This is a genomic window from Mycobacteroides franklinii (genome assembly GCF_002013895.1).
Taxonomy (GTDB): Bacteria; Actinomycetota; Actinomycetes; order Mycobacteriales; family Mycobacteriaceae; genus Mycobacterium; species Mycobacterium franklinii.
In genome coordinates this window covers 1-110,967 of sequence record NZ_MAFQ01000014.1, presented here as the reverse complement: position 1 = coordinate 110,967, position 110,967 = coordinate 1, and the positions used below count along the sequence as shown (strand labels likewise).

130 protein-coding genes and 1 pseudogene (1 of these 131 only partly in view) are annotated in these 110,967 nt (G+C 62.3%); 66 read left to right on the top strand and 65 right to left on the bottom strand.

Annotated features, from left to right (window positions below):
• The 5 genes from B4393_RS22160 to B4393_RS27655 form a co-directional block, all read right to left on the bottom strand.
• Positions 1-803, bottom strand: the 5' portion of a protein-coding gene (locus B4393_RS22160; RefSeq protein WP_157901316.1) for an ESX secretion-associated protein EspG. The gene continues 67 nt to the left of window position 1, outside the view; the window shows 803 of its 870 coding nt (coding positions 1-803); it begins with the start codon at positions 801-803; the stop codon falls past the left edge of the window.
• Between the two features lie 82 nt (positions 804-885).
• The gene (locus B4393_RS22155; protein WP_078335966.1) at positions 886-1,185 is read right to left on the bottom strand and encodes a WXG100 family type VII secretion target; all 300 of its coding nucleotides are present in this window, start codon (positions 1,183-1,185) and stop codon (positions 886-888) included.
• Between the two features lie 58 nt (positions 1,186-1,243).
• Complete coding sequence (locus tag B4393_RS22150) at positions 1,244-1,561, bottom strand: hypothetical protein (protein WP_133052548.1); 318 nt, start codon at positions 1,559-1,561, stop codon at positions 1,244-1,246.
• Positions 1,562-1,662: 101 nt separating this feature from the next.
• Complete coding sequence (locus tag B4393_RS22145; protein WP_078335961.1) at positions 1,663-2,850, bottom strand: PPE domain-containing protein; 1,188 nt, start codon at positions 2,848-2,850, stop codon at positions 1,663-1,665.
• Between the two features lie 107 nt (positions 2,851-2,957).
• On the bottom strand, positions 2,958-3,287 hold the full coding sequence (locus B4393_RS27655; RefSeq protein ID WP_078335959.1) for a hypothetical protein: 330 nt from the start codon (positions 3,285-3,287) through the stop codon (positions 2,958-2,960).
• A gap of 375 nt (positions 3,288-3,662) precedes the next feature.
• Here B4393_RS27655 and B4393_RS27980 point away from each other — a divergent pair, with 375 nt between their 5' ends.
• From B4393_RS27980 to B4393_RS22125, 3 genes are all read left to right on the top strand, one after another.
• Positions 3,663-3,956, top strand: coding sequence for a hypothetical protein (locus tag B4393_RS27980; protein ID WP_191988843.1), 294 nt, complete (start codon positions 3,663-3,665; stop codon positions 3,954-3,956).
• A gap of 319 nt (positions 3,957-4,275) precedes the next feature.
• On the top strand, positions 4,276-6,300 hold the full coding sequence (locus tag B4393_RS22130; RefSeq protein WP_236743218.1) for a hypothetical protein: 2,025 nt from the start codon (positions 4,276-4,278) through the stop codon (positions 6,298-6,300).
• Positions 6,301-6,516: 216 nt separating this feature from the next.
• Entirely contained in the window at positions 6,517-6,714 is a 198-nt protein-coding gene (locus tag B4393_RS22125; protein ID WP_078335956.1) for a hypothetical protein, read from the top strand.
• A gap of 18 nt (positions 6,715-6,732) precedes the next feature.
• Here B4393_RS22125 and B4393_RS22120 read toward each other — a convergent pair whose 3' ends face one another.
• Together B4393_RS22120 and B4393_RS22115 are read right to left on the bottom strand one after the other, a co-directional pair.
• Positions 6,733-6,936, bottom strand: a complete 204-nt coding sequence (locus B4393_RS22120; RefSeq protein WP_078335954.1) for a hypothetical protein — start codon at positions 6,934-6,936, stop codon at positions 6,733-6,735.
• A gap of 122 nt (positions 6,937-7,058) precedes the next feature.
• Positions 7,059-7,322, bottom strand: coding sequence for a hypothetical protein (locus tag B4393_RS22115; protein ID WP_078335952.1), 264 nt, complete (start codon positions 7,320-7,322; stop codon positions 7,059-7,061).
• 19 nt (positions 7,323-7,341) lie between these two features.
• Between B4393_RS22115 and B4393_RS27650 the strand changes: the two genes are divergently transcribed.
• The 4 genes from B4393_RS27650 to B4393_RS22100 all read left to right on the top strand — a co-directional run bounded on the left by B4393_RS27650 (position 7,342) and on the right by B4393_RS22100 (position 11,367).
• On the top strand, positions 7,342-7,593 hold the full coding sequence (locus B4393_RS27650; RefSeq protein WP_133052550.1) for a hypothetical protein: 252 nt from the start codon (positions 7,342-7,344) through the stop codon (positions 7,591-7,593).
• A 6-nt stretch (positions 7,594-7,599) separates the two neighbouring features.
• The gene (locus tag B4393_RS22110) at positions 7,600-8,079 is read left to right on the top strand and encodes a coiled-coil domain-containing protein (protein WP_133052551.1); all 480 of its coding nucleotides are present in this window, start codon (positions 7,600-7,602) and stop codon (positions 8,077-8,079) included.
• Positions 8,080-9,631: 1,552 nt separating this feature from the next.
• Complete coding sequence (locus B4393_RS22105) at positions 9,632-10,465, top strand: ParA family protein (RefSeq protein WP_078335948.1); 834 nt, start codon at positions 9,632-9,634, stop codon at positions 10,463-10,465.
• Positions 10,462-11,367, top strand: coding sequence for a ParB/RepB/Spo0J family partition protein (locus tag B4393_RS22100; RefSeq protein WP_078335946.1), 906 nt, complete (start codon positions 10,462-10,464; stop codon positions 11,365-11,367). The genes B4393_RS22105 and B4393_RS22100 overlap by 4 nt, the downstream gene beginning before the upstream one ends.
• Positions 11,368-11,491: 124 nt before the next feature.
• Here B4393_RS22100 and B4393_RS22095 read toward each other — a convergent pair whose 3' ends face one another.
• The 9 genes from B4393_RS22095 to B4393_RS22055 form a co-directional block, all read right to left on the bottom strand.
• The gene (locus tag B4393_RS22095) at positions 11,492-12,364 is read right to left on the bottom strand and encodes a hypothetical protein (protein WP_078335944.1); all 873 of its coding nucleotides are present in this window, start codon (positions 12,362-12,364) and stop codon (positions 11,492-11,494) included.
• Between the two features lie 171 nt (positions 12,365-12,535).
• The gene (locus tag B4393_RS22090) at positions 12,536-13,906 is read right to left on the bottom strand and encodes a helix-turn-helix domain-containing protein (RefSeq protein WP_133052552.1); all 1,371 of its coding nucleotides are present in this window, start codon (positions 13,904-13,906) and stop codon (positions 12,536-12,538) included.
• An 85-nt stretch (positions 13,907-13,991) separates the two neighbouring features.
• Positions 13,992-16,235 carry a hypothetical protein gene (locus tag B4393_RS28305; RefSeq protein WP_133052553.1) on the bottom strand — a complete coding sequence of 748 codons (2,244 nt, stop codon included), beginning with the start codon at positions 16,233-16,235 and terminating at the stop codon, positions 13,992-13,994.
• A 283-nt stretch (positions 16,236-16,518) separates the two neighbouring features.
• The gene (locus B4393_RS22080; protein WP_078335940.1) at positions 16,519-17,094 is read right to left on the bottom strand and encodes a hypothetical protein; all 576 of its coding nucleotides are present in this window, start codon (positions 17,092-17,094) and stop codon (positions 16,519-16,521) included.
• Entirely contained in the window at positions 17,091-17,387 is a 297-nt protein-coding gene (locus B4393_RS22075; RefSeq protein ID WP_078335939.1) for a hypothetical protein, read from the bottom strand. Before B4393_RS22075 ends, B4393_RS22080 begins: the two co-directional genes overlap by 4 nt.
• Positions 17,388-17,470: 83 nt before the next feature.
• The gene (locus B4393_RS22070) at positions 17,471-17,848 is read right to left on the bottom strand and encodes a hypothetical protein (RefSeq protein ID WP_078335938.1); all 378 of its coding nucleotides are present in this window, start codon (positions 17,846-17,848) and stop codon (positions 17,471-17,473) included.
• Positions 17,845-19,515, bottom strand: coding sequence for a PPE domain-containing protein (locus B4393_RS28300; RefSeq protein ID WP_078335937.1), 1,671 nt, complete (start codon positions 19,513-19,515; stop codon positions 17,845-17,847). The genes B4393_RS22070 and B4393_RS28300 overlap by 4 nt, the downstream gene beginning before the upstream one ends.
• Positions 19,515-20,471 carry a hypothetical protein gene (locus B4393_RS22060; RefSeq protein WP_078335936.1) on the bottom strand — a complete coding sequence of 319 codons (957 nt, stop codon included), beginning with the start codon at positions 20,469-20,471 and terminating at the stop codon, positions 19,515-19,517. The genes B4393_RS28300 and B4393_RS22060 overlap by 1 nt, the downstream gene beginning before the upstream one ends.
• 10 nt (positions 20,472-20,481) lie before the next feature.
• Positions 20,482-20,799: a hypothetical protein gene (locus B4393_RS22055; RefSeq protein WP_083069923.1), complete on the bottom strand. Its 318-nt coding sequence runs from the start codon at positions 20,797-20,799 to the stop codon at positions 20,482-20,484.
• 87 nt (positions 20,800-20,886) lie between these two features.
• Here B4393_RS22055 and B4393_RS22050 point away from each other — a divergent pair, with 87 nt between their 5' ends.
• The 25 genes from B4393_RS22050 (at position 20,887) to B4393_RS21930 (ending at position 40,160) form a co-directional block, all read left to right on the top strand.
• Positions 20,887-21,192, top strand: a complete 306-nt coding sequence (locus tag B4393_RS22050) for a hypothetical protein (protein ID WP_078335933.1) — start codon at positions 20,887-20,889, stop codon at positions 21,190-21,192.
• Positions 21,193-21,225: 33 nt separating this feature from the next.
• Positions 21,226-22,614: a DUF4226 domain-containing protein gene (locus tag B4393_RS22045; protein ID WP_078335931.1), complete on the top strand. Its 1,389-nt coding sequence runs from the start codon at positions 21,226-21,228 to the stop codon at positions 22,612-22,614.
• Between the two features lie 76 nt (positions 22,615-22,690).
• Positions 22,691-23,959, top strand: coding sequence for a transglycosylase SLT domain-containing protein (locus B4393_RS22040; RefSeq protein ID WP_078335929.1), 1,269 nt, complete (start codon positions 22,691-22,693; stop codon positions 23,957-23,959).
• On the top strand, positions 23,959-25,152 hold the full coding sequence (locus B4393_RS22035) for a C40 family peptidase (protein ID WP_078335928.1): 1,194 nt from the start codon (positions 23,959-23,961) through the stop codon (positions 25,150-25,152). The genes B4393_RS22040 and B4393_RS22035 overlap by 1 nt, the downstream gene beginning before the upstream one ends.
• 45 nt (positions 25,153-25,197) lie before the next feature.
• Positions 25,198-26,661 (top strand): type VII secretion protein EccB, encoded by a 1,464-nt coding sequence (gene eccB, locus B4393_RS22030; protein ID WP_078335926.1) that lies wholly within the window; start codon positions 25,198-25,200, stop codon positions 26,659-26,661.
• Positions 26,662-26,710: 49 nt separating this feature from the next.
• Complete coding sequence (locus tag B4393_RS22025) at positions 26,711-27,919, top strand: hypothetical protein (RefSeq protein ID WP_133052554.1); 1,209 nt, start codon at positions 26,711-26,713, stop codon at positions 27,917-27,919.
• Positions 27,919-30,960 carry a type VII secretion protein EccCb gene (gene eccCb, locus B4393_RS22020; protein WP_078335922.1) on the top strand — a complete coding sequence of 1,014 codons (3,042 nt, stop codon included), beginning with the start codon at positions 27,919-27,921 and terminating at the stop codon, positions 30,958-30,960. Before B4393_RS22025 ends, eccCb begins: the two co-directional genes overlap by 1 nt.
• A gap of 258 nt (positions 30,961-31,218) precedes the next feature.
• Entirely contained in the window at positions 31,219-31,527 is a 309-nt protein-coding gene (locus B4393_RS22015) for a hypothetical protein (RefSeq protein ID WP_236743214.1), read from the top strand.
• Between the two features lie 22 nt (positions 31,528-31,549).
• Positions 31,550-32,209 carry a DUF4326 domain-containing protein gene (locus B4393_RS28480; RefSeq protein ID WP_078335921.1) on the top strand — a complete coding sequence of 220 codons (660 nt, stop codon included), beginning with the start codon at positions 31,550-31,552 and terminating at the stop codon, positions 32,207-32,209.
• Positions 32,210-32,317: 108 nt separating this feature from the next.
• Positions 32,318-32,632, top strand: a complete 315-nt coding sequence (locus tag B4393_RS22005; protein ID WP_133052555.1) for a hypothetical protein — start codon at positions 32,318-32,320, stop codon at positions 32,630-32,632.
• A 224-nt stretch (positions 32,633-32,856) separates the two neighbouring features.
• Positions 32,857-33,198, top strand: coding sequence for a hypothetical protein (locus tag B4393_RS27645; RefSeq protein WP_133052556.1), 342 nt, complete (start codon positions 32,857-32,859; stop codon positions 33,196-33,198).
• Between the two features lie 10 nt (positions 33,199-33,208).
• Positions 33,209-33,688, top strand: a complete 480-nt coding sequence (locus B4393_RS21995; RefSeq protein ID WP_157901314.1) for a helix-turn-helix domain-containing protein — start codon at positions 33,209-33,211, stop codon at positions 33,686-33,688.
• Positions 33,689-33,719: 31 nt separating this feature from the next.
• The gene (locus B4393_RS21990; protein WP_133052557.1) at positions 33,720-34,040 is read left to right on the top strand and encodes a hypothetical protein; all 321 of its coding nucleotides are present in this window, start codon (positions 33,720-33,722) and stop codon (positions 34,038-34,040) included.
• A 30-nt stretch (positions 34,041-34,070) separates the two neighbouring features.
• On the top strand, positions 34,071-34,352 hold the full coding sequence (locus tag B4393_RS21985) for a hypothetical protein (protein ID WP_078335912.1): 282 nt from the start codon (positions 34,071-34,073) through the stop codon (positions 34,350-34,352).
• 23 nt (positions 34,353-34,375) lie between these two features.
• Positions 34,376-34,567, top strand: a complete 192-nt coding sequence (locus tag B4393_RS21980) for a hypothetical protein (protein WP_078335911.1) — start codon at positions 34,376-34,378, stop codon at positions 34,565-34,567.
• A 46-nt stretch (positions 34,568-34,613) separates the two neighbouring features.
• A complete protein-coding gene (locus tag B4393_RS21975; RefSeq protein WP_078335910.1) occupies positions 34,614-35,078 on the top strand; it encodes a hypothetical protein in 465 nt (154 codons plus the stop codon).
• 62 nt (positions 35,079-35,140) lie between these two features.
• Positions 35,141-35,848: a hypothetical protein gene (locus B4393_RS21970; RefSeq protein ID WP_078335908.1), complete on the top strand. Its 708-nt coding sequence runs from the start codon at positions 35,141-35,143 to the stop codon at positions 35,846-35,848.
• A gap of 153 nt (positions 35,849-36,001) precedes the next feature.
• Positions 36,002-36,727 (top strand): NAD-dependent deacylase, encoded by a 726-nt coding sequence (locus B4393_RS21965; RefSeq protein WP_330359283.1) that lies wholly within the window; start codon positions 36,002-36,004, stop codon positions 36,725-36,727.
• On the top strand, positions 36,727-36,936 hold the full coding sequence (locus B4393_RS27875) for a hypothetical protein (RefSeq protein ID WP_078335907.1): 210 nt from the start codon (positions 36,727-36,729) through the stop codon (positions 36,934-36,936). The genes B4393_RS21965 and B4393_RS27875 overlap by 1 nt, the downstream gene beginning before the upstream one ends.
• A gap of 3 nt (positions 36,937-36,939) precedes the next feature.
• The gene (locus B4393_RS21955) at positions 36,940-37,476 is read left to right on the top strand and encodes a hypothetical protein (protein ID WP_078335906.1); all 537 of its coding nucleotides are present in this window, start codon (positions 36,940-36,942) and stop codon (positions 37,474-37,476) included.
• Positions 37,477-37,850: 374 nt separating this feature from the next.
• Positions 37,851-38,057, top strand: coding sequence for a hypothetical protein (locus tag B4393_RS21950; protein ID WP_133052558.1), 207 nt, complete (start codon positions 37,851-37,853; stop codon positions 38,055-38,057).
• A 57-nt stretch (positions 38,058-38,114) separates the two neighbouring features.
• Positions 38,115-38,663 carry a hypothetical protein gene (locus tag B4393_RS21945; RefSeq protein WP_078335904.1) on the top strand — a complete coding sequence of 183 codons (549 nt, stop codon included), beginning with the start codon at positions 38,115-38,117 and terminating at the stop codon, positions 38,661-38,663.
• 39 nt (positions 38,664-38,702) lie between these two features.
• Positions 38,703-38,996: a hypothetical protein gene (locus B4393_RS21940; RefSeq protein WP_133052559.1), complete on the top strand. Its 294-nt coding sequence runs from the start codon at positions 38,703-38,705 to the stop codon at positions 38,994-38,996.
• 56 nt (positions 38,997-39,052) lie between these two features.
• Positions 39,053-39,469 carry a hypothetical protein gene (locus tag B4393_RS21935; RefSeq protein WP_078335901.1) on the top strand — a complete coding sequence of 139 codons (417 nt, stop codon included), beginning with the start codon at positions 39,053-39,055 and terminating at the stop codon, positions 39,467-39,469.
• Positions 39,456-40,160: a hypothetical protein gene (locus B4393_RS21930; protein ID WP_133052560.1), complete on the top strand. Its 705-nt coding sequence runs from the start codon at positions 39,456-39,458 to the stop codon at positions 40,158-40,160. The genes B4393_RS21935 and B4393_RS21930 overlap by 14 nt, the downstream gene beginning before the upstream one ends.
• Here B4393_RS21930 and B4393_RS21925 read toward each other — a convergent pair.
• The 3 genes from B4393_RS21925 to B4393_RS21915 all read right to left on the bottom strand — a co-directional run bounded on the left by B4393_RS21925 (position 40,152) and on the right by B4393_RS21915 (position 42,870).
• Positions 40,152-40,520 carry a hypothetical protein gene (locus tag B4393_RS21925; protein WP_078335899.1) on the bottom strand — a complete coding sequence of 123 codons (369 nt, stop codon included), beginning with the start codon at positions 40,518-40,520 and terminating at the stop codon, positions 40,152-40,154. The genes B4393_RS21930 and B4393_RS21925 overlap by 9 nt on opposite strands.
• Entirely contained in the window at positions 40,514-41,776 is a 1,263-nt protein-coding gene (locus tag B4393_RS21920) for a hypothetical protein (protein ID WP_078335898.1), read from the bottom strand. The genes B4393_RS21925 and B4393_RS21920 overlap by 7 nt, the downstream gene beginning before the upstream one ends.
• Positions 41,777-41,871: 95 nt before the next feature.
• On the bottom strand, positions 41,872-42,870 hold the full coding sequence (locus B4393_RS21915; RefSeq protein ID WP_078335897.1) for an Abi family protein: 999 nt from the start codon (positions 42,868-42,870) through the stop codon (positions 41,872-41,874).
• Between the two features lie 582 nt (positions 42,871-43,452).
• On the opposite strand from B4393_RS21915, the gene B4393_RS21905 reads away from it, so the two are divergent.
• From B4393_RS21905 to B4393_RS21895, 3 genes are all read left to right on the top strand, one after another.
• Complete coding sequence (locus tag B4393_RS21905; protein WP_078335895.1) at positions 43,453-44,307, top strand: hypothetical protein; 855 nt, start codon at positions 43,453-43,455, stop codon at positions 44,305-44,307.
• A 604-nt stretch (positions 44,308-44,911) separates the two neighbouring features.
• On the top strand, positions 44,912-45,472 hold the full coding sequence (locus tag B4393_RS21900) for a DinB family protein (RefSeq protein WP_078335894.1): 561 nt from the start codon (positions 44,912-44,914) through the stop codon (positions 45,470-45,472).
• Positions 45,473-45,689: 217 nt separating this feature from the next.
• Positions 45,690-47,204: a toll/interleukin-1 receptor domain-containing protein gene (locus tag B4393_RS21895; protein WP_078335892.1), complete on the top strand. Its 1,515-nt coding sequence runs from the start codon at positions 45,690-45,692 to the stop codon at positions 47,202-47,204.
• Positions 47,205-47,256: 52 nt separating this feature from the next.
• Here the strand turns inward: B4393_RS21895 and B4393_RS21890 are convergent, their stop codons facing one another.
• A complete protein-coding gene (locus tag B4393_RS21890) occupies positions 47,257-48,594 on the bottom strand; it encodes a DUF2252 domain-containing protein (protein WP_109558412.1) in 1,338 nt (445 codons plus the stop codon).
• Between the two features lie 347 nt (positions 48,595-48,941).
• On the opposite strand from B4393_RS21890, the gene B4393_RS27640 reads away from it, so the two are divergent.
• Positions 48,942-49,097: a hypothetical protein gene (locus B4393_RS27640; protein WP_157901313.1), complete on the top strand. Its 156-nt coding sequence runs from the start codon at positions 48,942-48,944 to the stop codon at positions 49,095-49,097.
• 193 nt (positions 49,098-49,290) lie between these two features.
• Here B4393_RS27640 and B4393_RS21885 read toward each other — a convergent pair whose 3' ends face one another.
• Together B4393_RS21885 and B4393_RS21880 are read right to left on the bottom strand one after the other, a co-directional pair.
• Positions 49,291-50,358: an NAD(P)-dependent alcohol dehydrogenase gene (locus B4393_RS21885; protein WP_078335890.1), complete on the bottom strand. Its 1,068-nt coding sequence runs from the start codon at positions 50,356-50,358 to the stop codon at positions 49,291-49,293.
• Positions 50,359-51,022: 664 nt separating this feature from the next.
• Entirely contained in the window at positions 51,023-51,835 is an 813-nt protein-coding gene (locus tag B4393_RS21880; RefSeq protein ID WP_078335888.1) for an SDR family oxidoreductase, read from the bottom strand.
• Positions 51,836-52,275: 440 nt separating this feature from the next.
• Here B4393_RS21880 and B4393_RS21875 point away from each other — a divergent pair, with 440 nt between their 5' ends.
• Positions 52,276-53,097 (top strand): helix-turn-helix transcriptional regulator, encoded by an 822-nt coding sequence (locus tag B4393_RS21875; RefSeq protein ID WP_157901312.1) that lies wholly within the window; start codon positions 52,276-52,278, stop codon positions 53,095-53,097.
• 218 nt (positions 53,098-53,315) lie between these two features.
• On the opposite strand, the gene B4393_RS21870 is transcribed toward B4393_RS21875, so the two are convergent.
• Positions 53,316-53,573 (bottom strand): helix-turn-helix domain-containing protein, encoded by a 258-nt coding sequence (locus tag B4393_RS21870; protein ID WP_078335885.1) that lies wholly within the window; start codon positions 53,571-53,573, stop codon positions 53,316-53,318.
• Between the two features lie 140 nt (positions 53,574-53,713).
• On the opposite strand from B4393_RS21870, the gene B4393_RS21865 reads away from it, so the two are divergent.
• Positions 53,714-54,319: a hypothetical protein gene (locus B4393_RS21865; RefSeq protein ID WP_236743221.1), complete on the top strand. Its 606-nt coding sequence runs from the start codon at positions 53,714-53,716 to the stop codon at positions 54,317-54,319.
• A gap of 81 nt (positions 54,320-54,400) precedes the next feature.
• Here B4393_RS21865 and B4393_RS27635 read toward each other — a convergent pair whose 3' ends face one another.
• From B4393_RS27635 to B4393_RS21850, 3 genes are all read right to left on the bottom strand, one after another.
• On the bottom strand, positions 54,401-54,952 hold the full coding sequence (locus B4393_RS27635) for a DUF6262 family protein (RefSeq protein WP_133052562.1): 552 nt from the start codon (positions 54,950-54,952) through the stop codon (positions 54,401-54,403).
• Positions 54,945-56,879, bottom strand: coding sequence for a tyrosine-type recombinase/integrase (locus B4393_RS21855; RefSeq protein ID WP_157901311.1), 1,935 nt, complete (start codon positions 56,877-56,879; stop codon positions 54,945-54,947). Before B4393_RS21855 ends, B4393_RS27635 begins: the two co-directional genes overlap by 8 nt.
• Positions 56,880-57,511: 632 nt before the next feature.
• Entirely contained in the window at positions 57,512-58,594 is a 1,083-nt protein-coding gene (locus B4393_RS21850; RefSeq protein ID WP_157901310.1) for a tyrosine-type recombinase/integrase, read from the bottom strand.
• Between the two features lie 295 nt (positions 58,595-58,889).
• On the opposite strand from B4393_RS21850, the gene B4393_RS21845 reads away from it, so the two are divergent.
• Positions 58,890-59,267, top strand: a complete 378-nt coding sequence (locus tag B4393_RS21845) for a thermonuclease family protein (RefSeq protein ID WP_236743213.1) — start codon at positions 58,890-58,892, stop codon at positions 59,265-59,267.
• Positions 59,268-59,462: 195 nt separating this feature from the next.
• Positions 59,463-59,675, top strand: a complete 213-nt coding sequence (locus B4393_RS21840; protein WP_078336009.1) for a hypothetical protein — start codon at positions 59,463-59,465, stop codon at positions 59,673-59,675.
• Between the two features lie 466 nt (positions 59,676-60,141).
• Here the strand turns inward: B4393_RS21840 and B4393_RS21835 are convergent, their stop codons facing one another.
• Positions 60,142-60,774, bottom strand: a complete 633-nt coding sequence (locus B4393_RS21835) for a hypothetical protein (RefSeq protein ID WP_078335878.1) — start codon at positions 60,772-60,774, stop codon at positions 60,142-60,144.
• A gap of 230 nt (positions 60,775-61,004) precedes the next feature.
• On the opposite strand from B4393_RS21835, the gene B4393_RS21830 reads away from it, so the two are divergent.
• The 5 genes from B4393_RS21830 to B4393_RS21815 all read left to right on the top strand — a co-directional run bounded on the left by B4393_RS21830 (position 61,005) and on the right by B4393_RS21815 (position 63,173).
• A complete protein-coding gene (locus tag B4393_RS21830; RefSeq protein ID WP_083069928.1) occupies positions 61,005-61,505 on the top strand; it encodes a hypothetical protein in 501 nt (166 codons plus the stop codon).
• Complete coding sequence (locus B4393_RS21825; RefSeq protein WP_078335876.1) at positions 61,502-61,891, top strand: hypothetical protein; 390 nt, start codon at positions 61,502-61,504, stop codon at positions 61,889-61,891. Before B4393_RS21830 ends, B4393_RS21825 begins: the two co-directional genes overlap by 4 nt.
• On the top strand, positions 61,888-62,028 hold the full coding sequence (locus B4393_RS27630; protein ID WP_157901309.1) for a hypothetical protein: 141 nt from the start codon (positions 61,888-61,890) through the stop codon (positions 62,026-62,028). The genes B4393_RS21825 and B4393_RS27630 overlap by 4 nt, the downstream gene beginning before the upstream one ends.
• A complete protein-coding gene (locus B4393_RS21820; RefSeq protein WP_078335874.1) occupies positions 62,025-62,387 on the top strand; it encodes a hypothetical protein in 363 nt (120 codons plus the stop codon). Before B4393_RS27630 ends, B4393_RS21820 begins: the two co-directional genes overlap by 4 nt.
• Positions 62,388-62,483: 96 nt before the next feature.
• Positions 62,484-63,173, top strand: a complete 690-nt coding sequence (locus B4393_RS21815) for a hypothetical protein (protein ID WP_078335872.1) — start codon at positions 62,484-62,486, stop codon at positions 63,171-63,173.
• A gap of 14 nt (positions 63,174-63,187) precedes the next feature.
• Here the strand turns inward: B4393_RS21815 and B4393_RS21810 are convergent, their stop codons facing one another.
• From B4393_RS21810 to B4393_RS21765, 11 genes are all read right to left on the bottom strand, one after another.
• Positions 63,188-63,490 carry an XRE family transcriptional regulator gene (locus B4393_RS21810; RefSeq protein ID WP_078335871.1) on the bottom strand — a complete coding sequence of 101 codons (303 nt, stop codon included), beginning with the start codon at positions 63,488-63,490 and terminating at the stop codon, positions 63,188-63,190.
• Positions 63,487-63,828 (bottom strand): type II toxin-antitoxin system RelE/ParE family toxin, encoded by a 342-nt coding sequence (locus B4393_RS21805; protein ID WP_236743212.1) that lies wholly within the window; start codon positions 63,826-63,828, stop codon positions 63,487-63,489. The genes B4393_RS21810 and B4393_RS21805 overlap by 4 nt, the downstream gene beginning before the upstream one ends.
• Positions 63,829-63,936: 108 nt before the next feature.
• Positions 63,937-64,452, bottom strand: a complete 516-nt coding sequence (locus B4393_RS21800; protein ID WP_078335869.1) for a hypothetical protein — start codon at positions 64,450-64,452, stop codon at positions 63,937-63,939.
• A 141-nt stretch (positions 64,453-64,593) separates the two neighbouring features.
• Positions 64,594-65,280: a hypothetical protein gene (locus B4393_RS21795; protein WP_078335868.1), complete on the bottom strand. Its 687-nt coding sequence runs from the start codon at positions 65,278-65,280 to the stop codon at positions 64,594-64,596.
• A 43-nt stretch (positions 65,281-65,323) separates the two neighbouring features.
• The gene (locus B4393_RS28135; protein WP_236743211.1) at positions 65,324-65,794 is read right to left on the bottom strand and encodes a hypothetical protein; all 471 of its coding nucleotides are present in this window, start codon (positions 65,792-65,794) and stop codon (positions 65,324-65,326) included.
• 36 nt (positions 65,795-65,830) lie between these two features.
• Positions 65,831-66,238: a hypothetical protein gene (locus B4393_RS21785; protein WP_133052564.1), complete on the bottom strand. Its 408-nt coding sequence runs from the start codon at positions 66,236-66,238 to the stop codon at positions 65,831-65,833.
• 5 nt (positions 66,239-66,243) lie between these two features.
• Complete coding sequence (locus B4393_RS27975; protein ID WP_204985584.1) at positions 66,244-66,453, bottom strand: hypothetical protein; 210 nt, start codon at positions 66,451-66,453, stop codon at positions 66,244-66,246.
• An 82-nt stretch (positions 66,454-66,535) separates the two neighbouring features.
• Complete coding sequence (locus B4393_RS21780) at positions 66,536-67,189, bottom strand: hypothetical protein (protein ID WP_078335865.1); 654 nt, start codon at positions 67,187-67,189, stop codon at positions 66,536-66,538.
• The gene (locus tag B4393_RS21775) at positions 67,186-67,563 is read right to left on the bottom strand and encodes a hypothetical protein (RefSeq protein WP_078335864.1); all 378 of its coding nucleotides are present in this window, start codon (positions 67,561-67,563) and stop codon (positions 67,186-67,188) included. Before B4393_RS21775 ends, B4393_RS21780 begins: the two co-directional genes overlap by 4 nt.
• A gap of 2 nt (positions 67,564-67,565) precedes the next feature.
• Positions 67,566-67,796, bottom strand: coding sequence for a hypothetical protein (locus B4393_RS21770; protein WP_078335863.1), 231 nt, complete (start codon positions 67,794-67,796; stop codon positions 67,566-67,568).
• A gap of 76 nt (positions 67,797-67,872) precedes the next feature.
• A complete protein-coding gene (locus B4393_RS21765) occupies positions 67,873-68,490 on the bottom strand; it encodes a hypothetical protein (RefSeq protein ID WP_078335862.1) in 618 nt (205 codons plus the stop codon).
• Positions 68,491-68,755: 265 nt separating this feature from the next.
• On the opposite strand from B4393_RS21765, the gene B4393_RS21760 reads away from it, so the two are divergent.
• Complete coding sequence (locus B4393_RS21760) at positions 68,756-69,517, top strand: TnsA-like heteromeric transposase endonuclease subunit (protein ID WP_236743210.1); 762 nt, start codon at positions 68,756-68,758, stop codon at positions 69,515-69,517.
• A pseudogene (locus B4393_RS28130) lies at positions 69,457-69,681 on the top strand (integrase); the annotation flags it as partial. The gene B4393_RS21760 and the pseudogene B4393_RS28130, both read left to right, overlap by 61 nt.
• A gap of 126 nt (positions 69,682-69,807) precedes the next feature.
• Here B4393_RS28130 and B4393_RS21750 read toward each other — a convergent pair.
• The 3 genes from B4393_RS21750 to B4393_RS21740 all read right to left on the bottom strand — a co-directional run bounded on the left by B4393_RS21750 (position 69,808) and on the right by B4393_RS21740 (position 71,046).
• Positions 69,808-70,353, bottom strand: a complete 546-nt coding sequence (locus B4393_RS21750; RefSeq protein ID WP_078335861.1) for a helix-turn-helix transcriptional regulator — start codon at positions 70,351-70,353, stop codon at positions 69,808-69,810.
• Positions 70,354-70,420: 67 nt separating this feature from the next.
• Complete coding sequence (locus B4393_RS21745; RefSeq protein WP_236743209.1) at positions 70,421-70,813, bottom strand: PIN domain-containing protein; 393 nt, start codon at positions 70,811-70,813, stop codon at positions 70,421-70,423.
• Positions 70,798-71,046 carry a type II toxin-antitoxin system Phd/YefM family antitoxin gene (locus B4393_RS21740; protein WP_078335860.1) on the bottom strand — a complete coding sequence of 83 codons (249 nt, stop codon included), beginning with the start codon at positions 71,044-71,046 and terminating at the stop codon, positions 70,798-70,800. Before B4393_RS21740 ends, B4393_RS21745 begins: the two co-directional genes overlap by 16 nt.
• A 76-nt stretch (positions 71,047-71,122) precedes the next feature.
• On the opposite strand from B4393_RS21740, the gene B4393_RS21735 reads away from it, so the two are divergent.
• Positions 71,123-71,512, top strand: coding sequence for a hypothetical protein (locus B4393_RS21735; protein ID WP_133052566.1), 390 nt, complete (start codon positions 71,123-71,125; stop codon positions 71,510-71,512).
• 517 nt (positions 71,513-72,029) lie between these two features.
• On the opposite strand, the gene B4393_RS21730 is transcribed toward B4393_RS21735, so the two are convergent.
• Positions 72,030-72,356, bottom strand: a complete 327-nt coding sequence (locus B4393_RS21730; RefSeq protein WP_078335858.1) for a hypothetical protein — start codon at positions 72,354-72,356, stop codon at positions 72,030-72,032.
• Positions 72,357-72,892: 536 nt separating this feature from the next.
• On the opposite strand from B4393_RS21730, the gene B4393_RS21725 reads away from it, so the two are divergent.
• Entirely contained in the window at positions 72,893-73,135 is a 243-nt protein-coding gene (locus B4393_RS21725; protein WP_078335857.1) for a hypothetical protein, read from the top strand.
• A gap of 51 nt (positions 73,136-73,186) precedes the next feature.
• On the opposite strand, the gene B4393_RS21720 is transcribed toward B4393_RS21725, so the two are convergent.
• The 7 genes from B4393_RS21720 to B4393_RS21690 all read right to left on the bottom strand — a co-directional run bounded on the left by B4393_RS21720 (position 73,187) and on the right by B4393_RS21690 (position 79,116).
• Positions 73,187-73,564, bottom strand: coding sequence for a hypothetical protein (locus B4393_RS21720; protein ID WP_078335856.1), 378 nt, complete (start codon positions 73,562-73,564; stop codon positions 73,187-73,189).
• Positions 73,565-73,631: 67 nt separating this feature from the next.
• Positions 73,632-74,279 (bottom strand): hypothetical protein, encoded by a 648-nt coding sequence (locus B4393_RS21715; protein ID WP_078335855.1) that lies wholly within the window; start codon positions 74,277-74,279, stop codon positions 73,632-73,634.
• 209 nt (positions 74,280-74,488) lie between these two features.
• Complete coding sequence (locus B4393_RS21710) at positions 74,489-75,271, bottom strand: hypothetical protein (protein ID WP_078335854.1); 783 nt, start codon at positions 75,269-75,271, stop codon at positions 74,489-74,491.
• Between the two features lies 1 nt (position 75,272).
• A complete protein-coding gene (locus tag B4393_RS21705) occupies positions 75,273-76,046 on the bottom strand; it encodes a hypothetical protein (protein WP_078335853.1) in 774 nt (257 codons plus the stop codon).
• A gap of 48 nt (positions 76,047-76,094) precedes the next feature.
• Positions 76,095-77,078 (bottom strand): hypothetical protein, encoded by a 984-nt coding sequence (locus B4393_RS21700; protein WP_133052568.1) that lies wholly within the window; start codon positions 77,076-77,078, stop codon positions 76,095-76,097.
• A gap of 30 nt (positions 77,079-77,108) precedes the next feature.
• A complete protein-coding gene (locus B4393_RS21695; protein WP_133052569.1) occupies positions 77,109-77,804 on the bottom strand; it encodes a hypothetical protein in 696 nt (231 codons plus the stop codon).
• 211 nt (positions 77,805-78,015) lie between these two features.
• Positions 78,016-79,116 carry a hypothetical protein gene (locus B4393_RS21690; protein ID WP_078335850.1) on the bottom strand — a complete coding sequence of 367 codons (1,101 nt, stop codon included), beginning with the start codon at positions 79,114-79,116 and terminating at the stop codon, positions 78,016-78,018.
• Between the two features lie 276 nt (positions 79,117-79,392).
• On the opposite strand from B4393_RS21690, the gene B4393_RS21685 reads away from it, so the two are divergent.
• Positions 79,393-80,682, top strand: a complete 1,290-nt coding sequence (locus B4393_RS21685) for a hypothetical protein (protein ID WP_133052570.1) — start codon at positions 79,393-79,395, stop codon at positions 80,680-80,682.
• 365 nt (positions 80,683-81,047) lie between these two features.
• On the opposite strand, the gene B4393_RS21675 is transcribed toward B4393_RS21685, so the two are convergent.
• A complete protein-coding gene (locus B4393_RS21675) occupies positions 81,048-81,281 on the bottom strand; it encodes a helix-turn-helix domain-containing protein (protein WP_157901307.1) in 234 nt (77 codons plus the stop codon).
• A 252-nt stretch (positions 81,282-81,533) separates the two neighbouring features.
• Here B4393_RS21675 and B4393_RS21670 point away from each other — a divergent pair, with 252 nt between their 5' ends.
• The 12 genes from B4393_RS21670 (at position 81,534) to B4393_RS27615 (ending at position 86,345) form a co-directional block, all read left to right on the top strand.
• On the top strand, positions 81,534-82,103 hold the full coding sequence (locus tag B4393_RS21670; protein WP_078335846.1) for a hypothetical protein: 570 nt from the start codon (positions 81,534-81,536) through the stop codon (positions 82,101-82,103).
• A 397-nt stretch (positions 82,104-82,500) separates the two neighbouring features.
• Positions 82,501-82,743: a redoxin NrdH gene (locus tag B4393_RS21665; RefSeq protein ID WP_078335845.1), complete on the top strand. Its 243-nt coding sequence runs from the start codon at positions 82,501-82,503 to the stop codon at positions 82,741-82,743.
• Positions 82,740-83,057, top strand: coding sequence for a CysS/YqeB C-terminal domain-containing protein (locus B4393_RS21660; protein WP_078335844.1), 318 nt, complete (start codon positions 82,740-82,742; stop codon positions 83,055-83,057). Before B4393_RS21665 ends, B4393_RS21660 begins: the two co-directional genes overlap by 4 nt.
• Entirely contained in the window at positions 83,054-83,380 is a 327-nt protein-coding gene (locus tag B4393_RS21655; protein ID WP_133052571.1) for a hypothetical protein, read from the top strand. Before B4393_RS21660 ends, B4393_RS21655 begins: the two co-directional genes overlap by 4 nt.
• Positions 83,377-83,580 (top strand): hypothetical protein, encoded by a 204-nt coding sequence (locus B4393_RS21650; protein WP_078335842.1) that lies wholly within the window; start codon positions 83,377-83,379, stop codon positions 83,578-83,580. The genes B4393_RS21655 and B4393_RS21650 overlap by 4 nt, the downstream gene beginning before the upstream one ends.
• Before the next feature lie 23 nt (positions 83,581-83,603).
• A complete protein-coding gene (locus B4393_RS21645; RefSeq protein WP_078335841.1) occupies positions 83,604-83,951 on the top strand; it encodes a hypothetical protein in 348 nt (115 codons plus the stop codon).
• Between the two features lie 5 nt (positions 83,952-83,956).
• Positions 83,957-84,109, top strand: a complete 153-nt coding sequence (locus tag B4393_RS27620; protein ID WP_157901306.1) for a hypothetical protein — start codon at positions 83,957-83,959, stop codon at positions 84,107-84,109.
• On the top strand, positions 84,106-84,759 hold the full coding sequence (locus B4393_RS21640) for a hypothetical protein (protein ID WP_078335840.1): 654 nt from the start codon (positions 84,106-84,108) through the stop codon (positions 84,757-84,759). The genes B4393_RS27620 and B4393_RS21640 overlap by 4 nt, the downstream gene beginning before the upstream one ends.
• Positions 84,756-85,169, top strand: coding sequence for a hypothetical protein (locus B4393_RS21635; RefSeq protein ID WP_078335839.1), 414 nt, complete (start codon positions 84,756-84,758; stop codon positions 85,167-85,169). The genes B4393_RS21640 and B4393_RS21635 overlap by 4 nt, the downstream gene beginning before the upstream one ends.
• 40 nt (positions 85,170-85,209) lie before the next feature.
• A complete protein-coding gene (locus tag B4393_RS21630) occupies positions 85,210-85,671 on the top strand; it encodes a hypothetical protein (RefSeq protein ID WP_078335838.1) in 462 nt (153 codons plus the stop codon).
• A 9-nt stretch (positions 85,672-85,680) separates the two neighbouring features.
• Complete coding sequence (locus B4393_RS21625) at positions 85,681-86,088, top strand: hypothetical protein (RefSeq protein ID WP_078335837.1); 408 nt, start codon at positions 85,681-85,683, stop codon at positions 86,086-86,088.
• Positions 86,085-86,345 carry a hypothetical protein gene (locus B4393_RS27615; protein WP_083069936.1) on the top strand — a complete coding sequence of 87 codons (261 nt, stop codon included), beginning with the start codon at positions 86,085-86,087 and terminating at the stop codon, positions 86,343-86,345. The genes B4393_RS21625 and B4393_RS27615 overlap by 4 nt, the downstream gene beginning before the upstream one ends.
• On the opposite strand, the gene B4393_RS21620 is transcribed toward B4393_RS27615, so the two are convergent.
• Entirely contained in the window at positions 86,342-86,764 is a 423-nt protein-coding gene (locus B4393_RS21620; protein ID WP_236743208.1) for a hypothetical protein, read from the bottom strand. The genes B4393_RS27615 and B4393_RS21620 overlap by 4 nt on opposite strands.
• 84 nt (positions 86,765-86,848) lie before the next feature.
• Positions 86,849-87,328 carry a hypothetical protein gene (locus B4393_RS21615; protein ID WP_078335835.1) on the bottom strand — a complete coding sequence of 160 codons (480 nt, stop codon included), beginning with the start codon at positions 87,326-87,328 and terminating at the stop codon, positions 86,849-86,851.
• 341 nt (positions 87,329-87,669) lie between these two features.
• Between B4393_RS21615 and B4393_RS27610 the strand changes: the two genes are divergently transcribed.
• A complete protein-coding gene (locus B4393_RS27610; protein ID WP_157901305.1) occupies positions 87,670-87,822 on the top strand; it encodes a hypothetical protein in 153 nt (50 codons plus the stop codon).
• 38 nt (positions 87,823-87,860) lie between these two features.
• Complete coding sequence (gene mobF, locus B4393_RS21610; RefSeq protein WP_078335834.1) at positions 87,861-93,278, top strand: MobF family relaxase; 5,418 nt, start codon at positions 87,861-87,863, stop codon at positions 93,276-93,278.
• 2 nt (positions 93,279-93,280) lie between these two features.
• Here mobF and B4393_RS21605 read toward each other — a convergent pair whose 3' ends face one another.
• From B4393_RS21605 to B4393_RS21550, 12 genes are read right to left on the bottom strand one after another with little or no spacing between them, the layout of a single operon-like run.
• A complete protein-coding gene (locus B4393_RS21605) occupies positions 93,281-94,195 on the bottom strand; it encodes a sce7726 family protein (RefSeq protein ID WP_236743207.1) in 915 nt (304 codons plus the stop codon).
• Positions 94,168-94,887, bottom strand: a complete 720-nt coding sequence (locus B4393_RS21600; RefSeq protein ID WP_078335833.1) for a sce7726 family protein — start codon at positions 94,885-94,887, stop codon at positions 94,168-94,170. The genes B4393_RS21605 and B4393_RS21600 overlap by 28 nt, the downstream gene beginning before the upstream one ends.
• Positions 94,871-95,266, bottom strand: coding sequence for a DUF4031 domain-containing protein (locus B4393_RS21595; RefSeq protein WP_078335832.1), 396 nt, complete (start codon positions 95,264-95,266; stop codon positions 94,871-94,873). Before B4393_RS21595 ends, B4393_RS21600 begins: the two co-directional genes overlap by 17 nt.
• Positions 95,263-95,670: a hypothetical protein gene (locus B4393_RS21590; protein WP_078335831.1), complete on the bottom strand. Its 408-nt coding sequence runs from the start codon at positions 95,668-95,670 to the stop codon at positions 95,263-95,265. Before B4393_RS21590 ends, B4393_RS21595 begins: the two co-directional genes overlap by 4 nt.
• Positions 95,671-95,697: 27 nt before the next feature.
• Positions 95,698-96,219 (bottom strand): hypothetical protein, encoded by a 522-nt coding sequence (locus B4393_RS21585; protein WP_078335830.1) that lies wholly within the window; start codon positions 96,217-96,219, stop codon positions 95,698-95,700.
• Positions 96,216-96,914, bottom strand: coding sequence for a hypothetical protein (locus B4393_RS21580; protein WP_078335829.1), 699 nt, complete (start codon positions 96,912-96,914; stop codon positions 96,216-96,218). The genes B4393_RS21585 and B4393_RS21580 overlap by 4 nt, the downstream gene beginning before the upstream one ends.
• A gap of 21 nt (positions 96,915-96,935) precedes the next feature.
• Complete coding sequence (locus B4393_RS21575; RefSeq protein WP_133052572.1) at positions 96,936-98,861, bottom strand: hypothetical protein; 1,926 nt, start codon at positions 98,859-98,861, stop codon at positions 96,936-96,938.
• A complete protein-coding gene (locus B4393_RS21570; RefSeq protein ID WP_078335827.1) occupies positions 98,852-101,677 on the bottom strand; it encodes an ATP-binding protein in 2,826 nt (941 codons plus the stop codon). Before B4393_RS21570 ends, B4393_RS21575 begins: the two co-directional genes overlap by 10 nt.
• A gap of 15 nt (positions 101,678-101,692) precedes the next feature.
• Entirely contained in the window at positions 101,693-102,052 is a 360-nt protein-coding gene (locus tag B4393_RS21565) for a hypothetical protein (RefSeq protein WP_078335826.1), read from the bottom strand.
• Between the two features lie 38 nt (positions 102,053-102,090).
• Complete coding sequence (locus tag B4393_RS21560; RefSeq protein WP_078335825.1) at positions 102,091-103,014, bottom strand: conjugal transfer protein; 924 nt, start codon at positions 103,012-103,014, stop codon at positions 102,091-102,093.
• Positions 103,014-104,099, bottom strand: coding sequence for a hypothetical protein (locus B4393_RS21555; protein WP_078335824.1), 1,086 nt, complete (start codon positions 104,097-104,099; stop codon positions 103,014-103,016). The genes B4393_RS21560 and B4393_RS21555 overlap by 1 nt, the downstream gene beginning before the upstream one ends.
• A complete protein-coding gene (locus B4393_RS21550) occupies positions 104,096-104,467 on the bottom strand; it encodes a hypothetical protein (RefSeq protein WP_083069939.1) in 372 nt (123 codons plus the stop codon). The genes B4393_RS21555 and B4393_RS21550 overlap by 4 nt, the downstream gene beginning before the upstream one ends.
• Before the next feature lie 77 nt (positions 104,468-104,544).
• Here B4393_RS21550 and B4393_RS21545 point away from each other — a divergent pair, with 77 nt between their 5' ends.
• Both B4393_RS21545 and B4393_RS21540 read left to right on the top strand, forming a co-directional pair.
• Positions 104,545-105,183: a hypothetical protein gene (locus tag B4393_RS21545; RefSeq protein WP_078335822.1), complete on the top strand. Its 639-nt coding sequence runs from the start codon at positions 104,545-104,547 to the stop codon at positions 105,181-105,183.
• 46 nt (positions 105,184-105,229) lie between these two features.
• Positions 105,230-105,886: a hypothetical protein gene (locus tag B4393_RS21540; RefSeq protein ID WP_078335821.1), complete on the top strand. Its 657-nt coding sequence runs from the start codon at positions 105,230-105,232 to the stop codon at positions 105,884-105,886.
• Between the two features lie 12 nt (positions 105,887-105,898).
• Here B4393_RS21540 and B4393_RS21535 read toward each other — a convergent pair.
• Positions 105,899-110,967 (bottom strand): helicase-related protein (locus B4393_RS21535; protein ID WP_078335820.1); only part of this gene is annotated, 5,069 nt, incomplete at its 5' end.

Below are 110,967 nucleotides of genomic sequence, written 5' to 3'. Positions count from 1 at the left end.
CGTTCGACAGCTGCTGGGGTAGCCGGTTCGATCTGCGTCCACCAGCGCTTGTCCCGGCCACGACGAGGCCCGTTGACCACCAGGCCCTCGCTGGTCTCAATCAATGCCACAGACGCCTCGGACACGTACTCGCCCCGGGCGTTGAACTGCGTCGCGGCGATGCCAATGGTGCGTGCCGGTCGGTCGGAGGCCGCCAGGACGATCCTCTGCTGCGAGGGGGTCAGCCCGAGGCCTCCGAACATGGCCGCCGCTCCCCTGTTTCGGTGGATCACGTCGCCGAGCGCCTTAGTGAACTTGTCCGTGGGCACCGTGATCGGCTCGAACTTCGCGGCTTTGGCCGGGGCCTCAGGATTGATGATCCAGCTCATCACCTGCTGCGCCAGATCCCCCATGCCGCGGATCTGGCCCGCGTCGTGCACGATCACCTCATCGGCCACCCGACTCGCTGCCGCATGCCGACCATCACGACGACACAGCACCGCAGCCATATAGACATCCCCGGCCGTGCCCAGGCAGGACAGCATCACATCGGGGATCGCCAGGGTCTCAAACCAATCCGCCACAGCCGGATGGACCTTCCCGGTCTCATCGATCACCGCAGGGCCCAGCCTGCCGCTGCCGTCGCGCTTGCGCTCCTGCAACGTCTTCACGCCCGGATCTTCCAGGCCGGGGGCACCTTCGGCGACGACCCATGGATTCAACCCGAGTATGTGGGGAAGCAGCTCAATTTCCAGCAGCGCCTGGATAACCCAGACCGCTCCCGGTGTCAAAGTCAGCGGCGGCGCCGATACAGAATTGGTCATCTCATCCTTCTTCCCCTGAAATGAGTTGTGCGCCCACCGCATTAGCGATGAGCGCACAACTTCGTTCGTACAGTTTCTTGAATCAGTTCCGGCCGTACTGCCCGGCTGCCTGACCGTCGGCCTCGCCGACCTTCGAGTTGACCTGATCGAGCACCGCGCCCGCCTGCTGAACTGTCTCGCCCAGCTTCTGGTACTTGGTGTTGATCATGGTCATCATGTCCTCGTAGGCACCTGCGTAGGCACCCTGCAGCTCCTCGCGGTTGTTGTTCACAATCGCAACCGACTTCTGGTGGTTTTCCTGCAGCAGGTGCGCAGTGGACGTCACATCGGTGTGCGCCTGTGCGATGGCCGGGCTGTTGTAGTGAACTCCATTAAGACCCATGGTCTTTGACTCTCCTTACCCCACCAGTGGTGGGAATAGTTCAGTTAGGGATGCTTGGTCAGTTGCCGTAATGGGACATCACAGCGTTGATCACATGGGCGCTTTCCTCTTCGGCCGCGCCGAGGATCTGCTGGTTGTTGCCCATCATGTGAGACTGATCGGCGAAGGTTGTACTGAACTGCTTACCTTCGGTGATCAGCCGCTCGCCCATCTGCTGGCATGCGGGGCCCGACTGGGAGCCCTGCAGATCAACTGCCAGACCCTCAAAGGTGTTGCCCAACTGCTGTGCAGCCGTCGCCGTCTCATCCGAAACGCCCTGTAGCTGCTGCATGACGTGAGTCATCGCATCGAAATTACCGCGGATCAATCCGCTCATGTTCATTCCCTTTCGTCAAATGCAAGCTGTCGCTGTGATCGCTTGCCGGACAGTGCTTTTCCGTTTACAGCTCATGTGGTTTCACGCATAACCTGTGTGGCCTACTCCTCCCCGCCCCGATGAGGCTGCGCTCCACTAACGCCCCACACAACCGGCACATGCTCCGGCTCTCGATAAAGAATCTCTTCGGCCGCCGCCCACGCTGGGGACCGCTGCGCGTCCTGCTCATCGCGCTTATCCCGGCGCGCCATCGGCGCCATCATGCCGGGCCCGCCAGCACCGCCACCGGCGTTCGCCGTCGCGGTACGCGCCTCGGCGAACCGGGAAGCCCCTGTGCCCTCGGCAGTCTGGTTCGACACACTCGATGCATTCAACGTGCCACTGGACCAGGCGCCAGGAGTACGCAGACCACCGAGACCACCGCCCGCGCCGCCACCCGAACCGAACTGGGCGCCGACCGGGCCGCCACCGGCCTGTGGGGTCATCGCCCAATCGCCAAGGCTCGCACCATCGCCACCGAACGATCCCCCGGACATCGATGTCGCCTGCTGCAGCGCCTGCATCAGCGGCCCGGAGAACTCCTGCGGCACCTTGGTCACGATGTCGCTCATCTGCTTGGGCAGCTCCATCGCGGGTTGGGCTGCTGACATCCCTTGCTGCATAAACGAAGTCAATTGGCCCATGCCGCCACCAGCGGGCGACTCCAAGGCGCTGGCCGCGCTGGAGTCCATCGGGCCGGGCATCGCACCGCCGAGGGTGGACGGCGGCGGCGGGGGCGGGTACTCCAGCCCGCCCATCGTCGCACCAGATTTGGCCATGTAGGTGTACATGTTGGTGGCCGTACGCACCCAGTAGTCACCGAAATACGTTCCGCGGTTACGGATGATGAACGGCGTCAACATGCCCATCGCCGGAATGTTCGCCTGCTGCAGTGCCACGTGCTCAGCCTGATTGCCCGCAATCTCAGCAGGTGTCGGCGTGGCCAGCCGAGCCTCCTCGAAGGCCTCCCCCGCGAGCTTCATCTGCTGGCCTGCCGCTGTGAGCAAGCCGCCAACGGTGGGCTCCCACGCCAAATGCGGCATCTGAGATGCCGCCGCCATTTCACCGGTCATACCAGCCCACGACATCGCCTGCGTGGTGTTGACCGCCAAACCTGCTGCGCCGGTGCTCGTTAGCGTGGCAGCCAACACATCGAGCGCGGCGCCAGCGGCGATGATCGTTCCGGCACCCAAGCCTGTCCACAGCTTCGGCGACGTGATATCCGGTGGTGTTCCACCCCAACTAACCATCAAACCCTCCCCAGAGTCAGGGCGTCATAGCCCGCAACCAGACCGACCCCGGGCGACCGCCGCTGTGCGATGCCCGGGTGAGTCTGGTTGCGCGTGAACATGATCGGTTAAACCGCCGAAGCCAAGGCGCTGACGGCCTTGATCGCCATACCAGCTGCTTCATCGGCCACGGTGTAGCCCATCTGAGCAGTCGTGATCGAGGCTTCATAGGCTGCCTGGAACATATCCGAGAGGCCCAGCATCGACGCGACGCCCATCCCGTAGGACAGAGCAAGCCCCTTGTTCATCGCGCTGACCTCATCCCAACCCGCAGGCATGGTCGCGGCCACGATCGGCAGCGTGCCCGCAGCACTTCCGGTGCGCACACCGGCCAGCGCACCCACACCTGCGGCGGCGGCGCCCATGCCCGCGAACTCCGCATGTACTAGATCTGCCATGCTCTTACCCTTCCCGAACGGTGTGCTACATCCTCAGTCGATGTGCCGCACATTAGTCACATCGTAAACACCCAACAATTGCCGATCATAGGTCACGCCGTAGCGACACGCCAGATATCAGCTCTAAGAGTTTTACCCGCACGTCAGAGGGCTTGTGTATCAACACCGCTGCGCCACTGGCATACCGCCGCGATCGTGAACCGCCCTTTGCCGCACCGGTGTGTCATGTGTGTCGATCCATCAACACCCATGCTCATGCCCCGTTTCCGCGCTACATCCAAGCCAACACGCGGTGTTTACGATTTGAGTCACATACGTAAGTGTGTCACCATCAGCACCACAGCTAGCAGCTACCGGGAAATGGAGCGTTCAACCATGCCGCAACCGAGCAAGGGCGATCGCCGACAAACCAACATGCGCCTGCCCAAAGACGTGTACGACCACATAAAAGCCCAGGCAGACGGGTCCAAGATCTACGTAAATGTATGCGCCGCCGATCTGCTGAGCATCATCACCGGCCACCCCGAGCTGGTGGAGAAACTGCCCGATGTACCCGCCGCCGCAGCGGCCCTAATCGCCATCCTGGAGCCGATCGCCGCCGCACCGCCACAGGCCCGCCAACTCGATCTGCTGACCACCGAACACGATGCGGTAGCGCAGTCCGCTTAAAGACGCCTCTATGAGCAGCGTGTCGCTTCGGTTCATCCGACTGTCCGCGTGCCAAACTCACCAACAACAGACGCACCGGAGGACACACACGTCACAAACACCAACTGAATACGAGAACCCCGCCCAATAACAGAAAAGCCCCGCATCAGCGGGGCAATCCGTGAATCGAAGCTGGAACTTCGATTCGGGCTCCCCGAAGGGAACCAGACCTAGCAAGGCTGGCTCCAGGATAAAGGACACCCATGTGAGCCGCAAGACCAAATCTCATACGCGACATTTCGCCGCCAAACACAGTGCTGGTACCAGGGCGACGTAGGCCGTGACCAGTCCTTCCCTGCAGCCGCCGCAGTTGCCCTCCCGGGTCGCGGCGAGCACGTGGAAAGCGTTGGCCCGTCACCTTTCTGCTCCGGGCCGCTCTCAGATGCGGATATGGAACCCTGACACAGGAAAGTTCAGTAGCACCGCCAAGCTGACCGGCACCCTGCCTACCCGCCCGGCAGCTCCGTACATCTACACCAACGGCCGCACCAGGCTGATTCCGCTGGACTTCGACTCCAAGCTCGCCAGCGCCGAACAGGTCAGTGCCGACGCTGCCCTGGCGCGCAGCTGGATCGAGCAGTGCGGTGGCGTTGTCGTGGGCGACCACAACCCCACCAACGGCGGCAGGCACGCGTGGGCGCTGCTGGCGCATGGCACGACCGCCTCCTTCGAGGAGGTCAATCACCTCGTCCGTCTGCTGGGTGCCCGGCTGCGCACCCTGGACATCACACCGGTCACCAACCCCTCCCAGGGATGTTTGACCGTTCCCGGATCTCCCTGCAAAGACGGAGGATTCCGCGAGCTCGACGGATCGATCGAGGCCGCGATCGAAGCCTGCGCCACCCGCTCGGATCCGGCCCTACTTCCGCGGCTTTACGTGCTGCTCGGCGCCATAAAGCCCAGCCCCGCACAGCTGGCAGCAGCAGCAACCCTGCACGTCGAGGGCGCCGCCGCGGACTTCACGATCGGCCAGGACGAAGACCTCACCCTGGCACCGCAATACCTGACCTACGAGCCCTACCCCAAGGCCGTCGAAGCCTTCGCGACCACCGGGGACTTCCCCCCGGATCGGCCATGGCCCACCCGCTCACACGCTCGCCAGGCCGTGATCACCGCCGCCATCTGGCGCGGGCACTCGCTGGCCACCATCGCCGAACAAATAGCCCCTGAGGGGCCCTGGCACCACGGACTCGGCACTGCGTACCGCATCGACCCCAACGGCCGACCACGCCACCACGAACGCCTGCTTGCCCGCGACTTCGGCCGCGCTTTGGACTGGCTCACCGCAACCCATCTTGTAGGCCGACGCCAGCGGCACAAGAAAAAGAACACTCAAGGGGGACAGACGGGTTTCTTAGGACCACAGCTACACAGAGAATGGCTGGCGAATGCGATGGCGTGGGCTGACCGCGAGTACGCGGGGAAACGGCACAGGCACGTTCTTCACGCTGTGTTCCAGAGTCTAGCTGCGCATGCTGTGCTAGACGGGGAGGTCATCAATGGCACGCCGGTGGTCGGTGTTGGAGGACGGCATCTTTCACTGGGGACCGGCCTGCTCAGTGATACCGCTGTGTGGAAAGTCCTGGCCGAAGTGCGTGAACTCGACGGCTCCCCCATCATGCTGACCCGCCAACATCAGCAGAAGGAAGCCGACTACTACGCCCTGACCATGCAGAACATCGTGGCCGCTGAGCCGATCCACGCCGAAAGGGTTCGCGTAGAACCTGTGCACACCGCCTGGAGCGCGCTCGGCCATCACCGCCGCCGCATCTACGAACTGGTCGCCTACTTCGGCCTACACGAGATCGAGGATATTTTCGCCGCCGCCAAGGTATCGCCCAGCACCGGAAAAGCCATCGTCGCCGACCTCATCAAGATGAACCTTCTCCAACGTGCCGGTCAGGGCGTCGTCCAACGCGGCTCACGCACCCTCGACGACATCGCCGCCGCGCAGGACACCGACGACGAACTCACCGCCCGCGTGGCCATATACCGGGCCGAACGCGAAGTCTGGCACGCCTGGCTCGAACACCGACAGGAACAAATCGTCGGCTCACACCATGAGGCGCCCACGCAAGCCGACACTCACCCACGCCAGGGCAACCCGACCGGCGACCCTCTGGTCGAACAAGCCTGGCTGAACTCGGTCATGGCCGACGGCCCACCGCCCCGAGACGACGCCGACACCGACCTCAGCGACCTCGAACACGGAGCCGCATACGCCGCCGAGGAAGAACACGCTGCCCTCACACTGCTCACTGAATTGCTCGGTGCCCACGTCCTGACAACCACGGGCGCCCGATAGCACGGCGGTGATGTCATGACGCGCCGCGGACCATCGATCTGCACCCCCTATGTCTATCTTCGTGCCCATGCCCCAAAACCGCAGGTACACGCGCCGCAACCCGCCAGGACCCTGTGATCGCTCCTCGCAGCGGCCAGAAAGAGTAGGCCCGCTCCCCCGCGTGCCCGCGGACGCCGCTATAGCCGTCCGCTCAGCACCTGAGCACAGGAGCCACACATGAGCACCCTCACCATCGTCATCATCACCGCCATCGTCCTGGTGATCATCGTGGCGGTAACCGTCCTGGGGTACTACGCCTTGGCCGCGTTCATCGTGTACAAGACCGGAGCCACCAAGGGCATCGCCGACATCGGCGCCGCCGCCGCCACAATCATCGAAGCCCTGCTCAACTCCCGCCGCCGCAAGAAGAAGTGACGCCCTCTCGCATCGCCCCTACAGATCAAGTGGCGGCCGGTCGGGTATACCGCCGCCGAGGGCAATCTCGACGCGGGCGGCGATCTCCGCGGTGGCTTCCACCTCTGACTGCCACTGGGCTTGGCTCTGATCGAGCACGTCCTTTTGCTCGGCCAGGTGATCACACAGGCTCAGTAGGGCGCGGTGAAGCGCAGTGCCGAACGCTGCATCGTTGATCGTCATGCCTTGAGTATTTGGCGATGACACCCGTAGCGTCAACAAACAGGACCCCAACGGGAAAACCGCTGGTTAAACCGCTACTTCCCCGGCCCACTGCCTTAGCCAGGTCGGCGGCGAGAGGAACGTCAGGAGGCCAACACCATGTTCGCATCCGCAGCGCCGTCGCTGTTGGCGGCTGCGTGCTCACGAGCCTTGCGCAAGATCTCCTCAACCGCAGGGGCGATGAGCGCAGACATTTTCACGCCCAGACTGTCGGCGTAGTCCTGGATGGCCTTGTGGTCGTCGTCCTTGAGGCGCTTCCCGAAGTACTTGTTGGCCTGCCGTACTTCCTTGTGTCGCCAGTTGCGCTTCGCCGCGGGCGTGGTCCGAGCTGCCGTCTTCGCGGTCATGGCTCACTCCTGTCGGTCTGTGACGATTGTGGAAGACTTCCGCAATCTTTCCGGAAAAACTGCCACAATCCTGCCTGTTGCAAACTGCCTGGTAGATGCCCTGTTAGTTCGCGTAAGCCCATTATATGGCGCGTTTCGTTTTTCCGGAAAGATTGCGGCAAGGTGTGTCGCCAAGAATGATTTCCGCCGCTATTGCGGAAATATTTCTCTGATCTGCCGCAATCATTGCGGCAGTCTGCCGGAATCATTTGTGTGGCGGACGGTAGAGTAGGCACCCATGACGCTGGCACCGGGTACCCCGTGGCCAGACGCTAAGTACGGCGAAGTCGTCAGCCCGTCAGGACAGCGGGCCTACCTCGCTCCTCACGCCGCTGAACTCGCGCGGCGATCTGCGCGATGGGCCACTGACCTGGCGCGAGTGGACAACGCCGTACGCGCTGAGCAAGGCCACGTCATCGGCCGCCAAGGCGGCAAGGCGTGGTTCCTGCTGGCAGAAGACTTCGAGCGCTACCTCGGCGACCAGAATGCGTGGCCACCGCCTGCTCACTCGGCTGGTGAAGCATCAGATCTTGAACACCTCGCGCAGCTGCAAGGCGTGGATCTGGAAGCGGCGCGGCGTGAGATTGCCGAGTTGAAGGCTGAGGTGGCCCGGCTCACCGGGATCAACAACCAGCTCCTAGAGCAGGTCATTGTCTTAGCGCAGATCGCCAAGACACCGCCACACTCCGGGTCACGTCCCCCGGCCTCGGGCGCCTAAGCAACGGTCCCGATGTTGTGACGAGCCTTCCATCGAACTAAGCGCCGAACGCTGTACTGACTCAGATGCCTAGCGCCGCGGAACGAACAGATCGCGCAGCCCGCCAGCATGGTGGTACATATGGCCACGCCCGGTCCGGCGCGTCACGTCCCCCGGCCGCTGACTCCTAACCACCGGACCACACACACGGCGAGTCAGCCCTCATCGCGTCGAGAAGGGCTGGCATCACCAAATTCGGTGCGTCCAGAACTTGGGCCTGCACAAATCCCAGCTCACGACCAAAACCCTGCCACTCACTAGACTCAGCGAGCTGGGAAAACGCCCTGGTTTGCCCGTGGGCGAGCGAACATCCCCCAGGGCGGGCAAACTCCCGCCGAGCGAGGGTTGCAATGCCCTGGAGCGCAGCTAGGCCCCATTTAGGCGAATCACCATTGGAGGGCACCGGAGACGCTTGGCGTTTCCCCAGGTCACGCGATATCCACGGCGCGTGTTATCAAATCGTGACCCGTCCGGGGTGTCCGGCTAGACGTTTGCCAGCCTTGGTCCCACGCCTGACTTAGGCCTACGCCAGCAAACAGATTCTCGGCGATTCGGCGGCGGGGGTCGGATTCGGCTGGCTTCGCAGCCCCGCTCACCCCTTGGTGGGCACCGTCCGTCGAGCATCGCAGACGGTGGCGAGTCGATGACTTCTGTGCCCTGCGATGAAGGTTCGCAACTCGCCCCCGTCGGTGCCGCGGCGAGCCCTACTCGCGCTCGACTTATGAACATAGTCAGCCGCAGAGCAGAGCCCCATCAAGCAGCCCTACACCCGAGGGAAGCTTGCGCACATCGTCTCTGTTTTCGACGCACCCGCATCCCCGTATCCGAAGAATCAGGCCGATTCGACAACGCTGTTCCGTCCGACTCCAGCCGTTGATCAACTCTCGCCCGATGCCTGGTCCACCACACGAAACCTTCCCCGGAGCAGTCGCGGCAAGCGGCAGTCGCCGACCGTCCTGGAGGTGTCGTACCGCCGTGAAAGTGCCACCGCCACACCCCTCGCCCTGACCCCTCTGCGCAATTCGCGGGGAGACTGAATCGGTCGCCGCCGACCACTTGTAAGCGTCGCGTGTCTGGCGCTTGATTGAACACGAGAATGGGCGCAGGGCCCTCGCCGCAACCGGTCGCCACAAGCGCGAAACCGGCCCCGAAAGAAGCGCCCTGCAGGGGCCTCGAACGGCCTCCCGCGCCACGTCCGTTTCGGCACCGTCAAGCGGCCCCTACCGCCGAGGTAGGGCTGTATCCCTCAGTTTTCCGCGGAAAACTGACGCGGGGAAAACATAAAAGGCCAGGTCATGCAGCCGGTGTGTGGCACGGTCCTGCAAACTATCGGCCTATCGCGCTCCGATGTGCCACCCTGCTTGCTGATCAGTTTTCCGCGGAAAACTGCCCCTGTTTGGACACCGAAAGTTCAGCGTGTCGGGTGTTCACATGTCGTACTCCCCCTCTAATCTTTGGGCACTGAATCGGAGTAGGCCACAGTCGTGGCCGAAGCACACAAAGGGTCTCCCCCATGGCCAATCCAAGGACCAAAGTCGTCACTCTTATCAACCAAAAAGGTGGAGTCGGCAAGAGTACGATGACTATGAATTTGGCCGCCTGCGTGGCCGAAGAGCTGTTGGCTGGGCTGCCCGCAGACTCCCCCTCCCCCGTCGCTGTGGTGTCCGTGGACCCCCAGGGTTCTGCCAAATGGTGGGCTGACCGGATGGGCCCAGCGGCACTGCCATTTCACCTCTTTCAGGCCGATGACGATCCGCTGGATTGGCTTGGCCAGTTGAACGCGATTCACGGAATCAGTCACCTGTTTGTGGACACTCCGGGTTGGCATGACACCAACCCGGACAACACCGAGGATGGTCTTGAAGCATCGTATTCAGGCGATGTTTTGCGCACAGTCCTGGACGTGTCCGACGAGTTCATAGTGCCCATGAACCCCGCTCCCCTATGCTTTGATCCCACGGTCCGTACCATCGAGAAACTCATCTTGCCGCGCGGCAAGAAGTTCACCGTCGTGGTCAACGAGCACGACACCTTGCGCGGAGAGAAGCGACTCACGAAAACTCGGGACTTCGTTCTCCAGCGAGGTTGGCCGATAGCTGACACAGCGCTACGGGTGTACTCGGTCCATACCGACGCATCGGCAGACCGGCTACTGGTCCCGGAGTACAAAGAGCTGGTGTCAGCCGCTCAGGTGCAGAACTACGAGAACGTACGCACTGAGCTGTGGGCCACGACCGACAAAGAACGCCGCAGCGCTATCGAGAAGACCCTACCGACGGAACTGAAAGCAGCCGACGACTTCTACCGGCTGGCCGACGAACTCGCCCTGACAGGAGCAGCGAAATGACGACGAGAAGACGTGGCGGGGTTGTCAACAGCTGGGACGACCTACACCAATCTGTGGGTGAGGCATCACCAGTGGATGGCGTCGAGGCCGTCAAAGCGGTGTCGGCGGCACGGTCGGGGCAGTCCCGAACAGTTGCGCTCCGCGAGCTGACAGGCAACCCACGCAACCCGCGCGATTCACTCGGCGACCTGCAGGAGCTGGCGTCGATCGTTGATCACCAGCTCCAGCCCGCGGTGGCCGTGAGCAGGGAAGCCTTCGTCCGGCTCTACCCGGAATCGGAGATCAAGACCCGGTTCGTCGTGATCATCGGCAACAGGCGGCTGGCGGCTGCCCACCAGTTCGGCCGTCCCAACCTCGATATCGTCATCAAAGACGAACTCGCCAAGGACAAGGCGACGCTGCTCTCGGCGATCATCGCCGAGAATGTCGATCGACAAGGGTTCGACGTGATCGAGGAAGCCAAGGCTGTCCAGCAGCTAGTCGATGAACTCGGAAGTGCTGACGCCGCCGCCGAACACATGAAAAAGAGCAAGACTTGGGTGTCGCAGCGTCGCGACCTGCTCAAGCTGGAACCTGAACTGCAGGAAGCCACACGACGCAAAGATCTGGCCATCCGCGATGCGCGCGCACTGGCCCGTTTTCCCGCCACTGAGCAGGTCGCAAAATGGCACTCAGTGCTCGCCGAACGAGGCTCAGATGAGAAGCCGAAGGTGGGGGAGGGGAGTGGTGAAGCTACCGGCACAGGTGACGAACCCTCCGGATCGCCCAACGCCCGCAGTATCAACCGGGCTCTCAAGAAGTTCGACACCGACCCTGGCGCCCTGGCATCGGCACTGCTCGAACAGCTTACGGAACCTGGCGTGAAAACGCTGATGACGACGCTGCGCAAGTTGCTCAAATGAGGCCCCCTTGGGGTAGTTTTCCGCGGAAAACTACCCCAAGGGACAGCTTGTAATACTTCGATACCTGTTGCAGCCCAAAGGAATTGCCAGCACAGATCCTATGGGCGGGTGTTCGGCGAGCGGGCTAGTTGTGTGACGGCGAGGAGTACGGATTGTTGCCGACCTTGCGGGGCCGATTAGGGCTCGGCTTAACGCCGGGCGTGGCCGCCGCGCGTGCCCCGGCGTGCGCAGACTTCGACGCTGGCCAGTCCGAAGCATCCGCGTCTTCGAGTTCGTCCATGATGACGGTGATCGCCGCCCGACACTGGTCCAAAGCGCGGTGCATGTCCTTGACCGTCTCGGCGACCTGAGCCTCCATACGATCCAGGCGCCGCACCGCCGAGTTCAGCCGTTCCATCGCTCCCGCAGCCGGAGCCCTCATGAACCCCGCAAGATCCTCCGGCACCATGCCAATCGGGGTGGGAGTGCCGCCACGCAAAGCGGCCAGCGCAGACCCCGGCTCCCACTGCAAGAAGCTGTCGAGGCGCTCGAAAGTCTCCCTGGTAGGGGTGTAACCGCGGCTGCCCAAGGTGGCTAGCGTGTTGCGGGAGGGACCGCCCATATTGGCCAGCTTGGTCTTGTTCAACCGCAGCTGCTTGAGGCGCTCCTCAATATGCCTGTTGAGATTGTCGAAATCCGTGCTCAATCGCGTCGCGACCGGCTTGCGCGTCTCGCGCGGCGTGGGGTAGCCGCCATTGAGCACAGTCGCGGTGGACCCCGGCTCCCACTGCAACACCAAATCGAGCTTCTCTTGGTTCTCAACACTGGGGATCCAATACCCCTCGCCGCCCAAGCGCTGCAAGACCGACCGTGACGGGCCACCGTTGCGCGCAATACTCGACTTGTTCAAACCAAGTTCGCGCATCCGAAGTTCGAGCTGCTCAGCCAAATGCTGGGTGTTGCTCGTCACCTCATCGTCTTCGGGCACGTCAGGGGTAGCGTCGGGCGCCGCGGCCATCACACTCCCTCTATCCCGGCCCCCCGTGACACAGTTGTGCGGTCATACTACAGGCGGAACAACTGATGTACACCAATGTCGGTGATGCGACACACCCAACGACGGGTAAACCACCGAAAGAGCTGGTCACTACAGGGGTAGTGCCCGAACCCATCAGCCCAGGCAGTCCGCTTACGGTGCGGCGGGCGCGTACTGAATCGCCTGCCAACTCGTGTGGCGGCCAACACGACGAGCCAGAGCGTATGGACCGTCGGCCAGCAGAGGACACAGACAGTAGGTGACGGGCTCGGTGTCCGAGTCCACGGATAGCTGGGCCGGGTCGAGGACCGCCGTCGAACCCGCTTTCGCGATCTCCAGAGCGTTGAGCACCTTCGGTAAAGGGCCGAAATCCGCCCCGTTGTAGAGGCACAGGTGGCCAGATTCGAGGTCTCGCGGGGTAGTGCTCTCCAGCCTCCCCGCTCGCCATTTGATTTTACTGTCCGCGCTGCCCGGAACAATCGAGGTAAAGGTGCCCATCAGATCAGCACTGCCTTCACTCTCGGGTGTGATGTCGTATTGAACCTGGTACAACGCAGCGGTATAAGCGTGCAGCCAGGGCAACAAGAACCGCTGCGCAGCTTCTCTGATGGCCTGTGTCTCGGGTATCGCGGGCCCGCCCGCCCCGACGTGTTCGGGGGAGTCGTGCCCGTGTTCGGCGACCCTTTGCCGCATCGCATTCCAAGTTGACTCCCGAAGCCAAACGGCTTCAATCGGTTGAGTGTCACTGTCAGCGGCGATCGCGTTCGCGATCAGGATTGCCCACCCGAGCAGAAGGGTGTCGGTGCCAGTTGCCCCCAAGATCTGCGCTCGCTTGAGAGCGAGACGCAAGTTGTTCACATGAGCGATCGGGTCAACGGCCAACGCGCTAGTCGGCCAAACGAATTCACCGAAGTTGAAGGTGCGGCCCTGCCATGCCTTTGCCGCCATGTCGGCTGCTGAACCTGTAGACAGCGCCTGCGTGGAGGCCAGTGTGACGACATCGCTTTGTGCAGCGATGGCAATCAAGACCTTACGCACCGTCTCGACCCCTGCAGCAGAGATGAGCGTCCGGCCGAACTTGTCGGGCGAAGGTTCAATGCAGGTCGCAATGACCGGCTGATCCGTGGCGAGGTCGAAGCCCAGCAAGAGTCCGCCGCTAGATGCCGCCGCCGCCTGCCGGAAACCCGACTCCGTATGGGGCTTGGGCGCCGTGTCGGCGTAGCTATGGAAAAACGCCCGACCAAGAGCCTCTAACCCCGACCGATCGCCGAACTCAGGAGCGAAAGCATCAGCCAATTTGGCGACCGTTGCGGGCGTGATCGACATGTTCTCACCCGACTCAATTTTCGTCACATAGCTGCGATCAGGCCCGCCCTGATCGCTCAGCTTGGACGCCGAATGGAACGAGGCCGCCGAACGCAGTTCCCGCAGGGTCTTCGCGAACTGCGCACTATTCGGGAAGGCCTCTACAACCCCGCCTAAATTCCGCATTTTTCTACAATAGCGTGAATACTGCTGAATCACCAGGTAGACGCCACGACGCGATAGGTTTTCGGCAAGAACAACGTCACGGCAACCACACCTGCGGAGCAGCCTTGCTACGCCGCCGCTATCGCCCGCCTAGCTGCTGCTGTTCGGCCTGGTCGATGATCTGCGCAGGTTGATACCCGGCGCAGATTGCGTTGTACACAATGTCGGGAAGGCTCGGTGTCAACGGCTCTTCCCAGCAGCACACCAGCTCCACGATGCGTGCCCTGCGGAACACCAGCTGGTAGGCATCGCGTTCACGCTGCGTCTCGGGCTCATCGTCGTAAGAGTGCGTCGCATGCGTGGTCAGCTCCGTATCAGCGGACCGCGCCGCCGCCTTATAGGAAACCCAATCTTGTTCTGTCGCACCGCGTTGCGCCACCTGCTGCAGCATCGCGGTTTCAGCGTCCGTGGACAACGCCCCGTTGACGCCCTGCACTTTCTGCGCTTCCTGCAGCACCGTGTTGGTGATGCCGACGGCGGCGACCATCGCCACCTCGGGACGCAGGGCACGTAGCCGCGCATACATGGCCGGATCGATCGTGGCGAGCCGATGCTGAGTACCGCCACCAAGGATCGGCGCGGCACCGCTGATGCTGCCGCGATCCACCAGAGAAAAATCAGCACGCAAATGTGCTGGCAGGCGACTGGTCATCGAAGTCGTGGCCACCGCCGAAAGAGAGGCCCCGCTGACAACCTCGGTGAGCTTCGAAAAGTGCTCCACCAAGATGTCCACCGGCCGCGTCCACCCGATGTAGGGCGCCCACCAGCCCGGCGTCAGCGCGGTATCAGCGATCGCCAACCGCGCCGAGGCAGGCAGATGAACACCCTGCGGAATGAACGAGCCGCCAGCAACACTGCTAGCCACGTACACCTGCGGCCCCGATGAGGTACGCACCACCGACACCGCCCACTCAGCCAACGCCATCGGAGCGCCACGCACCAGATCGGCGACCAACTTCTCGGCCAACACCAGATCAGGATTACGCCCAGCACGTACAGGCGCCGCACGCTCCTCAGGCGGCGGCAACGGAGCCATCGTGGTCGAGCTCGACCCACCAGCAGGCGGGGGAGCACCGCCACTCGACGCCGCCCCGGTTGGCGCACCACCGCCGCCACCACCGCCGCCGACACCGCTCGTCGGCGACGAGTACGGCCCCATCATCCCGCCACCGCCACCCATCGCGCCGCCCGAGCCAGCCGGGGTAGGGGAGGGGGCCGGGGCATTCAATCCAGCGGCATTCACAGGCCCTGAGATGGCCGCAGGCGGCACAGCAGCCTCCGGCCGGACTACCGGGGGCACGAACTGGGAAGGCTGCTGTACAGCGCCCGCAGGAGTCGCCGGACCAACAGAACCCGCGCCACTGGACGCCGACGACAGACCCGAGCTGAACCCCTCACTGAGCGAGGTCAACGGGCTCGATGACATAGGCCGCGTAGCACCAGAACCCGTCTGCCCCAAGCCACTTAGTCCTTGACCAGGATTGATGCCCTTGCCCAAACTCTGCAACCCCTGGAAAGCAGAAGTCGGCGAACCCGCACCACCGCCACCCATACCGCTCGCGGGCGAAGTCATCCCCGACATCGCCGAACCCAACTGAGACACGCCCCCGCCTGTGGGCGACTGTGCGCCGGGGTTGAGCGTGCCTACGTTGTCGCCCGAAGCCTTCGCATTCGTGATGTGGTCAGCATCCTTCAAATGCTCAGTTCCCTCGCCCTTCTCCTTGGTGACATCTTCCCCGCTCTCTTTGGGGTTGTGGCTCTTCTTCTCGACCTTCTCGTCGGACTTGTTCTTCGTATCCTTGTCGTCGGAGCCCTTGGTATCCCCTTCCTTCGGGGACTTCGAGAAGTCCATGGGCTTGGCCTTGTTTCGGCCGTCGCCGCTGCCGTTGCCGTTGTGAGGTTGGCTGCTGCCGCCGCCTAGTAGGTGGGTCATATCCGGTGGCGGAGACATTTTGATGGCGAGCGCCTTCTCGACATAGAAGGCTTGAGTTTCGATCGCTTCTACAGACGCCTGTCTGATCACCCGTTCCCGGAGGCCTTCGGCTATCGGACTGTTTGGTATCGAGTCATAGTCACTTTTGGCCTGCTCAAAAACGCTATGGAGAGCATTCTTGAATGCACGCGTCTCGCCAGCGCTTTCCTGAAACTTCTGTGCGCACTCGTACTGCCATGCCTGGAACTTCTGTGCGGCGTGTTTGATGGCGGTGTTCTCTTGTTGTGCGGCTTCGCCGGACTGTCCTTTCCAGCCGTCGCGGTGCAGGTTCTGAGCGCGGTCGAGCGCATCGATTCCTTGTTGCGCCCACTGAACAGCCTTCCTGGCCACGTCCGCGTTGTGTTCGCCTTCTGATGAGTCCGTGTGGGGCCAGACTGGCTGCACGGCTGCAGCTACGGGGTGGCCCGAGGGCATCTCAATATCCATAACCGAACGTCCTTCCGACATGGCTAACCAAAGATGGCGACGTGAGCAGACACGCGGGCGCATGAACGGACCGCGTGAAAGTGTGTATACCTGCAGGTGAATCTGCTACGGAAACTGCTAGCGCTGGTGGTGAGAGTGGTGCGCCGGACTGGTCACGGCGAACACCACGCACCTGTCAACAGCCTCTCTAGCCACCCTTGACGCAGAAGTCGTAGATCTTCTGCCCTGGATCGCCGAATGCACTGTTGGGCACGAAAGTCGGCGGTTGGACGAGGCCTGCAGGCTTGCCGGAGTAGACGCCAGCGGAGTCAATACTTGCCTGGGCTACCGCGCGTACGTTCTCGCGTAGGTCCTTATCGGCGTCGGCTGTCTGGTCGAGCGCCCACATGAGGAAGTTTCCGGTCACCAGATAAACGGACGCCCCAGAAGTCCCGTCTTGCTGCTCCGTCGATGGGTGTTTCCGATCCCAGTTCGCCATCGCCTCTCCAGCGCTGTAGTACAGCGTGCAGAGTTTGACGTTGGCGTCGTGCACGACAGAGGCCGACGGCGGGGGAGCGGTGACAGCGGTTCCTGCCGTGTTGGCTTTCAACGTGATGGCCGTTGCGGTAGTAGCGCCGATCGCCGCGGCACCGACGATGGCGAGCACCGCAAGGCATGCCTTGAGCCACACCGGTGTTGGGTTCGGATACGGCTGGGGTGCTGCGCCGTACTGCGGCGCCCCGGGAGGGGACACCGGGGCCTGCTGGGGCAGTGTGGCGGTCACGTGGTCACCGTGTCCATAGCTGCACCGTTCTCGCCGTCAGCACCCATCAGAATGCCGGAGCTGTTGTCGTTCTTGCCGTGCAGCATCTTGGTCACCGCGCCCAGTTGCAGGCTCGCCGGAGCGCTTGAGGCGTCGTATTGGGTGTCGAGAGTGGCCAGCACGGCTGTGAAGGGGTCGGCTCCCGCGCGAACTGCGGCCACGCCGGAGGGGCCGGTGAATGCGGTGGCGATCTGCGAGTTCCCCTCGGTGACCTTGGTGAGGTCGTGGTGAACGAGACCGTCAGTGCTTGGCATCTCAGATCACCTCCCGTTGCTCTCGTTGTACATATCGTCTCATTATCCGTGGTTTCGGGCTAGGGCGCCAGGAAATTCGCTGCTCAACCGCCTGCGGTTTTGAAGCCACCGAGGGATGCCAGTGCCGAGCCGTATTCGGCGCTGTGCTCGAACTTGCTGGCAATCGCCTGGGACTGTTTGCGCATCTCATCGAGCATCTCGATGCATTCCACTTCGGCCCGCCGCGACATGCCGTCGATAGCGTCGGTGAAGGCCTCGGACAGCTCGGTGGCGGTCAGTTCCCGTTGCAGGCCTTGGCGCATTTCGCAGTTCGTGATCTTGCCCTTGCCGTTGATGGAGACCTGTATGGGCTCGTCCTCAAGGCTTGAGGCACTGTAGTTATCGACCTTTTCGGCGTACTCGTATGCCACGTTGAGTAGCGCCGATAGCCCGTCGAGCTGTTGTTTGGGTAGACCCTTCACTTCGACTCCTCATTGGGTTTGTCACGCTTTGACCGTTTGATCTCGACTTCACCGAGTACTGCTTCGACGTGGGGCTCAGGGCGCATGAGCAGACGCTTATCCGGGTTGAGCTTGCGGTCGCGTTCAGCGCCCTCCCCGCCCTTCTTGCCGCCGCCTCCCATAGGCGGCACCATTCCGCCGCCGCCCATACCGCTACCGGCAGGTGTGGCAGGCCCGCCGACAGATGCGGTACTTCCCACAGTCGGGGAAGCCGACACCGTGGAAGCACCCAACGACCCGCCACCAGCTCCACCACCGCCACCACCGGTGCCGCCGCCACCCGAGCCGCCACCGAAATCACCAGCCGCAGGGGTCGTAGACCCACCGCCAGCGCCCAAATCCTCAGGTGCCGAGGGCTGTTCACCGCCACCGCCTTGACCCGGGGACGGCATCTGCGGAGCGCCCAAACTACTTAGGCCCGGCAGAGCAGAGGACAGTCCGGAGGCAGGGTTGCCGCCCCCGCCCGCCGATCCCAGGCTCTGCAGCGCACCCATACCGCTTCCCATGATGCTTCCGGCGACCTCGCCGACCGAAGACATCGCATCAGAATTGAGAGGATTGGCCGCCGCCGGGTCCACCCCATCGAGCGCCCCGGTGGCCCCACCCCCGAAACCCGCGCCCGATTCATCGGGCGCACCGGGCTTGTGCCCGGCCTGCTTGCCCTTGTCGTCCCCGGACAGTGGGCCCTTGCCGGTGCCGCCCGGTTTGACGATGTTCGGCGCCGCACTCAACGTCTTGCCGACATCAGTGGCCGCGGACTGCAGCGCCTGCTGAAACCACGACGCCGCGCCACTGGCTTCACCCTGCTTGTCAACGATCGCCTGCGAAATTTCCAGCACCATCGGGGTGTATCGCGGACCGTATTGGGCTTGCAGCGCTTGGGCTTTGGCCAGTTTGTTGCGCAGATCTGCGAACTCGGCAGGCGTTGGTGTACGAGCGCGGGCATCGGTGAAGGCCTGCGCATAGTTGTCGGCCAGCTTGGCGATGCCCGCCGCGTGAGCCACCGCTTCGTGGCTCCACTTGGCGTGCTCGTCGATCGCGTCGGCCGCCGTGTTGCCGCCCGAGCCCTGTTTCCAGTCCGATCGGATACTCGATCCGGCCTTCTGCACCTGATCAGCCTTTTGGCTCTCCACACCGCTACGGGCCCGCCAGGTCGCGGCGGCAGCCTGCAAGCTGGCCGGGCCCGGGCCGCTGTGGATGGCCGTCGAGAAGGCCTCACCAAGCTCTACCGCGCCCACCGAGGGCGGTGGCACCGCGCCCAATCCGGCTGGCACCGTGGGGAGGCCCGCTGCCGGGGACGGTGGGGGGAGGGCCCCCGGCAGCGGAGCTGAGGTGCCGCCCGAGGCGACGGCAAGCATCTGGGAACTGTTGGCGGCATCGGCCGCTTCAAAGGCCGATACGGTCGCCGTGGTCACGGTGGCAGCGGCCTGACGCTGCGCGCTGGCAGCCGCTAGGTGCGCATCCAGGGACTGTGCCAAGGCGTTGACATGCACGGCCATGGCCATCGACACCGAATCCAGGCCCGGGCCGATCACCCCGGTCGGGGACGCCGACGGTGCCGCAGAGGCCTGCAGCGCGGACGCATCACCTGCCAGACCACCGAAATCGGCATGCACTTCCCCGGCCATCAGCGGGCACCTCCAGCTATCACGTTCGCTGCCTGACGGTGCACCAGGCTATTGGCGTAAAGATCCGACAAGTCCGGCACCACCGGTGCCGCAGGGGCGCTATCGCTGAGTTCGGCGGCGGCCTCAGCCATCACCTCAAGTGCCTCAGTCATTTCTTGGCGCCGCAGCTCCAATGCGGCGACCCGCTCGATCAACGCCTGGCGTTCCTCAGTGACCGCGTTAATCCAATCGCGGTCACCCTCACCGGCGATGGCCTGTACCCGCTGGCGATGTGCTATCAAATCCGCTACCGCCCAAGCGATCTGGTGCATCTGCTCTTTGGTGTCCACGGGTGTTTTACCCAGCACCAGTCCGACATCGCGGGCATACTGCTGATCCTGGCGCAGTTCCGCGCAGATCTGTTCGGCCACCACCACAATCGCGCAGTCAGGGCCCACGGCGCCATTGGGCCTGCGAGCAGGAGTGGGCAGCGGCAGAGCCGCAGCGAAGGTGCGCCCTGACGCGGCGGCAACCGGCAGCCCGTACACCCAGGGCACATACTCGATCGCGCCGAGGTCGTAGCGGAACCCGGTGGCGTTGAGGACCGTCCGCACCACCGGACGGTGTATTCCGGTCTGTAGCACAAAGAATCCCGCGAACAACACCGCCACACCCGCTACAAAACCGGCCTGCGAGTGCACGATCGCCGAGACCACGCAGACCCCCAGCGCGGCGGCGGCAACTACCGCCAGTTCATGGAGAGAGACCGGCCCGGCCGGTGCGTGACGCATCGGCACCAGTTGCAGCTGTGGTTGCCGCGCGACAAAACCACAGGCCAGGGCACGACGGGCCTTGCCGAGTGAGAAGCGGCCAAGCTTGGCCTCGTTGAGCCGTGGATAACCGTGCGGAGGCCCAGGCCAGCGCCCGAGCGACGCGGCCTCGATACGCTCACTTATGGCCGTAATGGTCCCCACCATTGTCAGCTTCTTACTCGTCGGCGATCTTGTCCATCACCGTCTTGGCCGCGCTGTCAGCGTCGGCGAAACCGGTGATGGTGTTGCGGTGAAACTGTGCCTGCCCACGGGCCTGCTTGGCGATGTTGGCGCCAGCTCTCTCGCGCGCTTCGCGGCCTTGGCTGAGCAGGTCGCCGACCTCACGATAGGGGCTATCTGCAAAACCCTGACGATAGGTGCTGAGCACTTCCCCTGGCGCCTTGGTGTCCCCGGTGATGCCGCGGGCGTAATCGTCCAACTGTCCGATTCGCGCCTCAAGCTCGTCAAAGTTGGATGTGATCTGTTCAGGCATCAACACACCTCACTGTTTACGTCTTGTGTCGAATGTGTCATCATTCACGTAGTGTAGCGGACAGCGTGCAAAAGGGAAGGGCTAACCGTGGAGGCAGAACCGGAAGTCGAGCGCACCTTGGGGGCAGCGGCACTCTCACGTGAACAAAGCGTCTACGCGGCGGTCACCAACACCAACTATCCGCTGGAAGTGCGGTTTTCCCCCGAGGTGAGGAACTGGGATTCCTACACCATCTGCGACCGTGTAGTCGCGGCGTTCGAGGTCGCTGATCTGCGTTACCAAGCTAACGAGCGCCAGAAGATCGCCCGCGCCGAAGGTGAGGCACGTGCGGCGGCCTCGGGGTACCCGTCCACCGAGGAAGCCGATCGCGCCGAGTCGGCGCTGAATTTCTAACCCCGTCCACTTGGCAGAAAAGGAACCGACCCCATGCCGTTCGCAATCCCCATCCTCATCGGTCTGATCTCCGGCGCCGTCGGCATCGTGTTGGGTCGCTCCTCCTCAAACACCCCGCCGCCTGCAGCAGCTGCCGCACCGAACACGAGCGTGACCCCGCCACCGCCGCTGACCGGTTCCGGGCAGGCCAACGATGCCGCCAACGACGCCGCCGAGAAGCTGCGCCAGGCTCACTCCACGCTGCGTGATGTCGACAAGCGCCTCGAAGACCTGGAGAAGGCCACCGCCGAGTCCAACGCTGCGGTCAAGAAGGAACTCGATACCGTCAAAAGCGATCTGGATGCCAAGGCCACCGAACTCGGGGAGCGTCTCAAGACCCCCGAAGGACTCAAAGAGTTCCGCGACTTCTACATCCAGCGCCTAGAGAAGGCCAAGTCGACCCTGGAAGCGGCCGACGCTGACGCCAACAACAAGGCACGCGATGCGCGCGGCATCATCGAGGACTACATGAAGCTCGCGGGCGATGACAACGGCGGCAGCTCCGATCGCGGTGGCAACAGCCACGGCGGCGGCAATGGAGGCAGCGGCGGCGGCGAGGGCGGCGGCGGGGGAGAAGGCGGCAGCGGCCCCGAGGGGACCCCGCCTGCGGGAACTACTCAGCCTGCATCGGCGGTACCCGGCCAGCCCGCCGCACCCACCGGTGGCCTTCCGTTCGGCATGCCCGGAGGCGGTATGCCCATGGGTGGCGGCATGCCCGGTATGGGTGGCGGCGGTGTGCCCGGTGGCGGGGGCCCGGGATTTTCCGATCCTGTCGCCGGTCTGGGCAGCGGCCTGACCCAGCCTGCCGGTCTGACCGACCCCGAGGCCAAGCACGAGCCCGGTGCCGCAGAGCCCAAGCTCGATGACAAGAAGGACGGTCAGACCTCACCGGCTTCGACCGAGGACGGCACCGCCGATGACAAGAAGGACGGGGACGACAAGAAGAATCATGTCACCCCAGCAGGTAACGCCACCCCAGCGGGGGTATCGGTCGCCCTGCCCGATGGCTCCAAAACTGATGCGCCCAGCACCGCTGCGGCTGCTGCGATGCGTTCTGCCATCGACGGCACCCCCGTCGAAACCGCTTGGCAGCAAGCAGGTGTGACCCTGCCCCCGGCAGGCACCCCGATCCTTGATCCTGTTCCGCCCGGTGACCTCAAGGGCGGCGATGTCGGCTACTTCAAAGACCATCTCGTTATGGCCTTGGGTAACAACAAGTTCCTGGTCAACGGCCAGGTTCAGCCTGAGTCAAGTCTTTCTTCGGGCCCGGATTTCCTGGGCTGGATGCGTCCGGGCACCAGCACCGGTGGTGGCGGCGAGCAGCCCCCGGCTTCTTCACCGGTGACGCCGCCTGCTGCGCCCCCCGCCACCGGGCAGGCCTAACCTTTCTGTCCCCCAACACGATTAGGACAAACCATGACCGCCAGATCAGTCACCAGGTCCTCCTTGGAGGGTATTGATGGCTGATTTGGCGGTGTTTGTTGATGCGGTGGGTCGGGTGCTTGGTTCGGCTCGGGATTCGTTGGGGCCTGGGGTTTCTGGTGATTCGTGGTCGTCGCGCTCGATGAGTGCGGCCGATGGTTCTGGTTCTGGTAGTGGTCGTGCCGCGGCGGCGGCGATGGATGCCCATACTGCGCTGGCGCAGCGTAATTCGGCGTTGGCTGCTGCTGATGCTCGGGTGGTGTCGGCGGCCAATGCCGCAGCTGATTCTCACCGTGGGCATGTGATGGCCCTTGATCGGGTGATCAAGGCTGCCGGTGATGATGTGTCCTCCCTTGGTCCTGCGGCGCGTACGTCTCAGTCCGGTCAGCGGGCGCTCGTTGATGCGTTGACGCAGAGGCTTTCTGATGGCAAGTCGGCCTACGAGGATGCGATCCGGGACGGCAAAACCCATGCGGGCAATGTGCGTGCGGCCACCGATAAGTTCCGTGAACTGCTCGGGGGAGAGGGCACCAAACCCGCTGCGCTGACGGCGGGGACGGCACCAGCTGCCGCCGCCCGCGCTCTGGGCGGTCTGGGCAACATCGGCAGCGCAGGCGGCGCCGCCCAGTTCTTGGGACCTGTGCAGGCTCTTGGCGGGATCGCCACACCCCTGACCGGAATCGTGCCCGCGGTGCTTGGTGCACCCGCCAAGGTCATCGGACCCATCTTGGGCGGTCTGGGCAGCTTCATCCAGCCCGGTGCCTTCGGCGGCGCCGGAGCACCAGGCATCCGCGGCGGCAGCGGCGTCGCCTCGGCTACCGCAGGCAGTGGCACAGGCTTGGGAACTAACTCGGCTGCAGCGATCGCGCCCGGTGACGTGCGTTTCGACAAGGTGAAATTCCCGGGCGGCATGGCCGCCGTCAACGGCTACATCGATCAAGCCCTCGATGCCCATGGCATCACCGACCCTGCCGCCCGGGCCCGCTGGAAAGCCGGACTGCCCGTGGGCATCAACCGTGAGTCAGGATTCGACACCCTCGCGGTCAACAAGACCGACTCCAATGCTCACGGTGCCCGCCAAATCGACGGCGCCCCCTTCAATTCCAGCCGCAGCCTGATGCAAACCATCCCCACTACGTTCGCCGCCAACCATCAGCCCGGCACCTCGAACTACATCTACGATCCGGTCGCCAACATCGCGGCCGGAATGAACTACCTCATGCGCCGCTACAACGTTGGGCGCGGCGCAGAACGACTCACCAGCGTCGGCCAGTTCAATCCGCACCATTCCGCTGGAGGGTATTGATGGCTGATTTGGCGGTGTTTGTTGATGCGGTGGGTCGGGTGCTTGGTTCGGCTCGGGATTCGTTGGGGCCTGGGGTTTCTGGTGATTCGTGGTCGTCGCGCTCGATGAGTGCGGCCGATGGTTCTGGTAGTGGTCGTGCCGCGGCGGCGGCGATGGATGCCCATACTGCGCTGGCGCAGCGTAATTCGGCGTTGGCTGCTGCTGATGCTCGGGTGGTGTCGGCGGCCAATGCCGCAGCTGATTCTCACCGTGGGCATGTGATGGCCCTTGATCGGGTGATCAAGGCTGCCGGTGATGATGTGTCCTCCCTTGGTCCTGCGGCGCGTACGTCTCAGTCCGGTCAGCGGGCGCTCGTTGATGCGTTGACGCAGAGGCTTTCTGATGGCAAGTCGGCCTACGAGGATGCGATCCGGGACGGCAAAACCCATGCGGGCAATGTGCGTGCGGCCACCGATAAGTTCCGTGAACTGCTCGGGGGAGAGGGCACCAAACCCGCTGCGCTGACGGCGGGGACGGCACCAGCTGCCGCCGCCCGCGCTCTGGGCGGTCTGGGCAACATCGGCAGCGCAGGCGGCGCCCTTGGACCCGTGGGCGGACTGGCCTCCGCGGTCATTCCCGCTGTCAGCGGTATCGCACCGGCAGTCCTGGGAGTTCCGGCCACCATCTTGAAAGCTCCACTGGACATGATGGGCCCGATCTTCTCCAGCCTCGGCGGCCTCGGCCAATCCCTGACCGGAAGCGTCGGGCCGCAGAACGTCGCCGCCGCCACCGGCATGGCCGCCCCCGGCGAATACGGGCCACTGGGCGCCAGCGGCGACGAAACCCGCGACGCCATCGTGCGCCGCGGCCTGACCAACGTCGGCAAGCCCTATGTCTTCGGAGCCAACGGCCCCAACGCCTGGGACTGCTCCAGCGTCGTCCAAGACGCCTACAAAGGCGCGGGGATCAACGTGCCGCGCACCACCTACGGCTGGATGAACCAGGGACGCGTCGTGGGATACGGCGAACTCAAAGCAGGCGATGTGCTGCTGACCAACTGGAAAAACGGGCGTGCCGAGCACATGATGATGGCCATCTCATCGGACAAGGTGCTCGAAGCACCCAGCTCCGGGCAGCTGGTCAAAGTCCGCGCTGTCCCGATGAGCGGCGTCGGCGCCGATCGGGTCCAGATCAGGCGAATACTTCCGGACTGATGAGTTAAGAAGAACGATGTTCACAATGTGGGGAGAGCCAACGTCATGCCGCTGAACTATGCAAGCAGTGAACAAGCCTCGGCCTGGCGGTTCATGAAGCACCGCACCGAGACCGCTGTAGCCCGGCACACCGTCACATTGCGCCACGACCCATCCAAGGCGTACGTGGCGAGTCTGGCCGTCGGGCTGGTGATCGCCATCATCCTCGTCGGCGGCACCATGATCGTGAAATGGATCCGGCCAGCCTCGCGCATCGGCACCTCCAAGATCGTCGCCGCCAAGAGCAGCAGCGCACTGTACGTACGCGTCGGCGATGACAACCCCGTCATCCATCCCGTCCTGAACCTGGCCTCCGCGCGCATCATCGCGGGCAGCGCCGACAACCCCACCCAGGTGCCCCTGACCGAGATCAGCTCCCTGCCCCAAGGCCCGACCATGGGCATTCCCGGTGCGCCACAGGATCTGACCGTGCGCAGCCCGCTAACGGTGGGCTGGGGCCTGTGCGATCGCCTCGGCTCCACCGCCGCCCGGGTACAGCCCCGCACCACCGTGCTGGCCGGAACCCCGGAGCTGGGGGACTGGACCACCATGCTGGCCAACCCCGAGGCCGCGCTCATGCACTACGAAGGCCGCACCTACCTGGTCACCGACGGGCACCGCTCCGAACTGGATCGCTCCAACCGCGCTCTGACGTTGGCCTTGGGCATCAGCGCCTCCGCGGTCAGCACCCCGATGTCGCGGGCACTGTATGACGCGCTGCCGCCCACCCCGCCGCTGACCGTCCCGACCATCCCCAACATGGGTGCACCCATCGTCGCCTACCCCACCCCCATGCCGCTGACAGCGGGCACCGTGCTCACCACCACCGGTGCGGCCGGGGACAAGCAGTACTTCCTTGTTCTCGATCGCGGCGTCCAGCAGATCCCGCCGACCGTTGCGGCCATGCTGCGCAACACCAGCACCAGTGCGCTCGCACCCGTAAACGTCCCTCCGGCAGCCATTTCCGCTATGCCTGCCACCCCGACGTTCAACCTTTCGTACTACCCCGTGCAGCCCGTGCGCGTAGTCAATCAGGAGAGCAGCCCATTCACCTGCGTGGTGTGGCGCAAGGACAGCGCCGACCCCGCCGCCCGCATCGAGGTTCTTTCCGGGCGCCGTCTGCCGATACCCCTTGGCGGGGAACGGCGTGTGATCGACCTGGCAGCCAAAGGCCCCGACATCGCCGACAGCGTGTACCTGGCGCCGGACTCGGCGAACTTCGTGCAACTGACCGGAAACGAGCCCAGCAGCGATCGCGCCGAATCCTTGTGGTGGATCACCGATACCGGTGTCCGGCACGGCATCGCCACCATCGGCCAAGCCGACCAACAGACCCGCTCAGCCCTCGGCTTATCTGGCCGACCGACCCCCGCGCCCTGGGTGGTGTTGCGTTGGCTGCCAGCAGGATTGACACTCTCGAATGCTGCCGCCTGGCAGATCCAAGACGCAGCGAAGCAGCCCGGCGCATGAGCACCGCGTTAGTCCTTGAACCGACCGGCACACAGATGGGGTGGCATTCGTGAACATCTCCACCAGCGACAGAATCTTAAAGCTCAACTTCCGGCGCCGCCGCGTGCCCGCACCACCGACCACGGAAGTCAACGTCGAGGTTGCCTCACCGGCTGAACTCAAACCGTCCATCCCGCAAAACCCACCGATGTGGGTGTGGATGGTCGTGCTCATCGTGTCGGTCGTGGGCCTGCTCATCATGCTCTTCGTTCTCGGTGTGCGCTCCATCGCGGGCGGCGGCTTCATCTTCTTGCCGATGATGGCCGTCAGCATGTTCATGATGTTCCGCGGCGGCATGGGCAGAAGCGAAGGCGACAAGCAGACCAAGCCGCAGCTGAACAAGGGCCGCGGCGACTACTGCAACAATCTCGACCAGGCCCGCAAGACGATGCACGATGCGCAGGAGGCCCAAGCCCACGAAATCAACTGGCACCATCCCGACCCGCGTGCCCTAAACACGTTGGCGGGCACCGCTCGCCAGTGGGAACGAGTCATGAACGTCAGCAGCTTCGGATCAGGGCTCAACAATTTCGGACACGTGCGCATCGGTATCGGCGCGACCCTGACCGCCGCGCACATCATTCTGCCCGAAGACATTCCCCCGCCCGACGTGCGCGAGACCGTCAGCACCGTTGCGTTGCGCGAGTTCGGCCAAACCCACCAAATTATTACCGGTGTCCCGCGCCCGCTGGCGCTATTCGATCAACCCATCCACACCTTCATCGCTGACGAAGCAGGTCGGCCCGTCATCACCGCCATGCTGCGCGCAGCCACCGCCCAGGCTGCCCTGTTCCACGGCCCCGACGAGCTGCTCATCGCCGCCATCACCAACAGGCCCGCCGAATGGGAGCCGCTCAAATACGCGCCGCACTGCGCCGACCCAGAGTTCATCGACAAGTCCGGTCCAGCCCGGCTGATCTTCCCGACCGTCGCTGCGTTTCTGGCCCGCTTCCAGAGTGAGCTGAGCAATCGCAGCAGCCACAATCCGCTGACATCCTCTGGTGATGCCGCCCAGCGCCGCATGCTGGTCATCATTGATGACCCCGAAGCCGACTCCTCACTGATCACCGGCGATGACGGCAAAGACGGTGTAGCCGTGTTGCATTCAGCGACCACACCATCAGCGCTGGCCGCCAAGAAAGACGACCGCGTGTACTACCTGCAAGAGGGAACCCTCATGCGCTACTTCACGCCTATCACCGACTGGGAGACCGCCTGATGACTGCATTGCACCTCGTGCGCGAGGACCACAACGAGTCCGGCGCCAGCAGCAGCCGCAGTAGCACTGATGCGCCCAGGCGCTCGCTGCTCAACTCCGGTGCCACCCCGACGCGCGAACTCAAGCCTGTGGCCACCCCCGATCAGCTCTCCGTCGAAGACGCCGACGTTCTGTTCCGATCCCTGGCACGATGGCGCCCCGATGACAGCGGACAATCAGCCGTCCTGGCCGAAGAACGCGACAGAGCCGAAGCCACACAAGACTTCCTGAACTTCTTCAACATCGGAGACCCCGCCACCTACGACCCGACGCGGCGCTGGGGCAAGTCCATTGGACGTGACCGGCTGCGCATTCCGCTCGGGCGCACCCCGGGCGGAATCTACTACCACGACTTCAAGCAGGAACCCGAAGGTGGCCATGGCCCGCACGGCTCGATGGTCGCATTCACCGGTGGTGGAAAATCTGACGGCCTCGTGACCACCGTGCTGGTGACCGGCATTGAGCACAGCCCCGACGATGTGCAGTTCATCCTCGGCGACTTCAAGGGCGCCGCCACATTCACCCCAGTGGAATCACTGCCGCACGTGCATGGCGTGGTGTCCAACCTCGAAGACTCCGCTGACCTTCTCAACCGATTCGTAGATGCGGTCATGGGGGAGCTGAACTACCGCCAGGAAATACTCAAAGAGCATGGCCTGCAGAACGCCTTGCAGTGGAATATCAAGCGCAAGAGGGACATCGCGCGAGACGGGGAATCCGCACTCGAACCGATGCCCGCCCTTTTCTGCATCATCGACGAATTCGGCGAGGCCACGACCTTGCGGCCTGATCTGGTCGACCTGTTCGTCTCCTACAACCGCCTCGGGCGTTCGCTGTGGTGCCACGCGCTGTATGCATCTCAGCACGCCGACTCCGGCCGCCTGGAAAAGATCGAAGCCAACCTCGGCTACCGTATGGCGGGCAAGGTCACCAACGTCATGCGCTCCCGTGAAGCACTGGGCCACGGCGTGCCCGGTTCCGAACGAGCCTTTACCGACCTGAGAAACTCGCCCCCGGGCACCTTCCTGGTGGCCATCGACGGCGAACTGGAAGCGCCGTTTCGCTTCTGGTACACCAGCTCTGAATATATTCCACCCTCACAACGGGCCACCGACACACCCGATGAACTCGTTGAGCAAGAGATCAAACCGCACCGGTTCACAGCCGAAGTGGCCGCGCTGCCTGCCGTAGACGCCGACCACAAGAACGCATCTGGCACCGAGTCTGCTGACAGCGAGCAGACCGACAATCACCTTGATGACGATGACGTAGATCGCCCCATGACATGCAAGGTGCTCAGCGACCAAATTGGCAAGGTCCGGCCCAAGCACTTCCATCGTCCGCTGTGGCGTCCACCGCTCAAGGACACCCCCGAACTAGGCATTGACGAACTGCTCACCGAACAGACCGGCCAGCAGTGGGAACCCTCAGACACGCTCAACGGCAACCTCGTGGTGCCCGTGTCCCGCGTCGATGAGCCCTACCGGGCAGCGCAATATCCACAGCTGATCGATCTGGCCGGTGCGGGCGGTAACGTCGGCATCGTCGGGGCGCCCCAGACTGGCAAGTCCACCAGCGTGCTGTCGCTGATCACCGCCCTGGCCATGACCCACAGCCCCGAACAAGTCCAGATCTACGCCATCGACCTCGGCGGCGGCCTGATGCCCGCGATCTCAGGACTGCCGCACGTCGGCATGGTCACCACCTCCGATCCCAACCGGATGCGCCGCATCATGGAAACCGTCACCCGCGTCTACAACACCCGTAGCCGGGCATTCGAGGCCGCCACCCAAGGCACCGACGACAGCTTCACCATCCGCGACTACCGGGCCCGCAAGCTCGGCATCGACAAACGGCCCTACCCCGACGACGGCTTCGGCGATGTCTTCCTGGTCGTAGACGGGCTCACCGCGCTCAAACAGCGCCACGAAGCCCTGCACGCCGAAATCGTCCAGCTGGTCCAATCCGGTCTGTCCTACGGGATTCACCTGATCTACACCAACGACAAATGGAGCACCGTCAACCACGAAATCAACAGCAAGACCGACTCGCGCATCGAGCTACGTCTTGTGGATCGCTCCGAATCACGGATGACCCCGCACGGAGCCCTGCGGCCCGCCGACTACACCGTGCCGAATCAGCCCGGGCGCGGCCTGCGCACCGGAGGCCTGCACACCCTGGCACCCATCCCGAACCCCGTGGGGACCCAGCTCTCAGATCACGTCGCCACCATTCGCAACCAATGGGCCAGCCGCAAGGCCGCCTTCGTACCGCGGATGCTGCCCGACCGTGTGCTCTACACAGAACTCGACCACGAACCCGGCAAGGTCACCATCGGAACCGGCGAGCAAAACCACACCGTCACACTCGATTTCGCGGCAAGTAACCACCTCATCGTGGTGGGGGACGGCCAATCCGGCAAGAGCACGGCCCTGGTATCCATCGCGCAAGCCGTCCGTGAAGCGTTCCCTGACGCAGGCATATTCGTCGCCGACAACCACCGCGACATGGCTGCTGTCCAAGGAGCTTCGGGCTACTTCACAGAGCACCCCGAAATCCGAACATTGTTCCAACAGATCGCCATCGGATCGAAGAAGCAGAAAGCCGCTATTCCCAGCGATGCGCAATCACGCGCACGCACCGTGTTCCAGGGCAGGCGCACCTTCCTATTCATTGACGATCTGCACATGCTCAGCGGAGGCTCCCCCACAGAAAACCCATTGGCGCCCTTGCTCGAATTCATCCCCGGCGCCCGCGACATCGGTCTGCACCTCATCGTCGCGCACACCAGCGCCAGCTGGACGCGCTACAACACCAACCCCACCATGACCGCTCTCGAACGCGGACACTCCGGCGTCATCATTCTCGACGGCGACCGCCGAGAAGGCGAAATCCGATTCGGCCACAAACCCCAACGCCAACTCGCGCCCGGACGCGGCCTGCTGGCCTACCGCCGATCCAGCGAGTTCATCCAAATCGCACTACCCGACAACCTCGCATGAACCCCCGCCGCCTAACGGCTGCCTGCTGGCTGCACCACCACCCGGGGCGGCGAGCGAAAAGCTCTGGCGGCGAACACAACATGGCCAGGCAAGCAGACTGGCCTCACATCCATGTCCGCGTGATCTGTCCGGTAACCAAACTCCGCAGCAGATACCGGAATCCAGACCGCCGCTCCTTCCGGGATGTTGACTATAGTTCACTATCGGGGTATGATCTACATCATGCGACGATCCGTTACAGCGATGAAGGGATTCAAAATGATTCAGATCGTTAAGGGCGCTCAGCTGTCGCTGGACGAGCAGGCCCGCCTAGCCCGACATCCGCTGGAGAGCGCGTCCCAGATCATGCGCGCTGTCGGCTTGGCATTCGCCGTCGCTGGATTCATGGCGTTTGTCTTGTCTGGTATCGGAATCATTGCAGTTCCTTCCGCACATGACGGTCTAACCGCAACGTTGGTGGCGGGTGCCGTGACGGTCTTCGGCGCGGTACTAGGCCACCAAGCCGCCGAGCTGCACTTCCGAGCGGTCAAGCTCGAACTGCACACAACCAACGCCGACCTCCGGTAACGGTAACTCAAAGGGAGGCAGTGTGATTAGTCAAGTGGCGCAGAGCGTCGTTCTTCTTGGCGGTGAGCGTGCTGATACGCCGTGCCGGTGGTGCAGCTGCCTGCTGTCTCGGTGTGATGCAGTGCGGCCGGACAGTAAGTGCTGCCCGGACTGTCGTCACCCTCGTCGTCTGCAACGCAGGCGTACGAAGGGGTCGCGGTTACCGGCGGGCGTCTTGTGTATTACGCGGCCAAGCCGGTACGGGAATCCATTCCACATTGTCGGGAGGACTGTGGTGGGCTTCAAATGGTCTGACGTTGTGCAATGGGATCAGGGTATTGGCGCTATGCCGCCCCCGGACGTGCTCTATGCGGAGGCCGCTGATCCTGGGGGTGCTGTCGATCATGCGGTAGAGCTATACCGCGAGCTGTTGGCCGTTCGACGCCGTGAGTGGGAGCCAGTGCGGTTCGCGAAGTGGATTATCGACGCTCGGGGCCGAGACGTGGCGTGCTATTGCCCGGTGACTCAGCCGTGTCACGGAGACCCGCTGCTCGAAGCTGCGAACGCCCTCGACATTGACGTTGAAGAGCGATGGCAGTGCAACGGATGCGGCGAAGTGTTCAGCACACACGGCCTGCGCTCCCACCGATCAAGCCGTTTCGCCGCCGCGGCTTGCAAGACACGCCCGCCTAGCCCGGCCTAGGTAAATCAGAACGGAGACAAGGAAAATGAAGGCTACTGCTGCCGCCGAGTGCACCTGCGGGCCGCCGCCTGCAATCCGATTTTGGTACACAAAGGTAAGGAAGGCTCCATGATTGACGAAATCACGATCGCCCTGGGTGTAGCGCTGGTACTGGTGGGTGTGCTGAACTTGCTAGGGGGTCTGTCCGGCCGTGCGCTCAGTCCCGGTGGCGGGGTCCTCGTCGGAGTTCTGGCGATGAGTATCGGTGCGATCAACATCGTGGTTGGCGTTGCGGGTCAAGGTCTCCCCGGCGCCTGGCTCGGTGTGATGGGGGTTCTATTGGCTTGCCAGCTATGGGTGGTGGTCTCGGATGTACGCAAGTCAAAGCGAACGAGTGTGCAAGCAGTCCGCGATACGTACACCGAACCAGGACGTGGGGATTGAGGCGATGGATGGTTGGCCCGAGGGTGTTGATTCCCTCATCGGGAACAGTCCGTGTGGGTGTGAAGAGACTATGTTCGAGTGCGACGAGTCGCAGACCGTCACATGCCTGCTCTGCGGGAGGGCGGTGCTACCGGCAAAGCTGAGCGTGGACGCTCAGAACACATTGCCGCGAGCGGGCGTATCCACGAACGGTATCCAAGAACCAACTAGAAGCAGGAGTAACAGTGGGCGATAACAACACCGAAACCATCATCACTTTTGTGCACGATGATGGACGCACGATAGAGATTGACCACCTCGGCATCTGCGATCCCGAGAATCGAGGTGAATTCGCAATCTACGAGGGAGACAACCAGATTGGGGAGTTCATGCTGCCGTGGGCGATTGAGTATCCAGACATCAAAGCGCATCGCGAGCTGCCAGATGATGACGAGCTGATCGCTCAGGCAAAGTTGGCGCTGGCAGATGATCCGCGCGTGCTTACGCAGGGAGGTGTTGCGCAGTTGTTCGCCGAGGCTGTCGGTATTTCGACCAGCGACCCTGACGCTCCACCACCAGTTCGGTAATCGTACGACCATGAAGGACAGGGTGATTAAGATGGCCCGGCCGCCGCTCTCGCTGCGCGAACTCAGGAAACAGGCGGACTTGAGCCAGTCGGAATTGGGACGAACTTTAGGCGTCGCAGACAGCAGCATTTCCAGCTGGGAGCGAGGGGAATCCGTTGTCCCGCATGCCAGGCTGTCACCACTTGCTCAGGCGTTGGGGGTTTCCGTCGAGGAAGTAACTGCATCCGCTCGCGCGATCGCCGAAACGAGGTCGACCGGCGACCAACGGATGCGCCGCGACGTACGGGAGCTGCTCGTCCGCGATGCCGCACTATCTGACGACGAGCTGGCGGTTGCTCTGGACGTGTTGGACCGCCTCGCGGCGCTGAATTTTCCAGGCAACCGGCAATCAGCCGCCCGCGCCGCAGTCGTTTGTGGCCATGCTGGTTACGTGGCGCGGCACTTGCGGGAGCCTGCAACACTGCCGCCCTACCTGCAGAATCCGCGATAGTTAGAACGAGCAGAACGGAAGGGTGAGCGTGGTGACGCAGGCTGATGACGACGTGCGGCGAGAGCTAATGGCCTTACAGGATGCTCTCGTTGAGTTGGTCTCGCCGGATATGGAGATTGCCGATCGGAAGCACCTGCGGGACCTGTGGTTCCGTGCGCGTTCGCCGATTAAGGACACCACTCTCGACGGTGACGAAGAAATCGAACGAATGCGTGCGTGGACCCTGCGCGCATTCACAGAAGATGCGGTAGTTGTCGCTGAGAAGTACCACCGCGTTCTCAACACGGAAAACCCGCAAGTCCGCCGAGACCCGTTCAAGGGCCTAGACCGCGCTTTCTTTCTAGCGGGTTAGTCCGGCAATCATACGATCAAGGAGGACAACATGATTGAGCCCAATGCGGTGGTCGTGCTGACCGAGGTACGAGAGCACGCGGTGCGTGAGGCGTCGATTTATGACGTGAGCGCGGACCAGTACGCGGCGACGAACAACGAGTCGCGGATGGATGAAGAGAGTGCGGTGGCCAGTGCGTACCGCGACATCGTCAACTTGATCGATCGGATGACAGGCAACGCGCCTTGGTGCAGTTGCACTAGAGCATTCGCATCTGAGCGAATCGCAGTCATGCACCACAACTGTGCAGTCCATGGAAATCAAGTCCGGTAGTCGGAACACCGAAGGGGCACACGGTGATAAACGCAAATGAGGCTTGGGTCGATGGCGACCGCGCCAAGCAGATCAACGCCGCGATGCGGGAGGCTTGGGAGGCGATGGACCGTGCCTACTACCGCAGTGACACGGACGGGGACCTGGTGAAGAACACGATGGCAGTTAGCGTGGCGTTGGCGAAGGTGCGCCGTCATGCCAGGGCGAATCGATAACTGAGAGTCCACGATGGGTACGACCGAAAAGGATAGGTGATTTGCCGTGACCGATGACACGACGACGACGACCCAAGCACGTCGTATCGAGTATTTCTGCCGAAATGCGAGTGGCAGCAAGGTCATCTTCGTCAGTAGCGCAAGTGGTTACGACTCGTTCCGGATGTATGTGGGCCTCATCGGCCAACCGATGAGGCCGGTCACCGTGTTCGACGTGCAGCGCCTTCGTGACGGCGGAACCACCTATATCTTCACGCCCGAGGGCGTGTTTTTCGCTCCGTCACGGATTCGACCGCCAGCCTATGGCCCGTCATCGGATGGATCGTGTCGCTGGCCGACGAGAGACACGGTTGAGGATGTCTGCGGCTGGTCGGCTCCTGAGAACTTTCGTGTATCAGCGCCCTTGGCGGCCGAGGAATCGTTCGCGCACCTCGACCCTGATGACTATGTAATCACCGAGGACGTGTCCACGAACCTAGTCACAGTGAATACGCGAGCAGGCGTCCGGTGAAGGTAGCACTGTTCGGTGACGGTACCGAACATCGAAACGATCGATAGAGCAAGGAGTTAGAGATGGCGACAGACGCGCAAGGCAATCACGAGCAATTGATTTCGGAGTTGTCGCAGTTGGCTGATGGTCGGAAGAAGCTGTCCGAACTCAAGACCGAATACTCGGCCGAGATGGCCGAACAATTGGCGGAGAATCCTGGCCTCGCGCCCAGGTCCAACACGATTGGCGGGGTGCCGGAAGACGGCCGTGAACGTGGGGAGCCGAGTACCGATGAGAGTGACATAGAACGATTGCGATCCGCGATTGTGGATATCAAGTCGGGACAACGCGCCATCGCGACACTCTTGCCGGTGGACGATGACGCCGAGCACATCCGAGCAGCCGTCGGCTATTTGAATTTCGCGCTGGACTCAATCAAGCAGTACCTAGAGAACAGCGAAGCTGCTGAGTCCGCGGGATCCGCACAGCCCGGTAGCGGTAGTCGAAGACAGGCAGACGAACTGACACATGCATTGGTTGTTGTAAAGCCAATCGATCTCCAGGTGGGCGATGAGATCGTGGGAATGCAGCGTCTGGGTGATGGTGACGACGTGTCGCCGCGCCACCAAGCGATTGTCAAAGTGGGGGTAGCCAAGCACCCTGTGACTGGCGGTGAGTGCATCCAACTACACCGTCGGCCAGACGATCCCGCCGATTATCAGCTGAATCTGTGGAATGGAACAGAGTACTTCGATTGGACTCTCTTCCATATCCGACGGGCCAGTTCGTAGCCCAGCTAGGCAACTAGGGAGGTCTGACGCTGTGGGAGTAACAGTGAGTTACCTAGCCAGCCCGATATTTTCGTGGATTCTCGCCTGTTTCCTGACCTCTACGCTGGCGGCATATTGCATCAAGAAGGTGCAGGATCAGCGGCGACGCCAGCAATGCCGGGGACAGGCATGCGAAGAGCAGCGGAGCAGATGATGGCAGGTTTGGTGGTACTCACCGGAGCAGGGATCAGTGTCGAGTCGGGGCTTTCAGTTTTTCGGGGGCCTGATGGCCTGTGGGAGGGCCACCGAGTTGCGGACGTGGCCACACCAGAGGGCTTCGCTGCCGATCCTGCGACCGTTCAGCGGTTCTACAACGGCTTGCGTAGGCGATCGGCCGAGGCTGAACCCAACGCGGCCCATTACGCGTTGGCCCGACTGGAGTCTGCGTTGGGCGAGAGCATGCACCTGGTTACTCAGAACATCGACGATCTGCACCAGCGGGCAGGGAGCAATCAGGTGACGGCGATGCATGGAGAAGTCAGAAAGATTCGGAATGTTCAGACGGGCGAAGTCCTTGACTGTCCCCACGATGTCCCGGAAACAGAATCGTCGTGGCGGCCACACGTTGTTTGGTTCGGCGAACGCACAATCGGGCTGAATGCTGTTGTTGAGAAGCTCTCTGCTGCTCAACTATTCGTTGCGATCGGCACTTCCGGCACTGTGCATCCGGCCAGCCAGTTCGCCATGATCGCGAAGGCGGCAGGCGCGACCACGGTAGAAATCAACACCAAGCCGACTGGCGGGCTGTTCGATGAATGCTGGACCGGTCCTGCTACGCAGCGTGTTCCCGAGCTGGTCAATCAGATTCTCGATGACGTATCCACGAGCGGTGTCCGGTGATGGCCGCAACACCAACAGGGTCCGTCTCGGGTGACTATGCGGCGCAGGCTGAGTTCTATCGCCGCCAAGCGTTGGTCTGGTTGGCCATCGGGGACACAACTAAGGCGCTGATGTGCGATACCGCAGCGCAGCAATGCGAACTCCTCGCAGTCTCAGAGCGCGAGGAAGTGCAATACCCACAAGTTCGCCAGCCCGAGGGAGAGGATTGAGCGATGGGTTCGACGGTTCCCTCTGTCATACCGTGGAGTCTGGGCGAGCGTCTGCGAGTGATCGTCGGCGCAGAGCACGTTGATGAGCTGGTGCGTGGACTTTCCGGTGGCGAGTGGTGGTACTTCCAATATGTGCTGTCCGCCAACGGAATCAACATGTATTTCAAGGGCGAGCAAGATTGGGAAGACCATCCCACCGACGGGACGGCGTATGTGCGCTTGTTTTTCGAGCGCGAGGACGACCCGGACCAATGCCATGTTTTCGCTGGAGAGATCAGCCGCCAGGTTGCCCGTGATGTGGCTGCAGGATTAGCCGGTGATTCGCCGGTGCTTGTCCCGGTCACTTTGAACTACCTCGATGAAGCAGGGTTGCAGGTGGTGGGTGAGGTTCCTGTGTATTTCGAGGCCGACGAAAGCTACAGGCCGCGCACACAGGCCGCCGCGGTGCCAGCGCCGAAGTCTTCATCGCAACGTCGAGGCACGCCGGTGGCGCGCCGGACCGTCCCAGCCCGCGGCGCACGCAAAGGCCGCCGATCGTGAATGCAGGCTGCCTCGATGGCCGGAGAGGAATTGCGAAGTGAATTCGATATTGGATCCGCTTTTGGTCGCCGTACTGTTCCTTCTTGCGATAACGAGTATCGGATTGCGGGGAAGGGTACTGGGTCGGCGGCGCACGTTGGTAGCGGCTGAACGGTTGCTCCGCGCCGAGCGCCCCGGCATCGATCAGGGATGGTCGATGAGCGAGTGGGACTGGGCAATCAAAAAGGTTCGCGCCGGTACGGCCTCTGAGCAGGCAGTTATGGCAGATGGCGGACAGAGCTACAGCGATCAAGACACAAGCAATTCAATGTTGACTATAGTTAACGTCGGGTGTTATGATGGGCCTCTCAACACTGGAAGAAGGGTGCACGAAGATGGCCGGAATTACGCGAGGGGTGCCCGATATCGGGATCACGAAGAAGACTCCTCCGGGTAGCGACGTTGGGGAGTGGACAGTTGACCTGTCGATTTACTGCATGAGTGCTCAGCAGGCGCGGCAGGTCGCCGCAGAGCTGATGAACTCGGCGGATATGGCCGATGAGCTGAATCAGAAGATTCGGGACAACCAACCGCCTCAGTGACGAGTAGTAGTCCAAGGGGGACTCCGTACGCCGACTTGCGAACACAGGGAGCTTGAGATGGCAGAGGTATCGCGCACCGATCGCGAGCGTGAAGCTGTCCAGGATGCGAAGCGCGAGATTGAGCACCGGATGGGTTGGTCGCCGGGCGCCGTCGATCAGATCTTGGCCGACGGCAAGACCTACCCCTACGACGAGGACCCCGCCAAACACGAGGCGCTTCTGCGGCGTATTGAGGCGATCGCGCGTGCGAGCGAGGATGCTGTCGCGGAGTTGGACGCCCGTGAAAGAGCCCGCTACTTCGATCTGGATCACCCGGAAATCCAGGAGGCCGTATCGCGTGAGTGGCGTCGCAGGTCGCGGCGGTCGGCATGGCGTGTGGCTGCTGTAGCGGTGTTGTTCATCGTCGGTCCCGGCGCTATCGCCACCGCGGCCAGCTCGCTCGTGATGGGTGTGGGGCTCGTGGGGGTGCTATCTGGTGCAGGACTTTTCGCGGCGGTCCTGGCGGGGATTGGTGAGGATGGGTACAGCCAGATCCGGCCCGCCGAGTTCGTTGTCTGCCTGGTCCTGTTTATCGCCTCGATCCCCACCCTGTTGTTAATGACCTAAGCCCGCTGAGATGTCGGTGGGGCACGAGAGGATCACGATATGAGTTCACTATCGGATGCCCTTGCCATCAGTGCCGGATTGGCTCTTATGGCGATCGTGGGGTTAGTGCTGTGGAAGGTTTTCCAGTCGTTGGGCAGGTCTTGGCGTCGGCGCCGCACTCTCGTGGCCGCCCGACGGCTTCTGCGCTCGGATCGGTCCAGTGCCGATCAGCGGTGGTCGATCGAGGATTGGGATTGGGCGCTGCTGGAGGTTGGTACTGAATCTGCGCGTGAGCTGGTGGCTAGTTCCGACAGGCTGCTCACCGGTCGGACACGGCTTCGGCTGGTCCGTTGAGTCGTTCCGAAGAATGGTCGCGATCAATCTAGTGAACCCGACAGAGGGGCCGGAACATGGTTGACGACAAGGACTCTGACGCCGTTGCAGTGCCTGAAAAGATGCGTGAGGTGCTCGCGGATTGTTCGATTGACGCAGCCTACGAAGGCGCTGCTTTCGCGTTGCCACGCGATGAGGTGCCCGAAATGATCACCTGGCAATCCTTGGCCCACGTTCTGTCGGAGTCACGTCAACTTGACGACGGATTCGTGCGCCGTGTCCTGTCTCCTGTGCAAAGTGTGACGCCACTAGAGCTCAATGCCGCTGCGTACAACACGTTGCCTGGAGTCTTCTCGATGCTCGCGGGCGTGGAAGCCAGCGGTACGACAATCAGCGAGTTGCGTCAGTTGCTCAACGACAATCCGCAGATCGATACCTGGGAAGCGCTTCGCGCCCATCTCGCAGCGCCGGGGACGATCGATGGCCTTGGCTGAGTGGGCTGCCCCTCATGGGCCCACCCAAGATCCTGTGCTGTGCGCGTTGGCCTGTGAGGTGTTGCACCGCTGCGGCGGTGCTGACCACGCTGCCGTTTCGGATTTGACAATCCGTCATCCAGTAGCCGCCGCTTTAAGGCAGTGGTTCGCCGTCGAGATCCCCGATCTGCTCGCGCCCGGCGACGAGCCAGCGATTGTGCAGCAGACGTGGTTTTTGCTTCACGGTGAAGGCACGTCGCTGCCCGCTTATGGGCAAGCAGTCATCCGTGCCTGGCCGACCGACGTGCACGGTCGGCCACCGCTGTACGAGGACCGCCGCACCGAGGGATATCTGCTGTCCGGGCCTCCGCTGTCGGCGGCACAGGCAGCGACCCTCCTGGCCGAGAAGCTGCGCGGAATGGCTTTGTACAGTGCAGCTTTCGGCAGACTCGCGGCCCGGCACGGTGTGTATTCGATACCGGTGTACCGGGGCTACGGCAGCACGCCGCCACCGTTCCTGCACAACGCTGTTGCGTGCGTAGGCTGGACATTGCAGGGCGCAACCGGTGATGGTGTGATGTTCATGACCGAGGTTGATCCGCGCTGCGTCGTGGGGATCACCTTGTACCGGGAATGCCATCCAATGATCGCGCCGTTTCGTCTCGATACCGGGCCCGCGGGCGGCGTCGTGCAGTGGCAGCGCCTAGCGTGAGTTGTCCGGTTCCTGCGCGCTGAGATGCTTTTCGAGTTCGCCGAAGCCGTCGAGAACGTAGGCGGTGTTCGCGATCTGGTCGATGGTGCGCCCCTGGGCGCCGTCCATGGCCTCGCGGTATCGGGTGGTGATGTCCCCGGCCCACCCGATGATCGTGCGCAGGTGCTTGAAGTACACGAGTTCGACTGCAGGCGCGGCTATTTGGTGGCCGTGCTCGCTGAGGAAGCGCGTGTTGGTGTGGCGCAGTTCCTCGATCGCGGCGCGGTCGTCAGGCCCGAGCGGAACCATGGTCAGGACGTTGTGGAAGTGTCCGTCGATCGTGTTGTGGATCCGCGCAATGTGTTCGGGGATGTTCAGCACGTGGCGGCCATCTGCACGGGCCGCCAGTAGCCGTCGGTGTCGCGCAGCAGCAGGCACCGATCGCGTGTGGTGGGCAGCCACTCCCACGGCATCAGGTTCGGTATGGGGGAGTGGATCTCAAATCCATCGGTCCGCAGCGCCATCACTGATGTGGTGGCTCCGGCCACGGCAGGCAGCGTGGTCAGCGCGTCGCTGTAGATCCAGACGGCCTTGTCCTGGTCGTATCCGGCCCCGATGCGTGCTTCGGCAGCCACGGTGTAGCGCCGGGAGTCCTCGGCGGGCCGGTTGACGATGTCCAGGGCCATTTGTCCAGCCATGTATGCGGCCAGCCAGGGCCTGAGCACCAGGTGGCCGGTGCGCCAGATGTCCTCGGGGTCGGGGTGTTCGGGAAGCTCTGGCGCCTGTAGCTGTGCCAGCGCGCTTTCGATGGCCTGCGCGCCGCCCTGGTTGAGCTTGTGCCAGCTGTGCATCGGATAGTGCATGGCCTGCTTGCCCAGATAGGCCGTGATGAACAGCGCCCACGTCAGCGGCCACACGTCCTGGTGCTGGGCTCCGAGGAGCGCGATCGCGCGCTGCCAGGCGTCGTCGTAGGAGTAGATGTGTACCAGCGGGTCCCAGGCGCTGACGCCGTTGACGGTGACCCCGGGTACGGGAGGCGATCCGATCATCCAGCACGTCGCCTCCGAGCTGAACAGGTCGAAGCGGCGCTCGTGGAGCCCCCCGAACTCCGGGTGCGCCAGCGCGTCGGCGGCACTTAGAGCGATCAGGGCGGGGTGGCGGGCCGCGGCGGTGATGAACAGCTGGCGGTAGTGCTTACGGTCTTCCCACGTCATCCAGGCCTGCGCGCCAGGCAGGAGTGTGCAGTGGGAGACCGCGACTTTCCGGTCGCGCTCCAGATCCAGCCCGAGGGTGCAGTAATGCCCGGAGGTGTGCTCGATGCGCAGCGCGTCAAAGCGCTTTCGGTTTTGTTCGGGCTCTTCGGTGCGCTTGGCGTGGACCGTAGCCAAACCGGCGATCAGGTGGTACCCGAGGTCAGGGCGCAGCCTGGCGATCGCTTCGTCGTAAGCGGTGACAACGCTTTCGGCGATCACGCCGAAACCGCCGTTCTCCATCGCTGTGACTTCGGCGGCCGGGGGACCGCCTGCAGCCGCGATCTGGTGGGCGCTGACCCCGAGCACCCGTTCACGAATCCGTAGGGCGTCGGTCGCGAACCGGCCCACCGCCTCGATGTCGTACTTTTCGGTGCCCTGCGCCATGAGTTGTGATCCTGTCTGTAGGCCGGTTTGCTTTCAGCCTACGAAGTTCGACCGACACGCACCAGCAGCGAAGTCGGGGCACACCGGGCTGTCGGCTATGCCGCCCAAATAGGCAGCGCCTCCCACCCGGGCGGCAGCCCTACCTCGAGGTGGCTGCGCGAGGGCAGCGCGGCCAAACCATCGGCGAGCAGCTCCTTGGTCTGTGCCCGCCATGTGCTGGCGGGTGCGGCGGTTTTCAGGAGGAACCCGAGAATGCAGATTGCGCCAAAGAGTCGTTCGGACTGCTCGGGCAGACCGGTGAACTCTGGCATACCGCGCAGCCGGGTTGTGCCGACCGGGGGCAGCTGCCGGTTCCAGATCCGGCCATGGTGCGCGCAGATGTTGCGCACCATGCTCAGCTGCAGCAGCCAGTTCGCCAGCGCGGGGGACTGGCGCAGACGGCGCAGCTCGCGTGTGTGGCTGGATTTCGATTGCCCGGGCCGAGGTGGGGGAGGCGTGATCTGAAACCATGCGGTGAGGGCTTGTTGGTCGGCGCTGCGCATTCCCTCGAACAGGATCGAGATGTCGGCGAAATCCAGGATGTCGGTAAGCACCCAGATCGGGAGCTGCCCACCGTAATTGGCGATGTGGTGATCGACAAACTGATCGCGTCCGGTGGCGCGGGTGATCCGGCGATTGGCCGTGGAGAGCCACGCGGAATGGCGAAACGACGGCCTAAACCACTGCGGATCTTGATGTGCCAGCGGGTCCAGCGCCCCCAGCCGATGTCCGATCTGACTGCGCATGGCCACCTCCACGCGTTCCAAAGCGACCTGCAGATGAGCCCGCAGACGACAGTCGAACTCATACAGTGCCGCGACTTCGGCGAAGGTGGTAGCCGCGACGAACTGGTCGAGCACCTGCGAAGGGTCGGCGCCATCACGCTGGCGAAACGGGAACCAGTAGCCGCTGAGCCGGTAGTAGCCCACCGATTCGAGCCGGTGCCGGGCATCGGCGAGGTCTTCGATCGCCATACCGCGCCCCTGCAGACGAGCGATTTGATCGGCGATCGGTAGGAACGGCTTGGGCGGACGAGGGGCCGTCGGCATCGACATCCTGCGAATATAAATCCGGCCCACTCCCGAAACCGAAGTTTCGAGGCGGGCCGAACGATTGAGATCAGTTTACAGCATGGCGTGTTGACCTGTCAGTTCCCGCCGCAATCATGGACCCCACCACTGCAAACAGACGGAAGACAACGGTATGAGACACCCGATCACCGCGGCTATAGCCGCCTGCGTCAGCGCCGCCGCGCTCATAGCATCAGCCTGCACAGCGCCAGGGCACGCCGACCCCGTAGCTACAAACGCCGAGGTGGTCCGCGTTGTCGATGGCGACACCCTTGACGTACGCTCAGATACTAACGGGCGGTTGCGAATTCGAGTATTGGGCATCGACACTCCCGAGGCCACCGTTTCGTAGGGGTGAACTTCCGCAGTTGCTGGTCACCGAGCTGGTTCACGTGGCATGCACTGCACCAGACAGCCGGTGTTGACCGCATATATCGCCAGCACAGTCCGAAGTACGTCGAATCTGCGCAGAGATCACCGCGGGCAATCGACCATCTGCCCTGGGATGATGGATCTGTTTGTCGGTGCCGGTGGTTACGGTGATGGCCACACGAATGAGGGGAGCGCATGGTGGCCTACTTTCACGGTGGTGTGCCAGGTAAAACGCCGGGAGATCGCCTGTACAGCGCCAATGAATTGGGTTTGCAGTTCGAGTACAACCTGCCGTGGTTTCAGGGCAACGGGGCTCGCTATGACCACAACAAGGTGTATCTGTCCAGCCACCTGGGCACGGCCATCGGCTATGCGGCCCGCTACCGCGATAGGGTCGGAAACCCATTGCCTGGCTGGGTGTATGAGGTGGAGCCGGTGGGCCCTGTCGAACCTGACCCCGACTACGGCGCGGGTGCGATTCCTGGCCTGGCACTGTACTGCTCGGGCGCAGTGGTGGTGAATGTAATCGAGCGCGACGTGTGGTTGTCCGAACGTGAGCAGAATGAGGCGATTTGGCCGCATTTGTACTGGGAGGTTGATCGCCCCGTGCACGCCGAAGATGGCACCTTGTTGCCCTCGGATCAGATGCTCGGCGCCGGTGTGACGCAAGCTTATGTCGATATCCTGCCGAAGTGGATCGGGCTCTCTGAGATCGATGGGAACGGCCGGATGACGGTGGAGGGTGTATCGATCCAGCCGCCGGATGTCCTTGCCCGGTTTGATCATCTGAACTTGGTGGACCGTGGCCACATCGTGAAAATCACTGATCGCCGATCGCGGCCGAACCGGCTCGGCTGCACGTGTGGCGGGGAATTCGCCGACAGGTACGCGGCCGCCGGCCACAAGATCGACATGGACAAGCTGGCCGTGATCGCTGAGCGTCACCAACCTGATGGAGTCACACAGGATCAGTTGATGCAGCTGTGGGTCAACGTGGTCGCATTTCGTTCTCGCAGCCAGTGGCGCTGGTTCTTCGACCACCAAAACTAATTCTTTGCCGTCCGTTTTAGCGCTAGACCATGGGACAATACGTTTCATGTCATACGCACCGGAAATCGTTGCCGCAGTTCGCATTCTTTACAAAGAACGTCAGGCCGAGACGGGTTCTTCGTATCTGACCGATTCAGAATATGAGTCGATCGATGAAGCCCTCGTAGAACTGGGCGGCGCATACGGCCCTGGCGTTGTGGAGTGGGTGCCTCGAACTGGATAACCCGCATGACCGCCGCCCTGATCGACCGCCTCGTGCACCACCACGCCGAAGTCCTCCCCCTCGCCGGCACCTCCTACCGCACCCGCGCCCGCTGCGAACTACTCGCCAAAGACCGACCACCGGCGACTAATGAATCCGCACTTCCCAAAGCCATCCGAACTGGCTAGCCTGAGCCGTGAACGGCACCTCGCGGCGCGAGTCTTCGCCCGTTGATCCAAGCACTGGGGGTCGTGAACCCTCCTTGCGCCAGGTTTTCTGGCTCGAATAACTCCTCAGCGCTTTGTGCGCGATTCATCTCAGCGAAGAACGTAGCCCGACGATGAGCGATGGGCTACCCGCGTTGGCGACCATCAAAAGTACTACTATTAAAAGGAATTCACTATGGCCGCAGCGGCACACCCTGAACGCCAGTTCACCGGCAGCGAACGGAACCTGCTGGAGAGCACCCTGGACCTCAATCGCAGTGAGCTTATCCGGGCCGTCGAGCAACTCTCAGACACCCAGGCCCGCCAGAAGCTGGTGCCGTCGCTGACCACACCGATCTCACTGATCAAGCACGCTGCCGCGGCCGAACGCATCTGGTTTCAACGATTTTGGGCCGGACTCGACCCATCCGAGTGCGACGGCTACTCGAACCGAGACGAGGGCTCCTTCGCCGTCACCGACGACGAAACGCTCGCTGACGTAATTGCGGAGTTTCAGCAGGCCAGCCAACAATCTCGTGTGATCGCCTCGCGCTTTCATCTCGAAGACACCAAGGACAATCCCCGCGAAGGAACAGTCAGCATGCGGTGGACCCTGCTCGCCATGATCGAGGAATTCGCCCGGCACGCGGGCCACGCCGACATCCTGGCCGAACAGATAGACGATGCGATCAAATCACCGACGAGCAGCCACGAAGCAGCCCAAGTAGTCAATTTTCAGCCGTCGATATCTGATTAGTTTCAGTTGCCGTTGACAGCGGTATTGCCAGAGCGTGATCCAGTCGGCCGTGGGGGTGCGCAGGGGCATGCCCCAGACTTGCTCACCGCTGCGGGGCCGCAGACTTACTGCCCGGAACCGGGGTTTGAGATCACGGTCTAATGTTTGAAAATCCCATAGCGGATGTGGGTCAGCAAGGCTGACGCGATGGCGATTGCATAGTGGAAGGCGTGTAACTATGGCGGGTAACTCTACTGACGGGCACGCGTTCATTTCCTATGTTCATCAGGACACCGCCCACATTGATCGGCTCTGCGCACTGTTGAACGTGGCGGGCATCCCAAATTGGCGCGATAAGGATGCGCTGGGCCCGGGTGATGAGTGGAGAACGAAGATCAGAGACGCGATCCGCTCGGATTCTTTGGCCTTTCTTGCGTGTTTCTCCAGCAGTTCCACTTCCAAAGACAAGAGTTACCAGAACGAGGAACTCGCCCTGGCCGTAGAGGAATTTCGGCTCCGGCCGCCCGGGCGAACCTGGTTGATCCCAGTCCGCTTGGACGCATGCGACATTCCTGATTGGGACCTGGGTGCCGGGCGTCGGCTGGGCGACATCAACTACATTGACCTGTTCGGAGACCAGCATGCCGAAAACGCCGTCAAGCTCATCGAAACAATCAAGAAAATAATGGGCCTAGGGGCTGTGGATGCCGACACGGTCCGCACGTCAGTCGGCGAGGCGTCGGAATCGAAGCGACCTGCATTACTGCGCGCATTGACGAAAGAAATGATCCGGGATCCCGGCCGAGAGATCGAGCTCGACGAACTCATCACGCAGGAGATCGCCTCGATGCTTGCCTGCATGCGGGATACCGAACGTTTCCCGATGAGCTTCGCCAGCGGTGACCTTGATCAACACCTATTACGTATAGCTCAAATGAGTCACGACTATTGGCAATTGGTAGCACCGTTCTGCGCCTCCCTTCAAGTCGCTGCCCGCTGGGGCACGCCGGAAACCCTGGGGCCGTGGGCCAAAGGAATCAAGGCCGTCAATACCGAGGCACTAAAAAGTGTCGGCGGCTTGGACGCTCTCACCGACTTGCGCCATCTACCCGCTCTCCTCACAGTGTCGGTGGCTGCGTTGACCTGCACAGGCCAGAACCGGTGGGAAAACTTCCGCGCGCTGCTGGTGGACAACACAGTCAGCCACCCCAGATTCCAAGGCAAACGGGTGGCCATGATCGAGGCAGTAAACCCCTACGAGCCGTTTAGCCCGTCAGCCATGCCGGCCATACAAGCCTTGGCGCGATCCGCCAACGACGGGACCGACCTGGCCACCGCGCTGGCAGATCTCAAGAAACTCAACCCATTGCACACGCCCGTAGCCGAGTGGCTATTCGATATACTCAAACCCTTGTTCGTTGAACAGTTCCCTGACGAAACGGACTACGCCACGGAGTTCGACCGCGCCGAGATCGCAGTCGGCACAGTCAATCAAGACCTCGCGGCCGTGCGCATCGGCGACAGTGGCCACCAACCTATCTACCTCATGAACAAGTGGTTTGGCCGCTCAACATGGCGGTACGCATCGAGGCGAAGCGATCCTTTGCAGGACTTCATCGACGAGCAAGAGCAGCATGCATCCCAATGGTCGCCCCTGCTAGCCGGATTGTTCGGCGGCTCCGCCGACCGCGCCCGCGCCGCAACCCAGCAATACGCCAAGGAATTTAAGGAGATCGCCCGTGGCCGATGGTGAGATAGCGCCGATGTAGGCCATTAGCGGGGGCCGTCATGCTTTCTGTCGGTAGCTACCAAGGACGCTCGGCCGCGGTGACGGCGCCCGAGCTGATCGCCAGTTGCAGATCGGCGTGATCATTGTGTGTTTGTTGGGCGTAGGCGACCGCGAAGCCGTTGATTCCTGCGGCGAAGGCGTCGCTGTTACCAATGTAAGCGGCGATAGCTGTGGGGTCGCCGCTACGGGCGTGTGCTTTGGCCAGTGCGCGACCACACACTGCCGAGAACTGGGGTAAATAGCCGGAAATCTGCTGGCCGCTTGGAATTATCTTCATATCGCGGAACTGCCGGGCGTAGTAGTCCTCGTTACCGACGCGCATGTGCCCTAGGAATATATCGCTGGCGGACTGCATGAGGCGCTGGCCAGCGACGACTCGTTGGCCCGCGTTGTCGAACTCGCTGGGACCGAGAAATTCTTCGTAGACTGAGGCGCAGGCCTGTTTGGCCTGGAAGAACACCAGCTGACGTCCGCTGTCGCCTTCCATGAGATGCAGCCATACCCGCATGCCCACGCTGCCGACACCGACGATTTGGCGGACCGTGTCGACGCGTTCGAACCGGTGGATCAGTCGCCGCAGGTGGGGCGGGATTGAAGCGAGGTAAGTCTCAAAGAGCTGGTCGTAGCTGCGTGCGCGTTCGTCTGGGTGGATGCCTTCGTCTAGTCGTTTGAGGGGCTCTAACGAGATTCGGCGTCGGCCGTTCTCGGTAACCAATAGCTGTCGAGCCACGCCCTCGTGGGTTCGTTTCTTCGATTGCTTCTCGATGGTCTGGGCGGCCTCTTTGGCGAACGTCGAGGACAGTCCTGCAAGAGGGACATCCGATGTGATGTGGTCGTACCACACGTCGAGTTCGCCCATGCTCGCGTACTGAGCCATTGAGGTCTGGTATGACGCGATGGCTGCGCGGGCGGCGTCAGATGCGACCTGATCGGCCACGCCCTCCGCGGAGGCGAGTACATATATGCTGGTCACCAACCGCTTAATATCCCACTCGAACGGGCCGGGAAGCGTCTCGTCGAAGTCACGGGCATCGAAAAGCAATCGGCGCTCCGGCGACGCCCATAGCCCGAAATTGAGGATGTGGGCATCACCGCACATCTGCACCTGCAGTCCCGAGTGTGGCGCGGCCGCAAGATCGGCGGCCATAACTGCCGCGGCGCCGCGCAGGTACGCCCACGGAGAAGATGCCATCCTCGCGTAACGCAGCGGCAGCAGCTGTGGGTCTCGCACCGCCTCTTGTGCGCGCAGGCGCTGGAGAGCTGAAACCTCCCGAACGGCTGGATCCCAGTACGCCGCTCCGCGTCGCGGAGCGCGCTTGCGAGCGCGGCGCCCCTCGGCTGCGTCAGCGCTCACGGTGTCTGAGGATCGCGTCCGAGCGCCGCTGCGGTCAGATGCAGTCACGTAACATCTCCTAAGTTAATCCGAACGGTAGTAAGCGATTTCACCTACCAGGGACAGGTCTATGCGGGCATGCGGCTCGGATATGGGCGTCGACTGAGTGGCCACCGCAGGGTGAGGGTCGTGTCGCGCTAGTTGAGGGGCTCGCCGGATTGTTTCCCTGGCGGATCTCGAGCAGCACTGCTGGCGGATGCAACGCGGTCAGCCCAGCGCAGCAGACGAGACGCCCCTATGTCGAGCGCCGATGCTCAGCCACCGACCGTCGCCGGCGCATCGTCGCGCTGACAGACGCCGGTGCCCGGATGCTCGACGACGTCGAGCACGTGGTGGCATCCATCGAGAACCAGATGTTGTCTACGCTCACCTCCGACGATCGCCGCGTCCTTTACACCCTGTTGCAACGTGCGGCTGCAGCGGCATCAGGTGGGCCAGAAGCGCCTGCACCAGATCCTGAATGAATGGCGCTACCCACGTGACGGCAGCCGGGTTGCTCTCGGCTTGATAGCGCCGAAGTCCTTTGTCGGGCACCCGCGTGTATTCGCGAGGCTCCGCACCGAGGTATGACCCAAACCACCACGTGCATCGTCGAACTCACCCGCGACCACCTCATCACCGACGACGCCGGTAACCTTCCTTCGGGATCGGTTCGCTCTAGTCGTAGACGATCACGGCGCGACCGATCACGTCGCCGCGACCGATTGCGTCAAGGGTCTCATTGACGTCATCGAAGCGCACCGGTGTCACGGTGTGCTTGACCTTGTCGGCCTTGGCAAGGGCCAAGACCTCGGTGAGGTCGTTGTAATTGCCCCAGCAGGACCCGAAATACGTGAACTCCCGCATGACCATATCGACCAGGCGAACCTTGGCCTGCTGGCCCATGAGGCCGACTGATGCTACGGCCCCCTCGGTGGCCAGCAGGGAGAACGCCAGTTGGATAGCTTCCTCGGCGCCTGAGCACTCAATCACCGCGTCGAGCTCGCTGCGCCCTGTGAGGTTTTCGAGTTCGGCGCGGATGGCGTCGGTGTCCTTATCGCGGACGTTGATGACGTGATCGGCGCCGTTGGCGAGGGCAACCTTTAGCTTCTCGTCGCTGCGGCCAAATGCCACCACGTCGGCACCCCCGCCGAGCAGTTTTGCGTATTGGGTGGCGTAGCTGCCCAGGCCGCCGATGCCGCTGACCGCGAGCGTACGGCCAGCCGTGAGGTGACCGGAGTTGCGCAGCTTCTTGATGCCGCGGTACGGGGTGAGGCCGGCATCGGTCAGTGGCGCCAGGTTCTCTGGCGACAGGTCACCGCCGCCGGGCATTTTGATCAGGTATCGGTAGTGGACGGGCATGTACTCCTGGTAGCCGCCATGCTCGGCGAACCCCGACCAGACGACGTGGCCGCACATTTGCTCGTTGCCTTCGTGGCACTGGCGACAGGAGCCGTCGCCCCAGCTGCCGAACACCACGACCTGGTCGCCCTCCGATAGACCCGCGGACTTCGGCACCTGTGAACCAACGCCGTCGATCCACCCGGAAACTTCGTGTCCCAGAGTGACCGGGAACTCCAGCTCCATCCCGGCGAAGTGGCCGTCGATGAGTTGGAAGTCGGTCCGGCACATACCGGCCCCACCGACTTTCACGAGCACCTCCTCGGGACTGATCTTGGGTACGTCGATCTCCTCCAGGCGCAGTGGTTGCTTGTACCCGTACATCCGGGCCGCGCGCATCTTCATGTCATGTCCTCCTGGCGATTCGGCGTGATTAGACGATAGCAGCAACTATATACAATAGTACAATTCTAGACGATAGCAAAGATTGTCGACGCTCAAGTCGGCGCTACTACCCCGCCGCTGGCCTGTGTAATTATGTCTTTGATTACATGCGTCCATTGGCTAACAGCTATATCCAGATGTCGAACAGGGCGATGATTTAGCTATTCCGTGCCGTTGGACGGCGCGTTGCGAAGTTGACTGCGCGACCGGATTTCCAGCTTGGCAGCCAGAAATCGAACGAACGACGCTCACGGTATGAGCAAGTAATACCGCCAAGCTTTCAAAATCCGCCATCCTTGTGAAAACCGGTCGCGGTATAGCGCGAAGCACACCTGCTGTCTTGACTGTCGTCAGAATCGATCACCACCTGGCCCACAGGATCAGGGCCGCCATAGCTTGCAGCGGCACCAGAAAAAATCACAGTTCCCGTCTGCCCGCATACACAGCACGCCCTCTGCACCTGCCGGGAACTCGAAATCAACACCTGCATGCACACCGCCCAACCGGGGACCAAGCGGCGACATCACAGCCCACCCAACATCCGATGGCCAATAACGCTGCACCACAACAAAACACCTCCACCTGACAGTCGCGCCGCCGCAGGGTGAGGGTCGTGCGTGTCGCGCTAGTTGAGGCCGAAACGTTGTTTGAAGTTTGTGTAGAAGGTCTCGTCGTCCATTGAAGCTCGGTCTGCGAGCATGTGCTCGGCGTCCGATCCGGCGATGAAGCGGAGACGCCCGCTGGTGTCGGTCGTTGCCTCGTACACGATCTCCGCTATCGCAGTCGGGTCAGTGCCGACGTCGAGTCCCTCGACGACCTCGGTGATGCTCGCCGACAATGCTTGATACTCGGCAATGCGCGCATCATCGGTGAAATCAAAGGAACGGCGCCCGAAGTCGGTCTTGATGCCGCCGGGCTCGACAATCTTCACCCGCGCACCGATCGCCGACAACTCGTATTGCAGTGCCTCTGAGATGCCCTCCACAGCGAACTTGCTGCCGTGGTACAATGTGCCCAAAGGCATGGTCAGTCGTCCTCCGACTGAGGAGATGTTCACGACCACCCCGGCGTGGTTCCGGCGAAAATGCGGCAGAAGCGACCGCGTAGTGGCGAGCAACCCAAGCACATTAACGCTGAACTGACGCTGCGCGGTGTCCCTCGTTATCAATTCCAGCGGGCCGTACGCGCCGTAGCCGGCGTTGTTGATCAGTGCGTCAATACGCCCGAATCGGTTGATGCCTGCTTCAACTGCCGCATCGATACTGCCCTGGTCTTCCACATCGAGACGGGTCACCAGAACGTTATCGAGAGAGTCCAGTTCCGGCCGATCAGCTGGGGACCGCATTGTCGCGATGACATTCCATCCGCGAGCCTGAAATAGCAGCGCGGTTGCGTGTCCCAGACCGCTTGAGGCTCCAGTGATCATGACGGTGTTCATTGGTGCATCCTTCGAATTTCAGGTTCGGGCAGGTCAACCAGCGCGGCATCGCGGTGGGAACTGAAGGGGTTTCGGTAGGTTGGGCGCGCCAGCGCCCAACCATGTATGGGCAGCCGGCATTGGCCACACGTCGAACGAACGACGACCACGGTATGAGCAAGTCATCCAGCTGAGCTTTCAAAATCGGCCATCCTTATGAAATCGCGCAGCGCAGATGGTCTGGAGTAGCCAGATGTAGCGACGGCGAGGCGGGGCGGGCCGTCTATCGGAGCCCACCTCTCAACAAACCGGGGGTGAGAATAACTTTACGGTCGCCCCATAGTTCGCAGCTAGCGCCGCATTTCGATAGCTGGAAGTGAGGGGCAACAGGCTTGTGGGACGATTCTTTATGTGACATGGCACCTGGGCTTGGGCATGGTGTGCGCAGAGCAGGCATTTCGATGCGGCTCACCCCGGCGGCAACCATGACGTCCCCCGCGGAAATCGACTTCTCGTTCATCAGCCAAGACATCGACGGATCCTTCGATTGCACTTTCCGACAGCCACATCACCTCGTTTTGGTTCACCTGGCGGGAAACCTCGAAGCCAAGGAGTACGAACTCGAAAAGGCAGGTTCACGGCGCATACAAACACCCACGATCGGAAGCGCGTGGGTACTGCCGGCTGAGCAACATGGCTCCGGAAACGCCATCGGACACACCACCGCCCAATACTGCCAGCTCACTGTGCCCCACAAAGCATTTGGTTCACGAGATCTGCTCCCAACGGTCGGGCCCGACCCGCTGCTTCACCAGCTTGTCGCGCGAATCGGCAGCGTGCGTGACCGTGACGATGTTCCCGCGCGTCTGCTCCGAGAAGCATTAACCGAGACAGTGCTACGGCATCTGGCCGATCGCTACGGAACCCCTGTGCCGCAACGACAAGATGGCTCTCCGACCGAGTTGGACCAGACCGCTCAAGCTGCGATTGTCGAGTTCCTCGCCGACAGCCTAGATTCCAACATCTCCCTGCAGGACATGGCGGACTTCACCCAGATGCCGGTCCGCCTATTTGTGAAAGCCTTCACCAGTGCGTTCCATACAACGCCCCACCAGTACATTCTCGATCAGCGGATCGCACAAGCAAAAGCATTGCTGTCCACCACGACGCTTCCTATCACCGAAATCAGTGCGAACCTGGGTTTTTCAAGCCCAAGCCACTTGACCACTACATTCAAAAACCGCGTCGGGGTCACACCTAACCAATATCGGCAAGTCAGCTAGACAGCTGCTCCTCTTCGCTGACTGTCCGTTTGCAAATGACCTGTCGCAGAACGCAGGACGGGAACCTGACATGCATACGCCACTCAGCTTTCAGGTGCGAGCAACCTGAGCGTGGTCAACACTTGGAACAGCAGTTCTGCGCCACGCTTATCGAGTTCCATGAGTTTGGTCCGCGTGAGCCGAGCAGCTGCGACGGGAGTCGGTGCAGCAAGCGTACTTCAGTGCTCACTCAGAAATTCGGTGACATCCACTCCGAGAGCGTCCGCGAGGTCGAAGAGGCGTTCGTAGAGCAGCCCACGTTTGCCGTGCTCTACATCAATAAGAACGTTACGGGTAACTCCAGAGGCCAACGCCAGCTGTTCCTGGGTCATCCCCCGCTCGATTCGCACGCCCCGCACCTTCCCGCCCACACGCTCCCGCGCACGGGCCCAAGCCGCTGCACGTTCAGGATCAGTTTGGTTTGGGCGTGTGGGCACGCACCCCAGTTATGGCTCGGCAATACCAAAAGTCTGCCCTACTAGTAGTACATTGATATTTCGTGTTTGGGTCTCTACCTGAAAATGACTTGGTTGAATCGGTATCGTCGCTCGCCTTGGAGGTGATCGACGAGCTGCGTATGAAAATGCTTGAGTGCATGCTCGTACTGCAAACTCTGCCCGATGAGGCAGACCTCAATTTCGCCGATCTAGCTAGCGATATCCTTATGGCTCACCGCAGTACGCAAGAGGCATATCAGGCGGCCAGCATCGTCCATCAAGGCGCCGAGCTCGACGAGCGATGGGGGCACGGGTTGTCGCGACCCAAAGCCATCTTCGCTCGGCACAACGCGGCCGTGCGACAGGGCGCCGAAAAGGTGAATCCTGCTCCAGCGCTGTGCGACCAGCTCGAACGTCACCTCTACCAGTTACCCAGATCAGATCGCACTCAAGATGTCCGAGGAGCACGGCCTAAATGTTCAGGCCTGGTGCGCACCACCGGCGAAGACTGTGCGAATACTGCAATCTACCTAGGGGCTGGAATGTTTGGTGCACATTGCTACTCGCATGCCTCTCCTGCCGAACGTGATCAGTACCGAGCTCATCACCAGTCGGTCGAAGCTCACCGGACCCGCTCTCATGATGATCTGCGGAGCATCCAGCGCGCCGTAGGAGAGAAGATCGCGGCACATTGGATATCTAACCGGCCACAGCGCATTGAATGGGTCGACCAGATCGTGCCCTGATGGCCAGTCAGGTGGAGACGTTGCGCGTCGTCGTTGACGCGTGCACAGCGTACGCGTCAACGAGTCCGCTGCCGGATGCGATCAGGGCTCGGTAAGTCCGTATTGGCGCACCAGCGATCGATTCGTTTCCCGCAGTACTTCGACGTCTTCGAGTAGTGCATCCATCAGCCTGCCATTCTCTTGGTTCTGGATCTCAGCTTGTGCAAGCCGTTGGCGCAGCTCTACGACCAGCGGGTGCTGGTCCAGAAGTTCGGGGCCGAGAGTTGATCCTTGCGCTCCCAGCCGACGTTCGAGGGTCTGGATCCTCTGGTGCAGTTCGCGGTTGCGCTGGCGAACAGTAGCCAGCTCCGCCAGAAGGCTGTCATTGCTAATTCGATCTGCCTGCCGGCGGGGTGGGTGCGAACGATAAGCGGCTGCGGCATCGTCTATTTGGGCGGCGAGATCCTTATGTCGATACAAGAAGTTGCGATGAACGCCGGCACGAGAAATGATGGCGCGCCGTGTTATTGGCCGATCTTCGCGTCGCATGTCACGTAGTGCCTTGGCAACCGCTGCACGCTTGTTATCCGATTCTCGTCGCCGAGATTGAGCTAGCCGGGCGACACGTTGTTCGTATGACTGTGGTTCAGTCATTGGTCAGCTTGCCCAGGGTGTCGATCGCATGCCTGCGTTCGTCGGTGTAAGAGATCCAACTGTCGTCGATCTCTTCTCGGCGAGTCAGTTTGAGGTCGACCGTGGCCGCAGCTCGGGCTTTGCGCAATGTAGTGGCCGCTTCGTCGATGAGTGCGCGTTGCTCGGGGGTTGCCTTAACCAGCTTGGTTTCCTCGGTGCGTATTCGCTTCTGCAAGGCCCTTATCTCTTCGTCACTAGGACGCGCATCGCGCTTAGCCCATTCCTGTGCCCCCTCGAATGCGTCGATGCGTGCCCTTATAGCTTTCAGATCTAGTAGTCGCCGACGCATTTCCGGCAGGTAAGAGGGATCACTGCTAAATGACGCACATCCAAAACATCGGTGCCGGATAGGGCAACCGTGACCTTCTGCGGCGACATTCTGCGGGTTGGAGCACTTGCCGAAAGGAACTGCGATACCGGCATGTTCATTGGCCAGTTGATGACTCTTAGTCATCGGCCGAAGGGCCAGCGCGCCGTCGCTCACCACGAGGTTGCCAACGAGTTCAGCAGCCTCACGGCGACGCTGTTGGGTGATCCTGTAATAGCCCATCGTGGTCAGGATGGACTCGTGCCCCATCAGTTGTTTTAGAACGTCAGGCGGCGTGCCAACATCCGCGTGACGCTGAGCGTAGGTGTGTCTGAATGAGTAGGCACTGATGAGAGACCTGTCATACGCAATAGGCTCTCCGTCAGAGCCGATTTCGGCAGAGTCAAGCTTCGGCAGGACGCGTATCCATTGGTTGAACGTGTGCCCAAATGTGCTCGGATGGGTTCCGTGGTAGCCGTGTGAGTTCATCGTGAGCCTAGGAAATAAGGCCAGGTCGGAAGCCTCAGTGCCGGGAAAACGTGAGCGGGTGTGCGCTTGCTGCACTCGTACAGCATCCACAACCGCGGCCAGCACAGGGACTTTGCGTACTTCTCCTGAGGTGACCTTCGTTTCGGTATAGACCAGGAACGGGCCCCCGGGGCTGTGGTCGATGCAGTCATAACGCAGCGAGGTGATTTCACTTGGTCGGCGACCTGTCTCACCGAGTATCCGCAGTAACCGTGGATACTCGGACGCCATTGCCTCAAGCAACGCGAGGTTTTCGCCGGCGAAAAGCTGCCGAACGACCTCTATTGGCAGCGATCTTCCTGATTCAGTTTCCTGCGTATAGCCGCGGCGTGGAAGCAAGTCGTCGGTAATCATGAAAGACCCAGGGCAGTGTTCCAACATGTCAGTTTCGCGGCCGTACCGCAGCAGCCTCTGCACCGACAGTAGACAGCCGATCTGTGACCCCTTCTTCCACGTGAAGCGCAGGTTTTTACCTCCTCGTTCGACGTTGTACCGTGCGCGAGGTGCAGAGGTCCGAACCAACTCGGCGACGTGGGCCGCAAAACCGGAAACAATGGTCCGATCCAGCGCAGAGAGCTTGGTGCCATGAGCTTTTGCGTGATCGTGCAGATACTCCGAGAAGTAGTTGACTTCGTTGACCATCTTGATGAAGGTGGTGAAGTCACCGAATCTGTGTAGGTTGTCCCAACACCAGGCCTGGGTGACACGACGCAACCATGGCTGGTAAATCCCGCGAAAGTCGACCTGACTGTTCATACCGAAAACTGCACCGGGCCATATGTCGGCGTGCCGAAAATCCTCGGGTGTGCAATCGCCGTGCTCCACCGCCTTCAAGATGGTATTCAGCAGCGGCTGAGTCGTACTACGCGGCCAAATATCTGGCCGCGGCTCGTCTTTGACCTCTCGCAGATCGCCCACCTCAAGCTGGCGGACGTAGTCGACTATCTGTTGCAGATGTACAGTCCGCGTGAGAGATCCTCTACGCGAACGGGTATACACCCCGAATAGAATCTGGCGGGCTACCCGGTTCTCCAGACCCGTGAAGACCACCATGCGACCGTCGGTGACTTGGCTGGTCCGGCGACAGTACTCCTCAAACGACGTTGAGCTACCTTCGTTTTGTATCCGTTGCCAGCGCGTGCGGTGTGCTACACACAGCCCGAGCGTCACCATTTGCGCCGGCCGATCACATGCCAGAACTTGACAAGGCGGGCCAAATCCGAAGGGTGTGCATATTTTTAGTGCTTGCGCGCGAGTTAGTCCGTTAGATTTCATGTGATGGCGGACGGTGTCAGCGTGCCGCTTACATAGCCCCTTGCAGTTGGCAGGTTGGCGACATTGGCGCCCGTCACGGACAACCTCGCAAAGCTCGGAAAGCTGATATTCCACTCGCCGCCTGGGTTTCTCACAGAACTTCTCGAAATCAGGCTGCCCCCGTGCGCGCCACACACCGAGACATCCACTGCACAGCCCGCGACTCTTAACCCCCCACGTAGGACGTATGCAGCCGTTGACTGCGCATTCCTTCCATCCCAGCGTCTCGTGTGTGGATTCTGGCCGCAAGACCTGCGCTTTCGGGTCCCACCCCGCTTCTGTAAGCCAATTATCGAATGGGCCTTTTTGTCGTGTCCCGCCCTCCCTGTCCTCCTGCGGCATGAGTATTAGCGCACTGCGGTAGTCGGTCATCATGTTGCTTTCGGATCGAGGAGACTGGACAGGGAGCCGCCTTCAATTGCTCTGCGCTGCAATGAAATATCGGGGTGTAGATAGATCTCCGTGGACCGGATGGTCGCATGCCCGAGTAGCTCTGCTACTACGTCTAGCGTTGCTTCTCGAGCGGCATTGGTCCCGAAGGTATGTCGCAGCATGTGCGGGGTGATCTTCTGCCCGACATGGCTACTCAGTCGACTAAACAGCTCGTTGATCGCATGCAACTTCATGGGCTCGCCCAACGGCTGTCTGTACAGATTCACAAACACATAGTCGCTGGCACTTGCAGCTCTGCACGAGTCACGTTCGTGTCGATACTGATCGTAGAAGGGCACCAAGGTAGAAGCGACCGGAACCACACGTGGCTTGTCTCGTTTGACCCTCGCGGCATTGCTGTTCTCTCGAGGTCGCACATGCAGGTGTGCGCCTTCGAACTGGCAACCCAATACGGTGGAACTGGGCAGAAAATGAATATCACTGAGCCGCAACCCGAGAGCTTCGCCACGACGCAGCCCCGTCGTAGCGAGTGTGATAATCAGAAATGCATCCCGCAGATTTCCGCAAGCTCCTACTGCGGCCTTGACCGCATCAATCGGCGCATCCCGGCGTTCGTTGCGGTTAGTCCGCAATTGATGGCGCCGGCGAGTAGTCATAGTGGATGCGGCGCCGGGGCGGCGGTCTCGCCTGGCACCCCAGTGCTTGGCTGGCGCCGTCTCGAACAGAAGACCCAGCTTCGATGGCTCCCAGTATCCCTCTATAGCTGCGTATTTGAACATTTCGGACACGGCATACGTGATGAGGTTCAGGCGACCATTGCTACGGGCAGCTCGGTGACCGGGGCCTGCCCACGCCGTGCGATCAGGATGCGGGTGTAGGGGTGAAGGTGCGACCCGCAGCCACATCTGAAAGGCGGTCATATCTGGGCTAGCCCAATCGGCCGACCGTTCTTCACAAAACCGGTAGTACAGGGCAATCGCCTCGGCGTACTTACGAGTTGTCGATTCTGCCAGCCCACGCCCAAATCGCAGGAACTGCAGGCATCGATCGGCGACTTCCACCGCACTGTAGTCCGAATCTTGGACTACAGACCAATATGCACCCGCATCGGTGCAGAACCGGAAGGCCCTGTACATCACTGGTTACAGTAGGACTGCCCAAGTGTTCCGCCCCTTCGACATTCGGCCTATCCCCATTAGCTCATTCAGATTTTTCCTCGCATTTCCTTGGCGGCTTCCGGGATTTCACGAGACGTGGATGGACACGCGGGCCTACCGAACTATCCCCGAACTAGCTGCCCTGTGCGGGGCAGGTCGTGATTACAGGTTTGACACAGGACAATTTGATCGCCGGATAGTGCGTGAGAAGCCGATGTACGACCCCTACGAAATGGTCAAGCCCAACACGCCAGTCCAGTGCGGCGGGCCGCAGGCCAGCGAGTACGCCAAAACCCTTTTCCCTCAAGGGCAACGAGTGCAACTGGTGGCCGACAGCTCTCAAGACGCTCACGACAGATACGGTCGCACACTGGCTTTCGTCCTCCTGCCATCCGGGCTGAACTACTCGATCGATGCGACCCGAACCGGACACGCCCGCGCCTACACCTATGGGCACCGGCCCAGCCGGTGGGCCAGCGAGATCGCCGCCGCCGAACATCAGGCACAGGCCGACCGGACCGGAATCTGGGGCCCTCCGTGTGAAGGGTCCACGCAAATGCCGCAGGGCGGCGCGTGACCTCCCGAGATCGCGGACTTTCGCATACCGCTCTGGTGTGCGTTAATCGAATGTATGTTCGATGGATGGAACGACCCGCCTGGGGTTGAGATGCTGCGCCGTGTCGATCGCCGCGTCATTGTCGATACAACCAAGGTCTGGCCGGTCACATACTGGGGGCCGCCCGAGCCCGGCAATTCCGAAGGAGTGCGGCCCATGCAATTCGCGCCGCACGTCGTGCAGGAGCACGGGTTGCGTATTGACACCCTGCAGGAGGGCCGTCAAATTGCGTGGATCCGGCGCTCCTTCGGTGAATGGCTCGCCCTCGTGTGCATCAGCGTCGGCAGCGCCGACGGGAAATCCGCGCTGACCATGCCGCTATGGCTGCAGACCAACGCCTTCCGGTTGCCCCGCGGCGACGGCTCGTGATCGGCAGTTGAAGGCAGGCCGCAACGCACGGAGGCGCCATGAGTGCCACTGAAACCGGGCCCGCGAGTGCGGGCCATATCGCGCAGGCCAACGCTGCGCCGCAGGCCCCGGCCATCAACGCTGCGCACAACGGTGCGGCCGGAAGCCCACCGTGTGCAGCAGCAGGACCGGCACTGACCGGTCGCGTTGGTCGCCTACGGCGCCAGTTCATGGACAAGGTGATGCTCAGTTGGCGGTGTGTAGCGTCCCGCCCGGGTGATCCCATCTGTTCTCCTTCAAATAGCCGCAAAACCGTCGTAGCCCGTGGATGGGCAAGGCGCACGGGGCTTTTAGACCTCGCCTATTTGAAGTTCGATGCCACCGGTGAAGGTGACGAAGAGGACGGTACCGCTCACTGGGTGGTTGGCGCCAGGCCCAACACGCCCCAAGAGGTGTGTCAAACAGAAGATGACGCTGGAGGGGGATTTCAGACCTCGGTGGCGTCCCACACGTCCAGCGCTGATCGAATGGCTGCGCCGGGATCGGAGAGGTCGATCGAGCTGCGTGCGGTGAGCGTGCCGTCGCAGACGTTGATGACGTGGACTTCATGCGTGCCGTTGTCCTGCGCGATGATCCGCAGGGCCGGTGCGACACCGATCGAGCCAGCGCTCAGAACCCACAGGTGCCCGTCCTTGTCCGGGCACAGGTAGTCGGCCTGCGATTCGTCCTCGGGCCCGGCGTTTTCCAGCCATCTGAGCTTGGCCTTGATGCCCTCAATGATCTGCATCGGTACCGCGATCGTCGTGCCGTCCAGCAGCGTCGCCAGCGCGTCATCTTCGATATACCGCACACCCGTGACGGACTTGCCGAAAGCCCGGCCCCCGTTGTTGCGGCTCGCAATTGCATGGGCCAGCATGTCATTGGTTTCACAGCAGCGGAACACATGGTGCGCGAAATCCTGATCAGACAATTCCTGGGCCAATGGCAGCCCACGCGCGTCGAGCGCGTTCTGCAGCCAACCACGCGTCACAAACAGGCCGATCGTCGCGCCGCCCTTGGTGAAAATCACCTCGAACCTGTCCCGGTAAACCTTATTCGGTGCATCGGAGGTGCTGGTCATGGCCGAATCTCCTTGGCTAAGTGGGTGATACGCAGCGCGTCAGCAGTCCCGACCCTACACGGCATGTTAACTATAGTCAACCCGCTAGAGATGGGCGAATCCGGCCGCGCTGGCGCGACTGATGTTGGGGGAGTGAGGTTTTAGCGTCTAGCGGTTCAACATCAGCAGTTGACTATAGTTCACATTCGGCGTAGGCTGAAACCATCAGAACAGAGCCCGGAGGTAGCGCCATGGCAGACCAAATGATGATGGATTTCGAGCCCGAGGTGACCGCTGCCCGTGAGGCGGCGATCGCCGAGCGCGATGCCGCGTTTGACGCGCTGGTCATTACCGTCGAACTCACCGTCGCCGAAGCCCGCGAGCAAGACCTGTGGTTCAACGGCGCCGACCACGACCGCATCAGCGTGCTGGTGTGCCCGGCCTGCGGAGACTACGAGCCCAACGAGCTGCTGATGTCGAGCAACCATGGCATCAACCGATTTCACATCGCCAAACAACCCGACGGCACCTGGGCGAACAGTGGCCGCTACTACGGACGCGACTGGTGCCTTGCCTTGGCCCTGACCAGCACGCATGCCTCGCAGGGTCTGCATACCCTGCACAGCGGCCAAACCCGCATGATTTCCCGGTTGCGACCCGAAATCCGCGCACGTTTTGAGGAACTCGTTGCTCAAAGCACCGCCCGGCGAGAGAGCATGGAGACCAACACCGAAGATGGGGGTCTGAAATGAACCAGCACCACAATCCCATAACCAGCGGTTCTGGCGCGCACGACGTGCTGGCGGCGATCGGCGATGAGCTTCGCGCACGCTCCGTCTTGGCAACTGCTGACGCCTCCGGCCAGTTCAAAGCGACTGCTGAGGAGCTTGTGCAGGGCGCAGCAGCAGAATTAACCCCGCCAGGGCGTCAGTCCGGCCCGCTGGATGCCATCCTGCCGACCGCTGACTGGTACGCCGCCCAGCGTCCTTGGCTCGACACCACCCGAGACCCGCAGGAGCGGTTCGGTGCTCTCTGGGATGCGGTGGGCCGGTGCGGTGTGGCGGTGTCAACCGCTGAGGTACTCGCGACTCGCGAGGCTCTGTACCGGTGGTCTGCCACCCAGACCGTATTCAAATGAGATCGCCGCAGAGTTGCGCACGCTCGGCTACGAACTACGCCAAGTTCGACAGCATCCTTTACGTGAGCAAGATACCCAGCAAGGCCCAGGTCGCCGAACAGCGCCGCCGCCAGAACAACGGAGACCCGACGAAATGAACACCCTGGAAACCCTTCTCGCACAGTCGATCGCAACATCGTTCGGTATCGCCACCGCCCAACCCGAACATGTGCGTGCCGCCCGCGCCGCCCTCGAAGCGATGAGGGTGAACCGGTACGCCGTCACCGCCCTGCCCGCCGTCGAAACCGACGAATGGGGCGATCGCGTCGTTCACGTGGCACTGAGCGACCAACCCCTCGAATGCGGCAAGATCCGCCTAGGCCAGGGGACTGGCGGGGACATGCTCTCCATCACCGGCGTCCCGTTCCAACTCGCCGACAAACATGCCCGCGTCCTGGGGGCCGCGCTCATAGCAGCCGATATCGAAAGTCACCCGCCCGCCGAAATCAGTTCCTGACCGATTCTCCGGCGATGTCCCCCTCGGGCGGCACAATGCGAGGTGACAGCGGACCATCGCCTGCAGGACAGCCGAAACAAAGGAGTAGCGCCCACAATGGAATCGCCCCTGTACCACGGTGCCGGAACGGCTCTTGCCGCGGGAACACGATTGCGGCCCAAGGCCGATGCCTTCAACTACCTGTCCACCACCGAACGATTCGCCGACGCGTTCGCCTACCGCGCCGCCGCCTCCAGTGCCGTGGGCGCGGCCATCGATCGCGCGCAGCAGGCCGGGATGCTCGGCAATCCGCTCGTGCTTAACAGCGGTGTCTCGAAAGTGACGGGCTTCGTGCACACCGTCCAGACCACTGGTGCGCTGCGCATCGATCCCGATTTTCACCACAACTGCGATCAGGCCTACCGGACAGGTGAAACGGTCACCGTCGTATCGTCCAAGCCCGGCTCGGTCAACGGGTGGCGCGAGTTCACCTCGATCGTGGGCCCCTACCAGTACTGGATCGAGAAGACCCCGGCATTCGATGACGACGGCTACCTACTCCCGCCGCCGCTGTGGAAATCCTGGGGCTACACCAAAGAGGCCTTCCGCGCCCTCGGTCCATGGTTCCCGTTCCTATCGGTGTGGGAAGACCGCGACGCCCGCACACTCTGGATACTCAGCGAGTTCGCGCTGCCGTTCCTAGACCTGCCGCAGGGGCACCGACGCGCCATCCTCAACCGCATAGGCGCCCGCGCCGATTTCACCCCCGAGAACGCCGAGAGAGCCCGCAAAAGCTGGTGGCAGTAGAACCACCGGTGCCGCTATCCGATTTGGATTCGGTCGTCGCCAAGCTCGACTTCCACGCGCAGGTGGCCGCCGAGAGCTTCGACGTAGCGGCGCAGGGTGTCCACGGACGCTCGTTCGAAATCACCACGCTCAATCGCCGAAACGCGAGCCTGAGTGACTTCCAGTTGTGAGGCCAAGGCGATCTGCGTGATGTTGAGCGTCTCGCGCAACTCGCGCAGCGCGTGCACCTGCACCGCAGTGTTCATGGCAGCCTTGTGCTCATCGACCCGGGCACGATTCACCGGCCGCTTGATGAGCATCTCTTCGAGCGTTGTCATCGTGAGGTCCCTTCTGTCTTGGCGAGGTGTTCGTCGTACCGGGCATCTGCCACCGGAATGTTCTGCCGGTACCACTGTTTCCAGCGATGCTCCTTGTCGCCGCCGACGAGTTGCACTGCCGTACGGTGCGGATCGAATGCGAACAAGATCCGTATCTCCGACCGGCCGCTGGACCCGGGCCGAAGCTCCTTCATGTTGTGGTGCCGCGAGCTGCTGATCCGGTCCACGAGTGGGCGCCCGAGGGTTGGACCACGCTCTGAGAGCAATTCCAGGGCCGCGATGACCTGCTCGTAGCTGTCCTCATCGAGACCAACGAGCCACTCATCAATGTGTGACACGTCCACACCCCATTGGCCCACCAACCCAATATACAACTCTCGCGTTGTACAATGCAAACGTTGTATATGCAGGCCAGTCCCGCGCGAAGCGAGGGGGAGGTGCAGCGACTAGTCGGCGGGGCGCACCTGCGCGGGCCCGGGATGAAGTGGTGCATCAGGTCCAACCCCGGGCGGCATTTGAGGCCGTACCTGCCCGGAGCTGTCCGGGAGCGAGAGGTCATAGGGTCCATTGAGGCCGCCGACGCCAGACTGGATATCGTTAATTCGCCCAACACCATTGGGAGCCAACAGATCACCCTCGCCGCCGCTCTGGCCGGTGTTGTCCATCAGAGACTTGTTGGCGGCGTCGGTGTCAGTGAAGCCGGTGATCGTGTTGCGGTGCGCGTCGGCCTGATTACGGGCCTCTCCAGCGAATGCCTCGCCGACCTTCTCGCGGCACAGGCGCCCCTGACTCAGAAGGTCACCAACCTCGGCGAACGGGCCGTCGGCATAGCCGGTCCGGTATCCGACGAGAACCTCGGGGGGTGCTTTCGTGTCGGCGACAACGCCCTGGGCGTAGTGCTCCAGCTTGCCGATCTGCGCCTGCAGCTCATCAAAATCAACCCGAACCCGCTGATCAGACATCAAACACACCTCACTCTGTTTACGTCTTGTGGCGCATGTGTCGCCACTTTTGCAGTGTAGCTCCGCCCTGGGCAAAAGGGAATGTGGAGAGCGATCAGGCCCTTCTCGGGATGGTCGCTGCGACAGTGGGGGAGCTGGGGCTCAGGGTGTCGGTGCTCGCCAGTACCCTGGCAACTTCTGCATGACAGCTCTAAACGGTGCCCGGGTCAGACCTTGTTCAACGCGGGCCCGGTCAGGCTGATCTTCCGGCCAGGTCGCAGCCTCTGCCCGATACCAGCTCACCCAGTCCACATCGAGACCGCCCGCGGCCAGCCCCGCCAAGTAGTAGGCCGTGAGGCGCGTGCGCTCCACGATGTATTGGTGAGTGTGCAGGCGTCGCCCTTTATCGCGCATTCGGTCGGCATCCGCGACGGTCCCTATGACGTAACCTTGGTCTAGGCCACCGCTTTCGCTCGGAAGTCGAAGGATCTTCTCGCCCACAGCGAGCTGTTTGCACATCTGCTCCATATTGGACAGGAAATACTCGCCATGCAGATTGCGCGCAGTAACATACCAACTATCCAGTGCGGCTTTCCAATTCGGCGCCTCTCCAGGCTCCCACGGCGCAGGAGGCATATTCTGCAGCGCCGTTAGTGCGGTGAACTCGGCGTCGGCCTGCACCCGTAGCCGAGGGTCCGAGCCGTCGTATTGGGTCACTAGATGATCGCGCCAGTCTGCGGCCAACACCCCGTCGCGGGCCTGCTGCAGAACCGTGCGTAGCCGGGTGTATTTCGCGCCGCTGAAACCGATCTCAGACAGTTCGTTCCTGACGTTATCGCCCGCGCTCATATCGTGCGGATCCCGCCTGGCGTCTCGCGCCGTCGCACGGCCGTCACCGGGTGTGCCTCGCGTACCGCTGCAGAATCTCAGGAAACGCAGCGATCAGCTCTGGGTCATCGAGTGCAGCCGACGCTCCAGCGCCGACAAAGCCGTCTTCGGTGCTACTGAGCTGGCCCAATAGCGCCTCCCCATCGTTGATTTCGACAATCTGGAACAGACTCGGATTCCCGTGTGCCAGGTATTCAGACTTGAGCTGAACGAAGTCGCCGACCTGGAATCGTTGCGGATTAGGGTGCGTCAGCTCAGCTACCATTTCGCCCACGCCGTCAGGCGCGTTGCCCCAGCCCAGCAGTACCGTCGAGAGGTCCTCCACAAGCTGCCTCAATCGAGAGAGTTCGATCGCGTCCTGGCGTGCGCTCGGATACTCACGCGCCTCAGCATGTGCCTGTTTCGTCAGGCTGTCCAGCCTCCGGCCTATCAAGGTCAGAATCGCGCGAGTGCCGCTGGCCTCAGAATTGTTCATATCGTCAATCACCCTCGTGTGGAAGCAGTGGCGCTGTCAGGATTGGCCGTCAGAGGGCAAACCCCACTGAGTGGCATACTCTGACCACAGCAGTTCGTCAGGCATTCCCTTGACCCGTTCAATCCACTTAGTAGTGCCTTGCCGGTCATCCTCGCTCACATCGTGCTCGGCCCGCCGCGCGATCGCCGCCAGCAGATCTTCGCGAACCTCGGCTGCCGAGCGCAGCCCCGGACTCAGCGTCACCGGCCGCGACTGGCGCAGAAAGTGATCGAGCCAGCCGTGTTGTGGCACAGGATCAAACGTATCGACAATCAGCCTGTGCACATCGATCCCGCTCGCGGCCAGCATCTCAGCGACGGATATGAGCTTAGTCTTCGGACCACCGCCCTTCTGCAGGTAAAACGACATGCTGGCGGGGTTTACGTCGCTTACGTTCTCACTCATGGTTCTCAGCTCTCCTCGTGATCGACTGGTACCACGTCAATGTCGGTGATTCCGGCATGCCATTCCTTACCCCAGCCTCCGCGTAGAGTGCCGTTGCGGGCACGGTCACGGCGTCCCGCGATTTGCGTAGCGTTGCGCTGTGCGAGTTCCAGCGTGCTTGCCCACTCCACTAGTGGCTGGGACGGGTGGCCGTAAGCGTTTGGGCCTGATGACACTGTGATCACGGCATGGCTGTACCTGCGTCCAGTACGCGTGTAGGTCTGCCCGTTGTGACGAACGATGTTGGTTACCTTGGGCTTAGCCACGGTCATCTCCAATCGACTCATCGGCCGTTGCATAGTGGTCTTGCGGCGCTTCGGAAAGGCCTGCTTTGGCTGCCCACTTCCTTAGTCCGTCGGCCTCGTTTTCAGCCAACACGCTAGTTACCCGTTTGTCTGCGTGACTCGTGATCTTCCAAATATGGAAGAGGCGCGGCTCTTTCGCCGCCACTTCGGTCTGTAGCGAGCCCGTCGTGCGGAGAGCTTGGGCCTGTGCGTATAAGTATTCGATGATCGTTGGGTTCCCGTCGAACATCTCTAATATTGTTGCTGCGCCCACTAATTGACTCGCGGCGGCAGTTCTGCGCTTCTGTTCAGCCTGGCTGACCACTGCCTTCTTTTCTGGTGCACGTTGGGCTTTCGCTTTACTCGGTATCTTGTGGACAACGACTCGATCAGGTTCTGCGGTCACAGTCCAACCGAGTTCTGCAAGATTCTCGGCGAGTAGAGCGGCATCCCGCGCGTCGCGTTCGCTGTTGATCGTGTCGTGCAGGTCTGGATAAATCGAAGCCGGGTGCTCGCCGCCGCCCCGCACCCGCCAGCCCTGTCGCTTGTAATTACCGTTGGCGGCGATGATCCCAGCGTCGCGACGTAGCGCCTTGGTGACCGTCGCCTGCAAGGGATAAGCCTTCATGCGAACTCCTCCAAGACACGCTCCAGTTTTGGCTGCGGATTGGACCAAAACCCTTGTGCCTGCTCCCATTCGATGCCCAACGCATCAAGCTTGGCCATAACCTTGCGTAGGCGTGCGTGGCCAGCTTCGTTCTTGTCGCCTGTAGTGCGACTGGCTACCAACAAGTATGTGCCCTCCACTATGGGTACGGCGCGAGATCCAACACGCTGGTCGCGGTACAGCTTGTTGGGCCGCAGCCGGTAGGACTTGGGGAACAGGTCCATGAACTCACCACGCTGGGCCTCGGTATCGAACTCGGCCCGTAGCTCGACTTTTACGCCACCGTCGTCGTATCCACAGGTCGTGATTTGCACGGGCTTCGCTGGGATGCTCATGGTCATCGCCCTTCTATGCTTTGAAGTTCGTCCACGATCTCGTCGGTGGTCATGATCACTTCGTTGTTCAGGCTGCCATCGATGTCGTAGATGATCTGGATGGGGTAGTGGCCGTTCTTGGCGTAGCGGAACATCAGGGGTGCGTAGACCGCCGACGGCTGATCGATATCCCATCCGTTCTCGCGGGCCGCTTGCTCGATGCGATGGCGCGGAGTTCCGGTCTGCTCAGCCACGTTCGATTTCCTTGCCCTCGGTCGGTGTCGTGTCCCCAACATATCACCGATAGTGAACTATAGTCAACATTTAGTTTCATGGTGGTCCCAAATCCGAGAAGGGCACCGTGCGACTTTTCGCTGTTGCCGTTTCGCCTCGTTTGGACCAGCGTTCGTGGGCCGATTGCCCGCTCATCTGAGCGGCTTCGCCGATCTTTGACCAGGGCAAACCGACTCCACGGGCTGCCGCGACGGCTTCCGAGAGTTCGGCGGTGGACTCCTTGACCTTTCGACTCGCGGAGAGAACCGCCGCGAACGCGTCGGCCTCAGCCATGTGCTCACGACGCCACTCGGCGCACACCGCGTCGTGAACATCCGGGCGAGCATCTACATCGATCACGTCGCTGTCTGCAGCGTAAATCTTTGCCGCATCAAGGTTTTCGAGGGCTTCGGATGGAACACGCTTCCACAAACGTGGGCTGACCCATTGTTCGCCGCGTGAGTAGCATTGGCAGATCACGCGCCAACCGATGACTTCGGCTGCCGGGCGCCAGCGATAGATACTGCCGCCGTCGCCTTGACCGATCTCCTCGACCGCGATCGATCCTGAATGTGCGCCGTCGCCGGACCCAATGCTGCGTTCGCCATCTTCGAACACCGGCGCCAGCCAAACCTCGTGAACGTCGTCCGTGTCGCCCTCGTTAATGACCGTCATAAGAGGTAGGGTACACCCATGATATCAAGATGTCCTGATATTCGACATCTCTCGCATCAGGATTACCTGACGTAATACTAAATATCGGCGTAATGCGTTGTGCCGCAGGCTATTACGTTGTCCGTTCTCAAATGACCTGTCGCATTCTCATCTAATCTGTCGCAACCGCGTGTCGTTCTCATTTGATCTGTCGTACGGCTCTTAGCATTTGGGTGTGCAAGCGTCTCGGGCGCTGGTTGCGCCGCGGATTGCTAGTGACGTTGACGTGGAGTTCGTCGCCGATGGTCAACGCCACAGAGTACCGCTGGTTGAGTGCGCGATGCTCAGATTTGATTTGGATTGCTCACCTGCCCGCATCTTCCCGAATTTTAGAGGTCAAAGCAACTACCCAGGCCTGTGGTGGTTTGCTACGACTGGCCAGCATGTAGGTCATGAATCCTGGCTGGAGCGTGATCATCTGATGCTGCTCGATGCTGATCCGCACGTTGTGGGTGTGGCGTCGCAGCCGTTTCGGCTGCATTGGCCTGGTGGCACTCACCATGTCCCGGACTACTTTGCTAGATATGCCGATGGCGGTGTGACGGTTCTTGACGTGCGCGATGATAAGCGCATCACTGAGGATGATCAGCTCAAGTTTGATCTGTCGGAAATTGCTTGTCGCACAGTGGGTTGGGGTTATCGCCGGATAGGTGTGCCTGATCAGGTGTTGGTGGCGAACATTCGGTGGCTATCGGGGTATCGACACCCCCGTGTGTGCCGCGAGGATGTGGCGGAGTCGTTGCTCGCGGTGTTCGCCGAACCGGCGCGGCTATTGTCTGGCGCTCAAATCGTCGGTGATCGGATGCATGTGCTGCCGGTGCTGTTTCATTTGTTGTGGCACAGGCAGTTGTCGGGCCGATTTGGCTGGCGCGTTGCTATCGGAGTCGGCGGTGGTCGGCCCTGCCGGATGGTGGACGCAGTCGGGCCGAAACTGAGTTGTCGACGGGCACGGTGCGCCGCATGCAGCGCAAGACCGCACGGGCGTTGAAGGCTCAGTACGGTGATGAGGCACCGCCAATGCCCTCGAAGGCAACATTTTATCGTCTGGTGGGCAGATTATCTGCGGGCAAGCACACGTTCGGGTCAGCCCGCACGCGCAGGTCGTTGGCCAAGCAGCCAGACAAACCGTTCGGGACGTTGACAGCAATGAGAAGATAGCCGCTGCGGCTCGTCACGATGAGCTGCCCGAGTGGTCCGACCCGGATGAGTTCGCGGGCATCGGGATTCGCGATCTGATTCAACGGCTGCGCGCCGGTCAGCACAGATCTCCCTGGCGGGTTACTGGGTGAGTAGCCAGTGGTTGAGTCGTTGCAGAACCGCCCGAGCGGGAAGGTATCCGGGGTCCCCGGTGCCATGGTGGGTGCGGAACCATGCGTTGACGCTGCCCCAGTCCCAAACACTGCTGTGTCCGGTGCTGCCGAACGGGGCGGGGAAGCCGCCGGGCCCGCGGCTGCCCGCGATGTATTGGCGGACCGTCTGGCGGGCGCAGTTGATCCGGGCGGCGATATCGCCGGTGCCCACCAGGTCGTAGTCGAACGCTTGAACCGGGAATCCCGCTGCTGCAGCTTCGGCGGCGGCCTGTTTGGCGGCCGTCGTGAAGGAGTCTTCTTCGGTGGCGTGCAGGAAGATCGTCAAGATCATCTGGCCGGCAATGTAAGCGGCGAATCCGTCAGCCCGACAGCCGTATTCGGCCACCGCATCGAACCTATCAGCGCAAACATCAAGCACGAGATGCGCCGGGGCCAACTTCGCCGGATCCGAACCGGCGGACTCGATACCGGGAATCTCGGGGCGGCGTTCGCCATCGAGAACCGTGTTCACCACTTGCTGACCACCTTCAAGAATTGGGCTAAGACCGATCATAGGCTGTGATACCTGCTCTGATCACGGGTTACACCGCGACAACGTCGAGCAGATCGTCCAGGCCGCGTAAGTCGTCGGCGTTGCGGGTGTAGAGGCGGGCCGAGTGTGCATGAGCGGTCGCGGCGATGAGCAGATCCATCGATCGCGGGCGGACCTGGCGGCCCGCCTCCACGACCGCCGCAGCGATCTGGCCGTAGCTCGCGGCCACTGCCTCATCGAGCGGCAAGGCGTCGAAGCTGCGTTGCAGCACCAGCAGGCGGCGCAGGCGTTCGGCCCGCACAGAGCGTTCTTTGGCGACCAGAACCCCGAAATGCAGTTCAGCCAATGTCACGGCGCTGATCGCCAACTCGCCTTCCATAGGCTCGATGTCGGTGGCGATGACCACGCTGGTGTCCAGCAGCGCCCTCACCGGCCCGTCCACGGGTCGCGCACGTCATGGGCAATCTCGTCACGGTCGGTGCCCCAGGCCGGGTCTGGCGGCCCGGCGAACAGCTCAACGATCTCGTGCCAGGATCGCCAGGCTCGCGGTGTCGCGGGCACCAGACGCGCCCCGGGCCTACCGGCCACGGTGATCGTAATCTCCTCACCCTCTTCCACGCGGCGGACCAGATCCGATGCGTTTTGCCGCAATTCACGCAATCCCACACTCTCCATGCTCCCATCATAGCACATGTGCTACACTGTGAGTGTTGGATCGCCCTGCGCGCAAATCTGAATGGAGACATTGGATATGAGCAACGACATACCTGAATCGATCATGTCGGTCCATTACATGCTGCCGAAGTATCCCCCTGGCCGATCCATGTATGCACTCTGCGCCGGGTGTGAGTGGACTGACATCTTCCCGTCGCAGAATGACGCCCGAAAAAGCCACGCGGCCCACGTCATAGATGTCCTCAACGCCAACGACATCACCGTTGTAGAGATGCCAGGCCGATCAGAGTTCGAGGCGGTGGGCATTACGTTCGGGAGCGGCGCCGACAGTGAATGCTGGACGCCGTGGATCGATGACAATGGCGTGACGTTTGGCGTAGAGGAAGCTCGCGAACATGCCGCTGCGCTGCTCGGCGCAGCTAGCGCAGCCGAGCGGGAACGATCAGAACACGTTGCCGCAAGCTGACAAGTCCGGCAACGGTATGACCATGGGATGCCCGAACACGAGGAAGGCGTGACGATGACTCAACCGGCTATGGCACGAGGAGTTCGGGCTCGACGCTGGCGCAGCACCGTTGATCCAAGCGTAATGATCACTGACTACCGGTGTGGATACATTGAGGCAGTATCCATCCGGTTGGGTTGCCCCCCAGCGTTTATCGCCGCAGCCGACCAAGCCACTGATGGCACCTGGACAGTGAGGACTAGCCCAGCCGTCGATCACGGAATCTGCACAACAGGGCACCCCGATTGCGCGACGGCAGTAACTCACCTCGAAGAGATCTCCGCTCAGTACGCGGATCGTGTGATCGAAATCGAAGTTCAACTGCGCGACATGGAAACAAAGATCCAACGATGGGCCGAACAGAATCCAGCACCACCAACTCAAGGCGACTCGCCCTGGGAGTTCGAGGTGCGCCTAGATGGCCTTGTCGAGTAACCAATGTCGTGGAACACCACACTCATCGAGCCCCGGCTCGCTACTAGCTGTCTTGCGGTGGTGAGGCAAAACCTGAGCGCACCATTTCTTCCAGGACACGCTGGACCGATTCAGCATCCCGGCCGGTGATAGCTGCGATGTCCTCGGCGGGCCACGGTCCGCCGCCATGGCGTTCAACCAGGCGCCGAATCGCCCGCATCGTCACCAGATCATCGGCTGACCGCACGATATCCTCAGCCTCGCGAGCCTTGTCGGTCGCGCCCGGATCGTCCTGGGCGATGAACTCAGCGCGGGCCCAGGTGACCAGCTCAGATAGCTGAGCCATCGCCTGCGCGAACTGCTCGTCGTCCTCGGGGTCAACCTTACCCACGGCTCCATCATCCCCCCGGGCGCAAGCCCTCGATTCCCGATGGGGCGCTCAGACGGCACCCACGATCCAGCCGGGTGGTGAATTTTCAGCCGTCGATATCTGATCAATTTTCAGTTGCCGTTGACAGGCATCGACCTTTTGACCGTGCTCCGTGACGCCATGGACGACACCCCCGAACTGTCTCGGCGCCACCGCGCTCGCCGCTGGTGCGCGCTCCACCGCAATACCGCCGGATTGCACGGAACCTTCTGGTATCTCCAAGACATAAAAGCTAGTGACGTTGGCGACGCGAGCCCGGTCGAGTGGACTTACGACAGATCAAATGAGAACCACTGGCCATCAGCGGTGAAATGAGTTCTCACTTAATCTGTCGCAACCCTGTTCAGTAGCGACTTTTGCCGAATAATCTGCGACAGGTCGGACATACGTTATGTCAACTCGATTCTGTTTCTCACTTATCTTGTTCCGCGCAGGTCAGAGGCCCGCAACGGAACAAGTTGGGTGAGAACGCGGGCTGTTCCTGGTAGGAATGCCGGATGGACTTCTCATCGAACGGGTACGGGTTCTTCTTTGAGATCGACACCATGCGGCTGCTGTACGGCAAGTACACCCACGTCGCGCAGATCACCCGGGTCCTTGACGATGTGAATCGCCGGGAAGTTCCCCTCGCGCAGGTGACGTGCAAGACCAACGAGATCTACGGCACCAGCGAGCAAGACGCGTGGAATCAGGCCGCCAAGATCGCCCGAGAATGGGCCGAGGCTCAACCCCGGTACTAGCCCCTCGCTCGCCAAAACCCCTCGCCCGGGCTGCATTTCGTCAGTGACGAATCAGGCTATGGGTGATTCATCGTCCGGTGGCCACGAATCCTCGCGTCCATCGCGCACCTGCCGGGTGTGCATGTTGCTCAGCCGCCAGGACTCCTTCTGCGCTACTTGCCACGACTGGTGCTCCGAGCGGTATTCGCGTCCGTCGGCATCACGTACCGTCAACAGATACGGCGGCTCTGCGTCGATGCCGGTGGCGTCGATCAGGTACTCGCGGCCTAGCCAGCGCTGGCGCGTGTGCACGCCGCCGTCCTCGTCGTAGAACACCACGTCGGCCCACGGTCCGTTGGGGTCGGGGTTGAGCACCGCCCACAGCTTGCGCAGGAAACGTCGCCAACCGGGCAATCCCTCGGCGCCGTCGGCGGGTGGTGTAGCACTCACCCCATCATCATCACTCGCAGCGACTCAATCCGTGGAGTGATGGCGAGAATCGTTCCGTACGAACGCGTTATGGCTGACCAGGTGTTGCAGAGCCTTGGGTGCCGCTCAGCGCCGAGTTGAAGAATTGGACCGCTTCGCGGTGCCGTTGCACATATTGCGTCGAGTCGTTCCCGTTCCACTGGCTTTGCGCGTTGCTCCAGCCCTGCATCAGCATGGGTGACGCCGTCGCGCTGGCCGCGTAGTAGAACTTGTATTCGGCGGCCACGTCTCGTGGACCACCGGGCACCGCGGCGATCATGGCGCCGGTCGCGCCGTAGATCCAGACCGAGGCCCCCATGTTATTGCTCTCGATTTCGAGGGTGTCAAATGGCGGCGGCAACTTGGTGTCATCGTAGAAATGGCCTGCAGCTATCCACCCTGCAGGTGTTGGCAGGTCAGCGCGAGCAGGGTGGATCTCGGCGACAACGGTTTCGCCGTCGAGGATCTCGATTAGATCGGCTCTGCCGCTGAGGATCTCCACGAGCCAACCGTGTAGTCGCTGCGGTTCCGTGTAGTCAAAACTTTTGCCAGTCATGATTCCCCCGAATCTGTGAGGTCGTTCGATCTCGACAGTGCCGACTCTACTTGGGCGCCCCGTCTTGCCGCCTAGCGACGCGCGGGGCAGCCGTTCCATGCGCTTTGCACCGCCCATCGGGAACGCGGCCGTCTTCGGCATGGTTGCGCCAGATGTAGCGCCGCCCGATCCCGTCGAAGTCAATGATCGCGTATCCCCGACGCGGCTCGGCGCACGTCAATCCCACGATCGTCCCCTCTCGTTGAACATTGCGGCGGCGGGTACCGTCACTATCTGGGCATTCGGCGAATCGAATCGAAATACGTTCGCCAACAACGAGTTGCTTCGGTGTTTTCATCGCGTTTCCCTAGTTAGTGGTCGCTGACCACGAGTTTGACCGGCGGTTCGGTTCGTAGCGATATGGACAGGTACTCCAGGGCTTCGGGTACGTTCTCTTTGGGTAGAGACCCGCCGAGTTGGAGGGCGCCGTCGTAGGCCCACCGGACGGTTAGCGCCGTGGTTTCATCGTCCAACTCGATGCGCGCCGCGGCGCTTTCGGCTGAGCAGATGAAGTGTGACGCAAGCTGGTCACGATGCTCATCGGAGCACATCGCCACGAAGTCCAGCGCGCCCAGCATCAAGCGGTACGACCAGTACCCAGCTTTCACTCCGTGGGTTGCGAGCCACGCTCTGATGAAAACGAGGTCGTCTATCAAGGGTCCGAGCAGTTCCCGGTTGGTCCCCAGTGGACACTCAGCGCCATACGCACGCTTTCTCTCAGATTCTGGCAGTGCGTTGAATAGCGGGCCGTGGAGCTGATCCATACGGGTTACGGTGGTCCGGATCTGGCTCGTGTGCTTCCTGAACGTCGCTGACCGGCAGGCTCGGTCGGCGGTCACCGGCGCAAGATCCAATGGCGGTAGTAACCCAATGGTGTTGTCGAGTAGAGGCAGGACGCAGTTCACGGCCCGCACTGCGATTTGTGGTGCACCCACCAATGCCCAATGCAGGGCAGCAGCAGGCCGTTTCCAGTTGACCGCCTCGCTGCCGAGGTCCTGCGGCACCGCGTACCTCAGTGCTGCTGCGATGCGCACTGGCGAGTCTGGACCGCCGCGCGCGGTCTCCTCTATGTCGAGCGTGGCCATCGGTTTCATTTCACAATCCTCTTGGAAGCCAGGGATTTTCAGGGCTGTACTCAGTCATTAGGCCATCGACTACCGCATCGCCGTTGTCGGGCCTCACGATCTTCCATGTGTCCTGCGCACAGCTTCGACCGTCGCCGTGTGGCGTCCGGCTGACCTGTAGTGAGAGGTAACTTCCGTCAGGAAGTCGCATCCATACATCAGGGATGTCTTCCTCGGAAACATCGTGGTACCAACCCCATTCAGTGACTCTCTCCAGCAACTCGGTCAAGCCCTCACGGTCTTCGAAGTAGCCAGTGCGCGCCCTATATGCGACGAAGAATTCGCTAGGGCCTTGCTCGCATTTGATATTGCTTTCGGATTTTTCGAGAGAGTTTCGGCCGAACAGACCGCTGTGTAGTTTCGTACTGATGTCTCGGACCGACCACACAAACAGCGCGAAAATTACTGTGCTAGAGGTGAAAAGAAGAGTAGCCATGGACATTGAAAGCAGTCCGTAACCCCAAGCAGCTATCCAGTCCCAGGTCCCGGCCTGCGACCCTATGCTCGGAGGTACCGGCAGTTTCAAAGTAGCGAACAGAACGCCTATCAAGAGCCCGCAGTCGGTGATGACAGTTACCGCAAGTACCCGTTCGCCCGCCTTCTGGCGCTCGTTGGTGCGCGCATATGTCCGGACCTGTCCAAGCAGCAACACTAGGCTCACCACGGTAGCCACAAGGAGTAGCAGAGCAAAGGCATAGGGCGGCAGCGTAATTAGAAGCATTTGATACGGATTGTGTGTGGACATTGGCAACGCCTCTGCCTTCCAGTAACTAGTCGGTCGGTGGGGGGTGCGCTACAAACTCAGTTCGGGCCCTCGTTGTTCACGGCCCTGCTGTTGGCGTGGCGTACGTGCTTCCGTCTCCATGTGGCGTGCGTCTTCAGTCAGGGTTTCTCGGCGGGCGATCTCGTTTCGCGCCGCCTGTTGCAGACAGGTTCCGGCGCCGGTCGATCCGGCTAGCGCCTGCACGTATTCATCCGAGCGCATCCCTAGCCGTAACTCCTGGAGGTTCCGCCGCACTTGCTGTGCCGTCAGGGAGGCTTCGGCCTTGTGTGCGCGGAACTCTTCTTGGACCTCCTTGACGGTGCTTTCGACCAGTTCGAGGGCACGACGGTTTAGGCTCCAGCCGAAGTCGTCGGGGAACTGTTCTGTTGGACCGTCGTTGCTGAAATCGGAGCTGTCGAGCTGTGGTTCAACACGTTTGACAATCTCGTCGTACTGGCGCCGTATCCGCTCGATTCCCGCTGGTGAGTTGTGGCGCCGGTGGTTTGGATTGCGGGCCAGCCCAGGAAAGCCGCCAGCCGCTTCGATGTCACCTGCTATATGGCTAAGAACGCTGGAGCGCACGGCTTGTTCAGGGGTATGTCTGTAGACGTTGGTGTCGATTTCGTCGGGTGCGTCATACCGATAATTCGGGTCGTCGTATTTCGAGAGAACCGGCTTCTCCATCCCCCGCCGCAGATCTTCGATCAGGCAGGCCGCTTGGAACGTTGTGCGCAGGCCATAACGTTCCCTTTCCTCGAAATGCTCGTCGCGCAGCGTATTGCTGACCAGCTCGACAATCGATTCATACTCGCGCTCAAGGGAATCCAAGTCATCGTAGATCTCGTGCATAGGATGGTCGCGGTCTGCCCGGACCGCATCGAACCCACCCGAGTACATGACCTCCGGCGCAGTCTGCATGAATACCTCGTGCCGGATAGCTTGGGCGCGGGTGAATGTCTTGGAGGCCGAACTGTTCATCGGCGGCTGGCTGTTCCAGGGGTCTTCGTCAGTCATCGGATTCACGAACCTTTCGTCGTGCCTCTGCTATGTGGTCAGTGCCAGTTGGCGGCGTTGTTCGATAGCCCTGATGCCCTTGGTGGTGAGCTTTTCCGGGATTACCACGCCGATGCTGTCGAGTAGTTCGAGTGCTTTGGCATGCGCGGAGGCTGCCTCTGCGGCCGATGCCGCAGGGTCCATGGCCTGAGCCAGTAACTTGCGGGCCTGGTCGAGCTTGCGCCTCTCCCCCATGGCCAGATGTTTGTCACCGCTGACGACGCCGATACGCGCCTTACGGCGCGCGTTCTCGTCGGCGATACCGAAGGCGTGCCACGCTTCCTGTGCTGCTTTCAAGAAGTTCGCGATGTGTTGGTCGTCGGTCGGTATGGTCTCTGTGAGCAAGGACTGTGCTTCCCCGTACGCGGTATAGAACCGCGCGGTGGCCGGTTCGTTCACATCGGCCAGCAGTGGCCTGTCGAAGTAGGCGGCCTCAGGCTTGTTCTCGAATTCCATCTCGAACGCGATCAACGCATCCGACGCGGCATTGAGCGCCTTGACTCCTTGGGTCCATCGCTGCACCTGGTCTCTGCGCTTTGCCGCAGCACGTGAACGAGCCCGTCCGATCCTCCAGAGCGTGAATCCGGCCAGCGCAATACCCAGAACCGCCAGCGCGCCCAGTCCGACATGCGCCCAGGAGATCGGGTCGGCGGCAGGCCCGCCCCTGTGAGGGCGATCGGTGAGCACCGGCAGCGGTTCCTGCGATGGGATCGGCTCATCCGTTAAGATCGGAATCGGCTCTGTCCGAGTCAGTTTCGTACCCCAAATCGTATCCGAGGCCGATCGCATTGCTCTTGGCCACGTGAGCAGGGCGACGGTAGCCATCACCATCACCGCCGTCCACCCCATCATTTTTGCGAGTGCTGACCCCACCGCCGCGTCCCTTCTCTTCCGATGACTAGAGGCTCATATCGGAGCCGACAAGGCTCCGATCCTTTGTCCGGCTATGCGCTTCCTGCTCACGTGCACGGATCGCATCCTCGGCGGCATGGTCCTCTGCCGACAGTGCTTCACGTCGCGCGAGTTCGTTACGTGCCGCCTCCTGCAGGGTTGCACCGGTGCCCGCCGCTGCAGCCAACGCGGACAAGTAGGCACCCGGGCGCATTCCGAGACGCTGATCGACAAGGAATCGCCGGATCTCGTCGTTGGCGGGCCGTGCCGACGCCTGCGTACGGTTCGCGGCAACGGGACTGTTCGCGACGTTGATCCTGAGCTGTCCTTCGGGAATCGCCGGAATCCTGGCTGGACCTTCCATGCGCGTTCGCTGTTCGGCTGCCAGTTCAGCGGGCGTGAGCTTGCGAACCGAAGTGGCGATCTGTTTCAGCTCGTAAATGGCGAAAGCTCTTAGGCCCCAGCCGTATTCCATGTCGTGGTAATACGCATCGTTGCTGAACGTGCGTTCGGCACGTTCCACGATCGAGTCATACTGCTGGCGTACTTTGGCCAGTCCCTCGGACGAATTGTGGCGGCGGTGGTTTGGATTGCGGGCCACCCCCGGGAATCCACCGGCTCCGGCGATATCTGGGGCGATCTCGTGCAGCACATCGAATCGCAGTGCCTGTGCACGGGTTTCGATGTAGACCGAGGGATCGAGTTCGTGCGGGTGGTGCGGGTTCAGTTCGTCGGGATTACTACGGTCAAAGCCGGGATCATCGCGATAGTGCAGGATCGGCTTGGTTTCCCGAACTGCCCTGACATGGCGGTCAATGACCTCGTGCGCCTCCGCGGTCAGCAGAACCCCGTGCTGCGGGTCGATCTCGTAGTACGTCGAGGTGAGTTCATCCAACGATCGGCTCACGATTGTCTCGTAGTCGCGCTCCAGTGGGCCGAGATCGTCGTACACCTGATGAATGGGGTGAGCCGGATCAGCGCGCACCGCCTCGAATCCACCGGCCAGCCGCACTGTCGGCTCAACCTGCGTCCAGACCATGTTGCGTACTGCCTGGTCATACGTCGCTACGTACTCGACCGGCTCGCTGATCCAAGGGTCGTTAGACATGCCGCAGTTCCGCTCTGGAGGCCCACGACGTAAGCAGTGAACTCATCGGCCACTCTCCCTACCTGCTGTATCGCCATCACCACTTGCGGCATATGCGACAGGTGACACAATACATAAACAGTTAAGTGTTGTACAGATGTGTCGCGTAGACGGCGCGCACTGCACTGGCCGAATATCTGTGATTGGTTGACATTCGCACGGAATCGATACATATTTACAGCTATGTAGAGCTATCCAATGGTGTCCCACCCGCTGTTGACCAGATGGTTTCAGGACGTGCGTGAACACGTGCTGGGCGCATCTCAGCTGGCGATCTCCTCAGTTCCGGGTGCTCCGAGCCAGCCCCAGGTCAGCCGGGCAGAATCTGATCCCGACTTCCCGCTCACGCAGGATTTATTGCGCCGCCTGGGCTCCGCGTATCACGCGCTGGCGCCCAACAAGTTCTCTGAACAGGCCCCGAGCCTGGTCGAGGCCAAAGCGGCTGCCTTCGCCGCAGCTGAGCCGCCCGTGGACGATCGAGAGCGCCAGGATGCACTGTGGGTAGCCGCCCGCGCCAACCGCGGCAACCAGATCGTGCTGGGGATTGATCTCGCCACCGACGAAATAGTCACCGGAACGTCCCTGCGGCTGGCTCAACCGATGGACATCATCCGCGGGCAGACCGAGTTCACCGATCACACCGACATGTATATGGCCCAAGCTGCTGGTGACGCCTGCGCCGAATTCGATGAACACGTAATCCGAATCGCGGCCTGGTTCAAAGGAGTAACGATCGTGGAAGACACGGCTCCTGCGCTGGATGCGATGATCGTCTACTGGATCCGCCGCGCCGAAAACCATCATCTGACCACGTCGGTGCACCGTGACATCACCAAACGAATCGACCCCATTGCGGGCATACGCACCCTGCCACAGGCTCGCGCCGCTGCGAGCGAGCTACGACCCCGCCGACACGCTGACCCCACTCCGACCACTACGGATCATGTAGCCTGGATTTTGTTGCTCGCCAACATGATCGGGGCCCGCGACGGGATAAGCCCGATCGAAGCGTGGGAGAAGTATCGCCACGACAAGGACCTCGGCGTATGGGTGGCCCTCTTCGATAAGCTCGACCCAAGCCTCACGGCAAGGCTTCCGAGCCTTCTTGAAATCATCGCTACCGCTAAGCCGATGCTCAATCCGTGGTGCCACGAATCACCTACGGATGGCTGGGATATCAGCTGGACACAGGACGCCGAAGGCAACCCGATATGGGACGTGAGCCCACCGGATGACCGGGCTCGGATAGTCCCCGCCGCAGGCGATCTGATCGTGACTAAGCCTGGCCGCGAAGACCTTTCGATCATCGAATCCGTGTTACGCCGCCAGCAGATCCCAATTGCCACAATCGACCCGGCCTCCGCCGTACCCGCGCGTGATCGCCACCTACGATTCTGTGGTATCAGCCTTAACTCCGTCGCCGACACCGCGCCGTACGCGTGGGCACCAACCGGCCTCAAGAACTCGTCCTACGGCCTTTTGCGAAATGAGACCACCAAGCAATGGCGAGCGGCCCAACTGTTCTAACCTCCATGGCAGGCCCGAGTAGATTCGACCGCCGTGTACGTCGTGAAGCGAAAGGTGACCATGACAGCCTCGTTGAAGCTGAAGACGCGTATCGCTAATGTGTTGGCGGGCGCGGGGATAGCGCCGACGGACGAGCTGATCTCGGCTCTCGCATCTGTCGTCTATTGCCGCATAGAGACGGTAGCCGACTTGGAAGCACTCGCCGAAAAATCGGTTGTACGGGCCGGGTCTAAGATATTCGAACTCACAAGCAGGACAAGGGATTTCGGCCTATGGCACAGCGGAGGTCGCGCCTATTATGCCGAGAATATCCCCTTGCCCGCCGACCTGATCTGGTCCCCGCAGGTCCGGTGACTGCAGAGGGGTTATTTCTTGATGGCCCCGAACAGGGCCGATGGGTGGATGTCGAGGGCATCGGCGATCGCGAAGGCGTTATCGACCGAGATGTTGCGGCTCCCTGATTCCACCGCCAGGTAGAACTCTCGGGTCAAGCCAGCCTTGCCTGCGATGTCAGCCTGCGACTTGCCCAGTTCGGTTCGCCGCTGACGCATCGCGCCACCAAGCTCCTGGCGGCGCCTCTTGGTCAGTGCCTCACTCACAAACCGAACTATATCGGCATCCTTGTCGGCTTCCGTGCACGTCGAGCCCTCCTTGTCCAGCGCCCTAGTCCTCGGGCTAGCGCGCACACCACCAGTCCCCTTGTCTCCGTGTATTACTCGGCGCATCGACTGTGCCTCACCTTCCGTCTATTCGGAGATTCTCAGTTGCCGCCCGTGCTAGATATGTGTACTATAATTAACATATCGGCGGTGGGCAAGCCCTTCAACCAGGGCCAGGAGAAGGAGTCTTAGATGAGGATCGACACCCAATGGGTTGCATATGACGAGGACCGCGGGATCATGACCCGCCAGGACAGCGCAGAGGCGGTGATCGCCTGGCTTGAGGAGTTCACGGGTGGCGCAGTTCATCGCAAGCGCCACTACGACTGCGAGGTCTATCAGTATTTCGTCGGCCCTGCCGCCGACGATTGGGACATCTACCTGGTCTTCCCACCCGGCGAGGATCTGGACGCCTACGGGTTCTACCTGGACAGCGCCGACCTCGGTACTGGCCGTTGGGCAAAGGGCCAACGCTGGTACGCCTGGTCCGTCGATGAAGAGGGCGAATTCGACCCGTGTGTGGCTGCCATCCGGCCCGGCCGCGCCGAGATCCTACAATGGTGCCTCAATCAGACGAGCCTTCCCGTAACGGCCGCCGACGTGATCACTCAGGACGACGGTCCTCTCCTCTCGGTCAGCATTCCGCGCAGATTCCCTGTCGATAACTCTATCGAGATGTTCGATTACCAGCTATTCCGTGGAGACGCCGTACCGGAAGGTGTGGACCTATCCTCCAGGGAACTTTTAACAGGCTTTCTGTGAGTGGCTGGAGGCTCCTGTCATTGCATAGTAGAAGTAATTCGCCGAATTACAGAGCCGTATGCATTGCGGAGTTCTGATGGGACACACAAACAACGAATCCACGGCCAGTGAGCCACTCGCTTGCATACCGGCGAGAATGCCTGAGTATGGCGATAGACTGCGGTTATGTGTTTCTTGAGTTGATTTGAGGCATCGAAGAGAGGGTGTTGCCATTTCGGCGGTAATCGCAGTTTAAGCCGTGCCGGAATGGAAAATAGGAGCAATCAGATAGCGATGATCGACACGCCTATTTACCAAATCGTTACCTTTATTTCTCGAAAAGGTCTAGCTAATACAATTGAGTCAATATAGAATAGAGGAAAGCGAGCGAGACCAATTCGATAAAAGGACTCCCAACATGATTACTGTCTACACCAAGCCCGCCTGTGTCCAGTGCAACGCGACGTACAAGGCTCTCGATAAGCAGGGCATCGAGTACAACCTCGTGGACATCACCGAGGTGCCCGAAGCCCGCGACTACGTGATGAGTCTTGGCTACCTGCAGGCCCCCGTAGTGGTGGCCGGTGAGGACCACTGGTCGGGCTTCCGGCCCGATCGCATCAAGGCACTCGCCAATCAGGAAATGGCGGTGTCCGCATGAACGCAATGAAGCAGCTGGAGAAACTACTCCAGCGCCGCGAAACAGCCGAGCAGAAGCGAGATCTCGCCGAAGCCCTCCAACTAGACGATCAGCTCGAAGACCTAGGACTCGCCGCCGACGATCGCATCACCTGCTACAGCTGCCAAGCCTGGTCCGACCACGCCCACGACCCGCTCACAGGCCGCCGCATGACGTGGGACGAATACCGGGCCTACCAACAGGAGGTCGCCTCCTGCAGAGCCGCTGCCCTCAGTATCGCAGCACCGAATATTGACCTTGAGGCACTTAACCAGGCAACGGCGGTGTCGGCATGAATGCAGTAGCAGCCTTTTGGGAGCCGAAAGTGCAATGGGCAATCAAGGGCGACCGCACCCCAGAAGGTGCGCACAGTCTGCGTATCGCAGGCGAGCACTACACCGCACGTCCCGGCATCAACACCGGCCCCTCCTCGCTGGGCTTCGACGGTGCTGTCCGTAGATGGCGCGACAGCACAGGCGCCGAGTATTTCTCCAACGATGTGATGTGCCAGGGCGCCATTCCCTCGGCGCTGCAAGACATGCTGCCAGACAACGCGGAATGGGTAGACGCTCCGGTCGGAGTCGTCGTGCGGGCTCACGCAGCGCAGGTGAACTCGTGAACATCACTGAACTCAAGCCCGGGACAAGAGTGGCCCACGAGGACCGATCCGAGCCCGGCAGTGTCGAGGCCACCGGAAAGGCGTGGACACCCAATGACCTGACCGGCACCGCGCCGGACAAGGGAATGGTGCGCGTCCGGTGGGACGACAACTTGCATCTGTATTGGGAGTACATCAACGAACTGTTCCCCGCCGACTGACCAGAAGTGAAAGGACCAACGACATGAGCTTCATCGCCGCCATTACCGATCCGTTGGCCACGCTGACAGCGCCGCTGTGGAAATCGCTGGAATGGGATACCGCTCACGACGCGTACAAAGCCGCTGAGACGCATGTACGCAACGCTGCGCCTAACGACCAGATCATCCATAAAGGCGCAGGCGTCTACGAGATCTGGGGCGAGCTAGACGGCTCCCCATCCCACGTCGGAACTCTTGTGATCGAGCCAGACACCGACGAGCCACGCGAACACCCCAACGAGTGGTTGGCCCGGATGCTCGACATGCACCCGCCGCGCCGCCCATGGTGGCGACGGATACTGCCCTACCTATGCGGCTACCGGCGGGGATAGCCGACATGTCCGCCGCGGCCTACCTGCTTCCACTCGTCGCCATCGCGATGGTGCTCGCAGCGTTATGGATCACCCAGGAACTCGAACGGTTCCTGACCAGGCTCGCGGTGGCCCATCCTGAATACGAAGCCCGCTACGACGAAAAGCACCCGCGATGAGCGACCCAGCCAGCGATCACAGTCCCAACGATCAGGTTGACGTGAACCTGTCTGGCCACATCCGCGCCGATCGCGCCGCCGAGGGCGACGGCGAAGTCCCCGCCGCCACCATCCAGCGACGCTGGAGCCCAGAGACACAGTTCATCGGCGCATTGATGTGGCTCACCGCAGCCCGGGCCAAGCCCGTACTTGACCTTGTTCTCGACAGCGATATCGAAGACCCACTCAACGCTTGGGCCATCCAGAGCATCCGGAAACTCGTGCGGCAAGGCGAAACCCCTAACCCCGCCCTTGTGATCAGAGCAGCGATCAACCCGGCGAGCGACTCGCAATGGAGCCCCGCCGACACAGCCACCCCCGGTCACCGCTACCACCGGTTCACCCTGCACATCTTCAACGCCTACGAGCACGCCCTGCCCGGCGCATCTACCACGGTCCTGTCGTACGCCCGTGAGGTGCTCGATGACTCCTATCGGCGTGCCTTCCGGGTCAACGGAACCCGCATGATCGGCCTCGCCGATGCCATGGCCGATCGCGAAGACCTCACCGATTTCGCCACCGAACTGCGCACCGAGCTGGCCGCCATATGGCGGCGCACCGAGCAGCTCAACCGGCTTATCAACACAGCCAAGGAGACACCCCCGTCATGAGCCGATCACTGCACGACCGAGAACCACACCGATCTCCCAGGATCATTCGCGACGAGACCCTTGGCACCCAGATCCACTGGGAAGCCCCACGACTGTCGGACTACCGCACCGCTGCCGACCCGGCCGCGATCTTCACCCAGTACCTCAACCGGCTGGTGTTCAACGCCGACGACTCGGCGATCCTCACCAAAGCCCAAATCCCACTGCTGGTCGATGACCTGTTCTGGCTACTGCGCTGGCGCGGGTACACCGTGCAGGAATACGACCAGTGCCCAGACAACTGCGGTTGCCGACTCGACGGCGAAGACGCCGCCCGCCGCGACTGCGCTTGCGGCGGCCCATGCTGCGACGGAGAAATCCGGTACCGCGACCCCGCCGCCACCATGGACGAACCTCTGCCCGGGATATGAACCGGCACCCGAACACCACTGACGGAAAGGACATCCAGGCATGACCAGCCACACGTTTGAGGCCCTGCAGAGCCCGGAACACACCTGCGATCACAAAGCCGTGACCGACCAAGGCTTGACGGCGGCCGGAGTGCCCGCACAGGTCCGTGCGCGATTCGCGTCGGCCACCGACGCGATCGTGCACTCCGAGTCGGCATGGAACCGCAACGCGCTCACCGCATGGGGTCAGCACCCGGGCCCACTGCTGGCCGACGACGCCCCAGAATCAGCCCAACGAGGCTTGAGCCAGCTGAGCATGCGGCTCTTCATGCAACATCACGTCACTGGCACCAGCACGAACATCTACGACCCCGTGGCATCGATCGCGGCACTGTGGCGATTCATCGCCGCTGAACACGCCGTCGACCTGAGCACCGGAGCTGGCCTGGATGCGTTCTGTGAATTCTGGCGCACCCACCGCACCACCTGGTGGGACAACCCACGTCCGCACGCGCACACGTGAGGCAGAACAATGTTCACCACACCACTGCAGCCAGCCGAATATGGCGCACTCATTGACGCGCACTACCACGACCCGAACCGGCCCGGCTGGGCGTTGTTCGACATCGACGACCGCGCGCGCGGCTGGCATTGGATCGACACGAGTACCCCGGACTGGGCTGATGCCGACGCCGCATTTCGTGCGTTCGTCCCCGACAGCGCGCGTCGCCGCTTCCTGACATTTCGGGGATGGACCGTGCGCCGCATCGAAGACAGCGCTCACTTGGTCGCATCTCTCCTACACGCCGCCCGAGGTGAATCGCAGCCCGGCGACGAAGCAGATCTGCTGGCCGACGATCTGCTGATGCTCGATCTGCCTGGGTACGAGCGCTGCGCCGACATCAACACGCCGCTCGACCTCGGCGACGGCAAGCGATGACACGCCAATGGCCCCAGCCCGCGCCCGAGGACTGTTGGCGCGCGATCACCAAGCGCGGTCAGGACACGGAGATCCGCGTGCCGATCTGCGCCGCGCCATGTCACTACGGTGGGCTCTCGGCGGCACGCAAGTACAGCCGCGCCGAGCTGGGCTGGATATGGCACTGCAATCGCCGGGTATCGACGCCGGGTCAAAGATGCTGGCAGCACTCGGTGGTGGCCGAGGAAACGAACTCCTCGGGGGAGAGCCGACGCTAGAACAGGGTCGGCTCGCTCGATCCGAGCTTGGCCGCTGCCACGGCTTCCTCGTTCCATCCGTTACGGACGGCATCGCGCAGGGCGCGTGAACGTGCGGCCCGGCCGCGCCGGTCGAGCCCCGGGCGAAGTCCCCGCGGGTAGTTGCCACCGCCGCGGCCCGCCCGAGCCATTCTGTTCATGTTCTCGGTGTGTGTGCCTTCTACGACGTGCTTGGGGTGTACGAGCGCGCAGATGGGGTTGTCACATTCGTGCAGCGCCAGCACTTCGGGTCCGAGTACTCCGAGGGCCAGCGCGAGCGCATAGCGGTTGGGTCGGACGACGGTTGGGCCTCCGGGGCGGCCCAACCAGAATCGCCCGTATCCGTCATCACCGATAGCGCCGATCCAGATGGCGCAATCCGATTCCTGTGGTCCCCGCATGATCAACCGCGTGAATCGCTCGATCTCACCCCGGTGGGCGCGTCGATCCACAACTAGCGGTCGCGAGGCTCGTGCTTCCATCGCTCAGGCGGTCGCCGCCGACTCAGGAACAGGTTCCTGTCCGCTGCCATCGTTCTCGATCACTTCCGGCTTGGGCGGTGTCGGACTGTCTTTGGCCTTGCCGCCGTTGGTGAGGATCTTGTCGATGCGGCTCAACTCGCCTTCGGAGTCGCTGGCCTTCTTGGTCAGCGCGGTGACCTCCGTGACGTTCAGACCCGTCAGCGCTGCGATCGAAGTAGCCGATTCGCCCCGCTCCTTCATGGCCGCAAGCGCCTCGGCTGCCTCGCCCTCGAACCGCTGACGCTTGGGCTCGTACGCGTCGGTCAGCTTCCTAACGTCTGCCTCGAACTTGGCAGTCACCTTGTCCAGCTCGTCGTTCGCCTTGAAGTACCTCTCCAGATCCTTCAAGTTGTCCGAATCGCGCTTGCGCTGAGCCTCCAACGCGGTCGCCTGCGCCTTACGCGCCCGCTCGCGGGCAGTCAGTTTTTCTTGTGTATCAGTCATGCCCCGCACGTTAAGTACCCCCTGACTACAAGTCACCAATTCAATTTCGTCTCACCACACCCAGTTTTCACATTCTCACCATCAGCCCTGTCTCACCAAGCATGCCCTTTCCAGGGCATAACAAGCTTTACACACCTCTTGCATTCAGGATCACAAAACGATAACGATTCGTGAAAGTGTGCACCGAACCGCATTACAGTGGCCGCGTGAAGCACGCCCGCGCAGCGCGATCCAACCGTGCGTGTCGGCGTGTCACGAGCTGCCACCGATGCCGCTGCGCGGCCACCGAAACGCATTGCCGACCGCTGTTCTCCCCCGCTGGATCGAAAGAAGGTAGCGCCATGATCGTCGCCGGATACGACATCACCGTCGCTCGAAAGCGGTTCAATCCCAACGCTGGATCACGACAGCTCAGCGCCACCGCACGCCTGGCGCAGGCTCATAAGGCTGCCGCCGAGGCAGCTGAGGCGCTCCTTAAATCACATAGCCGTTGACTTAAACGACCGACTGCCGACAGGAAGCGAGGCCCGCGATGACGATGAGCGGGCACAAGCTGACGGCCGGAGACGGGTACATGTACCTGATCCGGCAGGTCGCCGCGGTCGACGGCACCGACAAGGGCCGGTCGTCGCTGGCGGACTACTACTCGTCTAAAGGTGAGTCGCCGGGCCGCTGGATCGGCAGCGGGCTGGCCGGGCTCGGGGAGCCGATCGGCCGCGACTGGTCCGATCCGATGATTGCCGAAACCTGGTCAGTCGAGCGCGGTTCGGAAGTCACCGAATCCCAAATGAAGGCCCTCTTCGGTGAGGGCAAGCACCCCAACGCCGACAAGATCATGAAGTACGTCGCAGGCAAGGGTGTGCGCGCGGGCGGCCAAATCGCCGCCGCACGTCTGGGCTCGCCGTTCAAAATCTATGAGGACAAGAACCCATTCCGCAGCGCTTTGGCCGTGGCCTACGCCGACTACAACCGCACCATCGGCGCATGCGCCTGGGCCGCGATCGATGATGACGTGCGCTCACGCATCCGCACATCGGTTGCGCGCGGCATGTTTTGGAACGAGCACCAGCGCGAGCCGTCCGATGATTCGGAGCTTTCCGGCTGGATCGCGAAGAACAACCGGCCCGCCACCAAGGCGGTCGCCGGGTACGACTTGACGTTCAGTCCCGTCAAAAGCATCTCGGCACTGTGGGCTATCGCCCCGCGTGATGTCGCGGCGATGATCGAGGAATGCCACAACGCGGCCATCGCGGACGTGATCGCCTACCTCGAACAAGAAGTCATCTTCACCCGGTTGGGCACCAACGGCATTGCGCAGATCGACACCGACGGCATAATCGCGACAGCGTTCACTCACCGCGACAGCCGCGCCGGTGACCCCGATCTACACACCCATGTGGCGATCAGCAATAAGGTCCGCGCGATCGGCGCTGACGGCGTGCCGCGCTGGCTGGCCATCGACGGGCGCCCTCTATTCAAGGCCATGGTCGCCTCCTCCGAGCTGTACAACACCCGCATGGAAGCGCATTTCGTGCAGAAGATCGGCGGCAAGTTCGCCGAACGCCCGACGACCGATTTCCGCAAGCGCCCGATTCGTGAACTCGTCGGCCTGAACTTCGATCTGATCACCAGGTGGTCCTCACGCCGTGCGGCCATCGAACACCGTATCGCCGAGTTGTCCAAAGCATTCCAGGCCGAACACCACCGCGAACCGACCACCGTCGAAGCCGTGGTGATCGCGCAACAGGCCACCTTGGACACCCGCACGGCCAAGAAGGAACCGCGCTCGCTGGCCGAGCAGCGCCACATGTGGCGCACCCAAGCCATCGAAACACTTGGCGGCGAGCGCGAATTGTCCGACATGATCGCCGACGTTCTGGGCCAAACTCAAGAACCCGTCGAGCTGATCAACGACGAATGGCTCACCGAGAAAGCGGCCAAAGTGATCTCCACTGTGTCGCAGAGCCGTTCGCAATGGCAGAAGACACATGTGCTTGCCGAGGCCCGCCGCCTCGTGCGCAACGAGGGCCAATACAGCGATCCGCTACTGGCCGAGAAGCTCACCGACCGCGCACTGTCGGTTGGGCACAGCATCGAAATCGCCCGGGTGGGCGATGCTGAGATGAACGAACCTGCCGTATTGCGCCGCCGCGACGGCACCAGCGTCTACAAGACCCACAACACACAGCTGTACACCTCAGAGGAAATACGGTCGGCGGAGCGGCGCATTGTGGCCGCCGCCAGCCGGGACGACGGCCGCAGCATCGACCCGCAATTGGTGGATATTGCGCTGCTGGAGCAGGCCGCCAACAGTCACGAACTCAACGCCGGGCAGGCCATGATGGTGCGCGAGATGGCGACCTCGGGTCGCCGGGTGCAGCTGGTGTTGGCACCGGCAGGCTCTGGAAAGACCACCGCCATGGCGACTTTGGCCTCCGCATGGCAGGACTCCGGTGGCTCGGTGCTCGGGTTGGCGCCCACCGCTGCTGCTGCCGAAGTGCTGCGCCAAGACCTCGGCGCGCTCACCGATACCGTCGCCAAACTCGTGTTCATGGCCACCGGCCCGGCCGACATCGCCGCCGATGACGTAGCAACCCTGGAATGGTTCAAAGCCATCGACGAGAAAACGCTCATCATTGTCGACGAGGCCGGGCTCGCAGGCACGCTCGATCTGGACGTGGTGGTGGCCATCGCGATGGCCCGCGGTGCCAGTGTCCGCTTCGTTGGCGATGACCAACAGCTCGCCTCCATCGCCGCAGGCGGTGTGCTGCGCGACATCGACGCCACCGCAGGCGCATTGACCTTGAGCCAGATCATGCGCTTCAAAAATCCGGCAGAAGGCGCTGCATCCCTGGCGATCCGCGCGGGCGATGTCGCCGGTATCGGCTTCTATCTCGATGAGCACCGCGTGCATGTCTCCTCCGAATCGACCTCCTCGGACAACGCCTACACGCAGTGGAAGGCCGACAAGGACGCCGGTCTCGACGCCCTGCTGTTGGCGCCCACCAACGAAATCGTCACCGACCTCAACGCCCGCGCTCGCCTGGATCGGCTGCGCGAAACAGGCCCAACCAGTGGGCGCGAGGTGGTCCTGGCCGACGGTCTGAGCGCATCGGCGGGCGACATCATCTGCTCACGCGAGAATGCGCGCTGGCTCAAACTGACCGGAACCGACTTCGTGCGCAACGGGTATCGCTGGGAAATCATCGAAGTCACCGACAAGGGACACCTGAAAGTCCGGCACCTGCAACAGGGCTACACCCGGCTCATCCCAGCCAAATACGTCCGCAAGAGCGTCACTTTGGGCTACGCCAGCACGATCGACAGCGCCGAAGGACTGACGTGCCAGACCGTGCACACCGTCGGCTCGGACCGGCTCAACCGCCAGCAGCTCTACGTGGCGATGACTCGCGGCAAGATCGGAAACCACTTCTACGTCAGCACCGCCGAGGCCGACCCGCACCGCATCCTGACCCCCAAAGCCATCCACCCCGAGACGGTCGTGGATGTCCTCTCCGGCATCCTGGCCCGCGACGGCGCCCAAGAATCGGTGCTCAGCGCCGAGCGACGCGTCGCCGATCCGTTCCTGCGCCTGGCCCCGGCCGCCGACATGTACGCCGACGCCCTGGGCAGCGGCGCCGAAGCTCACCTCGGACCCGAGGTGCTCACCGCCCTCGACCGCGATGTCAACACCGTGGTCCCCGGGCTCACCGACAGCGCCGCGTGGCCCGTGCTGCGCAAGCACCTTGCCCAGCTCGTCATGTGCGGCACCGACCCCCTCGAAGCACTCGCCGCCGTGGCCGACGACCGCGAGCTGGCCTCAGCCCACGACCGCGCCGCGGTCCTTCTGTGGCGTCTCGGGCCGACCCGCACCCGCACCGTGGCTCCCCTGCCCTGGCTCACGGCCATCCCCGACGCCCTACTGGATGACCCGACATGGAACACCTATCTGCAGGAGCGCGCCGATCTGGTGAGCGACCTGTCCTCCCAAGTGCATGCCGCCGCCCGCACATGGACACTGGCCGACGCACCCGCATGGGCCCGACCCCTCGTCGGCGCGGGCAAGCACGCCTTGGTGGCCATGGTCGCCGTTTACCGTGCCGCGACCGGAGTCGATGTCAACGACACCCGACTGACCGGGCCACCGCAATACCCCAACAGCCTGCGCGCCGCCCAACAACACCTCAATACACAGATCGAGAACGCTCTGGGGGCCGTCGGCGCCGAGCAGTCCCGCTGGAACCCGCTCGTGGACGAACTCGACACCCACATCCGACGGGACCCGTACTGGCCGCACCTGGCCGAGCACCTCAATGTCGCCGCCCGTGCCGGGGTGAACGTGCGCGAGTTGGTCGTGGCCGCTGTCGCCGACCAAGGCCCACTGCCCACCGAGCTGCCCGCCGCCGCGCTGTGGTGGCGCCTGTCGGGCTCGCTGAGCCCGGCGACTCTCGATGTCGCCGACACCCGGCTGCGGCCCGCCTGGGTTGGCGAGCTGCACCACGTGTTGGGCAGCGATCTAGCCGAGGCTGTCGTGGCCGATCCGGCGTGGCCCGGTCTGGTCGCCGCGATCGAAGCATCCGACCCGCAGTGGAGCCCGCACGATCTACTGTCACTGGCCTACGAGCACCTGCGCGACCTCGATCACGACTACGGCCACCACCTGCGCCCCGACGAATACGCGCGCCTACTCACCTACCGCATCGACCTGCAGGCCGCTGCCCACACCCTGCTTGACATTCCAGACCCCGAACACCCGCCGCTGTCGGAAGAAGAAGCCGAAGAACTGGGCCACTTCTACCCCGACCCCGAGGCCGAAGCTGTCCAGCTCGTGCCCGACGAGCCCGTGTTCGAGATGGACGAGCCGCCGCTGTCCGAAGAAGAAGCCGAGGAACTGGGATACCTGTACCCGGATGAGGACACCCAAGACGCCTGGCAGTACTTCGAGGATGATTTCCGCGCCGACCAGCTCGCACCCATCGACCACACCCCCGCCGATCTGCTGGCGCTACAAGAGCAGCTCGCCGCCGCCAAGCAGCACGTCGCCGACCTCACCGCCCAAATGTTCTCCGAGGCCAACCAAGGCGGCGGACCGGCGATGCGCGCCGCCAAACCCGAGTTGATAGACATGACCACCCGCTACACCGAACAGCGGCCCTACGCGTTCACGCTCAGCCACGCCCACCACGACTGGGTAGCTGCCGACCTCGAAGCCGAAGCCCACCACCACCAGCTTGTCGAGGTGGCCCGCCTCCACGAGATCGCCGAACGAGAAGGCCACGAGGCACAGGTCGCCGAACTGTTCGGACAACTGTCGATCCTGCAGCTGCAGACCGAGCATGTCGAACGCGCCGCCGAGACAGCCAAAGCCGCTGTGGCCAGCGCCCACCGCGCCCTCATCGACTTCGCCGGTGGATCAGACAACGTGGTCAGTGAACGAGCCATCCAAACCCGCCGCGCACGCGCCGAACAGGAAGACATCGCCTCCCTCAACGCTGCCCGCGGCGCGCAACGCAGCTTGGAGAACCAGCTCTTCCGCGCCGAGCAGAACGCAGCCAAGAGCATGGCCCAAACCCTCACAGCGCAGTCCGAACACACCCCCGTTGCCCCGGAGGCATCCCTTCCCGCCGCCAGCCTGGTTCAGGCACCCGAGTCTGCTCAGCCCCAGCAGGAAACGACCGAGGTGTCCTACCCGCGCACAGAGGCAGATCTACGCACCTACCTACAGGCCAAGCCGCTGCGCATCCGCGCCACCGACTACCTCGAAGCGCTGGTGGCCAACGAATCCACACCAGCGGCCATGGCCACCAGCGCCCGCGAGGAACTCGATCGCCGCCACGAGCTGGACTCCGAGACCCTTGCCCGTGAAGACACCCTGCGCACACAAAACCAGCGCAAGCGCCGTCGCACCGTCGATGAGCGCGGCCAAACAGGACCAGACCTGAACAAGTAGCCCTAGAAAACCCTCGGGTTGATGCCTAAGGCGAAGTCGGCGGCGGGTTGGCTCATCAGCTGGCCCAGCCGTTTCCAGGCTGCGTTGGACAACGCAAGGCCTGCAGCGACTCCTTGAAGCGACGACGGCAATTTGGCGGCGCGCGCGGCGTCTCGGGAGCGTAGGTCCCGGCTCTGTAGCGCAGCGACGAATGCGGGGTAGGCCGTTTCGATCGGCAGCCTCATGAACAGCTCTAACCGGGTTCGGTACTCGTACACCGTGGGTCTGTCGGGCACCGTGTAGCCGCAATGCCTCTGCAGGATTGTGTGCAGCTCGTCCTTCCGCAGAATAGGGAAAAGCGACGCCATCTCCAGGCGGCCCAGCCCGCCGGCGGGCTCGCGGGCGACGGCGAGGGCATGCCCGTTGTCCATGGTGAGGACACCGATATGAGGCGGCGTCGTCTGGAGTGCTCGGTCGGCCTTGGCTGGCGAGGTCACGATGATGACGTGCTCGAAGCACCGTGAGTAGCTCAGGAGTTGCAGTTCCAGTCGCGTGAAACTGTCCAGGTCCGTCTTGATCTCGTAGGCGGCGGCGCCGTTCGGGCCTGCGACTGACACATCGGCGACCGACAGGAACACGCGTAATCCGGTCATGCTGTGCGCGCCTTCTGGTGCGCGGGAGATGATCTCGTTCTTGTACACGTACTCGCAGCGGTATTCGCGTTTGATCACGCCATAGGCTGCCTCGAAGGCCTCCCCCAGTGAGCCCTTGCCGTCAACGAGCGCGATCAGCGGCGTGAGTCGCTGGCTGGGCCACGGGTGGTGCTGGCTGGCCAGCAGGCGTACAAGCCTGGTCGAGAACGCTTGGGCGACAAGGCGTGGGTCATCATGGACTTGCCGGGCGCCAGCCATCAGGTTGCGATCCTGCGGTGCAGCCACGGGGACAGCCGCGCCGGTTCGGCCACGAGCCCGACAGGTGGGGGTTTCGAGTCGATGGGACCCGTCCAGATCCCGTGCTGAGTCACCGCACCTTTTCTGTGTCGCCAGTCCGGGCGCTCCATCATGACCGCGCGGGCAAAGGCAAGTACCTGACCGCGCGTATTGCCGTCCACGAGAAGCTGCCGCAGAGAGTAGACATCGTGCCGTGACGTACCTCGGACACCTTGTGCCCGTATATGTTTCACGATCAGCTCACGACTCACGAATGTGGTGACCTGAAAAACGTCCAGTTCCGGGTTGGCTCGGGGAGCGCGCAGCGGCGCGATGCGCACCGAGCCATCCCTGCCGCGGGAGGCTATCAATATCCCCCACCATCGTGGTATCACCGTTCGGGCCGCCTCGAGGTGCCGGGTAGTGGTGACAAGGGTGGCCCGTTCCAGAACCGGGCTGTAGGCCTGCACCTGCACGGGCAGGCGCCGCAATGTATCGACATCGCTTTTGATCTCAAAGCCGTGGAGCTGTCGGCGGGTGATCAGTACTTGATCGATCCGGCCCGGCCAGCCGCCCTGGACGTCGATTTCCGGCACGAACAGAAACTCGCGGCCACGCTGCTGCTTTGCGACGCGTCGAGCCAGCGCGGTGCGTATATCGCTGTCGCGCAGTGGCTCACACGCGCTACGCGGATCGGTCATGTAATGCGCTCTGCGGATCCGATGCGTCCGGGTCGTTGAAGTCGATGTGCAGCTGGCGGGGTTCGGTTTGGCGTCTCGCGTAGCGATCGCTGATGATCTCGACGGCCTTCCACGTGGTGATGGGTTGGGCGCCGCGGGCGATCGCCAGCCTTCTTTTGCCGTCGGTCACGTCGTAGTGCCAGTTCTCGGCGGCGCGGCTGCCGGGTGTCGCGATCGGCTTACCGGTCTTGGTTGGGTCTTGAAACCAGCTGCGCAGCAGACCGATTGATTGGGCGAATGCGTGCAACTCGGCGGGGGTGTCGGCGAACAGGTGCGACCAGCGGTCCTGGCGGTGCCCGACCCGTGCGCTGATTCGAGCGTCATCGACGTAGACGGTCATGGCCGCACCTCGCCGTAATCGCCTTCCAGTGCCCACCCAAGGGCCGCCTGAATCGATGCGCGCTGGTCCCCTTCCAAGGCACTGCTATCGCGCAGCCGTTTGGCCAGATGCTCATCGGGGCAGGCGGCGGCCACCGTCAACCAGTTGCGGGTCCCGGACTGGTCTGAGTCGTCGGGGTGGTGGGCGATGATCTTTGCACGCGCAATGCCGCCTCCGGCACCGGCCGGTGAGACATCGAACAGGATGGCTGCCAGCAGAGGTGAGGCGATAAGCCGCCACAGTCCCATGGATGTGTCGTCGCGGTCCGCCGAATGTAAAAGCCGGGTGGCCAGCTTCGAGGCCTGCTCCATCGTGGCGATGGCGTCGGTGGGATCGGTTCCTGCTGTGCCGGTTTCGAGTGTCATGGATGCTCCGTTCTGATCGTGGTGTGGTTATTCGTCGCAGAGAGCACGTACGGTGTCGCCGGTCGTCCCGACCATCGCGGTCATCGCGGCGATGTCGTCGCCGCTGGCGTTGTGGTTCATCAGCGACCCGAGGTAGGTCAAGGCGTGTACGTGTGCGTAGATCGCCGAGGTGAACGGCTTGGGCAGTTCGTTGCGGTCAATGGTGTTCAGTGCGTTGGCCAGTGCGATGAGGTCGCCGCGGGGATGCTCGACCGGTGAACCGGGTGTCGGCGATGGTGAAATGGTGTTGTCGGCGAGGCTGTCGATCACGGTGAACGCTCCACACAGGCGCTGTTGAGCCACCGGGGCCGGGAAGTGTGGGCGTTTGGGCAGCTCTTCCTCTTTTGACGGCCGGGGCGTTCTGATGGGCATCGGGTCATTTCCGCGCCCGGGCGGTACGTCGTGGTCCTGAAATTCGTCGCCGCATCCGGCAGTTGTCAGAACGGCTGCTGCGGTGATCAGTGTTGTCAAGAACCGCATCATGGTGTGCCCTTTCGTGTTGGTGCTCATCGGGACTCGGCTTGCGAAGAACGGGTGGCGGCGGGGACATCCACGGCGAGAAGATGCCGCAGCTGGTCGAGTTCGGCCGGGCTCAACCTGCCCAGGATGCGTGCTAATGCGGGCGCGATTGTGCCGTCGAGGTCGCTGTCCTTGGGGTAGATCGCGGTGGTGTCCTCGGGGATGGATGCGATGAAACCGCCGCTGGCGATCGGGGTTCCGATCGAATGCACGTCCCATCCGTACACGTCGATCAGCATGGCGGCCATCCAGTAGGCGACCCGCACCGGCACGGCGGGCTGCGCGGCGGCATCCACGCCGGGTATGGCGCGGGTCTGGTATTGCACTGCCGGAAGCGGGAATCGAGGATGCGAGTAGATGGCGTGCCGTAGATCGGCGAGGTAGTTCTGCTCGTCGCGGTCGCTGCGTAAGCCGATGTCGCGGACGGTGGATATGAACTCCCATGCCAGCTCTGGCACCTCATCACGGGAGGGGCACAGGATCGTCACCGCACGTTGGCGGGGCGTGATGGCGTACATGTACGCCAGTTGGTCCTCAGAGCGGTAGGCGAATGCCCTTATGTACCACCAGGACTGGATCAGGCTGTCGAAACGCCAGTAGGCTTCGCGGACCTGCTCTACGGGCTGCTGACCACCGAAGATCGGTATCGGCCGGTGTAGCGCGTCGGCGGTGAGGCTGTTGTCCATGGTGTGATGTCCCTCCTGTTTCTAGCTGCCTGATGGCGGGCGTGAGTGGCGTCCGGGATGGTCGTCCGGGTCGGTGCCCTGACCGCTGTCGATGTCCGGTAGTGGCCGTTGCCACGGCTGCAGCTGGGTGTCGCGGGCGGTGTCGGAGTGCCCGGAGGTCTTGGTGCTGCGCTTGCCCGGGCCGTCCGAGCGTGACGTTGCCCCGCTGCTGCTCTTCCCGGACGTTGACCTGCTGGGGTGATCCTGAACCGTCTCGCGTACGGTGCGGCGCTCCAAGAGTGCGGTGGCTGTTCCGGTGAGGCCGCCCGCAGCGGCGGCGTCGGCAGCTGTTTTAGCCTGCGCAGGAGTGATTTTCGGGCGCGAGCCGACCGTTATCTGTTGGGTGCCTACGTCGGCGAGGGGGCGCCGCGCGGGCAGATCCGATTCGGTCTCCCCATCGGTGGGCCGGTTTCTGCGCGCGTCGTTATCGCGGCGGCGCTGCTCCACCAGATCATCGACGTTCTTGCGTTTCTGTTCGATCTCGGACTTCTTGTTCTGGCCCTTGCCGCCTCTGATCATGGACAACGCTCTGCCGCCTGTGGCTGCCCACGCCATTCCGGCCACGGTGCGCCGTCCGAGTGAATGCACCAGGCAGAAGAAGCCGATCGCCCCGGACAGTGCCAGGATCATCATCGCGGTCAGCTGGGCGACCGGGTGAGTCATGTTGATGGTCTGGGCGACCCATGGACTTGAGGCGTTGTACATCATCACCACGAGCACGCCCACGCCCAAGGTGGCGAAGAAGTATTGGACACCGAGCTTGAAGACAGTGCTGACGCGGCTCTTGCCGTAATCGCGTGTCGGCCCCGGAGGGGCGGCGGCGATGACCGCATAGGGCAGGATCAGTACGTTCCAAAATGCCTGTGCCCCAATCGCGAAGGCTTCAATGCTCACGAAATTCAGTGATAGGCAGATCAGGCTGATCAAGGCGATGACGAAGGCGAAGGCGAACACCACGGTGAAATCGAGCATGCGGGCCGCCGTCAGTGCGCTGCCGCTGGAGTCGCAGCTGGCCATCGCGTGCGCCGGTGCGGCATCTTGCCCGGACAGCAGTCCTTGGGAGTAGGCCGCACCGCACCCGGGAATGTTGTCGATGACCTGGGAGAAAGTGACCTGCTCGATAGGATGGCGTACCAGCACGTCCACCAAACGGGTGGAGAGCACTTCGAGTTGGCCTGCGGTGCCGCCGCTGGATAGGGCGCCGTTGTGGGCCACGCCTTGGGAGACGCTGAACCCTGCGGTGCGGGCGAAACCCAGAATCCCGTCCTCGCCCAGCACGTCGTTGGCATCGTTGCCGAGCAACTTCCAACCGATCGCGATGATGCCCAAGCCCCCCGCGATGATGCCGAAGCCCCGGCCGTAGCCGTCGCGGCGGGCGACGAGTCCACCGATAGCCAGGACCGCCAGGAAAGCGAACGGGGCCAGATACGCCCGGTTCGCCACAGCCCCCATCTGTGCCATTAGGGGCCGGGCCAACTCCACCAGCCAGCCCAGCCAGGCCGCTGAGAGCGCGAAACGAACGACCCAGATCGTGAACGCGACCAGCGTGCACAACATCGTGGCTTCCGCGTCAAGGACCATGCCCATCTGCTGGTAGGTGATCCATGTTCCTGCCCAGTGCCCGATCGCGGTCGGCCACGTCGTGGGGTCGGCCGTGACCGTGGGGGCTTGCTCGCGGATGGCCTCAAGCACCGGCACCAGGGACACGAAGTGTTGCCCGATCGGCACTCCGTAGCTGTCGTGCAGGCCCGTCCAGGACAGCACGTCGGCCATGATCGCGGCGCTGGCGCGAGGGGCCATCGCAACGGACATGATGGAGGCCGACCACATCACGCAGTACGTCAGCCAAATACGCCGAATCCGGGGGTGCGTGTATAGGAACGCCGCCCAGCGCTGTGTCAGGCCCATGCGTCCTCCCGGAGCCGCTCGCGCCGGGTGCTGGTGTCCCACAGATCCACCAGCTCCTGCTGCGCGGGTTGAAGCATGTCGATCAAGCCCGCGCGACGGAACTCATCGATGAACAGTGCGTAGCCGTGGCCGTCCACCACTTCCATCTCCAGCAATGCGGGGTACTCGTCAGGATCGATACCGTTGTGCGCCAGCATCTTCCTGGTCTCTTCCTCATGCTCGTACGGTGTGATGATGCGTGTGGGCAGGTATTGCTCTTTGATGTGGCTGAACGTCTCGAAGTCTTGATCGATCGCGTACAGGCCCATGGTTTCCTTGCGGCCTTGGGTGATGATGCGGGTGGACTCGCGCTGCCCTGCCGGGGAGCGATGAAAGATCCGAGACTCCTCACGGACCGCGATCGCGGGCTCCGGTGAGGTTGAGTACATTTCGCGGGTCATCGTGGACATCAGCCCGTAGAGCGCCATGCCCGCGCGAGCCCGAGGCGTCTGGCGCTGATACAGGTGGTGCTCGTTGGTGTTGGCCTCGTCAGGTAGCTCGATCGCATGGGTCAGCCAGATCACCACCGGCGCGTTCTGCAGATCCCAATCCGGCAGACTCTCATCAAACATCGCCCGCAGGTAGTCGATCGTGGACGCCGCGTCCAGGGCGTCGGTCAGCTCCTCGTAGCGCTCCGCGTCCTCCCCGCGCAGAGACTTCAAGTACCGCAGCAGCCCCGGAGTGGTCTCGGCGACACGTTCATCAGGGCGCAGGAGCTGGCGTACCTGGCGCACGGGTCTGCCCTGAGGGTCCAATCCCAGCGTCGGCACCATGTGGTCAAGGAAGTGCTCGACAGCGGTCTCCCGCGGGAACACCCGGAGAGTGTCGAATGTGACGGTCGGCTTGGTCAGATCCTGCACAATCGCGCCAGGCCACTCGCCGAATGCTTTACGCCACTCCATCTTTGAACCCGGATCATCAATACTGAATCGAGTGCCCTTCAACAGCCCCGAGCGCACCGACCGTTTGACGAACATCGACTTGCCGCCTCCAGGAGGCCCGTACACGATGAAGCCCATGGGATGGCGCCGCTCCGGAGCGCCCTCGGGGTCGATCAGCACCGGCGCTGGGCGCTTGCTCGATTGGTTGATCCCGACCAGCATGCCGGTGTCATTGCCCAAGGTGGTGGTCACCAACGAGCCGAACATGCCCCAGTTCTTGGTGGTCGTGGGATGCCCGAACTGGTCTGTCGGCGCACCCGCTTCACCGCCCGGGTTGCCGATCTTGCGCAGATCACGCTGAGCGCCCTTCGGCAGGGCCAGCGCGATCTCCATCTCGGCGAAGGTGTCGTGCAGCTTCTGCACCGCCGCATGAACCGTCTTAGAGGAGCTGGCACCGACCGTGAGGACTGTCGTTGTCTCACACTCGCGTTCGAGCTTATTGGCCCGCAACAGCTTGTTGTAGTCACGGGCCGAAACGATCCGCTCGATCAGGTCGTCATCGCCGGACTTGTGTCCGGCCCGCTGCACATACTGGTCTTTGAGGTTGCGTTCGGCCGAATCAACGGTGTTCAATGCCCGCTCGCTGGGGCGGGTCTGCACGTACTGATTCCAGTCGTAGGTTGGCGGCGCCTCGTCTTCGTCGCCATCGAACTCGATGTCTTCGATGGCTTTGAGGAAGTCCGAGCCGGGAAACGCCATACCGATTCTGGGCAGCTCCGCAATAGGCAGGAGCGCTTGATAGCTCGACGGAAATCCCTTGGCCTGCACCCGAAGCATCGGCGCGAAACTCGGAATGAGACGCAAAATGAACTTGGGCATCCACGGCATGCTCTTCACGCGGCGCTCGTAGGCGCCCCTCTGGTCCCCCAGGTCGAACTCGACCTCCGGGAAAAGGTCAGCCTTCTGCATCCGTGTCGGACCGAACCCATCCGGTGGGAAGGCGATATCGGCGGCACCGGAGGTCAATTCACGGTATCGCCACCACTGAATCTGCGAAGGGGTGGCCGGGCGAGGCCGCAGCTGCTTGGGGATCTTGGCCTGGATCTGGGCGCTGAGCTTGCGGTAGCCCGCCAAGCTCTTACTGTCTTCCTCGTCCACGCCGAGCAGAACCCGCCAGGCCCGCCGCAGCACGCCGGTGGAGGTGCGCCCCTGCAACCCTCCGTCCAGTGGGATGCGCAGCATGTACACGGTCTCGTACATGGGCTCGATGTTCAGATACGGTTCCCAGTCGCGGACTTCCTGCTCCCACCCGGGCCGGTCCGCGTAGGGCCCGAGCATGCGCTGCATGATCGCTTTGGGGTGCAGCGGTGCGACCTTGCCGGTGAACACCATCGGTGTGGGCATGTTCTGCACCAGGCGCCTATGCCACTGGGCGATCCTCTTGACCAAACGCGTCGGAGCCAGCGCCGAGGACGCGGCACCGGCCAGCACGTACACGCCGTAGACGCCACCCTTGGTGAAAACGATATTGCCGTCAATGGCTTCCGGGGCAGCGAGCTGCTTACCGCCGTCGGATCGGGTCCCAACAACGCACTGCACCCACCACAGCAGCCGGTACATCGGTGATGGACGGCTGATGGGTACCTGCCGGGCCAGCACAACCATCAGGATCGTCAGGCAGGTACCGAACAGCGCAATCGGGACGGTTCCGCCTTCATCGAGCCTGTTGTAGACCAGGATTCCGGTGGAGCCACCGAAAATGATGGCGGCGGCGCCGTCCCAGATACGCCAGGGAGAGAACCATAAGCGTGTGTTGTCGTCAATATGCGAGACGTAGATCGGGAAGTCGCGCACATCGGAAAAGACGCGGGCGACTGCCCGTTCAGCGATACCCATTGGGCAAGACCGGGATTAGGCCGCGACCTGGAGAACAGCGTGCCCATTCTCCAGATCTACACCGCTGGGACCATTGCGCAGCTGCACGACCGCAGCCTTTTCGCCGTTGAACGAGATGCCGCCCGTGGTCAGGCCCGTGGAATCGGAGGTCTGCTTGAGCGTCAACAGGATACCCATCGCGCCCAGGATGATCGCACCGAGCCCAATGCCGCCGAGAGCCTTCCCGTAGACCGAGGCCAGTCCCTCTTTCCAGGAGAAGATGGCCGAGAGGACGCCGCCGAAGACAGCCAGCACCGCCAGGCTCATCTTGGCTTGTTCCCATGTCCTGGGAATGATCACGAACAGGTTGCCTGCTGCTTCAAAGTGCTCGACCATCGGTGTGTCCTTTCCGTCCAAATCTGTAGGTGCGCTGGCTATTTCGGAGATCCTGCGGGCAGGATCGGTGCGGGCGCGGTGTCACTGGACATGACCGGCACCCGGTCAATCTGGGCCACCGACCATTTGCCGCTGGTGAATGCCAGAGTCAATGGGTAGCTCTGCAACACCGGTGCGAACTGCGATGTGGTGGAACGCACTTGCGCCAGAACCCGGATCTGATCGCCTTCTTTGGCGTTGGCCTTGGGCATCGTGGTCGCTGACAGATTGGTCAGTGTCGCCTCTCGATACACCCCACCCAAACCCAAAAGCCCCGACTGGCTGGTGACGAATCGGTCAAGCCCGCCCTTGTCGGTCAGATATGCGGTGAGGAATCCTGAAATCAGGTTGTAGAGAGGGTCATTGGCGCCGATATTCATCGGGTATGCGGTAGGCAGTGATGCGCCCGCGCCTGGCCCGGCGACCCGCGACGGCATGCTGGGCATCCATGGGCCCTGTTTGGTCCATTCGACGGGCACGCGGTAGAACGCCTGTGTGGGTGCCGCTGAAGCGTAAGGACGTTCGGAGACTCCGATGGTGACCGAGAACATGGTGGCCGTGCTGTTCTCCCCCGCCGCGCCGCTCCAGTCGATCGCGACGAACGTTGGGGCATCAATCACGGCGGCAGCGGTCGCGGGCAGCTTCACGTCCGGGCTGATAGTGGTGCAGTGTGAAAGCTCCGAATGGGCGCTCGCGGTTGCGGTCAGCCACGCCGACACGCATTTCTGTGCGAAGCTGCTGGCCACCGCTGCGGTGTTGACCGCTTCCCGGGCTGGGGCCACGGTGTTGACCGGTGTGCTGAAAAAGAAGCCCCACAGGGCGGCGCCACCGCCAAGGAAGGCCATCGCCCTTTCGGCGTACCGCCCGAGCGGACCGCTGTTCTTGTTCGCTGTTTTGAGCCGCGTCGGCCATTTGTTCGGCATCAGAGTGGCTCGTGTCCAATGATTTTCAGATTCCCGATCGCAACCTTGGCGTCAACAGGATCGCCGGGCATTTGTGGGCCTCCACCGGGGCCGAACAACTCTGATCCGTCATCGGGTCCGCTCTGTGGAGCTCCGTCGGTGAGAATGCCCGTGAAGACACCCTGCCCGGGTGCGGGTGCGCTGCCGGTTGGTGGCGGGGTCTTTGGTGGGCGCGAGCTTTGCCGGATGATGATGGTGATCTCCGAGGCCAACAGGTTCGGAACGTCCACCGTCACCTCGCCGTGCACGTTGCCGGTCTCTTTCGGGATGGGCGTGTGGTTGGCGTCGTTGAAGTTGAACTGCACCAGTGAGACCACGCGGTATTGATCCCACTGGTCCTTTCCCTGACCGTCCAGCGTCAAAGCGCCTGGCTCAAACGCGATTCCGGTGACCCGGAAGCTGCGCCGTTGTTCCTTGCTGCCCAAATAGACTTTGATCACCTGACCGTCGAGGCCCTTGCGGACGATGATCAGTGGGCCAGTAGCGATCGCCTGCCCGGGCGAGGAACCCATGGGGCACTTGAAGCATTCAGCGTCGTACGGCAGCGGCTTGTCGATGCCCTGCGGGGACTCAGCTGCCGAGGTGGAAGGCGCGGGCGGGGGCACCAGCGTCACCCCGGCCGCGGGAACGGCCTCCGACTTGCCCTCTGAGCTGCTGAAGGCGTAAACCCCGCCGATCACCATCACGAGCAGCGCGCCAACCACGACGGCGGCGACACCCAGTGCGATTTTGGCATCGAAGCGCTGTGTGGGGTGAGGCGCTTCTTCGTCCTTGGACACTGGGGTAATCGCCGCCGCCGAAGATCCGAACGGCTCGCCGTACAGCTCGTCGCCGGAGACCGGATTGTCATCGTCTGGGGCAGGGTCCTGCTCGTCGTCCTGCGGGTCGTGTTCTTGTTCGTCGTCCTCGGCGTCTTCATCCTCGAACTCGTCGTCATCGAGTTCGCGTCCGCTGTCATCGTCGGCCTGGCTGTCGTCCTCGGCAGCCGCGTAAGGCCACCCGGTAACAGTCTTTACCCAGTCAGATGACTGCGACGCTGTGGTCATCGGTGCGCCCAACCTGATGCGCCGATAGCGGGGGCCGAAACCGTGCCTGCAGGTGTCACCGGAACCAGCGGCATGTACACCGTGCTGCCATCAGCACGCAATACGGCCTGCACCTGCAAGTACTGGCCGGTGTAGGGGTCCCACACCGTCAGCAGACCCGGGTCGGCGGTGGCGGCCGGGGCTGCTTTGGCCTTGGCGGCCTGGCCTTCCTTGCTCTGCCTGTAAGCAACCACCAGCAGGGCGCCCAGCGCGATGAACCCAAAGATCACCAGGTTATTCACGAGCACCGACACCAGCGACATCACGAACGCAAGGAACATTGCGCCCATCAGCAGCAGTACCGCACCTATCAGAGCCATTGCCTTCATAAACCGAGCATGACACACTGACGCACGCGACACAACACGTAAACGATTGAATGTTTATCAGGAGGTGTGTAGAGGGAATGCCGCATATTCCGCCTGACCGCCATGACGGTGCCCGACGCGCGTGGATCGCCCGGCACGAGTACACCTTTGGCTTCCAGAAACGCCGTGCCGAACTGCTCAACCGGCAGATCCGCGACCGCGCCCGGGCGCTGGCCGTGGCTGTGCCAGATCCGCATGACGACAAGGTGATGGACCCGATCCTGGCCCGCATCCCCGGAACCGCCACAGCTGTAGGCGCCGTAGACGTGCTGATCGTCGCCATCGTGTCGCTAACCGCCCCCGTGGGCTGGCTGGCCGGATACGGCCTCTACAACGCCCTCATCCGATTCATCCCAGACAGATTGCGCTCCTACCCGATTCCGGCTCTTCTATGGACAGCTGCCGCACTCGGAACATGTCTCATCGGGCTCTACGAGCAAGGCGATAGCGTCGCTCAGCTACTCGTCGGCCCGTGGATACTGGCTCAGTTCCCCGCCACCTTCCTGGCAGCTGGTGTTTACGGCATCCTCAACGGCTGGCTTGCCGTCGACGGCTCAGCCGAATGGTGGCCCGTTACCCCGCCGACACCCGAAGACGACCCCACGCTGGTGATCTTCGGACCCGATGAAGTCACCTCTCCGGCGATCTTCCACTCGGCGCGATCAATCAACGGCTGACCTGTATCACATCGCGGTGATGGCACGCTAGAAGACAGAGGCCCCAATGTCACACGAACCCCCGCGCACCCAGCCCGCCAGCATCGAAGGCTGCTTTCGCCGCGTCTTTCGCGCCTCAGAGCAGTCGCCGTCTACAGAGGATGTCCTTCCCCCCAAGGCAACTCGACTGCGCGAGCAGTTCCTGGCCGCACTGGTACCGTACCGCGGTCCCCAGCCAGACGGGTCGGGCCAGTACCTCGGCGGGGACTACCTTCTCGGACGGCACTCGGCACTACCGTCATGGTTCAACACCGCCCTTTTCGGTATCCCGCTGCAGGCCGCCGACGGCCCCTACCCCGAGATCGTGCGTATCTGGGGCGCCGTCGACTGGCCGAGTCTGCTTACCGATCACCCCGAGTTTCTGGTCCTCACCGACGGCGACCGAGCCCACCTCACCAATGGCCCGCAGTGGGCGCGGGTGCGCAGCGCATACACGGCAGTGTGCACCGCAGGGCACATCCCGATGCTCGATGTCGCTGTCTCGGTGTCACGTGACGCAAGAATCGTGTTGTGCCCCTTAGGGTTGATTGTCTCCCACATCACCAACGAGGCCCTTATCGCGACCGTCTCGGGCATTCTGATCGGCGATGATCCTGCCCATCCTTCGGCGGTCGAATGTGACGACCTTCGCGAGCACACCGGCCACGTTGAATGGAGCTGGTGAACTCAGCTCGTTCTATCGGCTCAGGTCCGGGCCGTCCTGATCACGCTCGCGGGCCTCGGCGATACGCCGCTGCATGGCCTGCCACCGCTCGTACTCGCGGTGTCGCGTTCGCGAAATTTCGGCACGCTTGCCATTGAGTCGGCTGGCCAGTTCCTCAGCGTCGGTGAGTTCTTCGCCGTGCTGGAACTTCTCATCGGCGCTGCGCGCCAGTCGATCGAGCAGCAACCCCGCACTGTTGTTCTGCGCGGTCTGGGCCCGATCGGAAAGCGCTTGAGTCCAAGGAATCTCATGGGCAAGAGCGCCGAACAGTGCAGAGCATTGAGCCTCACCGGTATCACCGGCCAGGATCAGCTTCGCGTTCTGCTGGCGTGCACGCGCCGCCAACTCGTAGGTATCGTGCAGCTGCCAGCGCTGGGCATCGGGCACGAGAACCCACGCCCCGTGTAGCGCCGCGGGAAGCTTACCGGCCACGAATCCCGATTCGGTCAGACCGCTGTCGATCGCCGACGCCAGCGCGGCACCGTCTGCACACACGACCGCGACCGGTTCGGCCCCCGTACGTGCCGCACCGGCCAGGGCTCCCAGCACTGCTCGGGTATCGGCGGAGGCACCAGTCAACACATTGAGGCTGTAAGGCGATCGCGCGAGCACGGCAGCCACAGCGCCCTGTTTGTCGCTCAGTTCAAGCCGCTGCAGGTTGCGCCGCGGCGTGCGTGTGGGCCGCGCCGAAGCATCGGCCAGCAGTCCGTATTCCATGCCAACCCGGGTGGACTCGTCGTGCTTTTCCGAGGCCACCACCTCGGCGCTATCACCTCGGTGAGTCATCTCGTATTCGCGTGCCGCCTGGTGCTCCATCTTGCGCACCGCCGCCCGCATATCAGCGGCCGACTCGTACCCGCTCTTGATGACCAGTGCAGGTGATGGGTTGAGCAGTAGCGTCCAGCCCGGCTTGCGGCCCCGGGCGGCCAACCGTTCCTCAGCGGCAGCCGCCTTGGCCTTGGCCTCTGCGCTTTCGGCTGTCAGTTTCAGATCCAGTGTCAACGCGGATAACTCGGTCTGTTTCTCGGCGAGTTCGTCGGCGAACTCGAACGCCCCGGGCGGGTTGCTCAGCAGGTCTTCCAGATCTTGTTTGCAGCGTTCATGTGTGGCTCGAATGCCGTGAGCATGCTCAGGCAGTGCGGTGAAGATGTTCTCCAGCTGGCGCAGGATACCGCGGGATTTGGGGCTGCCCGCCTCCGTCTCGTAGCGGGCGGCGCTGATCTTGGAGTGCTCGATCTCCTTAGAGCCTGAGCCGATGTTCGCGGTGGCCACCCCGAGTATCACGTGCAGCGTGCCGTCACCGAACCTGCGTGCTGCCAACACTCTGTGGCCTGCGATCGTGATCCGCGTGGGCAGGAACTGAGTCGATGATTGATCGCGTGCGACGTAGTAGATCCGATCGAGTTCAACGACCGCCGCGACGGCAGCCTCAGCCGAACTCTTATACCGCACCTCATCGACAAGCACCTGCGGCGCCTGCTCCAGGGCCCGCATCTGCGCGGCCTGCTCGGCGACCGGCCCCAGCTGCTCAAGAGCGTCGCCGTACCAGGGGATCTGCTTCTGCAGATAGCGGACTCTGTTGTCGCGGTTACGGGCGGCGTCGTAGTGGGCCCGCTCCATGGCGGCAAGGCGTCTGACCTCATCGTCGAGCTGCACCTGCCGGATGTAGCGAGGGTCCCCGGTGGCGATCGCCTTGGTCTCTGCTGCCGCAGCCCCGATGTCCCCACCGGAAAGATCCTCTATTTCCGTGTCACGAACGGTGTTGCGCCGCATCTGATCTATGAACAGCGCCTTGGCTTCCACCGTCTGCCACATCACGGTGTCATAGCTCGATTCTGTTACATAGCAGAGGATTTCAACCTCATCATTCTGGTTACCCTGCCGGATAATGCGGCCCTCACGCTGCTCAAGATCGGCCGGTCGCCATGGAACATCCACGTGATGCAGTGCAGCTAAACGAGATTGGACGTTGGTGCCGGTGCCCATCTTCTCTGTCGAACCCAAAAGCACAGAGACCTCACCGCGGTTGCACTGGTTACGCAGCCTTGTGACTTCCGAGGGTTTACGGGCCTCGTGGATGAATCGAACCTGCTCTTCGGGCATGCCGCGGGCGACCAGTTCATCTTTGATCGCCTGGTAGATAGTGAATTGGCGCGAGTTCTTCGACGGCGTACCTCGGTCACAGAACACGATCTGCAACGCGCCGGTGCGTTCGGTGGGCGCTCCGGTGATCGGGTCACGGTACTGCCGGTCGGCGTGCTCCAGGTGAACCCGCATGATCTCGTCGGCCACGACCGCCGCGCGAGTGATCTCCGGGGCTGCCAGACCCGCAAGTCGAGGATCCAACGATACGTTGCGCCCGTCATTGGCGATCTTGAGGATGTTATCCAGATCAGGAGCCTTGGGGTCCAAATGATCAGCCCGCCAACCCAAATCCGCGATGAAATCCAAAGTCTCCACACTCGGCTTGATGCTGATCACCTGGCGGCGATCGCCGACCAGTTTCGGCAGCGGCACCGGCACCTGATCGCGGGTGACGACATCGGTGTAGGAGTTGGTCAGCGCCAACAGTTCGAGCAGGTTGGTGTACTTGCCGACACGGGTAACCGAGCGCAGCTTGGTTCCCGTCGCGTTGACCTCGATCGTGCTGTGCGTCGCGGTGAACGTCGCACCCCAGTCCGACAGGTCGGCGACACCGGCCGCCTCCAACAGCGCCATCCGCATGTAGGTCTGCATGACCCACAGCTCCCCCAGCGAGTTGGCGATCGGTGTACCGGTGGCAAAGGTCGCTACACGCTCGACAATCTTGTGTTCCGGCACTCCGGCAGCGCGGGCTTCGTCGCGCCGCATACGGCGCAGCACCGACATCTTCAAGGAAAGGTCTTCGGCACGTTCTGCCGCTGTGGTGCAGGACAATTCGTCAATGTTGCATATGCGGTGCTTATTCTTAAATGAGTGGGCTTCGTCCACTAGCAAGTAGTCACAGCCCGTGTCTTCAAAGCGAAGACCGACATCCTTACCGGTTTGCTCTGAAAGCAGGTCCAGCTTCTCTTTGGCCCGCTTGATGGCCCGCTCGATCATCTTCTTGGAACGTACCGACTCGCTGGTCTCCAGCTGCTCACGCAAGTTATCGAGCTGGCCTTCGATATGGGCTTCACGCACCGTGGGGTCCACCGAGATGTTGGTGAACGCCGACTGCGAAATGATCACTAAATCCCAATCCGACGAGGCAGATTGGGCGATCAACCGCCGCCGACCCTCGGGATTGGTGGCGGCGGCCCCGAGCAGGATATTGGCGGCCGGATACCATTGCTTGGCTTCGATCGCGACCTGATCTAAGATGTGTCCAGGAACCACTAACCACGGCTGCCGAACAAGCCCTAAACGCCGTAATTCCATGGCGGCCATGAACATTGAGCCAGATTTGCCCGCGCCGACCACATGGTCCAGCAAAGTTGTGGGCTCGTTGATTATGCGCGCGACAGCGTTGCGCTGATAGTAGTGCGGCACGAAATGGTCCGACAAGCCAGGCAGCGCGAGATGGCTGCCGTCGTAGGTGGGCGCCACGTAGGAGTTGAAACGCCGGTTGTACTCGGCGACCAGCGTGCTTTCTCGCTCCTCGTCGGCGAAGACCCACCGCGCGAACTCGGCGACGATCTTGTCTGCCTTAGCTTGGGCGGCGAACGTTGTCTCAGCGAGCAGCTCGCCCTTGTCGTCATGGAAGACCGCGCTACGCGAATTGCAGGCGTCCTCAAACAGACTCGCCGCATCGGCGCCCTCACGCTCTAAGCCCCAGGTTTCGGTCAGCAGAGCGCTATCACGCTGATACTTGGGCAGATCCACAACCCAGCGCCCCGCGACGTGCTCAACGGTGATCGAATCCAAACCAAAGGTCTCTCGGGCGAATTGAGCATGAATCTGTGGACTGACCCACGCCGCGCCCGGGCGCACAGTGATTTCAGCTGCCGTACGGTCGGCGGGAATGACCTCACGTAGCGCGGACACGTAGGGCCGGTAGATCTCGTTGGTCTCGGCGGCCACCAACGCCGCCTCGTACTTCTCGCGCACATTGCCCGACAGCGCACCGACTGCCGGGACCAACTCGTCGGGGTCATCCAGACTCGGATACACCAGCCCCTGGATCAGTGCGTGGGCGTCCTCGTCAGAGACATTGAGCAGCTGGGCGATCAGCGCCATATCGACGCCCTTGGCGCGATCGAGACTGATCGCCAGCGCCTCTTCGGGGGTGTCGGCGGTCAACTGGTCTGTGCGGGCAATGATTTGGTCAGTGGAGAAGATCGTCGCCTTGGTGGCCTTGCCGGTGTCTTCGTCAAAGGACTCCAGCGCCGCGATCGTGGTCCAACCCGGATCGTTGCGCATCCCGCCGTCGAGGTGGCTTCGCCTCTTGTGCGGCGCAGGCGCTTCCCATCCCTCAAGGTCCCACTGCTCGGCCAGTTCCTCTGGGACCGGCCCGCGGTACGGGTTGTCCTTGGTGCCGGTCGCTTTACGCCAGCGTGCCTCGGCGGCGGCGACCTTCTTGTCGTGGGCGACCTGGTCGGGTTCTTTCGGGTACACCCAGGTAAAGCGGTTCACCAGACCGTATTTGGCGACGTAGGAATCGTACAAATGGTTCAAGTGCCCGCGTAGCTGCTCGCGCTCACCCTGAGGGCGTCCATCGTGCTGGGCGCGAATCAGCGTATCGGCGGTGTCGCGCAGCTCGATGAGGCGCCGGGTTTCTTCAATGCGGGCCTTCGGAGTCTTGTTCGGCTGCCAACTCGTGCGATCCCAGTATTCGATGCTTTTGGTCAGCTCGTTGTATCGCAGCGTGTACGCCGGGATTTCGGGTCGCCGATCGTCCTCGGTTATCAGGCCGGGATCGAACGCCGCCTCATCGATGAGGGTGAGATCCTGGGCCCGGGCGCTCAGCGCCAGCCCGCGCGCACGGGCGCGGTCCACGATGTCAGTCAGGGCTTCACCGAGCTGCACGGCAAGCTCGGCGCCGCTGACCCCTTCGACCAACAATGTCTTGGAGCCGTAATGGC

What these genes read in the sequence shown, in the direction of transcription:
- B4393_RS21615 (WP_078335835.1), bottom strand. Translation starts at nt 87,328, where the DNA reads ATGACTGATACACAAGAAAAACTGACTGCCCGCGAGCGGGCGCGTAAG.
- B4393_RS21735 (WP_133052566.1), top strand. Translation starts at nt 71,123, where the DNA reads ATGAGCAACGACATACCTGAATCGATCATGTCGGTCCATTACATGCTG.
- B4393_RS21580 (WP_078335829.1), bottom strand. Translation starts at nt 96,914, where the DNA reads ATGGACAACAGCCTCACCGCCGACGCGCTACACCGGCCGATACCGATC.
- B4393_RS21800 (WP_078335869.1), bottom strand. Translation starts at nt 64,452, where the DNA reads ATGTCTGATCAGCGGGTTCGGGTTGATTTTGATGAGCTGCAGGCGCAG.
- B4393_RS21935 (WP_078335901.1), top strand. Translation starts at nt 39,053, where the DNA reads ATGGTTGACGACAAGGACTCTGACGCCGTTGCAGTGCCTGAAAAGATG.
- B4393_RS28135 (WP_236743211.1), bottom strand. Translation starts at nt 65,794, where the DNA reads ATGAACAATTCTGAGGCCAGCGGCACTCGCGCGATTCTGACCTTGATA.
- B4393_RS21740 (WP_078335860.1), bottom strand. Translation starts at nt 71,046, where the DNA reads ATGGAGAGTGTGGGATTGCGTGAATTGCGGCAAAACGCATCGGATCTG.
- B4393_RS21625 (WP_078335837.1), top strand. Translation starts at nt 85,681, where the DNA reads ATGTTCACCACACCACTGCAGCCAGCCGAATATGGCGCACTCATTGAC.
- B4393_RS21595 (WP_078335832.1), bottom strand. Translation starts at nt 95,266, where the DNA reads ATGACCGTCTACGTCGATGACGCTCGAATCAGCGCACGGGTCGGGCAC.
- B4393_RS21765 (WP_078335862.1), bottom strand. Translation starts at nt 68,490, where the DNA reads ATGACGGTCATTAACGAGGGCGACACGGACGACGTTCACGAGGTTTGG.
- B4393_RS22040 (WP_078335929.1), top strand. Translation starts at nt 22,691, where the DNA reads ATGGCTGATTTGGCGGTGTTTGTTGATGCGGTGGGTCGGGTGCTTGGT.
- B4393_RS27635 (WP_133052562.1), bottom strand. Translation starts at nt 54,952, where the DNA reads ATGACTGAACCACAGTCATACGAACAACGTGTCGCCCGGCTAGCTCAA.
- mobF (WP_078335834.1), top strand. Translation starts at nt 87,861, where the DNA reads ATGACGATGAGCGGGCACAAGCTGACGGCCGGAGACGGGTACATGTAC.
- B4393_RS21645 (WP_078335841.1), top strand. Translation starts at nt 83,604, where the DNA reads ATGAGCTTCATCGCCGCCATTACCGATCCGTTGGCCACGCTGACAGCG.
- B4393_RS21915 (WP_078335897.1), bottom strand. Translation starts at nt 42,870, where the DNA reads ATGTCGATGCCGACGGCCCCTCGTCCGCCCAAGCCGTTCCTACCGATC.
- B4393_RS21865 (WP_236743221.1), top strand. Translation starts at nt 53,714, where the DNA reads ATGAAAATGCTTGAGTGCATGCTCGTACTGCAAACTCTGCCCGATGAG.
- B4393_RS22145 (WP_078335961.1), bottom strand. Translation starts at nt 2,850, where the DNA reads ATGGTTAGTTGGGGTGGAACACCACCGGATATCACGTCGCCGAAGCTG.
- B4393_RS22035 (WP_078335928.1), top strand. Translation starts at nt 23,959, where the DNA reads ATGGCTGATTTGGCGGTGTTTGTTGATGCGGTGGGTCGGGTGCTTGGT.
- B4393_RS21715 (WP_078335855.1), bottom strand. Translation starts at nt 74,279, where the DNA reads ATGCCGAAGACGGCCGCGTTCCCGATGGGCGGTGCAAAGCGCATGGAA.
- B4393_RS21965 (WP_330359283.1), top strand. Translation starts at nt 36,002, where the DNA reads ATGCCGGGGACAGGCATGCGAAGAGCAGCGGAGCAGATGATGGCAGGT.
- B4393_RS21810 (WP_078335871.1), bottom strand. Translation starts at nt 63,490, where the DNA reads ATGACAACGCTCGAAGAGATGCTCATCAAGCGGCCGGTGAATCGTGCC.
- B4393_RS21950 (WP_133052558.1), top strand. Translation starts at nt 37,851, where the DNA reads ATGGCCGGAATTACGCGAGGGGTGCCCGATATCGGGATCACGAAGAAG.
- B4393_RS27655 (WP_078335959.1), bottom strand. Translation starts at nt 3,287, where the DNA reads ATGGCAGATCTAGTACATGCGGAGTTCGCGGGCATGGGCGCCGCCGCC.
- B4393_RS21560 (WP_078335825.1), bottom strand. Translation starts at nt 103,014, where the DNA reads ATGCCGAACAAATGGCCGACGCGGCTCAAAACAGCGAACAAGAACAGC.
- B4393_RS21785 (WP_133052564.1), bottom strand. Translation starts at nt 66,238, where the DNA reads ATGAGTGAGAACGTAAGCGACGTAAACCCCGCCAGCATGTCGTTTTAC.
- B4393_RS21655 (WP_133052571.1), top strand. Translation starts at nt 83,054, where the DNA reads ATGAATGCAGTAGCAGCCTTTTGGGAGCCGAAAGTGCAATGGGCAATC.
- B4393_RS21620 (WP_236743208.1), bottom strand. Translation starts at nt 86,764, where the DNA reads ATGCGGGGACCACAGGAATCGGATTGCGCCATCTGGATCGGCGCTATC.
- B4393_RS21585 (WP_078335830.1), bottom strand. Translation starts at nt 96,219, where the DNA reads ATGAGCACCAACACGAAAGGGCACACCATGATGCGGTTCTTGACAACA.
- B4393_RS21660 (WP_078335844.1), top strand. Translation starts at nt 82,740, where the DNA reads ATGAACGCAATGAAGCAGCTGGAGAAACTACTCCAGCGCCGCGAAACA.
- B4393_RS27630 (WP_157901309.1), top strand. Translation starts at nt 61,888, where the DNA reads ATGAGATCGCCGCAGAGTTGCGCACGCTCGGCTACGAACTACGCCAAG.
- B4393_RS21705 (WP_078335853.1), bottom strand. Translation starts at nt 76,046, where the DNA reads ATGTCCACACACAATCCGTATCAAATGCTTCTAATTACGCTGCCGCCC.
- B4393_RS21895 (WP_078335892.1), top strand. Translation starts at nt 45,690, where the DNA reads ATGGCGGGTAACTCTACTGACGGGCACGCGTTCATTTCCTATGTTCAT.
- B4393_RS21815 (WP_078335872.1), top strand. Translation starts at nt 62,484, where the DNA reads ATGGAATCGCCCCTGTACCACGGTGCCGGAACGGCTCTTGCCGCGGGA.
- B4393_RS21690 (WP_078335850.1), bottom strand. Translation starts at nt 79,116, where the DNA reads ATGTCTAACGACCCTTGGATCAGCGAGCCGGTCGAGTACGTAGCGACG.
- B4393_RS21575 (WP_133052572.1), bottom strand. Translation starts at nt 98,861, where the DNA reads ATGGGCCTGACACAGCGCTGGGCGGCGTTCCTATACACGCACCCCCGG.
- B4393_RS21555 (WP_078335824.1), bottom strand. Translation starts at nt 104,099, where the DNA reads ATGACCACAGCGTCGCAGTCATCTGACTGGGTAAAGACTGTTACCGGG.
- B4393_RS21780 (WP_078335865.1), bottom strand. Translation starts at nt 67,189, where the DNA reads ATGAAGGCTTATCCCTTGCAGGCGACGGTCACCAAGGCGCTACGTCGC.
- B4393_RS21700 (WP_133052568.1), bottom strand. Translation starts at nt 77,078, where the DNA reads ATGACTGACGAAGACCCCTGGAACAGCCAGCCGCCGATGAACAGTTCG.
- B4393_RS27615 (WP_083069936.1), top strand. Translation starts at nt 86,085, where the DNA reads ATGACACGCCAATGGCCCCAGCCCGCGCCCGAGGACTGTTGGCGCGCG.
- B4393_RS21840 (WP_078336009.1), top strand. Translation starts at nt 59,463, where the DNA reads ATGCAATTCGCGCCGCACGTCGTGCAGGAGCACGGGTTGCGTATTGAC.
- B4393_RS21665 (WP_078335845.1), top strand. Translation starts at nt 82,501, where the DNA reads ATGATTACTGTCTACACCAAGCCCGCCTGTGTCCAGTGCAACGCGACG.
- B4393_RS27640 (WP_157901313.1), top strand. Translation starts at nt 48,942, where the DNA reads ATGCTCGACGACGTCGAGCACGTGGTGGCATCCATCGAGAACCAGATG.
- B4393_RS21920 (WP_078335898.1), bottom strand. Translation starts at nt 41,776, where the DNA reads ATGGCGCAGGGCACCGAAAAGTACGACATCGAGGCGGTGGGCCGGTTC.
- eccCb (WP_078335922.1), top strand. Translation starts at nt 27,919, where the DNA reads ATGACTGCATTGCACCTCGTGCGCGAGGACCACAACGAGTCCGGCGCC.
- B4393_RS21905 (WP_078335895.1), top strand. Translation starts at nt 43,453, where the DNA reads ATGGTGGCCTACTTTCACGGTGGTGTGCCAGGTAAAACGCCGGGAGAT.
- B4393_RS22125 (WP_078335956.1), top strand. Translation starts at nt 6,517, where the DNA reads ATGAGCACCCTCACCATCGTCATCATCACCGCCATCGTCCTGGTGATC.
- B4393_RS22055 (WP_083069923.1), bottom strand. Translation starts at nt 20,799, where the DNA reads ATGCCTGAACAGATCACATCCAACTTTGACGAGCTTGAGGCGCGAATC.
- B4393_RS27980 (WP_191988843.1), top strand. Translation starts at nt 3,663, where the DNA reads ATGCCGCAACCGAGCAAGGGCGATCGCCGACAAACCAACATGCGCCTG.
- B4393_RS21570 (WP_078335827.1), bottom strand. Translation starts at nt 101,677, where the DNA reads ATGGGTATCGCTGAACGGGCAGTCGCCCGCGTCTTTTCCGATGTGCGC.
- B4393_RS21970 (WP_078335908.1), top strand. Translation starts at nt 35,141, where the DNA reads ATGGCGACAGACGCGCAAGGCAATCACGAGCAATTGATTTCGGAGTTG.
- B4393_RS22115 (WP_078335952.1), bottom strand. Translation starts at nt 7,322, where the DNA reads ATGACCGCGAAGACGGCAGCTCGGACCACGCCCGCGGCGAAGCGCAAC.
- B4393_RS27610 (WP_157901305.1), top strand. Translation starts at nt 87,670, where the DNA reads ATGATCGTCGCCGGATACGACATCACCGTCGCTCGAAAGCGGTTCAAT.
- B4393_RS21820 (WP_078335874.1), top strand. Translation starts at nt 62,025, where the DNA reads ATGAACACCCTGGAAACCCTTCTCGCACAGTCGATCGCAACATCGTTC.
- B4393_RS21945 (WP_078335904.1), top strand. Translation starts at nt 38,115, where the DNA reads ATGGCAGAGGTATCGCGCACCGATCGCGAGCGTGAAGCTGTCCAGGAT.
- B4393_RS22005 (WP_133052555.1), top strand. Translation starts at nt 32,318, where the DNA reads ATGATTGACGAAATCACGATCGCCCTGGGTGTAGCGCTGGTACTGGTG.
- B4393_RS21940 (WP_133052559.1), top strand. Translation starts at nt 38,703, where the DNA reads ATGAGTTCACTATCGGATGCCCTTGCCATCAGTGCCGGATTGGCTCTT.
- B4393_RS21550 (WP_083069939.1), bottom strand. Translation starts at nt 104,467, where the DNA reads ATGAAGGCAATGGCTCTGATAGGTGCGGTACTGCTGCTGATGGGCGCA.
- B4393_RS21600 (WP_078335833.1), bottom strand. Translation starts at nt 94,887, where the DNA reads ATGACCGATCCGCGTAGCGCGTGTGAGCCACTGCGCGACAGCGATATA.
- B4393_RS22150 (WP_133052548.1), bottom strand. Translation starts at nt 1,561, where the DNA reads ATGAGCGGATTGATCCGCGGTAATTTCGATGCGATGACTCACGTCATG.
- B4393_RS28300 (WP_078335937.1), bottom strand. Translation starts at nt 19,515, where the DNA reads ATGGCCGGGGAAGTGCATGCCGATTTCGGTGGTCTGGCAGGTGATGCG.
- B4393_RS21885 (WP_078335890.1), bottom strand. Translation starts at nt 50,358, where the DNA reads ATGAAGATGCGCGCGGCCCGGATGTACGGGTACAAGCAACCACTGCGC.
- B4393_RS21830 (WP_083069928.1), top strand. Translation starts at nt 61,005, where the DNA reads ATGGCAGACCAAATGATGATGGATTTCGAGCCCGAGGTGACCGCTGCC.
- B4393_RS22015 (WP_236743214.1), top strand. Translation starts at nt 31,219, where the DNA reads ATGATTCAGATCGTTAAGGGCGCTCAGCTGTCGCTGGACGAGCAGGCC.
- B4393_RS21795 (WP_078335868.1), bottom strand. Translation starts at nt 65,280, where the DNA reads ATGAGCGCGGGCGATAACGTCAGGAACGAACTGTCTGAGATCGGTTTC.
- B4393_RS21545 (WP_078335822.1), top strand. Translation starts at nt 104,545, where the DNA reads ATGCCGCATATTCCGCCTGACCGCCATGACGGTGCCCGACGCGCGTGG.
- B4393_RS22095 (WP_078335944.1), bottom strand. Translation starts at nt 12,364, where the DNA reads ATGGCCGCGGCGCCCGACGCTACCCCTGACGTGCCCGAAGACGATGAG.
- B4393_RS21835 (WP_078335878.1), bottom strand. Translation starts at nt 60,774, where the DNA reads ATGACCAGCACCTCCGATGCACCGAATAAGGTTTACCGGGACAGGTTC.
- B4393_RS21725 (WP_078335857.1), top strand. Translation starts at nt 72,893, where the DNA reads ATGGACTTCTCATCGAACGGGTACGGGTTCTTCTTTGAGATCGACACC.
- B4393_RS21710 (WP_078335854.1), bottom strand. Translation starts at nt 75,271, where the DNA reads ATGAAACCGATGGCCACGCTCGACATAGAGGAGACCGCGCGCGGCGGT.
- B4393_RS21630 (WP_078335838.1), top strand. Translation starts at nt 85,210, where the DNA reads ATGACCAGCCACACGTTTGAGGCCCTGCAGAGCCCGGAACACACCTGC.
- B4393_RS22045 (WP_078335931.1), top strand. Translation starts at nt 21,226, where the DNA reads ATGCCGTTCGCAATCCCCATCCTCATCGGTCTGATCTCCGGCGCCGTC.
- B4393_RS21640 (WP_078335840.1), top strand. Translation starts at nt 84,106, where the DNA reads ATGAGCGACCCAGCCAGCGATCACAGTCCCAACGATCAGGTTGACGTG.
- B4393_RS21930 (WP_133052560.1), top strand. Translation starts at nt 39,456, where the DNA reads ATGGCCTTGGCTGAGTGGGCTGCCCCTCATGGGCCCACCCAAGATCCT.
- B4393_RS21590 (WP_078335831.1), bottom strand. Translation starts at nt 95,670, where the DNA reads ATGACACTCGAAACCGGCACAGCAGGAACCGATCCCACCGACGCCATC.
- eccB (WP_078335926.1), top strand. Translation starts at nt 25,198, where the DNA reads ATGCCGCTGAACTATGCAAGCAGTGAACAAGCCTCGGCCTGGCGGTTC.
- B4393_RS21880 (WP_078335888.1), bottom strand. Translation starts at nt 51,835, where the DNA reads ATGAACACCGTCATGATCACTGGAGCCTCAAGCGGTCTGGGACACGCA.
- B4393_RS21955 (WP_078335906.1), top strand. Translation starts at nt 36,940, where the DNA reads ATGGGTTCGACGGTTCCCTCTGTCATACCGTGGAGTCTGGGCGAGCGT.
- B4393_RS21855 (WP_157901311.1), bottom strand. Translation starts at nt 56,879, where the DNA reads ATGGTGGTCTTCACGGGTCTGGAGAACCGGGTAGCCCGCCAGATTCTA.
- B4393_RS21995 (WP_157901314.1), top strand. Translation starts at nt 33,209, where the DNA reads ATGAAGGACAGGGTGATTAAGATGGCCCGGCCGCCGCTCTCGCTGCGC.
- B4393_RS21565 (WP_078335826.1), bottom strand. Translation starts at nt 102,052, where the DNA reads ATGGTCGAGCACTTTGAAGCAGCAGGCAACCTGTTCGTGATCATTCCC.
- B4393_RS21825 (WP_078335876.1), top strand. Translation starts at nt 61,502, where the DNA reads ATGAACCAGCACCACAATCCCATAACCAGCGGTTCTGGCGCGCACGAC.
- B4393_RS21635 (WP_078335839.1), top strand. Translation starts at nt 84,756, where the DNA reads ATGAGCCGATCACTGCACGACCGAGAACCACACCGATCTCCCAGGATC.
- B4393_RS22155 (WP_078335966.1), bottom strand. Translation starts at nt 1,185, where the DNA reads ATGGGTCTTAATGGAGTTCACTACAACAGCCCGGCCATCGCACAGGCG.
- B4393_RS21670 (WP_078335846.1), top strand. Translation starts at nt 81,534, where the DNA reads ATGAGGATCGACACCCAATGGGTTGCATATGACGAGGACCGCGGGATC.
- B4393_RS27875 (WP_078335907.1), top strand. Translation starts at nt 36,727, where the DNA reads ATGGCCGCAACACCAACAGGGTCCGTCTCGGGTGACTATGCGGCGCAG.
- B4393_RS21775 (WP_078335864.1), bottom strand. Translation starts at nt 67,563, where the DNA reads ATGAGCATCCCAGCGAAGCCCGTGCAAATCACGACCTGTGGATACGAC.
- B4393_RS22075 (WP_078335939.1), bottom strand. Translation starts at nt 17,387, where the DNA reads ATGCCAAGCACTGACGGTCTCGTTCACCACGACCTCACCAAGGTCACC.
- B4393_RS27620 (WP_157901306.1), top strand. Translation starts at nt 83,957, where the DNA reads ATGTCCGCCGCGGCCTACCTGCTTCCACTCGTCGCCATCGCGATGGTG.
- B4393_RS21985 (WP_078335912.1), top strand. Translation starts at nt 34,071, where the DNA reads ATGATTGAGCCCAATGCGGTGGTCGTGCTGACCGAGGTACGAGAGCAC.
- B4393_RS22120 (WP_078335954.1), bottom strand. Translation starts at nt 6,936, where the DNA reads ATGACGATCAACGATGCAGCGTTCGGCACTGCGCTTCACCGCGCCCTA.
- B4393_RS21900 (WP_078335894.1), top strand. Translation starts at nt 44,912, where the DNA reads ATGGCCGCAGCGGCACACCCTGAACGCCAGTTCACCGGCAGCGAACGG.
- B4393_RS22110 (WP_133052551.1), top strand. Translation starts at nt 7,600, where the DNA reads ATGACGCTGGCACCGGGTACCCCGTGGCCAGACGCTAAGTACGGCGAA.
- B4393_RS21875 (WP_157901312.1), top strand. Translation starts at nt 52,276, where the DNA reads ATGCGGCTCACCCCGGCGGCAACCATGACGTCCCCCGCGGAAATCGAC.
- B4393_RS21540 (WP_078335821.1), top strand. Translation starts at nt 105,230, where the DNA reads ATGTCACACGAACCCCCGCGCACCCAGCCCGCCAGCATCGAAGGCTGC.
- B4393_RS22100 (WP_078335946.1), top strand. Translation starts at nt 10,462, where the DNA reads ATGACGACGAGAAGACGTGGCGGGGTTGTCAACAGCTGGGACGACCTA.
- B4393_RS22060 (WP_078335936.1), bottom strand. Translation starts at nt 20,471, where the DNA reads ATGGTGGGGACCATTACGGCCATAAGTGAGCGTATCGAGGCCGCGTCG.
- B4393_RS22105 (WP_078335948.1), top strand. Translation starts at nt 9,632, where the DNA reads ATGGCCAATCCAAGGACCAAAGTCGTCACTCTTATCAACCAAAAAGGT.